Annotated in this window: 108 protein-coding genes and 1 riboswitch (1 of these 109 only partly in view); of the genes, 78 read left to right on the forward strand and 30 right to left on the reverse strand. The window is 37.2% G+C overall.

Going from position 1 to position 115,343, the window contains the following annotated elements:
* Positions 1-162: 162 nt before the first annotated feature.
* From pgsB to ggt, 4 genes are read left to right on the forward strand one after another with little or no spacing between them, the layout of a single operon-like run.
* Positions 163-1,356: a poly-gamma-glutamate synthase PgsB gene (gene pgsB, locus MHH64_RS06635; RefSeq protein WP_095314360.1), complete on the forward strand. Its 1,194-nt coding sequence runs from the start codon at positions 163-165 to the stop codon at positions 1,354-1,356.
* Between the two features lie 18 nt (positions 1,357-1,374).
* On the forward strand, positions 1,375-1,839 hold the full coding sequence (gene pgsC, locus MHH64_RS06640) for a poly-gamma-glutamate biosynthesis protein PgsC (protein WP_095314358.1): 465 nt from the start codon (positions 1,375-1,377) through the stop codon (positions 1,837-1,839).
* Between the two features lie 12 nt (positions 1,840-1,851).
* Entirely contained in the window at positions 1,852-2,025 is a 174-nt protein-coding gene (locus MHH64_RS06645) for a hypothetical protein (protein ID WP_340002910.1), read from the forward strand.
* 8 nt (positions 2,026-2,033) lie between these two features.
* Entirely contained in the window at positions 2,034-3,680 is a 1,647-nt protein-coding gene (gene ggt, locus MHH64_RS06650) for a gamma-glutamyltransferase (protein WP_118889962.1), read from the forward strand.
* A gap of 135 nt (positions 3,681-3,815) precedes the next feature.
* Here ggt and MHH64_RS06655 read toward each other — a convergent pair whose 3' ends face one another.
* The 7 genes from MHH64_RS06655 to uvsE all read right to left on the reverse strand — a co-directional run bounded on the left by MHH64_RS06655 (position 3,816) and on the right by uvsE (position 11,761).
* Positions 3,816-5,435 carry a hypothetical protein gene (locus MHH64_RS06655; protein ID WP_340002911.1) on the reverse strand — a complete coding sequence of 540 codons (1,620 nt, stop codon included), beginning with the start codon at positions 5,433-5,435 and terminating at the stop codon, positions 3,816-3,818.
* 1 nt (position 5,436) lies between these two features.
* A complete protein-coding gene (locus tag MHH64_RS06660; protein WP_340002912.1) occupies positions 5,437-6,219 on the reverse strand; it encodes an ABC transporter ATP-binding protein in 783 nt (260 codons plus the stop codon).
* 134 nt (positions 6,220-6,353) lie between these two features.
* Entirely contained in the window at positions 6,354-7,055 is a 702-nt protein-coding gene (locus MHH64_RS06665) for a hypothetical protein (protein WP_340002913.1), read from the reverse strand.
* Between the two features lie 21 nt (positions 7,056-7,076).
* Positions 7,077-7,982 (reverse strand): ABC transporter ATP-binding protein, encoded by a 906-nt coding sequence (locus MHH64_RS06670; protein WP_340002914.1) that lies wholly within the window; start codon positions 7,980-7,982, stop codon positions 7,077-7,079.
* A gap of 44 nt (positions 7,983-8,026) precedes the next feature.
* Entirely contained in the window at positions 8,027-9,187 is a 1,161-nt protein-coding gene (locus MHH64_RS06675; RefSeq protein WP_340002915.1) for a hypothetical protein, read from the reverse strand.
* A gap of 48 nt (positions 9,188-9,235) precedes the next feature.
* On the reverse strand, positions 9,236-10,426 hold the full coding sequence (locus MHH64_RS06680) for a hypothetical protein (RefSeq protein ID WP_340002916.1): 1,191 nt from the start codon (positions 10,424-10,426) through the stop codon (positions 9,236-9,238).
* Positions 10,427-10,807: 381 nt separating this feature from the next.
* Positions 10,808-11,761 (reverse strand): UV DNA damage repair endonuclease UvsE, encoded by a 954-nt coding sequence (gene uvsE / locus MHH64_RS06685; protein WP_340002917.1) that lies wholly within the window; start codon positions 11,759-11,761, stop codon positions 10,808-10,810.
* Between the two features lie 367 nt (positions 11,762-12,128).
* On the opposite strand from uvsE, the gene MHH64_RS06690 reads away from it, so the two are divergent.
* From MHH64_RS06690 to MHH64_RS06725, 8 genes are all read left to right on the forward strand, one after another.
* Positions 12,129-12,665, forward strand: a complete 537-nt coding sequence (locus tag MHH64_RS06690) for a ribonuclease H-like YkuK family protein (RefSeq protein ID WP_303450311.1) — start codon at positions 12,129-12,131, stop codon at positions 12,663-12,665.
* 107 nt (positions 12,666-12,772) lie between these two features.
* Positions 12,773-13,600 carry an alpha/beta hydrolase gene (locus tag MHH64_RS06695; RefSeq protein ID WP_240033819.1) on the forward strand — a complete coding sequence of 276 codons (828 nt, stop codon included), beginning with the start codon at positions 12,773-12,775 and terminating at the stop codon, positions 13,598-13,600.
* 519 nt (positions 13,601-14,119) lie between these two features.
* The gene (nirB, locus tag MHH64_RS06700) at positions 14,120-16,525 is read left to right on the forward strand and encodes a nitrite reductase large subunit NirB (protein ID WP_340002918.1); all 2,406 of its coding nucleotides are present in this window, start codon (positions 14,120-14,122) and stop codon (positions 16,523-16,525) included.
* Between the two features lie 43 nt (positions 16,526-16,568).
* Entirely contained in the window at positions 16,569-16,886 is a 318-nt protein-coding gene (gene nirD / locus MHH64_RS06705; RefSeq protein WP_095314338.1) for a nitrite reductase small subunit NirD, read from the forward strand.
* 3 nt (positions 16,887-16,889) lie between these two features.
* Positions 16,890-18,302: a uroporphyrinogen-III C-methyltransferase gene (gene cobA, locus MHH64_RS06710; protein WP_340002919.1), complete on the forward strand. Its 1,413-nt coding sequence runs from the start codon at positions 16,890-16,892 to the stop codon at positions 18,300-18,302.
* The gene (locus MHH64_RS06715; RefSeq protein ID WP_340003261.1) at positions 18,302-19,087 is read left to right on the forward strand and encodes a sirohydrochlorin chelatase; all 786 of its coding nucleotides are present in this window, start codon (positions 18,302-18,304) and stop codon (positions 19,085-19,087) included. Before cobA ends, MHH64_RS06715 begins: the two co-directional genes overlap by 1 nt.
* A complete protein-coding gene (locus MHH64_RS06720) occupies positions 19,005-19,493 on the forward strand; it encodes an NAD(P)-dependent oxidoreductase (protein ID WP_118889956.1) in 489 nt (162 codons plus the stop codon). Before MHH64_RS06715 ends, MHH64_RS06720 begins: the two co-directional genes overlap by 83 nt.
* Positions 19,490-20,302: a formate/nitrite transporter family protein gene (locus MHH64_RS06725; RefSeq protein WP_095314334.1), complete on the forward strand. Its 813-nt coding sequence runs from the start codon at positions 19,490-19,492 to the stop codon at positions 20,300-20,302. Before MHH64_RS06720 ends, MHH64_RS06725 begins: the two co-directional genes overlap by 4 nt.
* Positions 20,303-20,699: 397 nt before the next feature.
* Here MHH64_RS06725 and MHH64_RS06730 read toward each other — a convergent pair whose 3' ends face one another.
* Together MHH64_RS06730 and MHH64_RS06735 are read right to left on the reverse strand one after the other, a co-directional pair.
* Entirely contained in the window at positions 20,700-21,008 is a 309-nt protein-coding gene (locus tag MHH64_RS06730) for a hypothetical protein (RefSeq protein WP_340002920.1), read from the reverse strand.
* Complete coding sequence (locus MHH64_RS06735) at positions 21,005-21,532, reverse strand: protein kinase (protein WP_340002921.1); 528 nt, start codon at positions 21,530-21,532, stop codon at positions 21,005-21,007. Before MHH64_RS06735 ends, MHH64_RS06730 begins: the two co-directional genes overlap by 4 nt.
* Positions 21,533-21,789: 257 nt before the next feature.
* Here MHH64_RS06735 and MHH64_RS06740 point away from each other — a divergent pair, with 257 nt between their 5' ends.
* Together MHH64_RS06740 and MHH64_RS06745 are read left to right on the forward strand one after the other, a co-directional pair.
* On the forward strand, positions 21,790-22,227 hold the full coding sequence (locus MHH64_RS06740; protein WP_095314331.1) for a CBS domain-containing protein: 438 nt from the start codon (positions 21,790-21,792) through the stop codon (positions 22,225-22,227).
* 284 nt (positions 22,228-22,511) lie between these two features.
* Entirely contained in the window at positions 22,512-23,702 is a 1,191-nt protein-coding gene (locus tag MHH64_RS06745) for a DUF4317 domain-containing protein (protein WP_095314329.1), read from the forward strand.
* A gap of 73 nt (positions 23,703-23,775) precedes the next feature.
* Here MHH64_RS06745 and MHH64_RS06750 read toward each other — a convergent pair whose 3' ends face one another.
* Complete coding sequence (locus tag MHH64_RS06750) at positions 23,776-24,396, reverse strand: DUF3298 domain-containing protein (protein ID WP_340002922.1); 621 nt, start codon at positions 24,394-24,396, stop codon at positions 23,776-23,778.
* Between the two features lie 260 nt (positions 24,397-24,656).
* On the opposite strand from MHH64_RS06750, the gene MHH64_RS06755 reads away from it, so the two are divergent.
* A complete protein-coding gene (locus MHH64_RS06755) occupies positions 24,657-25,214 on the forward strand; it encodes a DinB family protein (RefSeq protein ID WP_340002923.1) in 558 nt (185 codons plus the stop codon).
* Positions 25,215-25,301: 87 nt separating this feature from the next.
* Here MHH64_RS06755 and MHH64_RS06760 read toward each other — a convergent pair whose 3' ends face one another.
* Positions 25,302-25,745 carry a GNAT family N-acetyltransferase gene (locus tag MHH64_RS06760; RefSeq protein ID WP_149473127.1) on the reverse strand — a complete coding sequence of 148 codons (444 nt, stop codon included), beginning with the start codon at positions 25,743-25,745 and terminating at the stop codon, positions 25,302-25,304.
* A gap of 310 nt (positions 25,746-26,055) precedes the next feature.
* Between MHH64_RS06760 and MHH64_RS06765 the strand changes: the two genes are divergently transcribed.
* From MHH64_RS06765 to MHH64_RS06790, 6 genes are all read left to right on the forward strand, one after another.
* Positions 26,056-26,208: a hypothetical protein gene (locus MHH64_RS06765; protein WP_158586280.1), complete on the forward strand. Its 153-nt coding sequence runs from the start codon at positions 26,056-26,058 to the stop codon at positions 26,206-26,208.
* A 16-nt stretch (positions 26,209-26,224) separates the two neighbouring features.
* Positions 26,225-26,692, forward strand: a complete 468-nt coding sequence (locus MHH64_RS06770; RefSeq protein WP_095314322.1) for a cytochrome c oxidase subunit II — start codon at positions 26,225-26,227, stop codon at positions 26,690-26,692.
* A 14-nt stretch (positions 26,693-26,706) separates the two neighbouring features.
* Entirely contained in the window at positions 26,707-28,380 is a 1,674-nt protein-coding gene (locus MHH64_RS06775) for a cbb3-type cytochrome c oxidase subunit I (RefSeq protein WP_340002924.1), read from the forward strand.
* Positions 28,381-28,644: 264 nt separating this feature from the next.
* On the forward strand, positions 28,645-29,280 hold the full coding sequence (locus MHH64_RS06780) for an SCO family protein (protein ID WP_149473124.1): 636 nt from the start codon (positions 28,645-28,647) through the stop codon (positions 29,278-29,280).
* Positions 29,277-29,840 carry a hypothetical protein gene (locus MHH64_RS06785; protein ID WP_118889955.1) on the forward strand — a complete coding sequence of 188 codons (564 nt, stop codon included), beginning with the start codon at positions 29,277-29,279 and terminating at the stop codon, positions 29,838-29,840. The genes MHH64_RS06780 and MHH64_RS06785 overlap by 4 nt, the downstream gene beginning before the upstream one ends.
* Positions 29,841-29,954: 114 nt before the next feature.
* On the forward strand, positions 29,955-30,830 hold the full coding sequence (locus MHH64_RS06790; protein WP_340002925.1) for a metallophosphoesterase: 876 nt from the start codon (positions 29,955-29,957) through the stop codon (positions 30,828-30,830).
* A 54-nt stretch (positions 30,831-30,884) separates the two neighbouring features.
* On the opposite strand, the gene MHH64_RS06795 is transcribed toward MHH64_RS06790, so the two are convergent.
* Complete coding sequence (locus tag MHH64_RS06795) at positions 30,885-31,577, reverse strand: Crp/Fnr family transcriptional regulator (RefSeq protein WP_118889953.1); 693 nt, start codon at positions 31,575-31,577, stop codon at positions 30,885-30,887.
* Between the two features lie 189 nt (positions 31,578-31,766).
* On the opposite strand from MHH64_RS06795, the gene MHH64_RS06800 reads away from it, so the two are divergent.
* The 3 genes from MHH64_RS06800 to MHH64_RS06810 all read left to right on the forward strand — a co-directional run bounded on the left by MHH64_RS06800 (position 31,767) and on the right by MHH64_RS06810 (position 33,719).
* Positions 31,767-32,189, forward strand: a complete 423-nt coding sequence (locus tag MHH64_RS06800; RefSeq protein WP_303450254.1) for a cupredoxin domain-containing protein — start codon at positions 31,767-31,769, stop codon at positions 32,187-32,189.
* Between the two features lie 37 nt (positions 32,190-32,226).
* On the forward strand, positions 32,227-32,466 hold the full coding sequence (locus MHH64_RS06805; protein WP_095314309.1) for a DUF2249 domain-containing protein: 240 nt from the start codon (positions 32,227-32,229) through the stop codon (positions 32,464-32,466).
* A 128-nt stretch (positions 32,467-32,594) separates the two neighbouring features.
* Positions 32,595-33,719 carry a TIGR04053 family radical SAM/SPASM domain-containing protein gene (locus MHH64_RS06810; RefSeq protein WP_095314307.1) on the forward strand — a complete coding sequence of 375 codons (1,125 nt, stop codon included), beginning with the start codon at positions 32,595-32,597 and terminating at the stop codon, positions 33,717-33,719.
* A gap of 355 nt (positions 33,720-34,074) precedes the next feature.
* Here the strand turns inward: MHH64_RS06810 and MHH64_RS06815 are convergent, their stop codons facing one another.
* A complete protein-coding gene (locus MHH64_RS06815) occupies positions 34,075-35,568 on the reverse strand; it encodes a NarK/NasA family nitrate transporter (protein WP_340003262.1) in 1,494 nt (497 codons plus the stop codon).
* A gap of 258 nt (positions 35,569-35,826) precedes the next feature.
* Between MHH64_RS06815 and MHH64_RS06820 the strand changes: the two genes are divergently transcribed.
* From MHH64_RS06820 to mobB, 32 genes are all read left to right on the forward strand, one after another.
* Positions 35,827-39,507 (forward strand): nitrate reductase subunit alpha, encoded by a 3,681-nt coding sequence (locus MHH64_RS06820; protein WP_340002926.1) that lies wholly within the window; start codon positions 35,827-35,829, stop codon positions 39,505-39,507.
* Positions 39,497-40,969: a nitrate reductase subunit beta gene (gene narH / locus MHH64_RS06825; protein WP_095314302.1), complete on the forward strand. Its 1,473-nt coding sequence runs from the start codon at positions 39,497-39,499 to the stop codon at positions 40,967-40,969. Before MHH64_RS06820 ends, narH begins: the two co-directional genes overlap by 11 nt.
* Before the next feature lie 621 nt (positions 40,970-41,590).
* The gene (gene narJ, locus MHH64_RS06830; protein ID WP_095314300.1) at positions 41,591-42,127 is read left to right on the forward strand and encodes a nitrate reductase molybdenum cofactor assembly chaperone; all 537 of its coding nucleotides are present in this window, start codon (positions 41,591-41,593) and stop codon (positions 42,125-42,127) included.
* Between the two features lie 12 nt (positions 42,128-42,139).
* The gene (gene narI / locus MHH64_RS06835) at positions 42,140-42,820 is read left to right on the forward strand and encodes a respiratory nitrate reductase subunit gamma (RefSeq protein WP_251659486.1); all 681 of its coding nucleotides are present in this window, start codon (positions 42,140-42,142) and stop codon (positions 42,818-42,820) included.
* Between the two features lie 88 nt (positions 42,821-42,908).
* The gene (locus MHH64_RS06840) at positions 42,909-43,289 is read left to right on the forward strand and encodes a hypothetical protein (RefSeq protein ID WP_251659488.1); all 381 of its coding nucleotides are present in this window, start codon (positions 42,909-42,911) and stop codon (positions 43,287-43,289) included.
* Between the two features lie 110 nt (positions 43,290-43,399).
* Complete coding sequence (locus tag MHH64_RS06845) at positions 43,400-44,899, forward strand: tetratricopeptide repeat protein (protein WP_251659490.1); 1,500 nt, start codon at positions 43,400-43,402, stop codon at positions 44,897-44,899.
* A gap of 272 nt (positions 44,900-45,171) precedes the next feature.
* Positions 45,172-45,807 (forward strand): nucleotidyltransferase family protein, encoded by a 636-nt coding sequence (locus MHH64_RS06850; RefSeq protein WP_251659492.1) that lies wholly within the window; start codon positions 45,172-45,174, stop codon positions 45,805-45,807.
* Positions 45,808-46,179: 372 nt separating this feature from the next.
* Positions 46,180-47,691 (forward strand): class I adenylate-forming enzyme family protein, encoded by a 1,512-nt coding sequence (locus MHH64_RS06855; RefSeq protein WP_251659494.1) that lies wholly within the window; start codon positions 46,180-46,182, stop codon positions 47,689-47,691.
* 50 nt (positions 47,692-47,741) lie between these two features.
* Positions 47,742-48,497 carry a helix-turn-helix domain-containing protein gene (locus tag MHH64_RS06860; RefSeq protein ID WP_251659496.1) on the forward strand — a complete coding sequence of 252 codons (756 nt, stop codon included), beginning with the start codon at positions 47,742-47,744 and terminating at the stop codon, positions 48,495-48,497.
* A 468-nt stretch (positions 48,498-48,965) separates the two neighbouring features.
* Positions 48,966-50,027 (forward strand): XdhC/CoxI family protein, encoded by a 1,062-nt coding sequence (locus MHH64_RS06865; RefSeq protein WP_251659497.1) that lies wholly within the window; start codon positions 48,966-48,968, stop codon positions 50,025-50,027.
* A 22-nt stretch (positions 50,028-50,049) separates the two neighbouring features.
* On the forward strand, positions 50,050-52,461 hold the full coding sequence (locus MHH64_RS06870; protein WP_251659500.1) for a xanthine dehydrogenase family protein molybdopterin-binding subunit: 2,412 nt from the start codon (positions 50,050-50,052) through the stop codon (positions 52,459-52,461).
* Positions 52,462-52,477: 16 nt separating this feature from the next.
* Positions 52,478-52,945: a carbon monoxide dehydrogenase subunit G gene (locus MHH64_RS06875; protein WP_251659502.1), complete on the forward strand. Its 468-nt coding sequence runs from the start codon at positions 52,478-52,480 to the stop codon at positions 52,943-52,945.
* On the forward strand, positions 52,945-53,817 hold the full coding sequence (locus MHH64_RS06880) for a xanthine dehydrogenase family protein subunit M (RefSeq protein ID WP_251659504.1): 873 nt from the start codon (positions 52,945-52,947) through the stop codon (positions 53,815-53,817). Before MHH64_RS06875 ends, MHH64_RS06880 begins: the two co-directional genes overlap by 1 nt.
* Positions 53,817-54,311 (forward strand): (2Fe-2S)-binding protein, encoded by a 495-nt coding sequence (locus MHH64_RS06885; RefSeq protein WP_340002928.1) that lies wholly within the window; start codon positions 53,817-53,819, stop codon positions 54,309-54,311. The genes MHH64_RS06880 and MHH64_RS06885 overlap by 1 nt, the downstream gene beginning before the upstream one ends.
* A gap of 5 nt (positions 54,312-54,316) precedes the next feature.
* Complete coding sequence (locus MHH64_RS06890) at positions 54,317-55,864, forward strand: AMP-binding protein (RefSeq protein WP_251659508.1); 1,548 nt, start codon at positions 54,317-54,319, stop codon at positions 55,862-55,864.
* A 1-nt stretch (position 55,865) separates the two neighbouring features.
* Positions 55,866-56,660, forward strand: a complete 795-nt coding sequence (locus tag MHH64_RS06895; RefSeq protein ID WP_251659510.1) for an enoyl-CoA hydratase-related protein — start codon at positions 55,866-55,868, stop codon at positions 56,658-56,660.
* A 122-nt stretch (positions 56,661-56,782) separates the two neighbouring features.
* Positions 56,783-58,030 carry a benzoate/H(+) symporter BenE family transporter gene (locus tag MHH64_RS06900; protein WP_251659512.1) on the forward strand — a complete coding sequence of 416 codons (1,248 nt, stop codon included), beginning with the start codon at positions 56,783-56,785 and terminating at the stop codon, positions 58,028-58,030.
* A gap of 31 nt (positions 58,031-58,061) precedes the next feature.
* The gene (locus MHH64_RS06905) at positions 58,062-59,081 is read left to right on the forward strand and encodes a TRAP transporter substrate-binding protein (protein WP_251659514.1); all 1,020 of its coding nucleotides are present in this window, start codon (positions 58,062-58,064) and stop codon (positions 59,079-59,081) included.
* Positions 59,082-59,106: 25 nt separating this feature from the next.
* Positions 59,107-59,586, forward strand: a complete 480-nt coding sequence (locus MHH64_RS06910) for a TRAP transporter small permease (protein ID WP_251659659.1) — start codon at positions 59,107-59,109, stop codon at positions 59,584-59,586.
* On the forward strand, positions 59,583-60,869 hold the full coding sequence (locus MHH64_RS06915) for a TRAP transporter large permease (RefSeq protein ID WP_251659516.1): 1,287 nt from the start codon (positions 59,583-59,585) through the stop codon (positions 60,867-60,869). The genes MHH64_RS06910 and MHH64_RS06915 overlap by 4 nt, the downstream gene beginning before the upstream one ends.
* 26 nt (positions 60,870-60,895) lie before the next feature.
* On the forward strand, positions 60,896-61,483 hold the full coding sequence (locus tag MHH64_RS06920) for a UbiX family flavin prenyltransferase (RefSeq protein WP_251659518.1): 588 nt from the start codon (positions 60,896-60,898) through the stop codon (positions 61,481-61,483).
* Positions 61,483-62,937: an aldehyde dehydrogenase family protein gene (locus MHH64_RS06925; RefSeq protein WP_251659520.1), complete on the forward strand. Its 1,455-nt coding sequence runs from the start codon at positions 61,483-61,485 to the stop codon at positions 62,935-62,937. Before MHH64_RS06920 ends, MHH64_RS06925 begins: the two co-directional genes overlap by 1 nt.
* Positions 62,938-62,969: 32 nt before the next feature.
* Positions 62,970-64,121: an iron-containing alcohol dehydrogenase gene (locus tag MHH64_RS06930; protein WP_251659522.1), complete on the forward strand. Its 1,152-nt coding sequence runs from the start codon at positions 62,970-62,972 to the stop codon at positions 64,119-64,121.
* A gap of 80 nt (positions 64,122-64,201) precedes the next feature.
* Positions 64,202-65,557 carry a UbiD family decarboxylase gene (locus MHH64_RS06935; protein ID WP_251659524.1) on the forward strand — a complete coding sequence of 452 codons (1,356 nt, stop codon included), beginning with the start codon at positions 64,202-64,204 and terminating at the stop codon, positions 65,555-65,557.
* A gap of 430 nt (positions 65,558-65,987) precedes the next feature.
* Positions 65,988-67,007 (forward strand): TAXI family TRAP transporter solute-binding subunit, encoded by a 1,020-nt coding sequence (locus MHH64_RS06940; protein WP_251659526.1) that lies wholly within the window; start codon positions 65,988-65,990, stop codon positions 67,005-67,007.
* 33 nt (positions 67,008-67,040) lie between these two features.
* Complete coding sequence (locus MHH64_RS06945) at positions 67,041-68,927, forward strand: TRAP transporter fused permease subunit (RefSeq protein ID WP_340002929.1); 1,887 nt, start codon at positions 67,041-67,043, stop codon at positions 68,925-68,927.
* A 549-nt stretch (positions 68,928-69,476) separates the two neighbouring features.
* A complete protein-coding gene (gene moaA, locus MHH64_RS06950) occupies positions 69,477-70,487 on the forward strand; it encodes a GTP 3',8-cyclase MoaA (protein ID WP_340002930.1) in 1,011 nt (336 codons plus the stop codon).
* 11 nt (positions 70,488-70,498) lie between these two features.
* Positions 70,499-71,509: a MoeB/ThiF family adenylyltransferase gene (locus MHH64_RS06955; RefSeq protein ID WP_340002931.1), complete on the forward strand. Its 1,011-nt coding sequence runs from the start codon at positions 70,499-70,501 to the stop codon at positions 71,507-71,509.
* A 12-nt stretch (positions 71,510-71,521) separates the two neighbouring features.
* The gene (gene glp, locus MHH64_RS06960) at positions 71,522-72,835 is read left to right on the forward strand and encodes a gephyrin-like molybdotransferase Glp (RefSeq protein WP_340002932.1); all 1,314 of its coding nucleotides are present in this window, start codon (positions 71,522-71,524) and stop codon (positions 72,833-72,835) included.
* A complete protein-coding gene (locus MHH64_RS06965; RefSeq protein ID WP_095314286.1) occupies positions 72,828-73,301 on the forward strand; it encodes a molybdenum cofactor biosynthesis protein MoaE in 474 nt (157 codons plus the stop codon). The genes glp and MHH64_RS06965 overlap by 8 nt, the downstream gene beginning before the upstream one ends.
* Positions 73,294-73,527, forward strand: coding sequence for a molybdopterin converting factor subunit 1 (gene moaD / locus MHH64_RS06970; RefSeq protein WP_095314284.1), 234 nt, complete (start codon positions 73,294-73,296; stop codon positions 73,525-73,527). The genes MHH64_RS06965 and moaD overlap by 8 nt, the downstream gene beginning before the upstream one ends.
* Before the next feature lie 37 nt (positions 73,528-73,564).
* Positions 73,565-74,056: a molybdopterin-guanine dinucleotide biosynthesis protein B gene (gene mobB, locus MHH64_RS06975; RefSeq protein ID WP_340002933.1), complete on the forward strand. Its 492-nt coding sequence runs from the start codon at positions 73,565-73,567 to the stop codon at positions 74,054-74,056.
* Between the two features lie 291 nt (positions 74,057-74,347).
* On the opposite strand, the gene MHH64_RS06980 is transcribed toward mobB, so the two are convergent.
* Complete coding sequence (locus MHH64_RS06980; RefSeq protein ID WP_340002934.1) at positions 74,348-75,070, reverse strand: Crp/Fnr family transcriptional regulator; 723 nt, start codon at positions 75,068-75,070, stop codon at positions 74,348-74,350.
* Between the two features lie 121 nt (positions 75,071-75,191).
* Between MHH64_RS06980 and MHH64_RS06985 the strand changes: the two genes are divergently transcribed.
* From MHH64_RS06985 to modB, 4 genes are read left to right on the forward strand one after another with little or no spacing between them, the layout of a single operon-like run.
* Complete coding sequence (locus MHH64_RS06985; RefSeq protein ID WP_340002935.1) at positions 75,192-75,788, forward strand: molybdenum cofactor guanylyltransferase; 597 nt, start codon at positions 75,192-75,194, stop codon at positions 75,786-75,788.
* A 17-nt stretch (positions 75,789-75,805) separates the two neighbouring features.
* The gene (locus MHH64_RS06990; RefSeq protein WP_340002936.1) at positions 75,806-76,318 is read left to right on the forward strand and encodes a MogA/MoaB family molybdenum cofactor biosynthesis protein; all 513 of its coding nucleotides are present in this window, start codon (positions 75,806-75,808) and stop codon (positions 76,316-76,318) included.
* Positions 76,315-77,103, forward strand: a complete 789-nt coding sequence (modA, locus tag MHH64_RS06995; protein ID WP_340002937.1) for a molybdate ABC transporter substrate-binding protein — start codon at positions 76,315-76,317, stop codon at positions 77,101-77,103. Before MHH64_RS06990 ends, modA begins: the two co-directional genes overlap by 4 nt.
* A 10-nt stretch (positions 77,104-77,113) precedes the next feature.
* Complete coding sequence (gene modB, locus MHH64_RS07000; protein WP_095314274.1) at positions 77,114-77,773, forward strand: molybdate ABC transporter permease subunit; 660 nt, start codon at positions 77,114-77,116, stop codon at positions 77,771-77,773.
* A 41-nt stretch (positions 77,774-77,814) separates the two neighbouring features.
* On the opposite strand, the gene moaC is transcribed toward modB, so the two are convergent.
* Positions 77,815-78,306 (reverse strand): cyclic pyranopterin monophosphate synthase MoaC, encoded by a 492-nt coding sequence (gene moaC / locus MHH64_RS07005; protein WP_118889945.1) that lies wholly within the window; start codon positions 78,304-78,306, stop codon positions 77,815-77,817.
* Positions 78,307-78,482: 176 nt separating this feature from the next.
* On the opposite strand from moaC, the gene cyoE reads away from it, so the two are divergent.
* From cyoE to MHH64_RS07030, 5 genes are all read left to right on the forward strand, one after another.
* Entirely contained in the window at positions 78,483-79,382 is a 900-nt protein-coding gene (cyoE, locus tag MHH64_RS07010) for a heme o synthase (protein ID WP_340002938.1), read from the forward strand.
* Between the two features lie 400 nt (positions 79,383-79,782).
* A complete protein-coding gene (locus tag MHH64_RS07015) occupies positions 79,783-80,559 on the forward strand; it encodes a PspA/IM30 family protein (RefSeq protein ID WP_095314271.1) in 777 nt (258 codons plus the stop codon).
* A gap of 57 nt (positions 80,560-80,616) precedes the next feature.
* Positions 80,617-81,645, forward strand: coding sequence for a TFIIB-type zinc ribbon-containing protein (locus MHH64_RS07020; protein ID WP_095314269.1), 1,029 nt, complete (start codon positions 80,617-80,619; stop codon positions 81,643-81,645).
* Positions 81,642-82,439 (forward strand): TPM domain-containing protein, encoded by a 798-nt coding sequence (locus tag MHH64_RS07025; RefSeq protein WP_251659541.1) that lies wholly within the window; start codon positions 81,642-81,644, stop codon positions 82,437-82,439. The genes MHH64_RS07020 and MHH64_RS07025 overlap by 4 nt, the downstream gene beginning before the upstream one ends.
* Before the next feature lie 40 nt (positions 82,440-82,479).
* The gene (locus MHH64_RS07030; RefSeq protein WP_095314266.1) at positions 82,480-83,511 is read left to right on the forward strand and encodes an SPFH domain-containing protein; all 1,032 of its coding nucleotides are present in this window, start codon (positions 82,480-82,482) and stop codon (positions 83,509-83,511) included.
* Between the two features lie 57 nt (positions 83,512-83,568).
* Here the strand turns inward: MHH64_RS07030 and MHH64_RS07035 are convergent, their stop codons facing one another.
* From MHH64_RS07035 to MHH64_RS07050, 4 genes are all read right to left on the reverse strand, one after another.
* On the reverse strand, positions 83,569-84,699 hold the full coding sequence (locus MHH64_RS07035) for a Ger(x)C family spore germination protein (protein WP_158586279.1): 1,131 nt from the start codon (positions 84,697-84,699) through the stop codon (positions 83,569-83,571).
* A gap of 1 nt (position 84,700) precedes the next feature.
* Positions 84,701-86,149: a spore germination protein gene (locus MHH64_RS07040; RefSeq protein WP_251659542.1), complete on the reverse strand. Its 1,449-nt coding sequence runs from the start codon at positions 86,147-86,149 to the stop codon at positions 84,701-84,703.
* Positions 86,139-87,230, reverse strand: a complete 1,092-nt coding sequence (locus MHH64_RS07045; RefSeq protein ID WP_340002939.1) for an endospore germination permease — start codon at positions 87,228-87,230, stop codon at positions 86,139-86,141. Before MHH64_RS07045 ends, MHH64_RS07040 begins: the two co-directional genes overlap by 11 nt.
* 275 nt (positions 87,231-87,505) lie before the next feature.
* Entirely contained in the window at positions 87,506-88,240 is a 735-nt protein-coding gene (locus MHH64_RS07050) for a DUF2071 domain-containing protein (RefSeq protein WP_158586276.1), read from the reverse strand.
* A gap of 245 nt (positions 88,241-88,485) precedes the next feature.
* Here MHH64_RS07050 and MHH64_RS07055 point away from each other — a divergent pair, with 245 nt between their 5' ends.
* Positions 88,486-88,788, forward strand: a complete 303-nt coding sequence (locus MHH64_RS07055; RefSeq protein ID WP_095314260.1) for a hypothetical protein — start codon at positions 88,486-88,488, stop codon at positions 88,786-88,788.
* 152 nt (positions 88,789-88,940) lie between these two features.
* Positions 88,941-89,183 (forward strand): hypothetical protein, encoded by a 243-nt coding sequence (locus MHH64_RS07060; RefSeq protein WP_095314259.1) that lies wholly within the window; start codon positions 88,941-88,943, stop codon positions 89,181-89,183.
* A 381-nt stretch (positions 89,184-89,564) separates the two neighbouring features.
* Here the strand turns inward: MHH64_RS07060 and MHH64_RS07065 are convergent, their stop codons facing one another.
* A complete protein-coding gene (locus tag MHH64_RS07065; RefSeq protein WP_095314505.1) occupies positions 89,565-90,923 on the reverse strand; it encodes an IS110 family transposase in 1,359 nt (452 codons plus the stop codon).
* A gap of 330 nt (positions 90,924-91,253) precedes the next feature.
* Positions 91,254-91,871 carry a flavodoxin family protein gene (locus tag MHH64_RS07070; protein WP_118889942.1) on the reverse strand — a complete coding sequence of 206 codons (618 nt, stop codon included), beginning with the start codon at positions 91,869-91,871 and terminating at the stop codon, positions 91,254-91,256.
* A 148-nt stretch (positions 91,872-92,019) separates the two neighbouring features.
* Here MHH64_RS07070 and MHH64_RS07075 point away from each other — a divergent pair, with 148 nt between their 5' ends.
* The 9 genes from MHH64_RS07075 to guaA all read left to right on the forward strand — a co-directional run bounded on the left by MHH64_RS07075 (position 92,020) and on the right by guaA (position 105,811).
* Positions 92,020-93,573 (forward strand): spore germination protein, encoded by a 1,554-nt coding sequence (locus tag MHH64_RS07075; protein ID WP_251659545.1) that lies wholly within the window; start codon positions 92,020-92,022, stop codon positions 93,571-93,573.
* A 2-nt stretch (positions 93,574-93,575) separates the two neighbouring features.
* Positions 93,576-94,682 carry an endospore germination permease gene (locus MHH64_RS07080; protein ID WP_340002940.1) on the forward strand — a complete coding sequence of 369 codons (1,107 nt, stop codon included), beginning with the start codon at positions 93,576-93,578 and terminating at the stop codon, positions 94,680-94,682.
* Positions 94,675-95,853, forward strand: a complete 1,179-nt coding sequence (locus MHH64_RS07085; protein WP_340002941.1) for a Ger(x)C family spore germination protein — start codon at positions 94,675-94,677, stop codon at positions 95,851-95,853. Before MHH64_RS07080 ends, MHH64_RS07085 begins: the two co-directional genes overlap by 8 nt.
* 166 nt (positions 95,854-96,019) lie before the next feature.
* Positions 96,020-97,462 carry an FMN-binding glutamate synthase family protein gene (locus MHH64_RS07090; protein WP_340003263.1) on the forward strand — a complete coding sequence of 481 codons (1,443 nt, stop codon included), beginning with the start codon at positions 96,020-96,022 and terminating at the stop codon, positions 97,460-97,462.
* Between the two features lie 62 nt (positions 97,463-97,524).
* Positions 97,525-99,042 carry an amidase gene (locus tag MHH64_RS07095; protein ID WP_340002942.1) on the forward strand — a complete coding sequence of 506 codons (1,518 nt, stop codon included), beginning with the start codon at positions 97,525-97,527 and terminating at the stop codon, positions 99,040-99,042.
* 245 nt (positions 99,043-99,287) lie between these two features.
* A complete protein-coding gene (locus MHH64_RS07100; protein ID WP_095312422.1) occupies positions 99,288-100,250 on the forward strand; it encodes a MoxR family ATPase in 963 nt (320 codons plus the stop codon).
* A complete protein-coding gene (locus MHH64_RS07105) occupies positions 100,250-101,518 on the forward strand; it encodes a DUF58 domain-containing protein (protein WP_095312425.1) in 1,269 nt (422 codons plus the stop codon). The genes MHH64_RS07100 and MHH64_RS07105 overlap by 1 nt, the downstream gene beginning before the upstream one ends.
* Positions 101,515-103,719 carry a transglutaminaseTgpA domain-containing protein gene (locus MHH64_RS07110; RefSeq protein WP_095312428.1) on the forward strand — a complete coding sequence of 735 codons (2,205 nt, stop codon included), beginning with the start codon at positions 101,515-101,517 and terminating at the stop codon, positions 103,717-103,719. The genes MHH64_RS07105 and MHH64_RS07110 overlap by 4 nt, the downstream gene beginning before the upstream one ends.
* A gap of 225 nt (positions 103,720-103,944) precedes the next feature.
* Positions 103,945-104,046: riboswitch (purine riboswitch) on the forward strand.
* 229 nt (positions 104,047-104,275) lie between these two features.
* Positions 104,276-105,811 (forward strand): glutamine-hydrolyzing GMP synthase, encoded by a 1,536-nt coding sequence (gene guaA, locus MHH64_RS07115; RefSeq protein WP_118889936.1) that lies wholly within the window; start codon positions 104,276-104,278, stop codon positions 105,809-105,811.
* A 56-nt stretch (positions 105,812-105,867) separates the two neighbouring features.
* Here guaA and MHH64_RS07120 read toward each other — a convergent pair whose 3' ends face one another.
* From MHH64_RS07120 to MHH64_RS07140, 5 genes are all read right to left on the reverse strand, one after another.
* The gene (locus tag MHH64_RS07120; protein ID WP_251517126.1) at positions 105,868-107,079 is read right to left on the reverse strand and encodes a tyrosine-type recombinase/integrase; all 1,212 of its coding nucleotides are present in this window, start codon (positions 107,077-107,079) and stop codon (positions 105,868-105,870) included.
* Positions 107,080-107,117: 38 nt separating this feature from the next.
* Entirely contained in the window at positions 107,118-107,303 is a 186-nt protein-coding gene (locus tag MHH64_RS07125; protein ID WP_017795842.1) for a DUF3173 domain-containing protein, read from the reverse strand.
* Between the two features lie 517 nt (positions 107,304-107,820).
* Positions 107,821-108,075 carry a helix-turn-helix domain-containing protein gene (locus MHH64_RS07130; protein WP_017795843.1) on the reverse strand — a complete coding sequence of 85 codons (255 nt, stop codon included), beginning with the start codon at positions 108,073-108,075 and terminating at the stop codon, positions 107,821-107,823.
* A 699-nt stretch (positions 108,076-108,774) separates the two neighbouring features.
* Positions 108,775-109,800 carry a sensor histidine kinase gene (locus tag MHH64_RS07135; RefSeq protein ID WP_017795844.1) on the reverse strand — a complete coding sequence of 342 codons (1,026 nt, stop codon included), beginning with the start codon at positions 109,798-109,800 and terminating at the stop codon, positions 108,775-108,777.
* On the reverse strand, positions 109,797-110,468 hold the full coding sequence (locus MHH64_RS07140) for a response regulator transcription factor (RefSeq protein WP_017795845.1): 672 nt from the start codon (positions 110,466-110,468) through the stop codon (positions 109,797-109,799). Before MHH64_RS07140 ends, MHH64_RS07135 begins: the two co-directional genes overlap by 4 nt.
* Positions 110,469-110,674: 206 nt before the next feature.
* On the opposite strand from MHH64_RS07140, the gene MHH64_RS07145 reads away from it, so the two are divergent.
* A complete protein-coding gene (locus MHH64_RS07145) occupies positions 110,675-111,442 on the forward strand; it encodes an ABC transporter ATP-binding protein (RefSeq protein ID WP_017795846.1) in 768 nt (255 codons plus the stop codon).
* Positions 111,429-113,354 carry an FtsX-like permease family protein gene (locus MHH64_RS07150; RefSeq protein ID WP_251225015.1) on the forward strand — a complete coding sequence of 642 codons (1,926 nt, stop codon included), beginning with the start codon at positions 111,429-111,431 and terminating at the stop codon, positions 113,352-113,354. The genes MHH64_RS07145 and MHH64_RS07150 overlap by 14 nt, the downstream gene beginning before the upstream one ends.
* Before the next feature lie 205 nt (positions 113,355-113,559).
* Here the strand turns inward: MHH64_RS07150 and MHH64_RS07155 are convergent, their stop codons facing one another.
* The 4 genes from MHH64_RS07155 to MHH64_RS07170 all read right to left on the reverse strand — a co-directional run.
* Positions 113,560-113,706, reverse strand: coding sequence for a hypothetical protein (locus MHH64_RS07155; protein ID WP_017795848.1), 147 nt, complete (start codon positions 113,704-113,706; stop codon positions 113,560-113,562).
* Between the two features lie 360 nt (positions 113,707-114,066).
* Positions 114,067-114,321 (reverse strand): helix-turn-helix domain-containing protein, encoded by a 255-nt coding sequence (locus tag MHH64_RS07160; protein ID WP_017795849.1) that lies wholly within the window; start codon positions 114,319-114,321, stop codon positions 114,067-114,069.
* Positions 114,305-114,742 carry a sigma factor-like helix-turn-helix DNA-binding protein gene (locus MHH64_RS07165; RefSeq protein WP_149472855.1) on the reverse strand — a complete coding sequence of 146 codons (438 nt, stop codon included), beginning with the start codon at positions 114,740-114,742 and terminating at the stop codon, positions 114,305-114,307. The genes MHH64_RS07160 and MHH64_RS07165 overlap by 17 nt, the downstream gene beginning before the upstream one ends.
* 466 nt (positions 114,743-115,208) lie before the next feature.
* A protein-coding gene (locus tag MHH64_RS07170) for an acyltransferase family protein (RefSeq protein WP_340002943.1) crosses the window boundary here: on the reverse strand, positions 115,209-115,343 show its 3' end. Its footprint extends 1,047 nt past the window's final position; 135 of the gene's 1,182 nt are visible here — the last part of the coding sequence; the start codon falls outside the window, past its right edge — the gene reads right to left on this strand; its stop codon occupies positions 115,209-115,211.

A 115,343-nucleotide genomic window follows, 5' to 3' on the forward strand; every position in this document is an offset into this window, starting at 1 on the left:
AATTGAGGGTTATTATGGGAAATATCGATTCATGAATCGGCAGCCCGATGATTGAAGCCTTGATGATTTAGTTGGGTTTCTTTTGTAGTTATGTAAAATACTGAAAAAGGAGGATAGCCACGAAATAACTGAATTTAAAACATGTGATGTCGAGGTGAAAAAATGTTAGACGAATTTTTGCTCATTCTGTTATTAGCTTCATTAGCTTTGTTCTTTGGGGTTAAGGACAAAATGATTAATGACAAAAACATTACAAGTATCCCAGTCCGTGTAAATGTAAATGGAATTAGGGGTAAATCAACAGTCACTAGATTAATAACAGGTGTTTTACAAGAGGCGGGATACCATACAGTTGGAAAAACGACTGGAACCGATGCAAGAATGCTCTACTGGTTTGATTCCCAAGAAGCTCCGATTAAGAGAAGGATGGAAGGTCCGAATATAGGGGAACAAAGAAGGGTCTTAACGAAGGCTTCTGAGTTAAAAGCTGACGCTCTTGTGAGTGAGTGTATGGCAGTTAAACCAGATTATCAAGTAGTTTTCCAAGAAGAACTATTAAAAGCAAATATTGGTCTAATTGTTAATGTATTAGAGGATCATATGGATGTTTTAGGACCTACATTAGAAGAGGTGGCAGACTCATTTTCAGAAGCAATTCCCTATAACGGTGATCTGATTATTAACGACAGTCCCTATGTTTCTTACTTTAAGCAAATGGCTAAGCAGCGGAATACGAAGGTACACGTATGTGATACATCCGCAATTTCCGAGGAATTTCTTAAAAAATTCGAGTACATGGTATTCCCGGAAAATGCAGCACTAGCTCTTTCTGTTGCCGATGTTCTAGGTATTGATCATGAAACGGCAAAGCGAGGGATGTTAAAGGCTTGGCCGGATCCAGGTGCCATGCAGATCCTTCCAATTGGTGATGCGAATAATCCTAGCTTTTTAGTTAATGGATTTGCTGCTAATGACCCTATGTCAACAATCAATATTTGGGAACGCGTGAAGCAACTGAGTTATCCTACAGAGCAGCCAGTTGTTATTATGAATACTCGTTCGGATCGAGTGGATCGTACGGAACAATTTATCCAGCAGGTTCTGCCAAAAATACAAGCAGAAACACTAGTGGTGATGGGGGATAATACAAGCCTCATCGTAAAGGCATATAAAAGAGGAGAATTCCCGGTCCGAAACCTTTTAGACCTGGAAAGTGCCAGCACTGATGAAATTGTGCGTGTCCTTCAGCCATTCTTATCCGGTAAAACCATTTACGGAGTTGGAAATATTCATGGAGGCGCGGATGAACTGGTAACTCGACTTGAACAAATGAAAATAACAAAAGAAACTGCTTAGAGAGAAGGGAATTGAAAAATGTTTGTATTTGACACAGGAGATATTTATTTGGCAATAACTGCGGGAGTTATTCTCAGCTTATTTTATACAGAATTTACAGGAGTTATTCCAGCTGGATTAGTTGTACCGGGATATATTGCTATGATGTTTACCACGCCAGCAAGTATTGTTGTTACGTTTTTGGTTAGTTTTTTGACATATCTAATTGTCATGAAGGTCATTTCAAAATTTACGATCCTATACGGAAGAAGAAAGTTTACAGCGATGATAACGACCGGAATCATTATGAAAGCAATTTTTGACTTTGCATTTGCTGAATATTCCATTCCTGAAGCCGTTGGTGGATTAGTGGCTATCGGAATTATCGTTCCTGGATTGATTGCAAATACCATTCAAAAGCAAGGTGTTTTACCTACAGTTGCTAGTACATTATTACTTAGTGGATTAACTTTTGGCACAGTTTTTGTATCTAACTATATTTGAGGAGGAATTTAAATGGAAGCTATATTAGACTATCAAAAAAAGCAAAAGGTAAAAAAAGCACAATCAAAACTGACTTTTAAGCAATGGATTTTAAAATCAGTCAAAACACAAAAGAAACGGACAAGTATGGATTCTATGATGGGGCTAATCATTACCGCTATCGTCTTTTTGATAACTTTGGTGTAACCTAAAACATGCTTAACAACAATAATCGTTTTTACATTATTATAGGTTTGATTGTAGTATTATTCGTAATAATACTTGTTAGAGATAGTGGAATTTTTGATGAACCCCAATCAACAGATCAGAATGCTGACTTCACCCTGAATGATACAATAAGCGAGGATGAGGGTTCGTATGGTGTGTCAACGGATAGTTCAATTGCCACTGAAGTAGGTATGAAAATATTAGAACAAGGCGGAAATGCTGTCGATGCTGCCATAGCAGTAAGTTTTGTATTAGGGGTTGCGGAGCCGCATGGATCGGGAATTGGCGGAGGAGGAACCATGCTGATTCATCCCGGTAAAGGCGAAACACCAGTCGTCTATGATTATCGTGAAACTGCACCGGATGATACATTACCTTCAAGTGACATAGGTGTGCCAGGTTTTATTAAAGGGATGTACAAGGTCCATGAAGATTTTGGCACAATGAATATGGATGACTTAATTGACCCTTCGATCAATTTTGCTGCAAATGGTGTGACGGTTTCTGAAACCATGCACGATGCATTGGAAAACGAGGCTGATCACCTGCCTGAATTAGATCATTTCTTTCCAGAAGGTGAGCCTATAGAAGTAGGGGAATTATTGGTACAAGCCCAACTGGCAGAAACCTTAGAAGATATCCAGGCTGAAGGACCAGATGCTTTCTATAAAGGAAACATTGCAAATGACATTAGCGATGAGGAAGAGAAAATAGATGAGAAAGATTTGGAATCCTATGAGGTTGAAACCAAGGAACCCATACAAGGTGAATTCGGTGACTATGATGTCTTAGCTCCACCACCGCCTTCAGGGGGAATTATGTTAATTCAAGCTTTAGAAATGGCCGAGTCACTGCAAATTGAAGATACCAAAGATAAGCCGTTAGCTTTTTCGTTATTAATGGGGATCATCAATAGAATAAGTTATAGTGATCGTTTAGAAAATGTGGGGGATCCTAACTATTCAGATGTTCCAATAAATGAAATGATTTCTCAAGATCATATTAATGATCTCGTATCCGAAGTCGACGGACTTGAATTGTCTGAAGAATATCGCAGGAACTTGGAATCAGATGCTGATAAAGAAGATCATGGAAACACGACACACTTTGTGGTGGTGGACAAGAATGGTATGATGGTTTCCGTAACGAATACGCTAAGCAATTTTTTTGGATCAGGAGAATATGTGAATGGCTTTTTCTTAAATGATCAATTAAAAAACTTTAGTACTCGTGAAGATTCACCAAATAGTCCTGAGGCTGGCAAACGTCCATTTAGTTATACAACACCGACGATATTAACGAAGAACGGATCTCCTGTCATAGGTATTGGAAGTTCAGGAGGAAGAAGAATTACGTCAATGGTTGCGCAACAATTAGTAAAAACGATTAAGTTTAATGAACCAATTCAGGAATCTGTAAGCGATCCTAGAACCTTTCTGGAATTTAATGAGGATGTTTTACAGGCAGAGCAAGATTATCTATTTCTAAAGGACCCCGAAGAGCTTGGTATTGATGTTCAATATACGGATGATACGTCCTATTTCGGGAGCATCCAAGGGTTAGTCATTGATGAAAACAATAAAATTCATGGGTTCAGTGATCCGAATAGAGATGGTTCTTGGATGGCAAAATAATTCATTTATCTAAAGTCTTCAAGCCGGAAAAATAAAACTAAAGTAAAATGAAAGTCTCTCCTCATTCGTTCTGAATGAGGAGAGACTTTCTTTAACGTAATAACCTTGTCTGTCATGATTTGTTGATTTTCTACATTACTTGAAAATCATCTTCCAAAATATTGCCGTAAGTACGATAAGAACTACCAAATAACCATAAATTGCGAAAGGTAAAAAGGTAACGATTAAATGTAAAATCGTAAATACCCCAACAATAAGCATTAATACAAAAATTTTACCGGCAGGTCCTCCGCCTTGTTGTGCGGTTTCAATTGGCTCGGTAAACGGATATTTTCCGTTATTAAACATCTTATAAGATATAAGCAACTGTAATAGGGCCGAAACTACAACAACCGCTAAATCGGGTAAGATACGGAAGGAAAATACCCAGATGTATAATACGGCCAGTACCAAAACAATCGGTAAGTATAGTTTTACAAAGACTGCCTTTAACGTTGCACTGTACACAATGGCATGTTTTTGAATTGGTGTTGTTTGAAAGATCCATGCTCCTTTATATTTCGCAGAAAACTGCAGCATGTAAACAACCGTACCAACAATAATGTTAGAAAAATAGATTGTTAAAAATGATCTGCCTTGCCCCAATTCTTCTAGTGTCTGAGAGCTCAAATTGTTAAAAAGGAAGATTATCGGAAAAACGAGTGACATTCCGACTGAAGGATATACTTTTAATTTAAAATCTCTCTCCCGACTAATCATAATAGAAGAAAAGCGGTAAAATATCCTTTCCTCTCTGCTGGAGCAAATAAATTTTTCTATCAGATCATTTAGGGTCCATTTTTTTTTGCTTTTTGTGCTCGATTCTTCCATTAGCTTTTGTAAATTCCGTTCGAACGAAGGCATTAATACGTAATATAGGAAAATCGAGACGATTGGTCCTAACAATGCGAATAGGGAAAGGAGAATAATCTCACTGGAATAATTTTGGTTTAACACCAGTTCAAATGGTGCACCAAACCATACTGGTGGAAGCAATACATGCCACCAGCTAAAGTCATAAACATATTCGAAATCTACAAAATCAAATAATCGTATAATGATTTGATAGCCGATTACAACTGCTACAGCTAGTAATATCTGCGCATAATTAATAATATCCTTCAGCTTTTCCCCGTCGAAAAATCGTAATACAACCATATAGATTAGTGCAGTAAAGGCTAGTATTAATAGGTCTATTAAAATTATTTCAATAAGGAATAAGAGAAAGTAGATAAATCCTTTAGTAAATAGAAATACAATTGCTGGTATGGCAATAAACGCACCAGTAAGCAGAGTTAAGTAAATCGCGATATGGAGAAATTTGGCTGCATTAATGGTTCGATTGTTTACTGGTTTTGTATTCAAAATAACTTTGTCTCGAACATCTAGAAGTACCGAAGAAAAATCTGAAATCATCGACGTGCTAAGGATGAACATGGAAATCCCAGTTATAATACTGATCTGGAATAAATAATTATCCCCAAGAAATACAAATGGGACGAGCGTAAGACCGTATAAAACATAAATCCATAATGATTTAAGAAATTGATTCCCTTCCTTTTTCTTCGTATTTTGACTAAGAATGGTTGGAACACGACGCTGGTCCATCGTAAGTTTTAATTCAAGAATTTTCCGCATCACAGTATAATCAATATTTAATTTACGGAAAACCGATTGAAAGGTATCAAGCACTTTTAAAATACGGATGTCACGCATCTCATGTCTCCCCCGTTACAATGGAGACAATCTTTTTCGCTGTTTCTTGATGCTCATCAAATCCAGTTAATTGATTAAAAATAGCTTCAAGTGAACCTGCCTTACCTTTTTCTTTTAGCTCTTCAAAGGAACCATCCGCCGCAATTTCCCCATTCACTAATAGTACAATTCGATTACTTATCCTTTCAACAACATCCATAATGTGAGACGAATAAAAGATAGTCTTTCCCTGATTAGCTAAAGCCTCTAGCATATCTTTAATAACCATAACACTATTCGCATCAAGTCCACTTAATGGCTCATCAAGAAAAATCAAATCTGGATTATGAAGAAGGCTGGATGTGATTAGAACTTTTTGTCTCATTCCTTTAGAAAAAGAGGAGATTCTTGAATGGAAAACGTCCCCCATATCAAACTCTTCTAAAAGACTTAATGCCTTCGTCTCGGCGGCGCCTCGTTCCAAACCATATAATTCACCAATAAATGTGAGATATTCAGCTGCTGTCAGGTTATCATAAATCTCTGCATTTTCCGGAACATAACCGATTTTTTGTTTATATGTATAATCGTTGGATGAAATATTTTGGCCGAAAATTTCTACAACCCCGCCATAACCATCCACTAATCCGAGCATGATTTTTAATGTCGTGCTTTTCCCCGCACCATTTGGTCCAATATATCCTATGATTTGTCCCCGGTAGACATCTAGATTAATCCCATTTAAAACTTCCTTCCCAGGATAACTCATATACAGATTTTGAAGTGATAATACTTTCTCTTCCATCCCTTGTGCCTCCCTTTTTATTAATCTGTTTTTCTTCTTTTAACATAACAATGTGCAATTTGGAATGCAATGGAAATTGGAGAGTATAAAAATTTTCCCCACTCATAATGAATAGGGAAATTCTAACTTGTTAATCAAGATTGTTCCTCAAATTGGAGCATCTCCAGCCTTGAAATCTTTAATTTTTGTCCATCCTTCAGTTGAAGCTGAACGTTAATTGCCGATTCAGGTGAACTATTCAAAAATTCAAAGACCCTTGGAAGTTCTCCTTCCTCAAAAATTTGTAAATATCCAAATGAAAAATCAGCAGGAATAACAGCGTAACTACCAGCTTCAATATCTTTTCCAACCTCCCAAATCCCCGCAGTTAATTCATTCGAAATCTCTGTAGCTGCTGGGGTTAAAAATGCTTGGTCCAGCCCATCCACATGAACCGTATGGGAACCATTCAGATCAACCGTAACACTACTAACTCCGTAAGAAAAATCTAATAATTCATCAATTAAAAGTACTTCATTTTCATCATATACAAGAAGTCTGCCTGATTGTGGAGGATCTTCAAAAACACCAGCGCTAATTGTGTATCTACCTTCTGATGGAATAATAGACTCTCCTTTTCTATCGGGAGGACTAATCATAAGTTCTTCCGCGTCAGAATTACTACGGTCAACCGAATGGTAAATAGTGTCACTAATTTCCCCAATAAGATCCTCCCTTTCTTCTCCGATGATTTCATTATTTTCTTGGTAACGTGACACCTTTTCAGAAGGTTCTTGGCTACAACCAATTAAAACGAATAAATAAGAAATGAAAATGAAGAGAAACATTCGTTTCATTTAATCCACACTCCTAATAGCCTAAATCTCTGAATCGTCATGATAGAATCTTTCATAGTATTCAGCTGTTCCAAGTGGCCCAATTGTTAGTTCCCTTTCCTCATAAGCAGTCAATCGTTGGATCCATTCGTTCTGTTCATACTGATCCATATTTGTGAGTGGAATGCAGCATAGATGGCCTGCAATATAGAGATGACTTTCAGGCAATGGAAAAGTTGAATTGAACTTTTCGTATTCTTCAGGTAGTAAATCTATTTTCAAATATTTATCTGCACTATTATTTGTATCTTGTTGATGGATAATGTCGCCATCTTTTAGATACAGCACACGGTCAGCATATAAATCGAGATTTGAAAGTAAATGGGATGCTACGAATATCAGTTTTCCTTCTTGTTTCATTTGCATTAAACGCCTGGAAATGAGGGACACATTTGCTACATCAAGTCCGTTCATTACTTCATCCATTAGCATGATAGGCGTATCAGCTGCAGCAATCATTCCAAAGCATAACCTTTGTCGCATACCAAGGGAATACGTTTTTACTTTCTTTTTTACATAGCTTTCCATCTGTAGTTGGGTATAAATTTTCTTCACATCCCTGGCTGTACCTTTCCACATATTAGCGTATAGCTTCATATGATCAACGCCAGTCAATTCTTCAAATAAATCAGCCTGATCTGGGAAAGTGGCAAGTTGTTGATGGATAGATATTTCTTTCCTTTCCGTTTTGTACTGGAGCTTACCATTAAAGGTGACGGTACCTTGATTTGGTTTTAGGAAATTTGAAATAACGTTAAACAATGTTGTTTTACCAGTTCCGTTCGGTGCAACTAAACCGATAATTTCGCCACTATCCGCAGTAAAGGAAAGATTATCCAGGACGGTTTTTTCTTTATATTTCACGGAGATGTTTTCCAGCTTAAGCATGATAGACCTCATTTCTATTATTTTTAAGGCTAATAAGGGATGATTCAGAATGCTTTTTCCAATGGAGAATTTTTAGGAACCCTTTGATAAGCGTATTTGTTTAAAACATAAATAATAGCGATTAAGAGAATCGTGCTTATGCCTAAGGTCGCCATCGCATTCCAATAATCAATGGAGCTATTACCCAATTCTATTGCAAGCTCTCCGGAAAGAACTTTATGTATATCAATAAATTTGATAGAGTGTATGAAGGTCGCTTTAAACCCTGCAGCCACGGCTATATCAGGTAGCAGGAAAATACCTAGACCAATCAGAATATTGGCGAACGCATTTTTAAATAACATATTTAGTAAAATTGATAATAATAGCAATAAAATTGTAACGAGCGCGAGTCCTAAAAACATATACAGGAGATATTGACTAGCAGATATAGCAAGATAGCCTTCATTCCTATAAATAAGTATCGGAAAAGAAAACTCACCTGCTTCCATTGTTCTTGCTAAATAGATACTCCCAATAAAAAATCCGAGGAGAAGGAAAATGAAAATATGGATACTATGAATCATTATTTTGCTCACTATTTTTTGTATGAAAGCTAAAGGGAATCCGCGCATAACGGATTGGTGTCTTTGCTCATAGATTAGCATTTCGTTGCCGTTAATTAAGACAATTACAAGGAATAACAGACCCGACATCATCGCGAGTGCATTCGTAAAATAGTGATTTGTTGCAAAAGAGTCTGACTCAATCGGTAAATTGTTATCTTTAATAAAATGCAACAACGCATTCTCTTTCAATATCTCTTCTGTAGGAACGATTAAATGATCAGGTATTCCTTCATTGCCTAATTCATGCACTTTCAGTCGCAGTTGATTGAGTTTCAGCCCATCTTCAACATACTGTTCACTATCATTTCCACCGCTAATATGCCAAACTTGCATCCCTAATAGGGATTGGATTTGTGTATGATAATCATAAACTTCCGCAACTTCAGGCAGATCATGGCGCTGCTGATCTAAGTAATCAAAAACCGCGTAAGATATTCCTGTTTCCATTTTTTTTCTGTCTGCTAAGGATTGAGGAGTATCCTGACTATAATATAAGAAAAATAAAATAAAAAAGAGCAGAAGAAATACAGCAATAAACCAACTTTTACGGTTTTTTAATAAGAGTTTCAGTTCAAAAAGCGTAAACTTCCAAAACATATCGATTATCCTTTCTGGCTAATGCATACTTTCAGCCCAGTGAATAAGTTAAGCTGTTTTACGATAGAAACGGCGCTTACTAATGATTCGAGAAACGATAAAGAGGATAATTTCAACTGCAAAAAGGGTACAGAGTAATACGATAATTCCTTTTTCATACGTAATAGATTCTAGGTGGACTAAATAATATTTTTCCCCTGAAATAATTCGGCCAAAATCAAAATAAGTCTGTGGAAAATAACTTATATCTACCCCAAATAGCTCGTTTAATGTTCTAGAATAATAGATTCTCTCAGAAAACAATAGAACTGTACTGATCATTAGAACAAGCCAGGAATTTTTAAATAATAAGCTTAAGATAGCATTTATGCGAATGAACAGGTAAACAAGAATCGGTATGATCCCAAGTGCTAAAAGTAAAAACCTAGCGATGGTGATGCTGTCATATTCACTAAATCTGTAGCCGAAATAATCATCTGGCTGTGTACTTGGCACCGTAATCGGTACAGAAAGCTTAAACGAGCCGAACCCATTTTGAATGGACAAGATAATAACTCCCAATAGCAATAATCCAATAAGAATCATGAGCATGTAGAAAAATGCAACCATAGATTTGACGTTGATTAAGCGATACCAGCCAATTGGCATGCCTTGTAAGACTGTTCGATGTTGTCTGTCCTTGGAAAAGATGTCACTACTAAAATAAATTGCACAAAATATCACGCTGGCAGCAGTTGTGCCGAGAAGGAAATTAACAAGGCTCTGTAAAGCTGTTTTTTGCTCAATCATGTTATATGTAATGGGGATATTTGCATCTAAATAACCTTGATAACGGAGATTTCTTAAACTAACGTTGCGTTCCTGATCATAAGCAGGAAAACGAGCATCAGCAATTAACATCCAATCGCGGCTTGCATTTACTGCACCAAAATCGAAGTTTTTCATTCGTAATTGAACAAAGCGGTTGAAATTTTTATCTTCAAAGGCGTACAGCATTCTACTTTTTACTCTGGAATCATGGACACTATTGGCATAAGGGGAACCAGTCATTTCACCATATCCTGTGCCACCTCTAGCAATCATTCCCTCTTGTACAGCTTCAAGGTTTTTGATGTCTGCTTGGATTTTTTCCGGATTAAACGAATCAGCTGTTTCTGTTGCTGGAAGAACTAGAAAGCAATAAGTTAACAGTAAACTAACAAGAGCAATAATAAATAAGTAATTCTTTTTGCTTCTCATTATCATTTTGAACTCATGTATTATGAGTGAACGATTCATCTCCATACCTCTCTAATATCACTTTATTTTAATTCATTCTCTATTAAAACTGGATTTGAATTTATAGAAAATTCCCGCTTGTATCTACATTGTAATGGAATGGAAATAAATTGTAAATAAAATTTAAATATTTTGTGTTGTGTAAAAATTAGGTCTCCGAATAAAGAGAGGATAGTTATTTAAATTTTTGTGGAGATAAAGAACTTATCACTTGGTCGTGTAGTAATTTAAAATACTAACTCTATTATTTACAGACATCTTAAGATCAAAGCTGACTATAACTTAGGTTATATAATCACAAATGTCATCTACTTCACAGCAATGATCTCTGTTATTCGCCGATTACCATTCCACAGAGGCACCCGAAATACGTTTGACTCCCCGAATTGCAGCTATTTCTTCAATAAGTCTATGCATAGCCAGGTTCTTTTGCTTTGCTTCTATCATAATGTCAACGTCCTGATTAAGCTCTTTTGCCATCTTTAAGAAGGGGAGAATAAAGTCTAAAGATACAAAATCTGCGTGGGAACGATAGGCCTGATCAGATTTTGGTGAAGAGATGTGGACTTTCGGTATTAAATGAAAGTTATTCCAAGTCGCGAAAATATGGGGTAAATAAAGTGCGAGGTCGTTCTCTACTTTATTCGCCATATAATGGTGGTAATCGAGTACCATTGGTATATTTTCCTTTTCACACGTAATTAGCGTTTCTCGAACATCATATGTTTTATCATCATTTTCTAGTGTCATAAGCTTTTTAATTTCGTTTGGTAATTGTTTTAGGTTTTTATGAAAACGATTCAATGACTCATTTTTATCGCCATAGGCTCCACCAATATGAATATTAATTAATGCGCTATCAAGTGCATCCATTGCTTGGAGCATCTTAAAATGATATTCCATATTCTTTACAGCATTCATGGTTACTTCTTCTCGTTTGCTTGTGAAAAGGGTAAATTGGTTAGGATGAAAGCTTATACGAAGCTTAAACTGTTTAATCAGGTTTCCAATTTCCGCCCAGTCGTTTTTAAATGGAGTTAAGAAATCCCACATCACTTCTGGGTGGGTAGCTAGAGGAACAAGCGAGCTCGAAAGCCGATATAATTCTATTTCGTGCGCGATATTGTAATACAAAATTCTTTTGGTGTGATGTAGATTTTGTGCTGTAATAGATTTCAGCTTTTCCATTCTCTCGTTTTTAGAAAGCTTCGAATACCGTGCAAACGTCAATGTTTTTGATGGACTTGCATCCCATAAACCTAGTGCATTTGCTACATAGCCGAATCGAATCTTCATTTACTTTCTCCACCTCTTGTTAATACTGGAATGTAACTTATTCTAGTAGGTTTATTTAAAACTTAAATTATTTTTTGCAGCATTCCATTAATGTATACAGAAAAGTGTCGGCGGGTAAAATTACCTTAAAGGCTGCAAGTTGATCGTTGAACTATATTACGTTAACTGGCACATTAGCCATAAGTGTCTTCTGATAATTTAACGCAACACAAATCTTTACATTTTCTTTAAAGTTTTTATAAAACCTGTTGGTTATAATTAGAATATAAGAGGAGATAAATGCATTTATTTAGTAATGGAGATCGTAAAATTATGACTTGTCTTGCAAAGGAAACGCTTCAATCCTAAAGGAGGAATCGTTCATCTAATGGCAGAATTACATGTATATAATTTTTCATTTCAAAATTTAAGCCAGAAAAATATGTCTTTCACTCAAGTGTTTCAGCATATTAAGCGATTTATGGAAAAGGATCGGAATGGAAGCTATAAATTAATGTTCGGAACGGATTCGCAAGTGCATTCCAGCTATACACGATTTATTACTGGAATTGTGATTCACTGTGAAACAAAAGGTGCTTGGGCATGTATCCGCAAGGTCATTATTCCAAGGAAAATGATGAATTTGCATGAGCGAATATCCTATGAAACAACCTTAACAGAGGAAGTCGTATCGATGTTCAGTGAAGAAAAGAAAGAGGAGTTAATTAATATCATTTTGCCAAACATTTATAGGGGTGCTTCTTTTTCTATTGAAGGACATATTGATATCGGATCTGAGCGGAAAAATAAAACAAAAATATTTGTTAATGAAATGGTTTCAAGAATGGAATCATTAGGAATTGAGCCGAAAATTAAACCGGAATCCTTTGTTGCAAGCTCCTATGCGAATCGTTATACAAAATAGAATGTATACATACGTTTAAATTAGGATAACTCCTCACCTCCAATACATGTTTCTGTTACATTTTTCAAATACTAACGTAGAGACTATATACAGTTGGTGAGGAAAATTTGAAAACTTCTACGTACACTAAAGAAATGATTCGCTTATTAAATATGGATATTTATTGTGAATACATACTCCATAATAAGCCGCCAATTATTTTTATTCACGGGTTTGTATCGTCGGTTTATACATTTCGCAGAATCATTCCACTTCTTTCTAAACATTTTTCAATTATAGCAATTGATCTACCAGGATTCGGCAGGAGTGTTAAGTCCATTTCATTTATTTATACCTATGAAAATTACGGGAAATTGATTGCTGCTTGCATTGAACATTTTCAGTTGGAAAAGGCCTTTTTGGTCGGTCATTCCATGGGTGGCCAAATTGCATTAAATACAACCAAAATAGTACCAGAAAGGATCGATAAACTTGTGCTATTATCAAGTTCAGGCTATCTAGATAAAGCAAAAAGATGGCAGCGCTATTGTTCTTATCTGCCTTTTTGTGAGATAGCAGTCAATTATGTGCTGAACAAAAAATCTGTTCCAGATAATTTGAAAAATGTATTTTATGATCATTCATTGATTTCTGAGGATCTCATTGAAGAATTTGGCCGCCCATTAAAAGAAAAGAATTTCAATAAATCCATGATGCGTTTACTGCGTTACCGAGAAGGCGACTTAACGAGTGAACAGCTTAAAAGTATAGATAAGTCAATCTTATTAATATGGGGAAGGGAAGATAATGTAGTACCGTTTCATATTGGGATGAAATTAAAGGAGGACCTACCAAACTCCGAATTAATTGCTTATGATAAGACTGGCCATTTAATTACAGAAGAAAGGGCCGAAGCTGTTTCTGAACAGATATTTACATTTTTTAGAGACTCATAATATCGTTATATTGATTACTCTCTGAAACATATACCATAAGAATAAATTCAATGCTAAAATCAATACTTTGATAATTGACAAGGGGAAGAAGCATCTATTGCTAGTCTTATACAATGTGATAACCCATATAATTTGGTTAACGTAAGATGTTGTACACATTGGAATAAAAGTAGCATAAATAAAGACAAGTCTTTTTTCTTCAATTAATGCTTGTTTTTCGCCGATAAGAAGGTATAAACTTTCTTAAGCCTGTATAAGTGCAGCTAAGCGTTTGCCTAAAGGCTTGTACTCCAAAGTATATGGGCTTCTAAGAAAGCATAGAAGTAATTGTCTCAATATGTTCATAAATTTCCTTAGAATTAAAAAAATTCCATGCTATACTAACGGTAGATATAGTTACATCCATTTGAGAAATTTAACAAACCTAACGTGATGTAATTATATATTTTTATTCATATTTGTGAAATCATTCACAAATATAATTGTGAATCATTTCACAATAAAGTGGAGGGATATATGATGAAGCGTAAGTTAGTGATGATTGGAAATGGGATGGCTGGAGTTAGATGTATGGAAGAAATATTAAAAAGGAATCGTGAAGCATTTGATATAACAATTGTTGGTGATGAACCTTATCCTAATTACAATAGAATTATGCTATCACATGTTTTACAAGGGAAAACAGAGATTAAAGATATCAACATTAATGACTGGAAATGGTATGAGGATAACGATATTACGTTATTTACGGGTGAAAAAGTAACCGAGATTGATCCTGAAGAAAAAGAAATTAAAACAGATAAAGGTAGTGCAATTTCTTATGATGAATTAATTATAGCAACAGGTTCCAGTGCCTTTATTCTACCTGTTAATGGGAGCGAGCTTGAAGGAGTAATAGGCTTTAGAACGATTCAGGATACGGAAGTCATGATTGAGACAGCAGATCGTTATCAAAAGGCGGTCGTTATTGGTGGTGGACTTCTCGGCTTAGAAGCAGCGAGGGGATTAATGGATCGTGGGATGGAAGTGGAAGTCGTACACTTAATGCCAAATCTAATGGAACAACAGCTGGATGCACCAGCAGCAAAAATGTTGAAAAAAGACTTAGAAGCCCAGGGCATGAAATTTTTAATGGAAAAGCAAACAACTGAAATATATGGAAATGAGCGAGTGGAAGGGATTAAATTTTCAGATGGTACTTCCGTTGAATGTGATCTTGTCGTGATGGCGGTAGGAATACGTCCGAATATACAATTAGCAAAGCATGCAGGTTTAGATGTAAATAGAGGTATCATTGTGGATGACCATATGCAAACCTCAATTCCTTCTATTTATGCAGTCGGAGAGTGTGCGGAACATAATGGCATTACCTATGGCTTGGTTGCACCGCTTTATGAGCAAGGAACAGCGCTTGCTGCATATCTAACAGGAGCAAAAACAACTGGCTATCTAGGGAGTATCTTATCAACACAATTAAAAGTTGCTGGCTGTGATTTATTCTCAGGTGGGAAAATTGCGGAAGATGATGAAACAGACGCTATTATCGTGCATGATCAGTTTGCCGGCGTTTATAAAAAAGTGCTAGTAGCAAATAACAAGGTTGTTGGTGTTGTCCTTTATGGAGATGCATCAGATGGAACAAGATTATTTACAATGCTGAAGAAAGAAACAGATATAAGTGAGTTTACAAGTGCTGCTGTTCTCCAAAAGGCGGGAGAAGATGCTGTCGATGAAATGATTGCAGATATGAGCGCAGACGAAACAGTCTGTGGCTGTAACGGTGTAACGAAAGGCACAATTGTCCAAGCAATTTTAGAGCAGGATTTGAAGTCATTTGAAGAAGTGAAAACTTGTACAAAGGCTGGTGCGTCTTGTGGAAAATGTCGAGGAGTTGTTGAAGGGATTCTCTCTCATACACTAGGGGACAACTTTGATCCGACAGCAGAGAAAACAGGCATGTGTGCATGTACGCCACTGACACGTGATGAAGTAGTTGCAGAAATTAAAGAAAAAGGATTGCAATCACCGAAAGAAGTCCGCAATGTGCTCAAGTTTACGAATGAAGAAGGCTGTCCCGCTTGCCGACCAGCACTCAATTACTATATGAGAATGGTTTGGCCAGAGGAATATGAGGATGATAAAGCTTCCCGGTTTGTAAATGAACGGATGGATGGAAATATCCAAAATAACGGTACTTTTTCTGTCGTTCCTCGGATGTATGGCGGAACAACAACAGGTGACGAATTAATTCGACTTGGAGAGGTTGCCAATAAATATGACGTGCCATTAGTAAAAATTACAGGTGCAAGTCGAGTCGGGCTATACGGAGTGAAAAAAGAAGATGTTCCACATGTATGGGAAGATCTAGGCATGCGTTCAGGATATGCCTATTCTAAATCATTACGAAATGTAAAATCCTGTGTCGGATCGAGATTCTGTCGCTTTGGCACACAAGATTCTCTAGGGTTAGGAATAAGGCTGGAGAAAGAGATAGAAATGGTAGATACGCCACACAAGATGAAAATGGGTGTGTCAGGATGTCCTCGTAACTGTGCAGAGGTTTTAACGAAAGACTTTGGAGTTGTCTGTGTTGAAAATGGCTACCAGCTCTACTTCGGTGGTAATGGTGGAACAGAAGTACGTGAATGTGATTCCTTTATAACAGTAAAAACGGAAGATGAAGTTATTACGATGGCAAAGGCTTATACGCAATATTATCGTGAAACAGGTATTTATAATGAAAGAACAGCTCCGTGGGTAGAGAGAATTGGCTCGGAAAATATTAAGCTTGTTTTATTGAACGAAAAACGGAATGCTGAATTGGTTGAACGATTCAACAAGGCAAAAAATACGTACGAAGAAGCTTGGTCAAGCACACTTCTTAACATGAAGAAAAAAGAGATGTTTGAAATTGTGAAAATATGAGCAACTGAAAATAGTTCATGGCTGAAAAATAGGAGGTCATCTACTGATGAAAACAAAAGAAATAGTTAAAATCATGGAACTTGAAAATCTGCCGAAACAAATAGGAAAAGAAGTTCATGTAGGCGGGGAATCCATTGCTCTGTTTCATTTGAGCAATGGGGATGTCCGGGCAATAGGGAGCAGATGCCCACATACAAATGGACCTTTAGCAGAAGGAATCGTTTCCGGAGAGTTTGTATTTTGCCCCCTGCAAAACTGGAAAGTCTCACTCGTCACAGGTGAGGTTCAAAAACCGGATGATGGTGCTGTACCAACGTATGAAACAAAAGTCATTGATGGCTATGTATATATAGCGGTGTAGACGATGGAAAATAAAAAAGGTTTTGTTTCATTTGTCGGTGCAGGTCCTGGAGATATCGGATTAATTACAACAAAAGGCTTGGAATGCTTAAAACAGGCAGATATCATTTTATACGATCGTCTTGCTAATCCAAGGTTATTACGTTTTGCAAAGCAATCTTGTGCATTTATCTATTGCGGGAAGCTGCCGAATCGACATATCATGCGACAAGAGAATATCAATCAATCACTTGTTCAGTTTGCAAAACAAGGAAAATACGTTGTTCGTTTAAAAGGTGGAGACCCTTCCGTATTCGGAAGGGTCGGTGAAGAAGCAGAGGAACTTGCAGCATCTGATATACCTTATGAAATTGTCCCGGGAATCACCTCTAGTATTGCAGCGGCTGCTTATGCAGGAATACCTGTTACACATCGAAATTACAGCAACAGTTTTACACTTAGAACCGGTCATGCTTGTATAAATAATGAACAAATGAATGAAGACAAAAACCATACAGGGGATACAATCGCTTACTATATGGGAATGAAAAAGCTGGTTGAGAACTGTGATGAACTGATTAATCAAGGAAAATCGCTTGATACTAAAGTAGCTATTATCCAGTGGGGAACTTTAGGGAAACAAAAAGTGGTAAAGGGAACATTGGAAACAATTAAAGACATTATCAAGAAAGAGAATATTGGTAATCCCGCTATGATGATTGTTGGTGACGTCGTAGCACTGGGCGACTCGCTTGCTTGGTTTGACAATAAAAGATTTCAAGGGAAACGGGTGGTGATTGCTAAAGCATCAGGAAGTCCATTTGATTTAGAACGTTATTTTACAGAGCTAGGAGCTGAAGCATATTCATTTCCAGTTTTTAAGAAGAAAAGCAAGCAATTTAGCGAAAATGAATTAGAAACAATAATGAATGAGAAAAAACTAATTTTCGCCGCTCCAGAAAGCGTGGAACCGCTGTTTAATCAATTAGCAAAGGCGAATTTTGATATTCGCGACTTGCCTCGTAACATTGAGTATCAAACGGTGAAGGTAAAGCAAGCATTAGCTGCGAAGGGAATTATTGCGGCAAAAGCACAGGGAAGTAATGCGGGTGCAATCGTAATTGGTCCCGAAGGTTATGAAAATAAGGAAGCGAAGCTGTACTATTCTCATGAGTGGCTTGTCGATTCACGTTTTGATGCAATCAATAAGCGACTGCTGATGGAAGACAAATGGGAGACCGTTATTTTTCCAAATAAAGCTGCTGTGAAGTGCTATGTAGAAGAATTAGAGAAACTCGGAGTTCACCACCTTGATGCTATTCCATTTGCCTATATCGGAGAAACTGTAAAGGAATATGCTTTTGGATTAGGATTTAATGCAATTGATGAGTCAATCCAGTCTGAATTGGAGCGGATGGAATGGAGGCGTGGAGAATGATTGATGCCGTTGTGTATATTGGGCATGGCAGCCGGCGCGATGAGGGGAACGAGCAATTTAAAACATTTATTGAATCGGTTAAAGAGGATGTTCCATTACCGAATCAAGAAATAGCATTTTTGGAATTGACGCATCCAACCATTGCTGAAACACTTGGAAAGCTAATCGAAAGGGGAGCCGAACGATTTCTTATCGTGCCTGTTCTTTTATTTTCAGCAGTCCATCACAAACAAGATATTCCAGAAGCATTACAAGCGATTCGCTCTAAACACGAGCACATATCTTTTCGAATAACAGATCCATTTGGTGTTCATCCGAATATGATAAAGCTTGTAGTGAAACGGATTAAAGCTGAAATGTGTGAAAAGAACGCAGCAATTTTGCTTGTAGGTAGAGGAAGTAGCCAACCTGGCCCGATTATGGGATTACAGCAAATCGGTCGAGTCGTTGAACAAAGCCTGGATAAACCAGTATACGAAGCTTTTCTGACAGCTGCTGTTCCAAGCTTCGATACAGCGATCGCAAAGCTGAAAAATCAATATGAGAAAGTCTATGTCATGCCTTACTTATTATTTACTGGATTATTGCTGAAGCGGATAGATCAAACCATCAAAGATAACAATAACTTTATTTTATGCAAGAATCTAGAGTTTGATGAGTTAATGAAGCAAACATTAATCGAGCGAATGGAGGAGGTGTGTTATGGAGCAGCTATATCCAATGATAATGAAACTGCATGGCAAGAAAGTTGTCATAGTTGGCGGAGGTCAAATAGCTCTGCGTAAGGCAAAAGGACTTGCAGGAACAGGTGCAGCGATTACAGTGATTAGTCCACGTATCCTCAAGGAACTGGAGCAATTACATGATGTTGCATGGAAGCAGAAGGAATTTGAAGAGAAAGATATCGAGGGAGCACATCTGATTTTTGCAGCTACGAGTAACAAATCAATTAATAAAAATGTTTGTGCGTGCGCCGATGATTTTCAATGGGTCAATGATATAAGTGATAGTGAAAACTCTAGCTTTATCACGCCGGCAATCGTTCGGAGAGAGAAGTTCATTTTGACGATATCAACATCAGGAGCAAGTCCAATATTAGCGAAAAAGCTGAAACAAGAGCTAGAGGAACGCTACGATGATCAGATGGGGGAATTAGTAAATGCGTACGAGAAAAGGAGAAATAAAAAATGATGGAGACGATAACTGCATTTAGTAATACAGCCGCATTAAAAGTGAACCAACTAAAGAATAGTAAAAGCAAATATTTTCTGATGGCGATGCTAGCTGGACTTTTCGTTGGACTTGGAATCATTCTGATTTTTACAATCGGTGGGCAGCTTGAAGCCTCCAATGCTCCAGGCACTAAAATTATCATGGGTATTTCCTTTGGCATTGCTTTGAGTTTAGTCATCATGGCTGGAGCAGACCTGTTCACAGGGAATAATATGATCATGACAATTGGACTTTTGATGAGAAAAACAACTGGCTTAGATGCAGGTCGAATTTGGTTCTATAGTTATTTTGGAAATTTTGCCGGGTCCATTCTTGTTGCAGCACTTTTCTTTTATTCGGGACTAGCATCGGGTGATACAGCCAGTTATATTACTTCCGCAGCAAGTGTTAAGATGAATGCACCATTTATGGAATTGTTTGTTCGTGGAATACTCTGTAATATACTCGTTTGCTTGGCAGTTTGGTGCTCGGTCAAGCTGAAGGATGAAACAGCGAAATTAATTATGATATTCTGGTGTTTATTTGCTTTTATTACATCAGGATTTGAACATAGTGTTGCGAATATGACATTATTATCACTTTCCTTAATGGTCCCGCATCCGGAAACTGTTTCATTTGCAGGTCTTGTCGCGAATTTAATTCCAGTATCAATTGGTAATATAATTGGAGGTGCTCTGTTCATCGGAGCTGCTTATTGGTACGGAATAACCGATAGACGTTCAAAGGTTCAGCCTGCAGTCAAACAAGGACTTAGAAAGGAAGCTTAAAAATATGGTGAACCTTCCTAAATATTCTATGTGAGCAGAGAATAATGCAATTGGCTATTTCTATTGATTATTTGTATGAAATTCTGCTAACTAAGGTACTGTAATCTGCCTGCAAACATTTAAGTTCATTATTAAATTTATTTTTAAATTATGGTAGACTAAAAAAGTAAAACAAGCCCAAAAATGAAAAGGGGTAAACCATGTTTAAAAAAATAATGAAGCAAATGAAGCAACTTTCCCAAGGCAGCAGTGAACGAAGACATAAACGTTATCGGCGAGGCAGCAGCGATCGAAAAAATCGTTATTATCACCGGGGCAGCAGTAGCAGCAATCGGCGGTATAAACGATCGCCAATGAGTGGAAGCAGCTACTACAAACGGAGAGGAAGAAGCAGCAGCTAATTTTTACTCAAAGGCTCTTGTGCTTTAAGTGCGCTATGAAGATCAGCTAAAATTTCATTCATATTTGAGTATGGTTCATTAATTTGTACTAACCTTTTCAATAAATAAACGGTTTCCTTTTTTAAAGAAAGTTCTTCTGTCCAAGGAAGAGCTTTTTTATTTTTTGAAGAGTATGTTGTATAAAGCAAAAATAAAAGTATTTCTCCTAAATCGTAATAATCTTGTTGCTTCAATTTTAGAATACCTTCATGTGAGTGATGAGGATCGACTGTAGCGCTATACTTTGCCAAACCAAAATCGATCAAAAATAATCCCTCTTGTTTAGTAAAATGTTTGGGATACGTAAATCTTGATGGTAAATGCCCTTGCTGTGAATGTAATCAACTAATTCAAGCAGATAAGAGAGAATTAGTAATGAATCTTTCTCATTAAAAGCTTTTTTACTTGAGAAAATTTGGTCTTCCAGATTATCACCTTCCATTAAACTCATGACATAAAATAAGTTTCTGTTCGATGAAAAGGATTCAATTAACATCGGAATATGTTTGTGGCTCAGTGTACGCAAAACAACGATTTCATTTTCAAACAACTCCATTTCATTTTTAATGCGGTGCTTACTTGGTCGAAGCTGTTTGACTACTCTTTTCTCGTTAGCTTTTAAATCTTTACACAGATAAACTATTCCAAAGCTTCCAACTCCTATAACACTTAAAACTTCGTAGCGATCGTTCAACATTACTCCATTTTTAATCGGTCTATCTACAATAAGCTGAAATATTTTTCGAATTATACGCAAAGTTAGATTCAAACCTTTCCAAATTAAATCCATATAGATAACAATTTAAATATATTGGTAGTACATTCAGTAAGTATACATCCATATTTTTCTTATGACGATACTTAATCGGAAGTTCCTCTTTTGTGATTTATGGTAACGCATGATGAAACAAGGTGATGATTACTTATCTTTCTATATATTTTACACAAAATCCTCGTGAATTTAGATATAGATTATTTTGTTGTACGTGTATAAATATAGAAAAATAAACCAACCTAAACCGAATGAACAATAGGGAGGAATTTTGTATGCCACAATTTGTAAGAGACATCATGACATCTAATGTTATGACAATCAATGAGACTCAATCTGTACAAGAAGCCGCGGCTATTATGAGTCAGTATAATGTTGGGGCTATACCAGTTGTGAACAACAGTGGGCAAATGGTTGGGATTATAACAGACCGTGACATCACGTTGCGTACAACTGCACAAGGTCAAAATGCTCAAACACCAGTTTCTCAAGTAATGACAGCCCAGCAAATGGTGCAAGGTACCCCGGATATGGATGTGCATGCGGCTGCACAATTAATGGCCGAGCAGCAAATCCGTCGGTTGCCAGTTGTAGAAAATGGCAAATTGGTTGGGATGATGGCATTGGGAGATTTAGCTGTACAAAATCAATATGCTAATGAGGCTGAACAGGCACTTGCCAGCATTTCCACACCATCTTCTCCACAGTCTTAGAATAGAACAGAGTTTTTTTGCAGTAACTGACAGATCTCGAAAAAGTGTTTCTTAAAATGCTTTTTACACCAGGTCAGGCTTCAGGCTAATCCTAGTGAACAAGTATTTCTGCTTCTATTAATTGTTGAAAAATCTAATTTTGGTTAATGACAAAATAAAGAAATTATGTGTTAAAATGAATAAAGAAAATGGAGAGTAAATCAAGATTTAGGATTTACTCTCCACTTTTATTTTGACAGAATTTCTAAAAAGATAGCGATCATTAACTTAGGAGTGGAACGAGATTGAATAAAAAAGATATAGCAAATATTCGCAAGCAATTCAAAGTGAATAATGATTTATTAAAACTTAATGAAATCTTTAATGTATATATCATGAAAGAATCGAGTGATATTTACCATCATCAAAGTACACCATTTGAGATGCTCGAAGTTGAACAGCAGGAATTATTTATGGCTAATTTTAAAAAAGTACTATCTGGCCAATTGGATGAGAAAGTATTTGAACTAAAATTCCAGCGAGATGTGGAGAATAGCAGTCAGCTTATTCTGCATCAAGGTCTGCTTAGTCCAGATACAGAGGACTGGAAGGAACAAATGCTCAAGCTTGTTGAGAAAATGCTAAAGGATAAGCAATATGAAATGGATATTGTCGTTACGTTTATTCGTGGAGAATATAGAAAGCCGATGAAGCGCCAAAGTGAAGAAGGCGAAGAAAGTGAGAAAAACACCGTTTACTCCCATCCCTTTATCCTATGCAGTATGAATAAGACACTAGATCCGAAAAAGGAATTACTGTTTGATTATGTGGAAAAGGAATTTAAATATAACTTTGTTGTGGACCCAATTATTAATTTAAACGCACCGATATCCGGATTTTTATTCCCTTGTTTTACGGACAATGCGGCAGATGTAAATTATATTCTCTATTCAGCTGGGAAAGCGAACGAATTAAACTATCATTTTATTGAAGAAGTATTAAATGCGGAAGAGGCTATGACTGCCGGGGAGGATAAAATTGTCTTTGAGGAAATTGTGAAAAAGGTTGTAGGCGATCAAATCGATACAGCAACGCTTTCAAATGTATATGAGGAAATCCATAGAGTCGTAGAGGAAAACGAAGAAGAGGACGTGCCAAAACTAGATTATAAGGATGTAGAGAAGGTTCTGAAAAACAGTGGGATAGAAGATATTGATACAGAGAAGGTCGAAACAGCTTTTAAACGAGTGATTGATGATGAATCCTATGAATTAAAAGCGAGCAGTATCATGCCGAAGTATAATTCAAAGTCAATTAAAATTAAGACGAAAATAGCGGATATTTCGATTAGTCCACAAGATTTAAGGTATGTCCGTCAAATCCAATTCGACGGCAAGCTCAGCTTAATGATTGAAGTAGAAGAAAACACGGTCATTGAAGGATTTGAAGTGATTCCAGAGGTTTTATTTGAAAAAAAACAAGAAAATGAAGAATAATGGAGACCCAATTTTAGTTAGAGCCAGCTAGAAAAGTATCATACTTTTCTAGCTGGTATTTTTTAGTCTGCTATTAATTATTCTCCGCCATTCTGCCAAGCGGACCATCTTCAACAATAATATCCTGAATGTCATAAACAGAGATTGGGAACATTGGGAAACCAAATACATATGGGGTAATATCATATAGCTGAAAATATATGACAAGGGTTTTGTCTGCAATGTAGTAGTCTTGGTTCGGAGCGATTTCCTTAAATTCATTAATTAATTGGATATCACGTTGTTTAATCTGTTCTTGAATTAATTGGGAGAGGCGTTCGACATAATTGCTGCCAGGTTTAAATAAATCTTTCAGTTCACAAGGCTTTTGCTTTTTAAGGTCGTAGGTTAAGGAATTAATAAAGGTCATACCATGGGCAGCGTGATAACAATAAGCATAATTCGTAAAGGTAAAGCTTAGAACATCACGTTGATTATTTTTAATTTCAAAATAACCTAGCATTTCTTCAAGTGTTGTTGGTGAATCTCCAACTTGCTGGTCAATTAGCTGTTGTGTTTTTAGAACAATGCTTCGGTTGATTGCTTGCTCAAGCTCTTGATTATGCGTAAGGAAAACTCGTGGATAATAAATAGTCTTATTCACTTCATCGCTTATCTGAAGTGTTTGTATCTCTGTTGGGAGAGAGATAGGCATTTTTCTCATCCTTTTTTAACACATCTTATTCCTAAAAGATGTAAGATGTGAAAACGGTATCGGCAGCACCGTCCTTATTGCAAATTTATATTGTTAATAACAACGAGGTTATCCATGAAATTTGCTTAGATAACCTTTTTTAAGTCAAGGATGAGTATAAAACACGTAATATTTTGTTTATTTAGTGCTGAATTCAAAGGTTTACTTGTTCTTATGTCGAATTATTTTATAAATATTATTAATAATAGGAGCTGAGCCGATTGAAAAGTACTGAGATGGAAAAGCATTTTAATAAATTAATCAAGCAGCGAGAGGCTTTTTATCATAATAGGACATTGAACTTTGAGCGGGGTTGGAATAGACCTTTTCCTGACAAGTGGTCAATAGGTGAAACGTTATATCATTTGTTCTTAATGGTAAAGTTGTTTAGGCGATTTTCGAATTTCTATATTCCCGTCATGCTGCCACTTGCTTATGTTCGAAAGCAACAATCCTATAAAACAGAAATACATAATATTTATGAAGAATATAAGGACAAAAAGAAAAGATCAATGCGTGCCCCTTCACTGATTATGCCGCCTTCTGGTCTGGAGAATAAATGGAATGTTACTGAAATTGAATGGTTTTTGGAATATGAGACAGAACAGCTAAAAAATATACTGAAACATATTCCGCAGGATGTGGCGGGACAAATTTATTATCCAGATCCTATTGCCCATTATCCGAACTTAATTCAAAGCATTCATCTTATCGCTGTACATGAAAAGCATCATTTTGATTTAACCTTAAAATACTTTTCAGAAAGTGATAAAATGTAAATCGCTTACGACCCACAAATGTAGAAGAAATCGTTAAACCTGCTAAAAAAGGCTGACTTGACTAAATGCTCCGTCAGCTTTTTTTCATTAAAACGTAAAGCGCATAACTTGTTCGCCTTCATTAATTAGTCCTTCTACATCTTGGAAACCTAATTTTTCGTAAACATATTTTGCATGTTGATTAACTGGCTCATAAGACAGGGTGATCGTTTGATGGTGCTCTTCTTTCATCGTCTTAATATCATCGATGATAAGTTGAATCGCTTTTACTCCATAACCTTTTCCTTGATGCTTTTGATCAATCATCATTCGATAAATCCAGTACTCATTATCCTCTTCGTCCATTCCATAGAGTGCAAATCCAATCATTTCCTCATCAAGATAAATTCCTTTTGCATGGAAATTTTCAAGAAAATTTAATTGAGCCAGTGAAACCGCATTTGATGCCACAAACCCCACTTGATCTTCCCGAACACGCAGTGAAATAGCCTTCAGCCAATTGTCCTTCGTAATCGTTTCTAAATACACCATATTTATTCCCCCTCTTTTGAATTATACACAATATTTACAACATTTATAGAAATATTTGAAGCGTCTCCTGCACTATGTTTATTTCTATTTTATAGTACCTAGTTGGTTTTCATAAGCTTGGTTGCTTTCTGACTCTGTATGAAACCAATTTACACAGCTCAAATAATGCCACTTCCCTGCATCGTTCAAAAAGCTGTCACGAAGACATCCTTCTGTGCTCTAAATCACTTCTTAAGTGTGATGTGCTTCACTTAATTCATTGCTTATCCATTTTAAAATGGACTTAAGAAGGATAAGGGAGGCGTCATGAATGGAAATAAACAAAGATATGAAAGAAAAAGTAAATGTTACGGATGAGGAACATTCTTTTAAAGGAGCATTATTTTCTTCTGTTGTTTTTGTTGGAGGATCTATCGTCGCTTTTACATTATTACTCATTGTATTTTATATGATCAGAATTTAACAAGGGAGGTATAAGGATGAAATTACATCGTGCTGAAGAGATTTGGTTAATTGTCGGTGTTGGAATTATTATTTTAGCTATGGTTTTTACTGGTTACCAGGCTTTTGCGCATGGAATGGCACCCCCAAGTGGGATGGAAACACTTGATCCTCAGAAGGTGGATGAAACGGCACCATTTGATAATCCTGGCATTTTTGAGGTTGGAGCGGATGAGTACGAGGTTGTTATGACACTGGAAGCATTTCGGTTTAATCCAAATGAGATTGAAATTCCTGCTGGTTCAGAAGTACATTTTACGATGACATCAAAGGACGTAGTGCACGGTATTCAAGTAATTGGTACAAACATCAATGCGATGGTAACACCTGGACATGTACAACGCATTTCGCAAAAGTTTGATACTCCTGGTGAATATCTAGTCATTTGTAATGAGTACTGTGGTGTTGGGCATCAAATGATGGCAATGACAATTGTTGTGAAATAAAGGAGGGAAGCAAAATGGATTTAGCTGAAAAAAATGTGTTTCATCATAAAATCACGGAAGCATTAGGAGTGAATGCAAAAGATGCAACGTTATCATTAACTTTTTTAGTCGTTTCTTTTACAGCACTATTAATTGGTGGAGTTTTAGGATTGCTGCAAGGTCTAAATCGAGCTGGGTTATTCGAATTGCCAGCATGGTTTGATTATTATCAGACGCTGACAGCACACGGTATTTTATTGCTGCTCGTATTTACGACAACATTTGCTGTTGGTTATTTTTACGCAGCATTATCCCATACACTCGGAGGACTTCTTCCTAAAGTTAGAAACATGGGCTGGATTGCTTTTGGATGCATGGTAATCGGTGTTGTCTTTGTTGCAGCAACTATTATTACGGGTGAAGCTTCGGTTATGTTTACCTTTTATCCCCCAATGCAAGCATCTCCATGGTTTTATATCGGATTAGTATTTCTAGTAGTAGGAATCTGGATTGCTGCATTTGGAGCATTTATCAATGTGGCGCATTGGAGAAAAAACCATAAAGGACAGCATATCCCATTGCTGGCATTCTTTGCAACCGGTGTGTTCGTCATGCTTGTATTTGGAAGTATTGGGGTTGCTGTTGAGGTATTAACGTTGATTCCATGGGCTTTCGGCTGGAAAGAGACCATTAATGTCATGCTTAGCCGGACATTGTTCTGGAGCTTTGGTCACACGCTGGTAAACATTTGGTATTTAACAGCAATTTCTGCATGGTATGTAGCCGTGCCGAAAATTATTGGCGGAAAGGGATTTAGTGATGCATTAACACGTTTAGTCGTTATTCTATTAGTTATACTGAATATTCCAGGAGGCTTCCACCATCAAATTGTTGACCCAGGAATTACAGAAAGCTGGAAATTTATCCACGTATTTATGAGTTTATCCATTGGTTTTCCATCACTCATGACAGCATTTGCAATGTTTGCTGTATTCGAACGTACTGGCAGAAGAAAAGGCGGAAAAGGTCTATTAGGTTGGTTTAAAAAATTACCATGGGGAGACGTTCGTTTCTTAGCTCCATTTATTGCGATGGCTGCCTTTATCCCTGGTGGAGCTGGTGGGATTGCGCAAACAAATAATCAGTTAAACCAAGTCGTCCATAATTCATTATGGGTTGTGGGACATTTCCATTTAACAGTTGGCGTTACCGTTGCATTAACATTTTTCGGGATTTCGTATTGGTTAATTCCATATTTATCAAAACGTAAATTCACACCACAGATTAATCGATTAGGTATTATCCAAACGATTTTATGGACAGTTGGTATGTTGTTTATGGCTGGATCTATGCATGCAGTTGGACTCTTAGGCTCACCACGGAGAACCTCCTATACAACTTACGGGGACCATCAGGCAGCATTAAGCTGGGATCCATATCTGATTTTCCTTGCGATTGGAGGAACACTTCTAATTGTCGCAGTGTTGCTCATGGTTTATATCGCTGTTCATCTGATGTTCTTTGCGCCAAAAGGAAAAACGGAATTTCCAATTGCAGAGCAAGAAGCGGATGCTTACCCTGCACCAAAATGGACGGAAAGATGGGGGCTCACAATTGTATTACTAATTGCAATTGTCGCCATGGGATATGTCGTTCCAATCATTGAAATACTCGATGTACCAGGATCTCCGCCATTTAGAACGTGGTGATTCATTTAAAATCGAAAAGGTAGGGACGTAACTAAAGTGTTAGGCGTGAAAAACGAACGATGCACAAAAATAGCGTAGGAAATATACGTAGACTCCCGCGTGAGGGAGGGCATAGGTGAGACACCGAAGTGCGATAGCACAAGGGGGCTCACCAGCCGCCCTAAGGTGCGCAGAGCATATCTCTGGAGCGGGGCGTTCGGATTTTTCCTATATTAAAACAAGCCCCAGCCTCATGATTAAAAAATCATTGTAGGACGTGATTGTATGATCAAAAAGCGGAGTACATTCGCACTCATCATTGTTATCGTGTTTGGTTTTGGGCTGTTTTTAATTGGTACAGACGGATTTACAGCTTATACAGCTGAACAGGCAAGAACAATGAAGCTGGTTGAAGAAAAGCCAGAGTTTCCTAAGGTAACATTAGAGGATAGCAAGGAAAGGGTATACTCACTTTCTGAATTTCAAGGGAAATACGTCATGTTAACCTTTATTTATACAGCATGCACGGATGTTTGTTTGTTGCTTGAAATGAATCTTGCACAAGTTTATAACCAAATTCCAGAACAATATATCGGTGAGGATATTGTATTTATGAGTATTAGTTTTGATCCTGAAAATGATGATCCAGCAACATTAGAACATTATCGCAACTATTTTAATAGTGATGGGGAAACATGGCGGATGGCAAGAATACCTGACCAGCAAGAACTAGATGGACTATTGGATCGTTTTGGTGTAATCGTCATTCCAGATAATAATGGTCACTTCGCTCATAATGCTGCATTTTATTTAGTCAACCCAGAAGGAAAGCTTGTAGATGTGATGGATTACGAAAATATTGATCAAGCAGCAAGTAAAGTTAATGCTATCCTGCGAACTGAAGTGGGGGATAAGTCATGAAACAAGCAATCTATGGATTAGGTATCTATCTATTCTTAATGCTTCCACCTGTAGTTACACTATTGGAATCGATAATGGTTGTTCATATGCATATGCAAATGCCATTACTCGTGATGGTGGGGATGCTGTTCACCCCATTCCTCCAACAAACCTTCCCAGCGTTTTTTGAAAAATGGAATGAAAACGGTGTGCCTGGAATTGTGTTATTTATGATTATCATAAGCTACTGGATGATCCCGCGTACGATGGATGAAGCATTAACCGTTTCTGCCGCAGAAATTTTCAAGTTTATTAGTCTGCCATTCTTAGCTGGAGTCCCACTGCGTGATAGTTGGAGTAAATTAACAATAAAAGGTAAAAACAGCATCTTTATTCTTCTAAGTATCCTTTTTGGAATCATGGCTTGGATTTATATCTTATCCCCGAATCAAATTTGTAATAGCTACTTAATAAAAGAACAAAAGGCACTAGGTTGGACGTTTTTATTAACCGGACTATGTATCGTGATTTATTTTATTCAAACGTTGTTTATTGATAAAGAAGAATATGGTGAAACATGAGGCAATGAAAAGGAACGCATTCTTAAAATAGAAATGCGTTCTTTTTTCGTGTTATTGCCTGTCATTTCGATTAAACTAAAGGTAGATCATTACCTGAGGGGATTGAAACAGCACATGTCAAAGCAAATAATTCAACAGGAAGAAAAAACGGCTAAAGTAAAAAATCGCAAAAAGCGAAAAAGATTAGCGCTCATTATTGGGGCTTTATGTATCCTGTTATTCTCAACAAAAGCATTTATGGATACCAACATATTTAAAGTGAATCCCGTCCATTTTCAGACGAATAAAATACCAGCTGGCTCTGGCTTCACCATTGTTCAAATTAGTGATGTACATAATAAAGTTTTTGGTGATAACAATGAAAAGTTGTTAGATACCGTAGAGGGAATAGATGCTGATATTATCGTATTGACGGGTGATCTTGTAGACAGACGGACAACTAGTTTCGATTATGTCTTTTCATTGGTTGAGAGACTGACAGCACTGAATCAGCATGTCTACTTTGTCTCCGGTAACCATGAATGGGACAATCCGAATCGAAAATCTCTCTTGGATGGCCTTGAAAAAAGGAATGTAAAGCTATTAAACAATCAACATACTGAGCTTGCAATAGGCAATACAACACTTAATCTAGCAGGGGTTGATGATGCATCAACTAATCATGAAAATCTTGATAGTGCGTTTGGAAATTTGGATCAAGAAAACTATACGGTTTTACTATCCCATACACCCAGTATGTTGGATAAGCATAATGATATTCCAGCAGATTTAATTTTAAGCGGACATACCCATGGAGGACAAGTGAGAATCCCGTTTATCGGCGCTTTAGTTGCCCCAGACCAAGGGTTTTTCCCTAAGCTTGAGAAGGGGATATATGAATTTGGTACGAACCAGTTTCTTTATATTGATAGTGGTCTTGGCACAAGTGTTGCACCCATCCGTTTCCTTAATCAAAGTCAGCTTAGTGTAATTAAGATTACTGGAGAATAATCAAACAGTGCCTTTCTAGTATCTTTTGGATAGAGTTGAAAGGCACTGTAAGGTTTAAAATAATTCTTCTTTTAATTGTTTTGTATTTAACACCGTATTTCCACTGCTATCTGTTGATATGAGTTGTTTTTTCTTTAGTTGGGTGAGAGTTCTGCTAACGGTTTCTCTGCTTGAACCAATCATGTTTGCTAAATCCTTATTGGTAAAATGCGTCGTTAGTGTAAGCCTTCCTGCCGCAGTTTCTAATCCGTGTTTTTTCCCAAGTCGAAGTAATAATAGAATAATTTGTTCATAGGTGTTACGCAGTATTTTTTCCTCAAGACGGTTTTGCAAATCAACAATTTTATCTCCTAGAACCCGGAAAATTTTAATGCTTACCTCAGGGTTGTTAATTAAAAAGTCTTCAAATAATGGAATCGGAATGAAAGTAAGCACCGCTTCTTCCATTACTTCGGCATGTGCTGGGTAATTATCGTTGCGAAAAAACCCTTGATGCGGAAACATATCTCCACCATTCAAAACATTGATGATTTGTTCTTTGCCGTGGATATCCGTTCGATATATTTTCATTTTTCCTTGATGGATAAAGTATACATTGGTCAGTGGTTCATCTTGCATAAAGACATGAGTACCCTGTCTATATGTTCGATTTTGAGCAATATTTAAAATCGGAGCAATTTCATAATCCGTTAAACTTTTGAAAAGTGGAAAACGCTGTAATAGATTTTTCACTGAATCTGGGTACATTAGGATACCTCCTCCAATTACCTTCTATAAAGCATATCATACCATTCTTTTTCAATATGCATGTGAAAAATGTCACTGTATATCCGTTGATTGTGATTAAAATCACAGAAAACAAGTGCTGTACCTCACAGTCTAGTAAATACAGTGAGCGTATACTTAAAATGTAATAAAAATTAAGGAGGCGTCATCATGAAAAAAGGATTATTATCTATCCTATTTATCGGATTACTATTTTCGCTCGTTGCTTGCGGAGGGGATGAAAATGGTTCAGCAAGTGAAGAAGCTGACAATACGAAAACGACAGCAGAGCAGTCTAACGAAACCAGTGCTTCTGATGAATCGGTGGAAGTAACAAATGAAGTCAATATCGTTGCAACGGACTTTGAGTTTAACCAGGATAAATTTGTCGTTCAATCTGGAGAGGAAGTAACGATTACATTAACAAATGAAGAAGGACACCATGGAATTGCAATTAATGAACTTGGCGTTAAAATTGAGGGGGATGGGGAAGCAGTTATCATTCCGGAGGATCCAGGTGAATATGAAATATACTGTAATATTTTCTGTGGGGAAGGTCACGCAGAGATGGTTGCAACATTAGTTGTTCTATAAGAGGAAGTTCGATTATAAGGTTATCGGGGGTCATTAAATGAACGAAAAGCAATATGCTGCAACCATACATGCACCAGATATTAGACCAAAGATCCGTCATGTAAGGATTCTAGAAACATTTGATCGTTTAAAGTCTGGAGAAATGATGCACCTTTCGAATACGCATGATCCTAAACTGTTATACTATCAATTTTTAATTGAACGAGAAGGTACTTTTCATTGGGAATATGTTGAAGAAGGCCCGGAGGTTTGGAGAGTAGAGATAGAAAAGAGATAATAATTAAAGTAGCCCCTGTCTTTGATGGTCAGGGGTTTCTTATTTATGAAGATAAGTGATAAACCTCACATAAATAGTTATCGAATTTGTCTACACTGAAGCTAAACTACCTGAAAGGGACGAAAGCGATGTTTAATCGAGATTATAATGAAAACCCGTTTATTGTTATATGGGAACTAACCCGTGCTTGTCAGCTGCATTGTCTGCATTGTCGTGCAGAAGCTCAGTATCATAGACACCCATTAGAATTAACGTTTGATGAAGGAAAGAAATTAATCGATGACATATACGATATGGACAATCCCATGCTTGTTTTTACAGGGGGGGATCCGCTAGAACGTCCAGATGTGTTTAATATTGCTGAATACGCAATCCAAAAAGGTGTCCGTGTGTCTATGACACCATCAGCCACACCAAATGTAACCAAAGAGGCGATGCAAAAGGCTAAAGATATTGGACTTGCCAGATGGGCATTTAGTATTGATGGACATTGTAAGGAAGTGCATGACCATTTTCGAGGAACAGAAGGCTCCTTTGACTTAACGATGAATGCGATTAAGTATTTACATGAATTGGATATGCCGCTGCAAATTAATACCGTAATATCCCGATATAATTATGAATACTTAGATGAAATGGCAGAGATGGTTGAAAACCTGAACTGTGTATTATGGAGTGTGTTTTTCCTTGTGCCGACAGGACGAGGGAAAGAATCAGACATGATTACACCTGCTGAACATGAAAAGGTATTCCGATGGTTGTACAAATTATCCAAACGAGTTCCATTTGATATTAAGACAACCGCTGGCCAGCATTATCGACGTGTCGTTATTCAGCAAAAAATGCGAGAACATACAGGTATGAGTGACAAAGACCAAATTTTCTATGAAGATGCGATGAACCAAGGAAAAACAGGACAGATTGATGGACTTGGACGTGCACCAAAGGGTGTTAATGATGGAAATGGCTTTGTGTTCATTTCCCATACAGGAGATGTGTATCCAAGCGGATTACTGCCAATTCGTGCTGGAAATATCAGACGCACGCCACTTGCAGAAATCTACAGAGAATCAGAGGTCTTTCAAAATTTGCGTAATCCGGATAAATACAAAGGAAAATGCGGGGTATGTGAATTTCGCCATGTTTGCGGAGGATCAAGGTCACGCGCATACAATGTAACGGGAGATTATATGGAAAGTGAACCGTATTGTGTTTATATTCCAAGAGCAATGCGTAAAAAAAGAAAAGTATAAAGAACAAAAGTGCAAACGTCCGTTATCGTGAGAAAAATTCGCTAGTCTTTGGGCGATGGATCTGGCCATGGTGTTAAAGTAACGAAGTTGTCCGCAGCATTAGTGCGCTAGCCAATAAAAATCCTGAGTAATATCAACTCAGGATTTTTTCAGCTAGAAAACTATAAAATTTTGAATGATGTATATAACTTAGTTACCTAAGTAGCCACGTCCAGCTCCAGCGCCCAACGACTAGCGAGACTTCCCTCACCTCCGTACGATAAGTCAACATCGACTCCCTACGGTCGCCGTGTTTCCTTTATCTCCTTCGGTTCAGTCCAGTCCGTACGTCGCTAACCGGGCGCTTCCACTTTTGTTAATGTGTTATATCATTAAATACACCAACATAGTACTTAATCTCGCCAACATTATTCTTCACTGGACTAATGGTAAGTAACTCCGGATACATCTCTCCATTTTTTCGTTTGTTCCATATTTCACCTTCCCAAAAGCCATTTTCATTAATCGAATTCCACATTCCATCATAAAAGCCTGCGTCCTGTTTACCGGATTTTAGAATTGCAGGTGTCTTTCCGAGTACTTCCTCTTTTGTATAACCAGTGATTCGCTCAAAGGCTGGATTAACATTTTGAATGATGCGTTTTTTATTCGTTACCATAATTCCTTCCGCAGCACTTTCGATAATTTTACCTTCAACACTCACTCGTTCCTGATAATACATAAAAATAACAATAACAAAACTTACGAAGGCAAATTCTGACATTAACATGAAAGCAATCGCATGATGACCAGTAATATTTGCAACAGCAGTCAAAAGCAGTGGCGGGAAGAAACCGCCTAGGCCTCCCATTGCGGATACAATACCATTTACAATGCCAGCTTGTTTGGAAAAATACAACGGTACTAATTTAAAGACAGTACCATTTCCAATACCAACCGTAACTCCTACAGCCAGTGCACCAACGGTATACCAAATAATATCAGGTGAGAAGGATAATAGGATGCCCGAAAAGGCAACACCGATAAAAACAAACATTAAAATAATAAATGGATTAAACTTATCTGCAAGCAATCCTCCAACTGGACGAAGCAGGGTGGCAATAATAATAAATACTGCTGTTCGAATCCCAGCATCCACTGGGTCTAATCCAAAATTATCAACCAGAAAACTTGGTAAAAACATAGTGAAGGCTACAAAGGCCCCGAATGTAATGAAATAAAATAAGCTTAGGAACCACAATGTCGTATTTTTATAAACACCTCGAATTTGTTCAACCATGGATTTTTTTACTTTTGCTTCTTTACGATCACCAAAAATAAAAACCAATGCTGAAAATACGACCAAAATAACTAGGAATATCCGTATCGTTCCCTGCCAGCCAATGGAACCAGCTATAATTGGAGCTCCAAACGTTGTAATGGCGGTACCAATATTACCAACACCGTACACCCCATTAATAAAGCCGTGTTTTTCCTTTGGGTAATATTTCGGCAGTGATGTAACTCCGATGGAAAAGGTTGCTCCACCAATACCTAGTATGAGTCCTCCAATAACAAGATCGGTAAAGGAACTCGCTGCACTTAGGTAAAAAACAGGAAATAAAAGAATGAGAAAGCTAATTAAGAAAATAATTCTTGCGCCAAATCGATCAGCATAAAAACCAATCGGTATGCGCATGAGGGAGCCCAAAATAACTGGAATAGCCGTTATAATTGACGCTTGCCCAGAAGTCAGCGGAATATCTGCTGTGATATATGGCATTAGCGACGAAATGAGTACCCACACCATAAACCCAACGACTAAACTGGATGTTTGTAATGAAAGCTGTAAACCCGGTTTCTTCAAAATAAATCATACCTTTCTCTGGATAATCTTTAATTTACTTCTGTAATTGGTTATAAGTTTAACGAGGCTTGCCGGAATTAGTAGTGAAAAACATCACATAATCTGTGACCGATTTTTGAATAAAGTCACACACAACCATTTAAATATTATTTATGTCTAAAATTTGACATCGCAAAAAGGTGTGATGTATTTCACAACATGTATGGGGTGGGATGTTTAACATTGGAGTTAGAACAAAGCAATTTACATGGAGGGACAATAATGAAAAAGAAACCATCTCCACTTTGGCAACGATTGAACTATTTAAAACCAAAAGAAACATATTCCAATAATCATAGTCAATTACAAGAAGGTAACCGTGACTGGGAAAATGTATATCGGAGAAGATGGCAGCATGATAAGGTTATTCGATCAACACATGGGGTCAACTGTACCGGATCATGCAGCTGGAATATTTATGTGAAAGACGGGATTGTCACATGGGAAGGCCAACAATTGGACTATCCAACAACAGGTCCAGATATGCCGGAATTTGAACCCCGCGGCTGTCCAAGGGGAGCGAGCTTCTCTTGGTATATTTACAGTCCATTACGTGTGAAATATCCATATGTACGGAAAAGATTATTGACATTATGGAGAGAAGCATTAGCAACTTATGATAATCCTTTGGAAGCTTGGAAGAGCATTGTCGAGGACAAAGAAAAAGCGAATTCCTATAAACAAGCAAGAGGGAAGGGCGGACTAGCCCGAGCAGACTGGGAAGAGGTAACAAAGCTTGTAGCTGCATCTTCCTTATATACGATCGTGAAATATGGACCAGATCGAAATGTTGGTTTTTCTCCAATTCCTGCGATGTCCATGATCAGCCATGCAGCCGGAAGTCGCTTTATGCAATTAATGGGCGGTCCAATGCTTAGCTTCTATGATTGGTATGCCGACTTGCCACCAGCCTCTCCGCAAATTTGGGGAGATCAAACAGATGTACCAGAGAGCTCAGACTGGTTTAACTCAAGCTATATTATCACATGGGGTTCGAATGTGCCGATGACACGTACACCAGACGCTCACTTTTTAGTGGAAGCTCGTTATAAAGGAACGAAAGTTGTATCCGTTAGTCCGGACTATGCTGAATCAACGACCTTCTCTGATGACTGGTTATCAGTAAGGCAGGGAACTGATGGTGCAGTTGCAATGGCAATGGGGCATGTAATCTTAAATGAATTTTATGATAAAAATATGACACCATACTTTGAGGATTATGCAAAGCAATATACCGATTTTCCATTCTCTGTTCGTTTAAAAGAAGATAATGGAATGTTTGTGGCAGACAGATTCCTAAATGAAGCTGATCTTGGCACTGCTTCAGAGAATAATGAATGGAAGCCTGCTATGTATAATCAAGCAACAGGTAAATTCTCTATTCCGCATGGAACGATGGGTTCTCGTTGGGATGATAAAGGAAACTGGAACTTAAAGCTTATTGATGAAAACACAAATGAAAAAATTGAACCTGTATTGAGTTTTCTAGGAACAGAAGACGAGGTGGTACATGTCAATATGCCATATTTTGATGCGGAAACTAGAAAAGTTTTGCCACGTGCGGTTCCAGTGAAAAAAGTAGAGTTAAATGGAAAAACCGAATACATTGCGACCGTCTATGACTTGATGCTTGCCAACTATGGTATTGACCGTGGTCTTGGTGGAGAAGTGGCAAGCTCTTATGATGAGATTGCACCATTCTCACCAGCATGGCAAGAAGAGATAACGGGTGTTGACCGCAACCTCGTCATTAAAATTGCACGTGAATTTGCACAAAATGCGGTGGATACAAAAGGTCGTTCCATGATTATCGTTGGTGCCGGAATTAACCATTGGTTTAACTCAGATACGATTTACCGTGCAGTTGTCAACCTTGTTCTAATGGTAGGCGCACAAGGTGTAAATGGCGGAGGCTGGGCCCACTATGTTGGACAAGAAAAATTACGGCCTGCAGAAGGCTGGAATACGATTGCAACTGCTAAAGATTGGGGCGGCCCAGCTAAACTGCAAAACGGTACATCCTTTTTCTACTTTGCAACCGACCAATGGCGCTTTGAGGAAACACCAGTTAGTGACCTTACCGCTGCAAATGAAAAGGCAAGATACGAACATCACGGGGACTACAATGTGTTAGCTGCTCGCCTTGGCTGGCTGCCATCTTATCCAACATTCAATAAAAACGGAATCGATCTCTATAAGGAAGCAGTAGCAAGTGGCTATGAAACAACGGAAGATATTGGGAAATATGTGGCTAAGCAATTAAAAGAAAAAGAGCTGCAATTTGCAATTGAAGATCCAGATAACCCGGTCAATTTCCCAAGAAACTTATTTGTGTGGCGTGCCAACTTAATCTCCAGTTCAGGAAAAGGGCATGAGTACTTCCTTAAACATCTACTGGGAACATCCCATGGACTTTTAAACGATGATGAAGAGAGCATTCGTCCTGAGGAAATTAAATGGCGGGAAGAAGCACCGGAAGGGAAACTTGATTTATTAATTAACCTTGACTTCCGGATGGCTGGAACGGCACTTTACTCAGATGTCATCCTACCTGCATCAACTTGGTATGAAAAACACGACTTATCCAGTACGGATATGCATCCATTTGTACATCCATTTAATCCAGCAATAGCATCACCATGGGAAGCAAAATCGGACTGGGATATCTTTAAAGCTTTAGCCAAGGGTGTTTCTGATTTAGCTGAGGAAATTGATATGGAGACAATCAAGGAAATCGTAGCAACACCATTGCTGCACGATACAAAAGCAGAAATGGCCCAGCCATTAGGTCGAATTAAAGACTGGTCCAAAGGTGAATGTGAACCTATTCCGGGTAAAACAATGCCACAAATTCATGTGGTGGAACGTGATTACAAACAAATTTATAACAAGATGACAGCACTTGGACCAAATGTTGCAACACAGCCTTATGGTGGAAAAGGTATCAACTGGAATATGGAAAAAGAGTACGAACAAGTGAAACATACACTTGGAACGGTGGATAATGGAACGATTGCCGATGGCTGTCCAGATATTACACATGCTAAAGATGCATGTGAAGCAATCTTAATGCTTTCCTCTACAACGAATGGAAAAGTAGCTGTAAAAGCATGGGAAGCATTAGAAGAAGTAACAGAACTTGAGTTAAAAGATTTAGCAGAGGAAAGAGAAGAAGAGTTATTTACATTTGAAAAAATAACGGCACAACCAATGACGGTTATTACGTCACCAGCATTTAGCGGCTCCGAAAAAGGCGGCAGAAGGTATTCCCCTTTTACAACAAATATTGAACGATTGATTCCATTTCGAACCATTACAGGAAGGCAATCATACTTCCTGGATCATGAAATGATGAAGGAATTTGGGGAATCATTTGCCGTATTCAAGCCAATTTTGAACCATAAGCCATTCCGTTCAAAAAGACCAGAAGTGGAAGGAAAAGAAATTACGCTGAATTATCTTACCCCGCATAATAAATGGTCGATTCATAGCATGTACTTTGATGCACAGCCAATGTTAACTCTATTCCGAGGTGGTCCAACGGTTTGGCTAAATAAAGATGATGCAGCGGAAATTGATGTAGAGGATAATGATTGGATTGAATGCTTCAACCGTAATGGAGTCGTAGTAGCAAGAGCGGTTGTTTCCCATCGTATCCCAAGAACAATGGCTTTTATGCATCATGCTCAAGATCGTCATATTCATACACCTGGAACAAGCCTTACGAAAAATCGTGGTGGCACGCATAATAGTCCAACGAGAATCCATGTAAAACCAACCCATATGATTGGTGGATATGCCCAATTAAGCTATGGATTTAATTACTATGGGCCAACAGGAAACCAACGTGACTTGAATGTTGTGATTCGGAAAATGAAGGAGGTAGATTGGCTTGAAAATTAAAGCACAGGTCGGGATGGTAATGAACCTCGATAAGTGTATTGGCTGTCATACATGTAGTGTGACATGCAAGAACACATGGACAAACCGCCCAGGTGCCGAATACATGTATTTTAATAATGTAGAAACAAAGCCTGGAATTGGCTACCCAAAGCAGTGGGAAGATCAAGAAAAATATAAAGGTGGCTGGGAGCTTCACAACCATGAGTTAAGGTTAAAATCAGGCTCAAAAACAAATCGGCTACTAAACTTGTTTTACAACCCAAACCAGCCAGAAATGGACGATTATTTTGAACCGTGGAACTATGATTATGAAACATTAACAAATAGTAAGGAACGCAAGCATCAGCCTGTTGCTAGAGCCAAATCTGCGGTGACAGGAGAATTCATGGATTTGGAATGGGGACCAAACTGGGAGGATGACTTAGCTGGTGGCCATATTACAGGACTGCGTGATCCAAACGTCGTGCAGATGGAAGAATCCATTAAAACGGAATTCGAAGATGTATTCATGATGTATCTGCCACGTATTTGTGAGCATTGCATTAACGCACCATGTGTATCCTCCTGTCCATCTGGAGCAATGTATAAACGGGATGAAGATGGAATCGTACTAGTGGACCAAAATGCATGTCGTGCATGGAGACATTGTGTGACTTCTTGTCCGTATAAAAAAGTGTATTTTAACTGGAAAACAAACAAAGCTGAAAAATGTACGATGTGTTTCCCGAGAATCGAAAATGGCCAGCCAACGATTTGTGCAGAAACATGTGTTGGACGGATTCGTTATATCGGAATCATGTTATATGATGCAGACCGTGTGTTGGAAGCAGCATCTGTAGAGGATGAAAAGGAATTATATCATGCACAGCTTGGTATTTTCCTTGATCCAAATGACCCGGAAGTTATCAAGCAAGCCAAAAAAGATGGAATTCCAATGGACTGGATTGAAGCAGCTCAAAAATCTCCACTTTATAAAATGATAATAGACTGGAAGATTGCTCTGCCATTACATCCAGAATACAGAACAATGCCAATGGTATGGTACATTCCGCCACTAAGCCCGGTTATGAACATGATTGAAGGAAAAGGAAGTACTGCAGATACAGAAGACATTTTCCCTGCAATTGATAACATGCGGATTCCAATTGAATACCTTGCAAATCTATTAACTGCTGGAGATACCGGGCATATTCGTACGGTTCTAAAGAAAATGGCAGTCATGCGTAACTTTATGCGAGCTGAACAAACTGGAAAGGAATTTGATTCTGATGTCCTTTCCGATCTCGGTTTAACTGAAAAAGCAATCAAAGAAATGTATCGCCTCTTAGCGATTGCTAAATATGAAGACAGATTTGTGATTCCGCATAGCCACAAAGAAGAAGTTGCTGATTTGTATGAAGAACAAGGAGCTTGCGGCTTAGACTTTGCCGGAGGCCCAGGAAGCTGCGGCGTGCTGCAATAATAAGATATACGGTCACTCATGAAGATGATGAGTGCCCGAACAGAGGGAAATCAAAGAGAAGCGGTCACTGATAGAGACAATGAGTGTCCGAACAGAGGAAAATCAAAGAGAAGCGGTCACTGATAGAGGCGATGAGTGCCCGAACAGAGGAAATCGAAGAGAAGCGGTCATTGATAGAGGCAATGAGTGCCCGAACAGAGGGAAATCAAAGAGAAGCGGTCACTGATAGAGGCAATGAGTGCCCGAACAGAGGAAAATCGAAGAGAAGCGGTCACTGATAGAGGCAAACAGTGACCGAGCATAAGAAAATCAAAGAGATTTGGTCACTGATAGAGGCAATGAGTGCCCGAACAGAGGAAAATAAAAGAGAAGCGGTCACTGATAGAGGCAATGAGTGCCCGAACAGAGGAAAATCAAAGAGAAGCGGTCACTGATAGAGGCGATGAGTGCCCGAACAGAGGAAAATCAAAGAGAAGCGGTCACTGATAGAGGCAATGAGTGCCCGAACAGAGGAAAATCAAAGAGAAGCGGTCACTGATAAAGGCGATGAACACCCCAATGGAGGATTGATAAAGCCGTTTTACCAATCCTGATTTCTAACAATGAAGGAGGTCGTGGTTTATGAATCAACACATCTATCAGCTAATATCCTTTCTCCTTAACTATCCAACGGAAGAAATGATAGACATCTTACCAGAAATAGAAAGGGAAATAGAAGAACAGTCAAACAGTCAAATCACAGGAAATATCAAGCAGTTTATTCAACAATCAAAAGAGATGTCCTTAGACGATTGGATTACACACTATATTGAGCATTTTGATTTTGGAAGATTAACGAATCTCTATGTAACCTATTTGAAACTAGGTGAGCAACGTGAACGAGGTTTGGAATTACTTAAACTTAAAAAGTATTATGAGGCGCATGGGTTTGAAGTAACTGACAAAGAATTACCAGACTATCTTCCTGTTATTCTAGAATTCTGTGCGAATGTTTCCGTAGAGGCAAGTAATGAGCTGCTCTCCATGCATCAACAGGCTATTGGCGAAATTCATGGGAAATTACAAGAGAACAATAGTTATTACAGTTTATTATTTGATGCACTCTTTCTTTACATGGAAGAAAACGGAGTAACAGCTGTGGCTCTAGAAGAAGCCTAGGAGGGAGCTAAAATGGATTTATTACTGTGGGGGATCTTCCCTTATATCGTGTTAACTGTATTTATTGGCGGTCTTATTTATCGTTATCAAAAGGACCAATTTGGCTGGACGACAAAATCGAGTGAATTTCTTGAAAAAAAACAGTTAAGAATTGGTTCGCTTTTATTCCATGTGGGGATCATATTTGTATTCGGTGGTCATGTATTAGGTTTGATTATACCTGTTGAGTTTTATAATTCTCTGGGAATAAGCGAGCACACATACCATATTGTGGCCATTACTTTTGGACTGCCAGCAGGTATTGCTGCATTTATTGGGATTATCTTGTTAACCTATCGTCGAATTAGTGTCAAACGGATTCTGGCTACAACGTCTGCAAGTGACTGGGTTTCCTTAATTTTTATCATCCTTGCCATTGGTTCAGGATTACTTGCAACTTCTTTTAATGTGGATGCACAAGGTTTTGATTACCGGACAACTATCGCACCATGGCTGCGGGGATTGTTTATTTTTAATGTCCAGCCAGAGTTAATGGCAAGCGTTCCAATCTGGTTTAAAATCCATATTTATTGCACATTCTCTTTATATGCCGTTTGGCCATTCACAAGATTGGTCCATGCGTTTAGTTTCCCACTAAGGTACTTACGTAGAAGTTACGTCATATATAAGCGAAGAGTAGTCAGATCAAATTAAAAACACTTGCATTATCATTTATTTCGCACAGCCTAGCGTGTAACAGAGCAAAGCAAGTGAATCATCGATGAATACGAGGAGAAGCAATATGAGTAAATGGTTTTATGGTAATAGTCTCCTTATACTTTTTGTTATATGGAAGGTAGTTACACATTTTTCTTTTCCAACACTAACCTTGTCGATTTTATTTGGCTTTATTGGGTTTTTACTTTTCCTATTTAACTGGACAAGAAATGCCGTTTATTCAACGATTCGTAACATACCTGAGCGTAAAACAAAGGTGAAGCTAGCGAATATTACTAAAAAAATCATGCCCCTTCATCTTTGGACAGGGACACTTGCGCTGTTATTTATCTTGTTGCACGTTTCGTTTGTTGTCGATTGGTATGGATTTAGCTTTCATAACAGCAAGATGGTCGTCGGAGTCCTTGCATTCATAAATTTAGTCCTGCTGGTTGCCACAGGCTGACATCGACTGGTAAAACCAACTGAAGTTACGTTGTTACCATTTACGAATAGGCATTTGTTTATTCATATTAAACACGATGCATATTATACTTTGATAAGGTTGTAGATATTATGATAAGTAAAACATACACAAAAGAATCAATTCTCTTCATTTGTGAATACGTTAGAGAGCAACTCATAAATGGAAATTATGATACAGCAAAGGTATTCGTGAGCAACTTAGAAGAAAAACTGAAAGAAGGTTTACTGGAAGAGCGATTTTTTATAGCAAGTACTATCGCAAAATTTTATCGAAAGACAAATAATTACGATAAATCTGGTAATTACAGTCGACAAGCTATTCATCTATCCAAAGATATTCATAAAGAACATATAGAAATGATTATTGATACGTATCTCGACTATGCTTCATTGGAGAGAGAGTACGGACAACTTCAGGCAGCGAGGATAGAACTAGCTAAATTATTAGCATTTCTAGATTCTAATGATTATCAAGATTCATACGCTTACGGTGTCATTTTTAGCAACCTAGGGAAAATTGCACTTGAAGATCAAAATATAGAAAGTGGATTAACCCAACTTGAAAAAGGGTACACTTATTATACTAGGGCAGTACCAAAAACTCATCCAATCGTCCTAAATGTGATAGAAACTCTTTGTGATATATATATTCAAGCTGAACAGTATAACAAAGCTCTAAAGCTCCAACAAGAAGTTTTGGCTGAATATAATAAATTAGAGGATAAAGTATTTGAGATTCGAACGCTATTAAAAATAGGTGAAATCTATTTTTTTATTGATTTAAAAGAAGCACGAAAAATTATTACCAAAGCGATTAAATGGATGGATGACACCTATAAATATAAAGAAGAATATTTAGATATTGCTAAAGCCGTTTTAATGCTAGCAGAACTTGATGAGAATATGGGAAACTTACCTAGATCTATCAATTATTATAAAAAGGCATTGAAAGAGTTGCAGCAATTCTATAAGGATGATCACTTCATGATTGTTTATGTTTATTCCAAAATAGGAACCTTATCTATCAAAACGTTTAAATTAAATCAGGCCAAGGAATACCTAAAAGAAGGCTTATCACGATCCATTCAATTTCCGAAAATTAGGCAACAGTTTCTCTATGCCTTAGGAAAAATCTACTCAGCTGAAAAAGCGTATGATAAAGCATTAATCGCTTTTCAGGAATTTTTACAAGGTCTAGATCAAAGTGGGCGGAAAAAATCGCTTGCTTATGGAAATGCGCTTCAGTCTATTGCCTTTAATTATTTGGTACAGGAAAAATTAGAACAAGCCTTTCAGCATTATCAAGAAGCCTTAACCATCTATGAGGGACTTTCAAATTGTAAAGAAGAAAAAGGTTTCACTCTTATTCGCTTAGCCTATTGCTATGAAAATATCCAAGTGAAAGAGTTGAAAAAGGCAGAAGAATATTATGAAAAAGGCTTTAAACTTATTGAAAAGGTTCGGAACCCAGAATTATTAGAAGAAGCATCAGCAGGGATTATTGACTTCTTCAAAAGAAATAACAATCCAAAGAAAAGAAAAATATATGAAGATAAAATTGTTAAACTTCAAACTAATCGTGAGAAGTGATTGATTAAATGATATTTGCTATAGAATTATATTATAATAGAAGATATAATGTTCTGACAGAAGGGCAGAAAACATGGGTAATGCACACCAAGTCTTATTAAATTGCGTATAATCTAATTACATTGAAATCTATCCAATTACGCCTGAGGAAATCTTGTTTAGGTATTATGAATTAAACTTATATCTATTTAAATGGTCAATCTGTTGAATTTTTAGTGGAGAAAAATTGAATCCACCATGTGCTCAATTCATTATTGCTAGGGGGTGTTATTATGGGGAAATCGGAATCACCGATATATGCCATTATTCTTGCTGCCGGAACATCGAGTCGAATGGGGAAACCAAAACAATTACTTTCTTTTGGTAATAAAAGTCTCCTTGATACGGTGATTAGTCTTGTCTTTTCAGAGGGTTTTTCTGAAATAATTACCGTCATTGGTCGGGAAGCGGAAACCATTCGAAAAGAAATTGCCATTGATGAACCACATTTTCGTTGGGTTGTTAATCCAGCCTACGAAAAAGGCCAAAGCGTTTCTTTACGAAAAGCAATTGAACATGCAGAGGGAAACCCATTGAATGTAATGATTTTTTTAGGGGACCTACCATTTCTTGAGTCAGAAACGATTCAAACGATTTTAAATTTGGGAAAGAAAAAATTGAAGAGGACACGTGAGCCCTTTGTCATTCGACCAAAGGTGAAAGGAAAAGTTGGTCACCCAGTTTTCTTTGGAAATATTGAACGTGAGTGGTTTAATCAATTACAAGGTGATCAAGGAGCAAAACCAATCTTAAAACAAATTCGCAACCGTACTGATGTAGAAGTTATAGATGAAGGAATTTTGTTCGATATCGACACCCCAGAAGATTATGAACAAGCAGTATCACTGCTTGTTAAGAAAGGTAAATAAATAGCCACCAGGATGTTTTAGTAGATAACGTACTAATTCGATTTTTTAGTTCGTTTAGGTAAGGCTAACTGACAAGGACACTATGCTCCGGGGAAATTTGGTAAGCGCTAATGAAAAGCTAGGACAAAAGTATTTTAGTTATAGAAAAATCCGAACTATGATTCAAAATTCTTCAGTTAGAATTCGAATTAGTTCGGATTTTTATTTTTATAATAAATCTTATACAAATGCAGTTTTCAAACGGGTACTGAGAAAAGCTTGACACAAACAAGCTTTGTGGTAACATGATAGAGTTTTAATATTATGCTATAATTATTAAAATTTAAAAAAAGGAAAATGAAAGCGTATTAATTTTTGTTGGGAGGGGTATTAGTGGATTTAGTCAGAATGTTTGATTATGCTGTTGAACGAAATCCAAATGAAATTGCCATTGTGGAAGGAAATAATCATTATTCTTATAAAGAAGTAAAGACCATGGTTAATCATGTAGCAGCCTCTCTCTACCGACTGGGTATAAAAAAGGGAGATCGTATTGCCATTTTACTTAGAAATCGTATGGAGGCAATCGTATTATTTTGGGCAACACAGAAAGTCGGTGCAGTATTTTCACCAATTAATATCAAGCAATCTACCGAAATTATTCATTATTGTATCAATGACTTAGATGTTAAAATGATTGTCTCGGAAAAGTCAACCGAGTATCTCATTGACCGTGGAAAGATTGATTATCGCCCAATATTTATAAGCATTGACGGGGAAGATGATATTACATATGAGGAATTACTACAAGGAAATGAGAATGATTTTTCTTATGTTCCAATTCATGAAGAGAATCTATCCATTATTCTTTACACATCTGGTACATCCGGAGTACCAAAAGGTGTCCCTCGAACACATCTGAACGAATATTCCTCGACTTTAGCCTATGTTTTTCATTGCCATTATGAAAGGATGGATACTTCCTTAGGTGTTATTTCGCTACACCATACAATGGGAATGCGTTCCTTGCTTAGTATGTTTTTATTAAATGGGAAGCTTATTCTGTTAAAAGAGTTTGATCCACATGAAGCTTGTCAGCTAATTCAAGATCAAAAAGTGACTAGCCTTTATTTATTACCAAGTATGTATCATGAAATGGTGACACTAACAAATATCCGTCAGTATAATTTCGAACAGATCCGCGTTATTTCTTATGCCGGTGCTCCGATGTCAAGTAAACTGATACAAAAATGTCAGGAAGTTTTTCAGCCGACATATTTTATTAATCAGTACGGAAGCACGGAAATATTTACGCATTGTATTTGTCAAGATATTATGCATAAGCGCGGCTGTGTCGGAAAGCCTGGAATCCATCAAAAAATTAAAATAATTGAAGCGGACATCCAACGAATAAAATCAGAGGAAGACGCTGTCCCCGATGGTGAGATTGGAGAAATTATTGTCCATATGGGTTCTCCGGAGGCATTCAAAGGTTATTGGAATAAACCAGAAATTACGAAGAAAAGTGTAAAAAATGATTGGTACTATACCGGTGATTTGGGGTATAAGGATAAATCTGGAGATATTTACATTGTTGGTCGCGTGGATGAAATGATTCTACATGCTGGTGAGAATATTTTTCCTATCGAGGTTGAGAACATTTTATTAGAACATCCAGAGGTAAAAGAAGTAATGATTGTTGGGGAAGAGGATGAACGCTGGGGACAAGTTGTTGTCGCCTATATTGTTCCAAATGATGAATTGTTAACAGCAGAAGAACTGGACATTTTTTGTAAATCTCATCCAAGCTTATCTAATTATAAACGGCCAAGAAGGTATATTTTTAAATCATCCTTACCGAAAACTATATCTGGAAAACTTTTTCGTAAACAAGTAAACTTTTAAAAACTTGGGTTTTAGATAACTGAAGTTTAGAGAAAAAAGGGGGAAACGATTTGCCGGACATCTTAATCGTTGACGATGAATTTGAGAGTAGAATCGTTGTGACGGATTACCTTTCGACGAGTAGCATTGGTTATTATACGGTACATGAGGCGGTTACCCTTGAAAAAGGGGAGCTATTATTAAAAAAAATAAAGCCTAGTATTTTATTTCTGGAAGTTTCCTTGCCAGATGGGAATGGAATGGAATTAGGACAAAAAGCATTGGAATTGAACCCCGATATTAGTGTTATTATTTTGACTTATTTAAAGGAATTTGACCTAGTCCTTCGTAGTATAAATCTTGGATTTGTAGGATATTTATTAAAACCTTTTTCTAAAACAGAAGTTCATAAACTTACAGAAAGAATCCATATTCATAGTCTTTCTACAGAATCAAAAGACCTTTTTCATAAAGAGAATAAGAAAAAACAACACCCCGATTTAGCGAATCCAATACAGACGGCTTTACAGTTTATACAAAACTGTTATAAAGAACAAATTACCATAAATGAAGTTGCCCAGTCGGTTTATTTAAGCACTTCTCATTTCAGTCGTTCCTTTAAAGATGAAATGGGGGTAACGTTTGTTGATTATTTAATGACCTATCGAATTGATCAATCTAAATCGTTATTAAAAATGACGACCCTGCCAATAGAAGTGATTGCGAATCAAGTAGGATTTACCAGTGGTGCGTATTTTTCTACTGCTTTTAGAAAGAAAGAAGGATGCACACCTTCCGAATATCGATCATTATTTGTATCAAAATAAAAAATGAATCCGAATACAGGATTCATTTTTTATTTTATTATTTGACAATTTGGAGGAAAATTAAAAACAGAATAAGCGGAATTTTATAACCCAAATTTAATTTAAACTATTATATTCTTAACCAACTAGTAAAATGTAAGTAAAACATATTGAAACCTGTACTAAATAAAAAAATTCTTGCTGCGATTATCGCTAAAGAAGGTTTATCTTATCGCCAGATTGATGCAAAAGCATCATCTTAGAAGATGGAACAATACTCGAAGTTCTAAGTGATGGATGTATTGAGGGAGATTTATCGGTAGATACAAAAGATGTCTTTCAAACGAAGAAGCCGATTTTACTATTTAGCAATTTGAAAAATGAAAATGGAAAAAGCAGAATTTTATAACTCTTATTAATTTAAACTATTATAATCATAAGTAACCGAAAAAACATGATGAGGATTGGAACAGAATCGAGGCGAAGGAAATGCTAGTAAAACATATAGAAACCTGTATTAAACAAAATAAAAAAGCAATTCTTGCAACGATCATTGCTAAAGAAGGTTCATCTTATCGCCAGGTTGGTGCAAAAAGCATTATCTTAGAAGATGGAACAATACACGGAGTTCTTAGTGGTGGGTGTATTGAGGAAGATTTAACAGAACATGGAAAAGATGTCTTTCTTACAAAGAAGCCAAAACAGATCTTCTATGATTTAAGAAATGATGAGGACACTCCGTGGGGGATGGGTGTTGGATGTAACGGAGCTATAACGATTTGGCTAGGATTGATTGATCCAGTAGGTAATCGCGTTGAAGCAGTCAAAATATTGGAAGCGCTCAATAAACAGTATGACGGGATTGATTCATTTTACGTTGGAACGGTACTTTCTTCCTATAATGAAGAAATTCTTCCACTAAATACATTTCTTACATTAGAAAACGTGCATTCTGAGAAGAAAGGAATCCTTGAAAACTTCCATTATTTCACTAATGGGAAATTAGTGAATACGACAATCTTTATAGAAAAGATTAAACCAATTCCAAATGTCGTGATTTTCGGAGCAGGCCAAGATGCACAAACAGTTGTTGAGCAAATTAAACAATTGCATTGGCAAGTTACCGTCGTTGATCACAGACCTGGATACTTAGTAGAGGCAAATTTCCCAAATGCTGATCAACTTTACTTGGTAAAACATGGGGAATTTCCAAATTCAATCTTATTTAATTGTAATACTTATGTCGTGTTAATGACCCATCATTTTGAAAATGATTTAAATTACTTAAAAGGATTAATGAAAGAAAATATTCCTTATATTGGACTTTTAGGTCCCAGAAAGCGCTATATGCAGTTGAAGGAACGGTTAGAGAAGGAAGGGGTAACGATTTTGGAAGAAGTAGATAACAATATTTACACTCCAATCGGATTAGACATTGGATCGGAGACGCCGGAAGAAATAGCTTTAAGTATCGCCGCAGAAATTATGTCTCACAGAAATATGGCAAGTAGTAGTTCCTTGAGATATAAAGAAAGCCCAATCCATAGTTAATGAAAATAAAGGAGGAAATAGATTGTCATATATAGGTAAGTCTGTAAGAAGGGTTGAAGACGAACGCTTGGTTTCAGGAGAAGGGACATACATTGATGATTTATCTCCACTACCGAATATACAGTATGCCGCCATTCTACGTAGCCCACATGCTCATGCCATTATCAAGAAAATTGATGTAGAAGAGGCAAGGAAAATACCAGGAGTCATCGGTGTGGTTGATGGCAGGCAAGTTAAACAATTAACGAAGGCGCTCCCAGTAGGTGTGAATGCGCCTCAAGAATATTATCCGATTGCTATTGATAAAGTTCGTTATGTTGGAGAACCGGTTGCCGTGGTCGTTGCGGAAAACAGATATATTGCAGAAGATGCGGTAGGAAAAATAAAGGTAGAGTATGAACCGCTTAAAACTGTTGTCCATATTTTAGATGCACTTTCAGAAGATTCCATACCGTTACATGAAAAGGTTGGAAGTAATATCGTGAATGATCGTCATTTTGATTATGGCAATGTTGATCAAGCATTTGAAGATGCAAATCATATCATTAAAAGGAAGTTTGAATTCCCAAAAATAAACGCAACTCCAGTTGAAAATTACGGGGTTATTGCCAACTATACAAGAAGCGAAGGAACCTATTCGATTTGGTCTAACTTCCATGGTCCATTTACCCTTCATTCTGTTATGAAGGCAGCTCTAAATGTCCCAAGTAACCAACTTCGGATTATTACCCCGAAAGACATTGGAGGAAGTTATGGAATTAAGTCGGGTGTTTATCCATACATGGTTCTTATAGCGGTTGTTTCAAGAATTGTCGGTGTTCCAGTGAAATGGATAGAAGATAGACAGGAACATTTGATGGCAAGTTCCAGTGGTACGGATCGTGTCACATGGATTGAAGCAGCAGTGAAAAATGATGGAACAATTTTAGGTCTGAAGATGAAGTATGCCGATAATGTTGGTGCTTATATCCGTGCACCAGAACCAGCATCACTATATCGTAACCATTCCAATATTACTGGTGCTTATCGAATTCAAAATATCCAATTAGAAGCAATTGCAGTTACTACGAATAAGTCGCCGACAGGACTCATTCGAGGATATGGCGGTCCACAGCATTATTTCCCGCTAGAGCGAATGATGCAAATTATTTCCGAAGAGTTAAATATCGATGTTGTTGAAGTGGTGGAAAGAAACTTAATTCAAAAGGATGAATTTCCATACGTAACTGCTTCAGGTGGTATGTATGATAGTGGAGACTATCACAAAGCATTGAAATTAGCGATGGGTTCTATTAATTATAAAGATTTTAGGGAAAAGCAAAAGGAAGGTTGGAAACAAGGGAAATATTTAGGTATTGGTTTTGCTAGTATCGTAGAACCGTCTGGATCGAATATGGGCTATGTCACTTTGGCTTTAACGCCTCAAGAAAGGGCAAAAGGACTTCCGAAATCCGGAGCGGCAGAGGGTGCGACCATATCAATTGATCCAATGGGCGGTATCACTGTTCGGATTAGTACAGTACCTACAGGACAAGGACATGAAACGGTTGCAGCACAAATTGTTGCGGATACTCTTGGGATTGAGCCAACCACGGTAAAAGTAATCGCAGAGCTTGATACCTCAACAAGCCCTTGGACAGTGGCATCGGGAAGTTATTCTAGTCGTTTTGCTCCAATTGGTTCAAGTGCCATTTATTTAGCAACACATAAAGTGAGAACAAAACTGTTAAAAATTGCAGCAAAGCAGTTAGAAACAGATGTTGAAGAATTAGCAATGGAAAATGGAAAAGTATATAAAGAAACGAATCCGGAGGTTAGTATTTCTCTGAAACGACTAATCGGCACAACACATTGGAATCCGGAAGTGCTACCAGATGGTCTAGAACCTGGACTTCATGAATCCGCCTTTTATTCCTTGTCAACGGCTAAGGCACCAACGGAATTAGATACGGTGAATGGATCTGTCACCTACGGTTTTGTTTTTGATGCCGTGCAGGTGGAAGTAGATATTAATACTGGAGAAGTAAAAATATTAGACTATTTCACGGTTCATGATGCCGGTAAACTTTTAAACCCTAAAATTGCAAATGGACAGATTCTTGGAGGACTTGTTCATGGTCTAGGAGCAGCACTCTATGAAAATCTAGTCTATGACAAAAATGGTCAGTTACTAACTGGAAGTTTCATGGATTATCTCGTTCCAACAGCAACGGAAATACCAAATATTACAATTAAACATATTGAAACACCGTCACCACTAACACCTCTTGGTGCGAAGGGTCTTGGAGAAGGAAATACAATGAGTGCACCAGCAGTTATTGCTAATGCTGTTACCGATGCACTAAAACCACTAGGGGTTACGATTGAACAGTTACCACTATCACCAAATTATATTTGGAATGAAATTCACAAGAAGAAAACAGTAGAAGTCTAGAATAGGAGGATTTTCAATGAATGGTAAAGGAAGTATTAAATTACAAGGAAATAGAGAAACAGTTTTCACAAGCTTATTAAACCCAGAAGTATTAAAAAATTGCATTATGGGTTGTAAAGAACTGATTCAACAAGAAGAAAATGTATACCAAGTAGACCTATCCGTTGGGGTCGCAGCGGTTAAAGGAAAATACGATGCAACGATTCGTTTAGCAGACGTCAATGCTCCAGAAAGCTATCGATTAATTGTTCATGGTGAAGGTGGACCGGGATTTGTTGATGCGGAAGCAGAAATACAATTAGTTGATGTTGATGATAATAAAACGGAATTAAAATATACCTACGAAGCCGAAGTCGGTGGAAAAGTAGCTTCTATTGGTCAACGGATGTTAGGTGGGGTAGCAAAGTTAATCATAAACGATTTCTTTAAGAAAGTAAAAAAAGAATTAGAAAAAGTGAATACCTTGGAAGGAGAACTTCGATAATGAAACCAGCATCCTTTTTCTATTTATGTCCATCGACGTTAGAAGAAACGATGGATCTATTAACAGAGTATGGAGATGAAGGGAAAATTATTGCCGGTGGTCAAAGCTTTGTTCCCATTTTAAATATGCGTATGTCAGAACCCGAATATTTAATTGACATTCATCAACTTAATGAACTAGAAGGAATTCGCTTGGAAGACAATATCATAAAAATTGGTGCACTGACAACCCAACGGATTTTAGAGAAACATGTGTTGATTAAAGAACATCTTCCAGTTCTTGAAGAAGCAGTTAAATTTATTGGTCATGTTCAAACAAGGAATCGGGGAACCGTTGGTGGTAGTGTGGCACATGCAGATCCAAGTGGGGAACTGCCACTATCCTTCCTTGCACTAAATGCACAAATTATCGTACAAAGTGCTAGTGATACGAGAACAGCGGATATTAATGAATTTTTCTTAACGTATTTAACAACAGACATGATGCCTGATGAGATCTTAACAGAAATTCATGTGCCAATCCATCAGCCAAAAGGTTATGCATTTGAAGAATTAAGTAGAAGACATGGTGATTTTGCATTAGTTTCAGTTGTTTGCCTTTTATCTACAGATGATGACGCAAAAATTGATTCTGTACGTCTTGCTGTAGGCGGAATTGATGCAGTTCCTATTTTAGCTGAAGAAGCAATGGATTTTCTTATAGGAAAAGAACTTACTGAGAAGGTGTTAGAAGAGGCGGCAGATTTAGCGATCGAAAACGCTGATCCAGATGAAGATTTGCATGCATCTGTCGATTATCGCATCCATCTAGCGAAGACATTAACGAAAAAGGCAATACAGAAAGCATACAACAGGGAGAGAGGAGAAGAATAATGGTTAAAGTTGCTCAGGATCAAAAAATCAAAGTTTCCTTAACAATCAATGGGATAGTAGTAGGAAAATATGTAGAACCACGAAAACTACTTAGTGATTTTATTCGTGAAGACCTAGCACTTACAGGCACACATGTGGGATGTGAACATGGTGTCTGTGGCTCTTGCACCATCCTATTCAATAAATCTGCAGTAAGAAGTTGTCTTATGTTTGCTGCACAAGCAAATGATTCAGAAATAAAAACTATCGAGGGTCTATTTGAGAATGGAGAAATGAGTCCATTACAAGAGGCATTTATTGAATCACATGGCTTACAATGTGGATTCTGTACACCAGGAATTTTAATGTCAGCTTATGAAATGTTACAAAGTGATACAAGACCATCAAGAGAAGAAATAAAAGAAGTACTCTCAGGGCATCTATGCCGTTGCACAGGATATGAAGGAATCATCGAGGCAATTGAGAAAGCATTTGATAGAAAAATCAAGGAGTGAAAAATGTGAATCTTGGTAAGATGTTTGAGTTTTCAGTAAGTAGATTTCCCGAAAATACTGCAATTGTAGAAGAAGATAGAAGATATACTTATCGAGAATTCAATAGCCAAATCAACAAGTTAGCCGTATCCTTACAAGAACTTGGCATTGAAAAAGGAGATCGCGTTGTAATTATTTTAAAAAACCGACTAGAAACGGTTGCACTTTATTGGGCGGTTCAAAAAGTTGGTGCCGTGTTTACACCAATTAATTTTCGATTATCCACAGAGGAAGTTGCATATTGCGTAGACAATGCGGAAGCAAAGGCAGTCATTTATGAACCAATTAGTGAAGATGCTGCATTACAAGCTAACTTTACTGATAAACCAGTACTTATTAGTATTTTAGGCGCTGAGGGAGGTGACATCACATACGAGAAAATGCTCGAACAAAAGAATGAGAATTATCATGTACCACATGTTGACATGGATGATATATGTCTCATGTTATATACATCGGGAACAACCGGAAAACCAAAAGGGGTTCCACGTTCTCATATGAACGAGTATAGTGCTGCAACTGCACATATTATTCAAAATCGTTACAGTACACATGAAAGCACGATAGGTGCAATGCCACTTTATCATACAATGGGCATGCGTTCCTTAGTGTCAATGGGACTTTTGAATGGCAAGTTTGTTATGGTACCTGATTACAATACGGAAAATACGTTAGAAGTACTGGCTAAAGAACAAATTACTTGCGTTTATCTTATCCCAACGATTTTCCATGATATTGTTTATCACAAGGATTTTGATAATTATAATTTGCGTAATCTTAAAAAGATTGGCTATGCCGGTGCTGCAATGACAACTGAATTAACTGTAAAATGCTTCGAAAAATTCAAACCTGAAGTATTTGTAAATCACTATGGAAGCACAGAAGTATATACCTTCTCGATTTGTGATTACTTGGATAAAAAACCGGGTTGTGCAGGAAAACCGGGATTCCATCAAGAATTACGTTTGGTTACACCAGATCCTGAAGGAAATGCAGATCCAAGTGATTTAGTTTCTGTAGGTGAACCAGGGGAAATTATTGTCAATATCGATTCGTTGGAGTCATTCAAAGGCTATTGGAAACGACCAGATGCTAATAAAAAAGCGATTAACTCAGGTTGGTACTTCACTGGTGATATGGGGGTTCTTGATGAAGATGGGGACTTAAATGTTGTTGGTAGGGTCGATGACATGATTATCTCAGGCGGTGAAAATATCCATCCATTAGAGGTGGAAGATGTACTTGCAGCACATCCAGATGTGTCTGAAGTAACGATTGTTGGAATTCCAGATAGCCGCTGGGGTGAAAAAGTAATTGCTTATATTGTAACCGATAACAAAGATTTAACTTCAGAGGAACTCGATGCATACTGTAAGGATTCGGATAAGCTAGCTAATTTCAAGCGACCAAAAGAGTATCGCATAGTGAACGAAATACCAAAGAGTCCAGTTGGAAAAATTTTAAGAAGAATTTTAAGAGATAATTATCAAGAGGAAATGAAGGAGAGTGTATAAAATGGTTAACAATATAGCACAAGAATGGGATCACATTTCAGTTGAAAAGAATGTGGAGGAGCAAACAGCAACAATTACGTTAGATCGTCCAGAAAAAATGAATACGCTTAGCTATATCGCACGTTCGCATTTATCGCAAATTTTTGATATTTTAAACAATGATGATGATGTAAAAGTTATACTAATTAAAGGTGCTGGAGAAAAAGCGTTTACTTCAGGAGGAAACATTGCTCAGTTTATGGAAAGACATCCAGTAGAACTGTCTGAACTGCATATTAATGTTGCTGCACCGGAACGCTCTCCAAAACCAGTTATCGCCCAACTTCAAGGGTATACATTCGGAGTGGGTTTAGAAATAGCCTTGGCGTGTGATTTCCGTGTAGCTACAGATAATACATTACTTGCATTACCAGAAATTAATCTAGGAATGATTCCAGGGAGTGGTGGTTCTCAGCGAGTAACAAAAATTGCGGGAATTGGAAGAGCAAAAGATATGATCTTGCGCGGTAGAAGAATTCCAGCTCATGAAGCATACCAATGGGGGTTAGTGACATCAGTAACCACTCCTGAAAACTTAGAAGAGGAAACAAATAAGATTGTAAAAGACTTAACATCCAAATCACCAATGACATTAAAAGTATTAAAACGAGTACTTAACACAGCACAAGATTCCTCACTAAGTACAGGAATGGAAATTGAAGGATTCGCATACGGAATGCTTCGTTCAACAGAAGATTTTAATGAAGGTGTTCAGGCATTCGGTAACAAAGTGAAACCAAACTTTAAAGGAAAATAAAGAACAAGGTTAAACAATATAAAAATGAGTAGGATAGGGGAAATCTTTTAACAATCGATTTCCCTTCCTTTGCAATAATGGGATTTTGAATTTTGGTAATTATCATGAAATGGAGGGGGCGTATGGATTCGGTTAATAAAAGTGTCTCTAATATACAGAAATATCTGAACGAAAGAACCATCAGTACTGGTGTCCTTGCCGCAATTTTTGGATGTACGGGCCCTGCATTAATCATTATTGGTGGTGCAAGAGATGCAGGTCTAACAACAGAGCAAATGTTTTCTTGGCTATTCGCCGTTTATTTTTTTGGTAGTTTAATAGGAATTTATATGGCATTGAAATATAAACAACCAATTGTTGGAGCTTATTCTATTCCTGGAGCAGTATTAGTAGCCGCAGGATTACAGTCTTATTCATTGAATGAAATATCTGGTGCTTACTTAGCAGCTGGTATTATTGTATTAATCTTAGGACTTAGTGGGTTAATTGGGAAAATCATGAATTGGATCCCGGTTCCAATTGTGATGGCGATGATCGTTGGGGCAATGATTAAATTTGGTACCGATATGATTGTTTCCATACAAGGAGCACCATTAATTGTTGGTGGAGCAATTGTTTCCTATTTATTATCATCTCGTTTAATCCCGAAATTACCACCGATATTAATTGCTTTTATTGTTGGATGTATTTTAGCTTCATTTACTGGTCATTTTCAGATGGGAGAAATGCAAACGGGTTTATCTCTTCCGCAAATTTTGATGCCTGTGTTTAATATCGAAGCGATTATCGCCGTAGGTATACCTTTAGCCTTATTAGTAATCGGTGCAGAAAACGCACAGTCCATCGGTGTTCTAATGGCGGAAGGCTATAAACCACCAATAAATGCAATGACTATTATTAGTGGTATTGGTGGAATCGTAACATCATTCTTTGGGGGACATAATGCGAATATAGCTGGACCAATGACAGCTATTTGTGCGTCAGAAGAATCCGGGGACAAAGAAGGAAGATATGCTTCCGTTATAGTAAATGGCATTTTATTTGGTGGTTTTGGTTTAGTTGCCGGTGTTGCCGTATCATTTGTGCTTGCGTTACCAAGTGTACTAGTTGCTACAGTAGCAGGATTAGCAATGGTAGGTGTTCTAGTATCTTCATTACAAACAGCCTTCACAGGTAAAAACTTCCAAATTGGAGCATTCTTTTCATTGATTATTGCCATGTCTGGAATTAGTTTCTTTGGAGTAAGTTCTCCTTTCTGGGCTTTAATCGGTGGGGTGCTTGTTTCCTTGATTCTTGAAAGTAAGGATTTTAATGTTGGAAGAATAAGTGTTGAAAATGAAAAAGAGGAACTATCACAGACGGGTGCTTAATATTTAAAAAGCAGAATAGGAGGGAACAAAAGTGAGGAAGTTATATTTTTTCGTGTTGATATTTATTGTAATGGGCTTAAGTGCCTGTATATCAAGTGCAGAAACAGGTAGTGGAGCGAGTGAAGACTCGGATGTAACTATTCGTTTGGGACATGTTACACAGACAACACACCCATATCACCTAGCAGCAGAACATTTTAAAGAAATTGTAGAATCAGAATCAAATGGTTCGATAAAGGTTGAAATTTTTCCATCACGTCAATTAGGTGGAGATATTGACATGCTTGAGATGCTACAAAACGGATCGCTTGAAGCTGGATTCATTTCTTCTTCTGTTTTCAGTGGTTCAACCCCCGTTATGGATGGCTTACAAATCCCATTTTTGTTAGATAGTTACGAGATATTTGGTCAAGCGATTCAAACAGAGACCGCACAAAAAATGTTAGATCGATTAGAAGAAATTAATTTAAAGGGACTTGGAATTAACGAAAGTGGCATGAGGCAATTAGGTTCTAATGTTGAAGTTGTTAAGTCACCAGAAAATCTAGAGGACTTAAGTATCCGTGTAGCTGAAAGCCCTTTAATGCAAGACATCTTTATGGAACTAGGGGCAGCGCCAACATCGATGGCATATGGCGAAATTTACTCTGCACTTCAAACCGGAGTAATTAACGCGCATGAATCAGATTTATCTGCTTATGTTGCTGAAAACTTTTATGAAGTGACAGACTATATAACGCTTACAAACCATTTCCCATGGCCAAATATTAACGTAATGAATCTAGACTTTTTTAATAGTTTATCAGCAGAACAACAAAAGATACTTGTAGATGCAGGGAAAGAAACACAATCTTGGATTGTTGAACGGTTAGTTGAAATTGACAAAGAAATGTTACAAGAATTAGAAAGTAATAATGTGTATATCGAAAAGATTGATAACATCACTCCGTTCAGAGAAAAGGTTCAACCAGTATATGACAAATATGCGGAGAAAGATCCACTAATTAAAGAATTTATAGAAGTAGTAGAAGAAGTAAAGAATCAGCATTAGTAGATTCGGGGGAGAGCTTTTGGACATGGTTATTAATTTCATTTATAAACTATCAAAAATTTTATTAGCAGCCCTCATTGGTGCAATGACAATTGTTATCATTGCCCAAGTGTTAAGTAGGGGACTATTGAACAATTCAATTTTTTGGGCCGAGGAGTTCTCTCGATATTGCTTTATCTGGGCTACATTTATCGGTGCAAGTGTAGCTTATAAAAGTGGCGAAATGGTAGCCTTGGATTTAATTGTTAATAAAATCTCAATTAAATTTAAATGGCTTTATTTTACAATGATAGAGTTATTCGTACTATTATTCTCCTTGGTTGTTTTAAATTACGGAATACAGCAAACATTTTCCCCGAGCATTATGAATCAGGTTTCACCGGCGATCCAACTTCCAATGTATATCGTTTATTTATCAATACCATTAGGATTTGGATTGATTTGTATCTATGCTATCAATTCTATTATTCATCTAATACGATTTAGAGAGAAGGGATTAAAATGATTAGTATTCTACTTATTGTTGTATTTTTTCTCTTATTATTTTTAGGAATACCAATTGCTATTGTCCTAGGAATAACTAGTTTAACCCAGATATTTATCGGTGGGAATTCCTCTATGTTGGCTAGTATGGCGCAAACTATGTTAACAGCTGCTAATAATTTTAGCCTAATGGCTATCCCATTCTTTGTATTAGTCGGTGAATTAATGAACCATGGTGGTATTACAAAGCGGTTGACTGATTTTTCAAGATCATTCGTTGCACATTTTAAAGGGGGATTAGCATATGTAAACATTCTAGTTAGTATGTTCTTATCGGCAATCGTAGGATCTGCTAATGCTGTTGCTGCAATTCAAAGTACATCATGGGTACCGGAAATGAAAAAAGACGGATATAGTAATGAGTATTCCTCGGCTATTACAGCGGCATCTTCCATTATGGGACCAATAATCCCACCAAGTATGGTGTTTATTCTATATGGTGTAACAGCTAGCGCTTCAATTGGCGCTCTATTTTTAGCTGGAATTATTCCAGGACTTTTACTAGCTGTTGCTTTTATGGTACTCGCATTTTTTTACGCTAGAAAAAACAATTTTCCTATAATGGAAAAAGCAAGTTGGGGAAAACGTAATAAAGCATTTCTTAGTGCTATACCTGCTATCATCATCCCCATTTTTATTATTGGTGGAATTGTTTCTGGATTTTTTACGGCAACAGAAGCTGGGGCAATTGGTAGTTTGGTTTCATTTCTAGTTGGGATGTTTATTTACCGTCAACTCAAATGGAAAAACTTATATAACATTTTCCTAAGAACTGGTATCATTACGGCTACTATTATGATTATTGTTGCAACGTCGAATATTTTTGGATTGAGTTTGACTTTGGAAAGAATCCCACAACTTGTTGCAGAAGGAATCCTTTCAATCTCTACTAATCCATTAATCGTTCTATTGTTAATAAATATACTACTTTTCATTATCGGAATGTTTCTAGAAACACTAGCGGCAATCATTATTATAGTACCTGTATTAATTCCAGTAGTTTCCCAACTTGGAATCGATCCAGTCCACTTTGGAGTTATTGTGTCCTTAAACCTAGTTATTGGTTTAATTACACCACCAGTAGGTGTTGCTTTATTTGTAACCTCGGGTATAACGAAGGTTTCTGTTTCTAATTTAAGTAAGGCAATCTTACCTTTTATAGCTGCAGCAGTTGTTATTTTATTCATCATTACCTATATTCCAGAGTTGGTACTTTGGATTCCTAATTTATTTTTAACTAGTTAGGAATAGTTCATCAGGAGGAGAGAATAATGAGAAGAATTATTATAGCAATATCGGGAGCAAGTGGTGCAATTTACGGAATACGATTACTCGAGGTATTGAAAAAATTAGAAATAGAAACACATGCGATTATAAGTCCTTCCGCTTTTAAGACGATTGGGTATGAAACATTTTATACGATAGAGGAAGTAAAAGCAATGTGTGATTACTTATATGATTCAAAAGACATTGGTGCAACGATTTCTAGTGGTTCTTATCCAGTAGAAGGAATGATCGTTGCTCCATGTTCGATTAAATCGTTAGCATCTATTGCAAATAGTTTAAATGACAACTTATTAACAAGGGCAGCAGATGTTACGTTAAAAGAAAGAAGAAAGCTAGTGTTAATGCTAAGAGAAACTCCATTTCACTTGGGGCATATTAACCACATGAAGACCGTTACGGAGATTGGTGGGATCATCTTACCACCAGTTCCAAGTTTCTATCACAAACCGAAATCAATTGATGATATCGTGAATCAAAGCGTTGGTAAGGCATTAGATCAATTCGGCATTGATGCTAAATTATTTGAACGCTGGTCCGGATTAGAAAATGATAAAGAAAGGGTGGGTGTTTAATGTTATTGACTGATGTTCAAGGGGAAAATTTTATCAATGGTAAATGGGAAGTTTCTAAAACCGGCGAAGTATTAAAATCCATTAATCCTGCTACAAATGAAGTAATTGGAACAGCACAAAAATCATCACTTCAAGATATTCGTTTTGCAATTGAAACAGCATATGAGGCTTTTCAAGTTAGTCCATGGCGATTGGAATCATCTTTACGCTCTAATGCATTAATGGCCTGGGCAAATAAAATGATAGAAGGAAAGGAATACCTTGCTACTTTACTAACAAAAGAAAATGGAAAATCAATTCAAGAATCAAGAAAAGAATTGGCGGCATGTATTGATACGATAAAATACTTTGCTGGAATGGCAAGAAGTATTTTTGGTAGAACTATTAATCTCTCAGAAAAATCGTTTGGCCTAATCGATAAGCAACCAATTGGGGTTGTGGGAATTATTTCTCCGTGGAACTGGCCAGCATTGCTAATGATTCGTGAAGTTGCTCCTGCTTTAGCAGCGGGAAATACAGTGGTGATTAAACCAGCAAGTCAAACACCTCTTATTAGTATTGCATTGATTGGTTTGATAGATAAAATCAGTGAGTTTCCATCCGGTGTTGCGAATATCGTATCTGGCCCCGGAGCACTAATTGGTAATGAAATAGCTGTGAATCCACATGTTGGTGCCATTAGTTTTACAGGAGATACCTCCACTGGAAAGAATTTAATGAAAGTAGCTTCTGAGAAAGTGAAAAAATTAGCTCTTGAATTAGGTGGAAAGTCACCACATGTTGTGTTTCCTGATGCAAATTTAGAAAAGGCGATTCCAATCATTAATAGCTCGATGTTCAGTACTTCAGGGCAAATGTGTTTTGCTGGTACTCGAGTGATTGTCCATAACTCCATTCATGATGAATTAGTGGAATTACTAAAACAAGAAGCAGAGAATTTGAAGGTTGGTAATGGATTAGAGGAATCGGTTGATATGGGTCCAGTTATTTCGAAGAAGCAATTCAATGAAGTGATGGGATATATCAAATACGGTAAGGAAAATTGTCGGTTGGTAACTGGAGGAAATCAAATAAAAGGTGGAGTATTTGATAACGGCTTTTATATTGAACCAACTATATTTACGGATGTATCAATCGAGTCAAAACTAGCCCAAGATGAGATATTTGGACCAGTATTAGTAATTCAAACGTTTAAAGATGAAGAAGAAGCGATTCAAATTGCCAACGGAACAAGTTTTGGTTTAGCTGCAGGTGTATGGACAAAAGATATTGACCGTGCAATGAGAGTTTCGAAAAAAATAGACGCAGGAACTGTTTGGATTAATACGTACAATAAAAATTATCCACAAACAGAATTTGGTGGTTACAAAGAAAGTGGATTAGGAAGAACAAGAGGTATAGAAGGTTTATTAGGATATACCGAGACAAAACATATCAATGTTGAATTTGATTAATAATTTACAAAGAGGATGGAGTTGAATGAACAATGGATAATAGTTTTGAATTTCAATTGCCGACAAAGGTGATGTTCGGTTATGGAAAGAGTGCCGAATTACCTCAAGTACTTGAACAGATGAATGTTAACAATCTATTCATTGTTACTGACAAAGGTATTGTTCAAGCTGGAATTCTTGAGTCGATTGTGAAGCAATTAAAAGGGAAATTTTCTTGTTATATATTCGATGAAGTTGAGCCAGATCCAAGTACCGATACAGTAAATCAGGCAACAGAAATTTATAAACAAATGGAAAGTGACGCGATTGTCGCTATTGGTGGAGGAAGTCCGATTGATACGGCAAAGGGAATTCGCACAGTTGTTAGCAATGATGGGAAAATAGAAGATTATGCTGGAGTGAATCTAGTAAAAAATAAACCGAAAACCCCACTTGTAGCATTGCCGACAACTTCGGGAACTGGTAGTGAAGTAACAATGTTTACGGTACTCTCGGATAGGAAAGAAAAAAGGAAAGTGACTGTTTCAAGTCCTTATATCGCTACTGATGTTGCAATTGTTGATCCAAAATTAACTATGAGTGTGCCGGCGCATTTTACGGCAGCATCCGGATATGATGCATTAGCGCATGCTTTTGAAACTTTTATATCAAGAATCTCTCAACCTCCAAGTGAAGCGATGGCACTTTCTGCAATAAAAATGATAAACCAAAATCTTCGTTCTGTCGTTTTTAACGGAGAGAATAAAGAAGCTAGAATTAAAATGTCGGAAGCTAGCCTTCTTGCTGGACTGGCGTTTAATCAATCTTATTTAGGATTGGCACATGCTATCGGTAGTTCGGTAAGTGGTCATGCGAATGTAAGCCATGGCGTTGCAATTGGTTTACTATTACCAGCTGTTGTGGATTTTAATAGAGTGTCTCAGATTGAAAAGTATAACCAATTATATACTTATTTGAATGGAACACATTCATTATCCGCGATAGATGCATCGAAGTTATTTGTAAAAGTAGTAGGGGAATTACGTAATGATATTGGTTTACCACAAAAACTTCGTGAGGTAAATGTAGACAAAGAATTACTAGAAGATATTTCAATAGATGCCTTGAAGAGTGGTATGTGGCAATTTAACCCGAGAAGAGCATCCGAGGAAGAGGTTTTGCAAATACTTAAAAATATATATTAATAGGCAAATGCAAAGTAACAAAGTTTTTATTAATTTGCTATTACAATTATATAAGTAAGAAAATTATGAGGAGGATAGCAATGAATAACAGTACAACATTAAGAGACTGGATATATTATTTAAAAGAAAAAGATGAATTAGCAACTATAAAAAAAGAAGTGTCAGTTGAATACGAGATTGCCGCAGTTACCAAAAAATTAGATGGGGAAAAAGCAGTGTTTTTTACGAAGGTAAAAAATTATGACATGCCGGTGATTGCAGGAACTGCAAGTACACGGGAACAATTTGCGAATGCTATAAATATTAAACAGGACGAGTTAAATGGGAAATTTTTAGATGCTCTTGATAATCCACTACCATTTGAAGTTGTGGATAGTATGGATGCACCGACTCATGAGAATTTCATAGAGAAAGCGGACATTGATTTGTTAAAACAGTTTCCAATCCCGATTCATCATGAGAAAGATTCAGGAAGCTATATTACAGCAGGTCTTGCCATTGCAAAAGACAAGACTACTGGAAAACAAAATGTATCGATCCACCGGTTACAAGTAAGTGGAAAAGACCGTTTAGGTGCCTTAATTCTCCCACGTCATCTATACAACTTTTACAAAAACCAAGAGGATACTGGGAAAGGTTTAGACGTTGCTATTGTTATTGGTGTAGATCCGGTTACCATTCTTGGCTCTCAAGCGATTGCGCCACTTGGTCAAGACGAATTAGAAATCTCCGGCGCATTAAAAGGTTATCCCGAAAAGGTAGTGAAATGTAAAACGATTGATGTCTATGTTCCTGCCCATGCGGAAATTGTTTTAGAAGGGAAAATATTACCGAGGGTTAGAGAAGAGGAAGGACCTTTTGGGGAATTTCCAAAGTATTATGGGCCGAAAAGTAAAAAAGAAGTGATTGAAATTAATGCGATTACCCATCGAAATAATCCAATCTTCCAAACGATTCTAGCGGCAAGTTATGAACATTTCTATTTAGGAGGGATTCCGAGGGAGGCAAGTATCCTAACTAAACTAAGGGAAACAGTTCCCACAGTAAAAGATGTTCATTTGACATTGGGTGGAACATGTCGTTATCATTTAGTCGTTTCTATGAAAAAGAGAAATGAAGGAGAAGCAAAAAACGTTATCCTAGCTGCATTTGCTGCTCATTATGATGTGAAACATGTAGTTGTTGTAGATGAAGAAGTGGATATTTTTAATATGGAAGATGTAGAGTGGGCCGTGGCTACGAGGTTTCAAGCCGATAAGGATTTTGTTGTTGTTCATGATGCACTGGGATCCAAATTAGATCCATCAACTGAGAACGGTGTGGGTTCAAAAGTTGGTTTTGACTGTACGGTACCTTTAAATGCTGAACCAATGCAATATGAAAAAATACGAATTCCTGGCTTGGAAGAAATTAATATAAATGATTACAGCGAATAATTTCCCGATTATTTGATATTTTAAATCACTAGTATTGCATATAGCGATCTAAATTTACAATTCTTATTAATATTTACACAAATCAACGACATTGATATTTTAATGCTAGCGTTTTACTTTCAAATCGAAGCCAAATAAAATCTGCTTTCCTATAAGGCTGCTTTTAATCTATTAGAAATTATACATCGTTCGTCATCATCTGATTAAGGGTGCGTAATCCACATAGTTGCTATCGACTTTACTAAACGTTGCCATTTATAATGTGTTAGGTTAAGGGGCAATTTACTGGATTCAATAAACTTTATTATGAAATCCGATTGTATGAACGATTTATGATTAAAATCCCCAGTATTTTTAGAAATTGTTTTATTATTACAGTGCTAGTGATTTTAAATAAAATTCATTGGAGAAAGGCAAGGTGAAAAGTAAAATGAAAAAATATCTAATGACTATTATTAGTGTTTTAGCTTTATTGATGTTACTTGCAGGTTGCTCGGGTGGAAGCTCATCTTCTTCAGGAGAAAGTAATGGGAATTATGTACTGGCAACCTTACAAGAAGGTAGTTCCTGGTATGTGTATGGTGCAACTATGTCTAAAGTGCTTAGAGAAGATGTAGAGAATATTAATACTGTAGATGTATTACCATATTCTGGTGGGATTGGGAATGTCGAATTAGTCACGAGTGGTAAAGCTGATCTTGGTTTGACATTTAGTGTGACAAATAACTGGGGACTCAATGGAATAGTGGGTTTTGATAAAAAATATGACAATTTTAGTCTTTTGGTAGGAGGATTAGATCAGTATTATGTTGGGATTATTATGAGAAATGATTTTATGGAAAAATATAATATTGATTCCATTGCAGATTTAAAAGAGGAAGAAGTGCCAGTAAATCTATATACGTATAATACGGGAAGTCAAGGAGAATTTGCTGCAAAACAAGTGCTTGAGGCATACGGTATGACGTATAAGGAGATTGAGGAATATGGTGGTTCCATTGAACATACATCAAACGATGTGATAAAAACTGCGTTTCAGGATGGAAATGGAGATATGTTTATCCAAGTTATGACAAAAGGACACCCAGGATTCACTGAAATTGCTTTACAAACGCCGGTTACTTTTATGTCTATTGAAGATGAATATCGAGAAAAACTTGAAGAAACGGGAAACCAAAAGGCAACGTTTCCTGCTGGTCAATATAAAGGGCAGGATGAAGAGATTGAAACAATTGGATTTAATACGACGCTTGTAGCAAATAAAGATTTATCAGAGGAAACTGCTTATGAAATTACGAAGGCGATCGTAGAAAACAAAGAAAATTTAGCGCAAGGTCACCAAGGTTTAAGTGATTTTGATGCGCAAGCTGGTATCGACGAGTATTATACGGGTGGACTTCAATTACATCAAGGTGCATTAAAATACTACGAAGAACAAGGATGGAAATAATTATCAAAACTAGTATAAAGAAGGTGAAAAAGCGTGAGTAAATTCCTGAATATTCAGTCATTAATAGCGGTTTTTTGGTCAATTTTCCATTTATATACTGCTATCTTTGGAGCGTTTCCTGCATTTACACAAAGGGGGATTCATGTCTCATATGCTCTTGCATTAGCCTTTAGTATATTTTCACTTAGTAAAAAGAAAGAAGGTATCAGATGGAAGGTAATCGATGCCATTACGATAGTAACGCCACTTTTAATTGGGGGATACCTTTTAATTCACACTGATCGACTAACTTCACGTAATTGGTTTGTTGATAGTTTCACTTCCTTAGACTTATGGTTAGGGATTATATTTTCCATATTAGTATTTGAAATTTCCCGAAGGACTGTTGGGAATGTCATCACAATTCTTGCTGCCGTTTTTGTAATCTATGGGTTCATTGGTCCAAATCTTTCTGGCCTACTAGCACACAGGGGTCTAGATTTACAAGACACGGTTGACTTATTATTTTTATCACCACAGGGAATCTTCGGTGTTCCAGTAGGGGTTGCGACAGATTATGTTTTTTACTTTATTTTATTTGGGGCATTTCTAAATATTTCCGGTGGAGGACAATTGTTTAATGACCTCGCCTTTCGAATAACGAAAAATGCGAAAGGTGGTCCTGCTAAAGCTGCTGTTGTTTCTAGTGGTTTCATGGGATCGATCAGTGGTAGTGCTGTAGCTAATGTTTCTAGTACCGGAATTTTTACCATCCCATTAATGAAAAAGGCAGGTTATTCGAAGGAAGATGCTGGTGCAATTGAGGCAATTGCATCAACAGGTGGACAAATCATGCCACCAATTATGGGGGCAGCAGTCTTTATAATGGCTGAAATGATTGGTATCCCATACGTGGAGATTATGCTAGCAGCAATTATTCCAGCCGTATTATATTATCTATCTTTACTAATTATCGTTCATGTCAAAGCAAGTAAGGAAGAAATCCAAGATATTAAAGAAGAAATGGAGAAAAAGCAACAAAAAGTTCTGGGACGTCTTCATCTTTTACTTCCAATGGCATTATTGATTTCCTTAATCTTTATGGGGTTCTCCCTACAACGGGCTGCTATCTGGTCGATTATCCTGATCGTAATTGTAAGCTATTTCAGAAAAAATACGTTTATGAGTGCAAACGATATTCTAAGTGCGATGGAAGATGGAGCAAAACAATCTATCCATGTTACGATTCCGTGTGCGATTGCGGGTGTTATTGTAGGAATTATCGGGTTTTCTGGACTAGGATTAAACTTCACGGGATTAATCATGGAGTGGTCTTTAGGTAACATTATTCTTGGTGTCGTCTTAGTTGCCTTAGGATGTATCGTTCTTGGAATGGGAATGCCAACAACTTCTGCTTATATTATGGCGGCGACATTACTTGCTCCAGCACTACAAGAATTTGGAATTGAGCCTCTAGCTGCCCATATGTTTGTTCTGTTCTTCGCGGTATTATCCATGGTCACACCACCTGTTGCTTTAGCTGCCTATGCTGCAGCGGGAATAGCAGGTGCAGATGCAAATAGAACAGGGGTAAACGCGTTTATTATTGGTATTCCAGCGTTTATAATACCTTTTTCATTTGTCATAAATCCGGCTGTCCTCCTTATTGGAGATACGACGCAAATTATTATACAGGTCATCATGATTCTAATAGGTCTTATAGCGGTAAGTCTTGGGGTAGTTGGTTACTTGTTTACCGAAATGAATATTTTTATTCGGGGCCTATTATTTGTTGCGGCTGTGTTAACGATTAATCCAGAATTAATTTCAAGTGTTACCGGTACCTTTCTTTTCATTGGAACATTTGTCGTTCAGTTTATGAAATTGAGTAAACAAAGATCTTCTAGTTTCATTGAGAGTAAGGTAGCAAATAATGATTAAAAAATAGGGTTGTACTTGTATGTATAAATTATCTTTCGGCCGGGAGGGGGAATATAAAAATTTAATAAGAAAAGGCACTCTATCATAAATATATGCTAGACGGCTAATACATTTAGAAAGAGCCCTTTTCAAGGAATTTATTAAGTCTAAATCACATCAAACAATCTACAAACAGAGAAATTAATTAAAAAGAAAGCATTCGCCTATTAATGTATGAAGTATTTGCTTCTTAGTTGGGACAAGTGTTTACGAAGTTGATTGATGTAATCGTAAAAGAACAGCAATTACTGAGATGTCCGTTAGTAAGAAATGATTCGAAAGAAGTTCAATTAACATTGGGAGTCGTAAGATTTGCACATACACTAATGCACTTTAAAGGAACCATCCGGGAGGTTTATCGTTTTTCTTGAATATGTTATAGTATAATATATAAACTGAAAATTCGCGATTTTATAAAGGTAATACAATGGAAAGGGAGAGTGACATTTTTAACAGTTATAACGAAGTGATTGCTTTATACTTGACAAAAAGAAAGGAGAGATGATCCGAATGACAGTACTAACAGATAAATTTGGTCGGCCAATGAAGGATCTTCGTATCTCTGTCATCGATCGTTGTAATTTTAGGTGTACGTATTGTATGCCAAAAGAAATCTTTGGCAGAGACTTTGCGTTCATGCCTAGAGAGCAACTATTAAGCTTTGAAGAAATAGAACGTATTGCAAAGCTATTTGTAGCATTAGGCGTAAAAAAAATCCGATTAACTGGTGGGGAACCTTTACTGAGGAGAGACTTGCCTGTATTAATTGAAAAGCTGGCGCGCATCGAAGGGTTAGAGGATATTGGGCTGACAACAAATGGGTCCTTGCTTTCTCACATGGCACAAAAACTGAAAGATGCAGGTCTAAAACGTGTCAATGTAAGTTTAGATGCACTGGATGAGACGTTATTTAAATCGATTAACGATAGTGGCGTGGGTCCAGACCGTGTATTGAAAGGCATCCAAAAAGCGAAAGAAGCAGGCTTGGAAGTAAAAGTAAACATGGTCGTAAAAAAAGGAATGAATGATGGAGAAATTGTTCCAATGGCAGCCTATTTTAAGGAACAAGGAATTCAGTTAAGATATATTGAATTTATGGATGTTGGACAGTCAAATGGCTGGAACTTCAGCAAAGTGATAACGAAAAAGGAAATTTTCAAGGAGCTTTCGAAACATTTCAAAATGGAAGCTGTTGATCCTGCATACGTAGGTGAGGTAGCAAAACGTTATCGCTATAGTGGCACAAACACGGAAGTTGGGTTTATCACATCGGTATCCGAATCATTCTGTTCCAGTTGCACAAGGGCAAGGATTGCTGCAGATGGAAAAATGTACACCTGTCTGTTTGCGGGGAATGGTTTTGATTTCCGTGAACTGCTACGTTCTGAGAAAACAGATGAAGAAATAAAAGAAGAAATTAGGAACATATGGAGTAGCCGGACCGATCGATATTCAGATGAGCGGACAGCAGAATCAGCTAAACATAAGAAGAAAATTGAGATGTCTTATATAGGTGGGTAGGAGAAAAAATGATGGGAAATCGATATTCACGGCAAATACTTTTTAAACCGATTGGTGAAGCTGGGCAAGAAAAGATACAAAATAAGCATGTACTCATTTTAGGCTGTGGTGCATTGGGGTCTGCTAATGCTGAAAACCTTGTTCGTGCTGGAATAGGGAAGCTGACGATTATTGATCGAGATTATGTCGAATTAAGTAATTTACAAAGGCAGCAATTGTATACCGAAAAAGAGGTCACGGAGCAACTTCCAAAAGCAATGGCGGCTAAACAGCGCCTGCAGCAAATTAATTCTTCGGTTGTTATCGATGCTTATGTTATGGATGCCACACCAGTGACACTACTTCCTTTATTAAAAAATGTGGATATCCTAATCGATGCAACGGATAATTTTGAAACGCGATTTATCCTGAACGATTTAGCGCATAAAGAACAAATACCGTGGATTTATGGATCTTGTGTTGGAAGTACAGGCATGAGTTTTACGGTTTTGCCAGATGAGACCCCTTGCCTCGGTTGCTTAATGGATACGATGCCAGTCTCAGGAGCGACTTGTGACTCTGTTGGAATTATTTCACCAGCAGTCCAAATGGTTGTTGCCCATCAAACGGCAGAAGCCATAAAACTGCTTGTCGGTGACAACAATGCCTGCCGAACAAAGCTTGTGACATTTGATTTATGGAATAATCATTATCATATGATGAAAGTAGATCGTGCTAAAAAAGCAGATTGTCCGACATGTGGTGAAAATCCAAGCTATCCGCATTTAAACTATGAATCACGCACAAAATCGGAAGTGCTTTGTGGAAGAAATACGGTACAAATACGAACACCTCAGAAATTAAATCTAGATGAATTAGCACATCGATTGCAAAAAATCGCCCCAGTCAGACATAACCATTTTTTATTGTCATTGGAATACGAATCCTATCGTCTCGTTTTCTTCCAGGATGGCAGAACATTAATACACGGTACTGATTCGATCGAAAAAGCGAAAACAATTTACAATCAATTAGCAGGATGAAGGTGATGACACATGGTAGAAAGACGGAAACCGATTAAAGTAAATGAAGCCATTGAAAAGGTAATGGATTTTGCCCAGCATGGCAAGGGCGAATTCGTATCGATAGAGGAAAGTTATGGTCGTTTTCTTGCTGAAGATGTTATTGCAGATCACCATGTACCTCCATTTGACAGGTCTCCATATGATGGGTTTTCTGTAAAATCAGCGGACACAAAAATGGCTTCCAGTAAAAATGCTATATCATTTGAAGTCATTGGTGAAATTGGGGCAGGGAGTGTGTTTAACGAGCATGTTGGTGACAATGAAGCGGTTCGAATCATGACAGGTGCCCAAATTCCAAACGATTGTGATGCAGTAATCATGTTTGAGTCCGTGAAGGAATATATACAAGATGGAAAGGATTATTTCCAGTTAAAACGAAAATTAAATGCTGGTGACAATATTTCCTTTGCTGGTGAGGATACAACAAAAGGAACGGTGCTTGTCTCCAAAGGCACCTTTATAACCCCGGGAATTGTTGCCGTCTTAGCAACATTTGGCTATAAGAAAGTTCCGGTTAGTGTAAAACCTAAAATCGGTATTATTGCTACAGGCAGTGAATTATTAGGTGTCGATGAACCGTTAAGGCCTGGGAAAATCAGAAATAGTAATGCTTATATGGTATACGCTCAGGTTATTAGAGCGGGTGGCGAGCCAATTTATTTCGGCCAATTTAATGATGATTTTGAAACCTGCTATCATAAAGTGAAGGAAAGCCTGGAAAAGGTAGATGTTTTAATTACAACAGGCGGGGTATCCGTTGGTGACTTTGATTTCTTGCCAGCAATTTATGACCAATTAGGAGCTGCTGTTTTATTTAATAAAATTGGTATGAGGCCAGGAAGTGTGACAACAGTTGCGGAGAACGACGGGAAATTATTGTTTGGTTTATCCGGAAATCCTTCTGCCTGCTATGTTGGATTTGAGCTTTACACAAGACCAATCATTCGTACATTTTTACAGACAAAAGCAGCTTTTTTAAAGAAAGAAGTAGCCATCCTTGGCGCAGATTTTCCAAAGCCGAATCCGTTTGACCGCTTTGTTCGTGGACATTTATCCTATGAAACTGGAAGGTTAGTAGCAACCCCGGTTGGCTTAGATAAATCAAATGTTGTTACTTCCTTGGCTGAAGCAAATATTCTTATTGTACTGCCTGGAGGCACAAGAGGGTATGAAACGGGCATGGAGGTTTCTATTATTCTCTTGGAAGATCAAGAAGGTACAACGTTTGAAAATTTTACGACAGCAGATGTGAATTCAAGAAGGAGCCAGCGCACCTATGAATGAATTATTTGAGATTGTTGAAGAACCTATTGAAGTAGAAGCTGTAATAAAAAAAGTAGAGCGCAGAGAAGCAGGCGCTATCACCACATTTATTGGAACTGTCAGAGAATGGACAAGAGGAAGAAGAACGGTTTATTTGAAGTATCAAGCCTACGTTCCGATGGCGGTAAAAATGCTTGCTAAAATTGGAGAGGAAATAAATGAGAAGTGGCCAAATACAGAAGTAGCTATTTCACACCGAATTGGGCATTTAGATATTTCGGATATCGCGGTTGTTATCGCTGTTTCCTCACCACATCGCAAAGCTGCTTATGAAGCGAATGAATATGCAATTGAAAGAATTAAACAGATCGTTCCGATTTGGAAAAAAGAACATTGGGAAGATGGCGAGACCTGGATTGGTGATCAATTGGAAAAGGTTCCTTATCCCAATGGAAAACCAGATGTAAAGGATGAGAAGCATGATTAAGATTCTATTATTTGCCCATTTACAAGAAAAGGCAGGAAGCGATCAATTAACGATAGACAAAGAGCAAACGACGATTCGTGATTTAAAAAATATCCTTAAAGAGACGTATCAGCTTATTGAATTAGATCAAGTCATGACAGCAGTGAATGAAGAATATGTAATGGATGATGAAATTGCTAAAGCTGGTGATACGGTTGCTTTTATTCCACCAGTAAGTGGTGGGTAATAGAAAATACAGCATAAATGGTGAAGGAGAAACATGAATGGAAATCATTCAAATCGTTGGCTTTAAAAATAGTGGAAAAACGACACTCGCTTCCAAAATGATAGCGATGTTAAGTGAATCGGGGCATACTGTGGCATCTCTTAAACACCATGGTCATGGTGGTGCTCCGATCGGATTAGAAAATACGGACAGCGCAAAACATAAGCAAGCAGGTGCTGTCATCTCAGGGGTTGAAGGGGAAGGAATCTTACAGCTTTCAGCTGCATCTTGGGATGTTGAACAATTAATCGCTATTTATCAACTGATGGGTGTCGATGTGCTTGTTATGGAAGGTTTTAAAAAAGAACCTTTTCCAAAAGTAGTTCTTATTAATCGAGAAGAAGATTTTTCGTTGCTGGAACAAGTAAAAAATATCCAAGCAGTAATCACCTCCTTATCATTCGACACCCCGGTGATGTATCCTGTTTTTAAAACGTCGAAGATAGATGAATTTTATGAATGGATGAAACGAAATTTTTTAAAAAGTTAGGATAAGGATATCTAAATTCTTGTGTTCTAGATCGTTTTCAAGGGCTAGAGTATGACAGAGGGTTAGAAATCACCCGAGAAACAAGCAGTCAGGGTAGATAAGAGTGAAAAGTACAAGCGATCAACCGAGAGAGCTTACCACGATGGGAAGAAAAAGGCTGCGAAAGATAATCATCATTTTAGAGAAAAAATCCCTCATCTACAAGATGAAGGACTAAGAGCATCATAGCTTAATTAGAGCAAGGTTTACTTGCCATATTCAAGCTGCAAAGCTGAGATATTAAAATATTTCCTAATTAATATTGCATATATCAACCGGACAATTTTCACATCCAATTTGTTCGCGTAAATAGTCAATATCCTTAATGAGTATTTTGCCAGACTTATCAATGGAAATGACGTTGAGCTTTCTAAGTTCGACAAGCATACGATTGACACTTTCTCTCGTGGCTGCAATAAACTTAGCCAATTCTTGATTTGTTAAGGTTAAATTAATTAAAATGCCATCAACCTGCTTCGTTCCGTAGCTATTGGATAAACGGATGAGTGTCGAATACAGTGCACCTTTTTTTCCATTTAACAATAAATCTCTTATTTTAGACTGGAATTTACGCATGTGGTTACTCGTCCATTTCATAAATTCAAAGGTTAGTTGGCTATTCGTCATTAAAGCTTTTTCCAGTTGATTTTTATTAATAACAAATACTTCTCCAGCTTGTAAAACCTTTGCGCTAAGTAAATATTTGGGATGATCACTAAACAGAGTTAACTCACCAATGATATCGTTATCCTTACAAATTCTTAAAATCATTTCTTTTCCATCTGCTGTTAATTTAGAAATTTGTACAAGTCCTGATTTAATAATATAAATATCATGTGCATCTGCACCTTCGTGAAATAGGAAGGTGTCTTGATTCATTTCTTTAAGCGTACTGATTGAATCCATCAATGTTCTCAGTTCAGGAGAGATCGTATCTTCGTTCTGACGTGCACTTAATAATAAACTTGTTCGCATATCAGTAGCCTCCTTGTTGAATGCAAACCATATCATATCTATTTTACCATTAGAGATGATGTAAGCGTGGTTACAACATTGTGAAATTTGTACAAACTTCTATTGCAAAGGAGTTTTTAATGTGAATGAAAAAATAGCAGGCATTATATTAGCAGGTGGAAAGTCGATGAGGTTTGGGCAACCAAAGGCCTTTGCGACGAAGGATGGAAAAGCATTCTATCAACATTCAATGGATGCTTTAACCCCAATAGTGGAAAAAATGGTTATGGTGACAAGTCCTGAACTGAAGCATCGTTTCCAGTCCAGTGAAACAAAAATGACGATTATTCAGGATAGGGAGGAATATCAGGGACATGGACCATTAGCAGGTATTTTGACTGCTATGGAACAAATGAAAGCCGAATGGTATCTTGTTATTCCGATTGATGTTCCGTTTATGAATCAATCTATATTTAGAACACTAATGAAGCATATGGATCAAGACGTTGACGCTATTATCCCAATCGCTAAAGGAAAACTCCAGCCCCTGATTGCAATTTATCGTAATTCAATCAAGGGATTAATCAAGTACCAATTAGACCACGAGCATCGCTCATTAAGAAAGCTTTTGGATAAATGCAATGTAAAGTATGTAGATATGGAAGAAGAACAGTCTTTTATAAATATTAATCATCAGGCAGATTATCAAAAATGGGTAAAAAAGCAAGAGGATAAATAAATAGGGAAGTGAGCGGAATGTTAGTGAATCATAAAAAAGATGCTGCACACAATATTTCGATTGCAGTTATTACAGTCAGTGATACACGAACAAAGGATACAGATAAAAGCGGCAAAAAGATTATGGAACTATTAAAGGAAGCAAACCATCAAGTTGCTTTGTATAAAATCATCCCGGATGAGCGGGAGCAAATTCGTATGACAGTTGAAAAGGCTATTTATAGTAATAGAATTGATGCTGTAATTGTAAATGGCGGAACTGGTATATCCTATCGTGATGTCACGATTGAGTCAATTGAACCTTTATTTGACAAGCATCTCCCAGGATTTGGAGAGTTTTTTCGCTATTTGAGCTATCAATATGATATTGGTACTGCCAGTATTTTATCCCGAGCAACCTGTGGGGTTGCCAATCATCGCTTGATTTTTTCCATTCCTGGTTCAACAGGTGCTGTAACATTAGCAATGGAGCGCTTGATTTTGCCTGAAATCGGACATATGGTGAAGGAAATTAAGAAGGATTTAGGATGAGACAGATGAAAAAAATGACGATTATATTGACTTTATTATTCCTGTTAGTTTTAGCTGGTTGTGCCAATGATTCAGAATCTGAAAAGACTGCAGAATTAACGGTTTCTGCTGCAGCTAGCATGACCGATAGTTTATTGGAAGTTAAGGAAGCCTTTGAAAAAGAGCATCCTGCAATTAAGATTTCTTATAATTTTGGAGGATCTGGAGCACTAAGAAAGCAAATCGAACAGGGGGCACCAATTGATTTATTTTTTTCTGCTTCGAAAACAGATTATGATAAACTAGTGAAGCAGGATATGGTCCAAGATGGAACTGCTATCTTTCAAAATGAGCTTGTACTTATCAAATCGAATCAAACGGATTTAAATTCTAGAGATGATTTAATGCAGCAAGGTGGAAGTATAGCAGTTGGTACACCTGATGCAGTTCCAGCGGGTACATACGCAAAAGAGGTATTGGAAAATATAGGTGTTTGGGAAGAACTGCAAGACAGACAAATGCTCGTATTTACAAAAGATGTTAGTCAAGTTGTTACATTAGTGAGCCAAGGAGCGGTTGACGTTGGTATTGTCTATGCTAGTGATGTAATTGCTCGGGATGATGTGACAGTAATTGATCGATTTGACCCGAGTCTTCACGCTACGATTGAATATTATGCAGCAATTATTAAAAGTGAAGAACAACAATCTGAGGTTATGCAAGCACGCGAAACCTTTTATCAGTATGTGTTAGAGAATGAGGCAAAAGATATTTTCCGTAAATACGGCTTTCTAATCATGGAGTAGGTGAATTCAAATGGAATGGTCATGGCATCCAGTTCAATTATCTTTTTATGTTTCCACCATTGCAACGGTCTTTACCTTTTTATTGGCAGTTGTTTTAGCGTATTGGATGGTTCGAAAAGAGCGAAAAATAAATGCAGTCCTGGAAACAATCTTTTTTTTGCCGCTAGTTCTTCCTCCAACCGTCATTGGATTTCTGCTTATTATTATATTTGGAAAAAACAGCTGGATTGGACAAGCGGTAGAAAGTGTAACTGGAAATAGTATTTTATTTACATCAACTGCTGCAATAATCGCAGCAATGACAGTTGCGTTTCCTTTAATGTATCAATCCATTAAAACAGGTTTTCTATCTGTTGACACGAATATTATTGGCGCGGCACAAGTTGATGGCGCAACAGAGTGGATGGCCCTGGTGAAGGTAGTCATTCCCTTAAGTATCCGTTCGATATTAACAGGAGTTGTTCTTGGGTTCACCCGTGGATTGGGTGAGTTTGGTGCGACGCTAATGTTTGCTGGAAACATCCCAGGGAAAACACAGACGATTCCAACGGCAATTTATTTGGCAATTGAAACAGATGCAACAACAATTGCTTGGTATTATGTATTAATAAGTATTGGTTTTTCCTTTGTCTTATTATTCGTAATTAACCGTATGCGTACGGATGTATAAAACGAAGCCTTAATGGAGGAGAATCGGTAGTAATACCGATTCTAAGACTCAGCCCTTTTAAAATCACCGCTTTTCCCGCCGCTTTTTTCCAACAAATAAGTTTGACCGATAATCATGCCTTTATCAACTGCTTTACACATATCGTAAACTGTAAGTGCAGTTACGGATGCCGCAGTCAGTGCTTCCATTTCAACTCCAGTGGCACCCACCGTTTTTACTTCCGCATCAATAATAAGTTCATACATCTTGTCTTCAAGTGCATTCCATTCGAAGGATAAATCCACTCCACTGATTGGAATAGGATGGCACATTGGTATGAGGCTTGAGGTTTGTTTGGCAGCCATGATACCAGCGACTTGCGCAACCGATAGGACATCTCCTTTTTTATTCTTTTGCTCGGTAATATTCTCATAAACTTCTTGTTTCATTTGCACACTGGATCGTGCGATTGCTTTACGAGCAGATTCCTCTTTGGCAGAGATATCTACCATTTTTGCTCGTCCATGTTCATTAAAGTGTGTAAAGTTTGTCATTTTAGTCACCTGACTTTAGGATATTTTTAACGCTGTTCACAAGAAATTAGTTGTTATATGATAGATAGTGATATCAATCTTATAAGTCTTCTACTGTAATCAGTTTAAAGCAAGTATCCAGTAAATTCAATGGACGGCAAAATCTAAAAAGCAGCAGTATGGTAAGAGGTGATTTGATGAAGGAAAAAGTAAAGTCGCATCCTGTTAAAAATTCTCTTTTAGAGGATCTTAAATTATTGGTTAAATTTAGTGTGTTGGTTGCTAATTTTTTACCTGTTCTTGCAGGATATATTTTAGCATTACATTTTACGGGGCAGGATTTTCAGTGGCTGGATTTTGTGCTTGTAAGCTTCGGTTCCACACTTGTTATGGCAGGAGCATTAATATTAAATAATTGGTATGACGTGGATATTGATTCTGTTATGGATCGCACGAAAAAACGGCCAACCGTTACGGGAAGCTTTACATTAAAACAAGTGCTGACGATTGGGGTTGTAACGACTGTATTCGGATTTTTAATGCTCGTTTTTATTAATCTGGAAACAACGTTGTATGCCTTTATTGGTTGGTTTACGTATGTATTTTTATATACGATATGGTCCAAACGCAGATACACCTTAAATACGGTCATCGGCAGTGTTTCAGGGGCGGTAACACCATTGATTGGCTGGGCAGCAGTCGATCATGCAATACATATCGTTCCACTAACGCTGTTTCTTTTACTATTCATTTGGCAAATACCGCACACATTTGCAATCGCCATGAAAAAATGTGAAGAGTACCGGGCAGCTGGAGTTCCTATGTTACCAGTTGTTTACGGTTTTACGATGACAAAAAGACAGATGTTTATTTATATTGCTGCATTATTACCGCTTCCGCTTTTTTTAACAACTTTAGGAACGGTGTTTGTTGTAATTGCAATGCTTCTTAATATCGGTTGGATTGTGCTTGCTATCGCTGGATTTTTTGTGAAAGATGATTTGAAATGGGCACATTGGAATTTTCTCTATTCGGTTAACTATCTAATGATTATCTTCTTATTAGGCATGATAACAACACTTCCTATGTTTCGGTAATAAGCTTTAATAAACTTTCTCTTTTACATTGTATATTGAGCTAGTCAAGATTCGTAACTAGCTCAATTTTTTTACTTCAGAATCACCTCCATCAAAATCTCCTTAATCATTCTTCTCGGCAAATAAGAAAGTATAAAACTTACCAATTTGCATAAATGCAACTAAGGCATTCGCCTAAAAGCTTGCACTCCAAAGTATAAGGGCTTCTAAGAAAGCAAAGAACGCTTTCGTAAGAATCCCTTTAACGAATGCCGAGTTTTCTAAAAATTTTCTCTGAATATGAAACTTTTCTCCAAGACACTCGTATATTAATAAAGCGTTTATTTTTAAGATATCGCTTTATTAGTCTGAAAGATTGTTAGATAATAAAATTAACATAAAAAATGGAGGAGAATGTGGAATGGAGATTTTAAGAAGGTTCAGGGACATTATGTCAAGTAACATCAATGCATTGTTGGATAAGGCCGAAAATCCGGAGAAGATGATTGATCAGTACTTACGAGATTTGAATCGAGATTTAGGAAAAGTAAAATCTGAGACTGCATCCATTATGGCAGCTGAAAAGCGGGCACAACGTGAACTTGAGGAGTGTCAGTCAGATATTGTAAATATGCAGAAATACGCTGTTAAAGCATTAGAAGCAGGAAATGAAGATGATGCAAGAAAGTTCCTTGGGAAGAAAGCAGAGCTTACAGCGAAAGAAGCAGATTTGAGAACCTCCCATGAGCTAGCTTCTGCAAACGCCCTGCAGATGAGACAAATGCATGATAAGCTTGTTTCAGATATTGGCGAGCTTGAAGCAAGAAAGAATATTTTAAAAGGAAAAGCAGCTGTTGCAAGATCACAGAAGAAAGTAAATGAATTTGCTACTTCAATGGGCGGAGCAAATCGCTCGATGTCAGCCTTTGATCGAATGGAGGCAAAAATCAATCAGTCACTTGATGAAGCAAATGCGATGGCAGAGCTGAACAAAGGAACTGGTGAAGATATCAATGATCTAACTGCTAAATATGATTCGAATGCTCAAGTTGAGAATGAACTTTCTGCATTAAAGGCACAGCTAAATGTTGATGATGAACTGGAAGAGTTGAAAGCACAATTACATGGTCAAGAACCAGTACAAAGTGAAGAACAGCTTCAAAACAAAAAGGAACAAGTAAAAACTGAAGAACAATAAATTGCAGGCTACAGTATAAACTGTAGCCTGCCTATACATCGGAAGGAGGGGATAACATTGGTTATTCATTATAAATGTCCGAACTGCGGATCTGATATGGAGTTTGATGCTGTATCGGGAATGTTATCCTGTGGTAGCTGTGGAAGAAAAGATAATATTGAAGACTTCTCTGAGGAATTTATCACCACAACATTTTCTGAAGATGAAGCGAAGCAGTATAATTGTAATAACTGTGGAGCAGTTATCATTACAGAAGCAGACACTACAGCAACCAATTGCAGTTTCTGTGGAGCGGGTGTCGTTCTTGGAGATCGACTTTCAGGTGATTTGGCCCCAGCAAAGGTTATTCCCTTTACAATCAGTAAGGAAGAAGCAATGGCTGCATTCCGTAAATGGTGTCGCAACGGTCGTCTGACGCCTAAAGGATTTATGACGGCGGATCGAGTTAAGGGAATTACCGGACTATATGTCCCATTTTGGTTGTATGATTTAGATAGTAAAGCAGATGTAAAAGCTGTCGGAACAAGGGTGAGGACGTATACGCGGGGAAATTACATCTATACGGAGAAGAAATTTTATGATGTGTACCGTGATATTGATTTAAGCTATGTAAAAGTACCTGTAGACGCGTCTGAAAAGCTGGATGATACGTTAATGGATAAATTAGAACCATATGATTATCAAAAGTTTAAAGATTTCAAGACCCCATATCTTGCTGGGTACATTGCAGAAAAATATAATTTTAGTGATGAAGAATTGTTTTCTCGGGTAAAAACAAAAGTGCAGCCCTACATAGACTCCTATATTCGTTCAACCATCAGTGGATATTCTTCGGTAAATTATAAAAGTAAAAATATCCGTACGAAAAAAACAAAAGCACATTATGTTCTTTTACCTGTTTGGATGGTTTATTATGATTTTGATAAGCAAGAACATACCTTTGCGATGAACGGTCAGACAGGAAAGATAGTTGGGAAACCACCAATTAGTCTAGGAAAAGTAGCTAGCTGGTTTGGTGGAATTGCTGCAGCTGCATTCGTCACCTTGAAAATTATCTCCTATGCTGTTGGAGGTGTTCTTTGGTGAGCAGACGCTTTCTTACATTATCAATTTTATTTACGAGTTTATTTATTTTCACATCATTTTCATTACAAGTAGTGGAAGCAAGTTCAAAACAATATATTTATGATTCAGCTGAACTTTTATCAGAAGAACAAGTCATGGAATTGGAAGGTAGCATAAAAGAATTTGGTGAAAAACAAGAAACCGAATTTATTATTCATACTACGAATGATACAAGTGGAAAAAGTATCAAAACGTATATGGGTGATTTTTATGATGAACATGCTTTCGGCTATGACCAACCTAAAGGGAATACGATTTTGTTAACTGTAAGCGTGGATCCAACCAAGAGAGAGGTTTTTCTGGCAGGATTCGAGAGGGGGGAGGAGTACTTAGATAATGAAAGAATCGAGCTAGTACTTGATAAGATTACTCCCCATCTCTCGGATAAGAATTTTTATCAGGCATTCCAACAAGCAATAAGTACGTCTAATGATTATATGGAGTATAGACCTGGAGTAAATCCAGAAAGTGTACTGTTAAAAACGTGGTTTCAACTCGTGGTTGCTCTAGCTGTTGGTGGTATTATAGTTGGTACCATGGTTTATAATTCAGGAGGGCGCGTCACAGTTACCTCCCGCACGTATTTTAACGAGAACAATACAAGAGTAAACAGCAAAAGGGATATGTTTGTTAATAAAACCGTTACGAAACGTCGAAAGCCTTCCAATAATAATAAAAGTAGAGGTGGAAGAGGTGGTGGCGGAGGAATTACCGGAGGAGGTAGTTCATTTAGTGGCGGTGGCCGCAGTTTTTAATTAAGTTTTATAGAGTAAGTTTAGAGAAAGGAATGATCAAATGTCTTTTTTTAGAAGTCAGCTCTCAGATGTAGTGGAATGGGAAGAATTTAGAGATGATATGATTTTTTGGAAATGGAGCAATCGTGAAATAAAAAAGGGCAGTAAGCTTATTATTCGCCCTGGTCAGGATGCTATCTTTTTAAATAGTGGTCGAATTGAAGGAATTTTTGAAGATGATGGAGATTATGATATTGAATCCCAAATTATTCCTTTTCTATCAACGTTAAAAGGGTTTAAATTTGGTTTTAATAGTGGCATGCGTGTGGAAGTACTATTCGTCAATACGAAAGAGTTCACCGTTAAATGGGGAACGAAAAATGCAATTAATATCCCTACCCCCACACTTCCAGGAGGCATCCCGATTCGAGCAAATGGGACGTTCAACTTTAAAGTAAATGATTATATGGCTTTGATTGATAAGATTGCTGGTGTGAAGCAAAGCTATCTGGTTGAAGATATAAAAATAAGAATTACGGCAATCCTTGATCAGCTTCTGATGAAATGGATAACACGAGAAGGAAAGGATATCTTCAACCTGCAGGCGAATGCATTTGAGATTTCACAAGGAATCAAAGAAGACCTTGACATGCAGATTATGGATAACGGCATGAGAATTACCGGATTCAATATTATGAGCTTTAATTATCCGAAAGAAGTGCAGGACATGGTTACGAAAAGCGCCTCTCATGGAATGGTTGGCGATGTAGCGAAGTATCAGCAAATAAAAATGACAGATGGAATGGCTTCTGGTAAGGTTTCTGGATCTGGTACAGCCTCTGATATGGCTGGGATGATGATGGGAATGAATATGGCAAATCAAATGATGCAAAACATGAATCAGAATACAGGGCAGCAGTCCGGGCAGCAGCAACAGCCAAATCAAAGCAACAATTTCAATCAGAATAACCAATCAAATTCATCTAATCAACAAGACTCCAGCAATAAGCAAATACCTAATTTCTGTCCGAATTGCGGACAAAAAACAACTGGAACAAACTTCTGTCCGAACTGTGGGCATAAGTTTATCTAAAATTAGAAGCAAGGGACATTCTCTTGCTTCTTTTGAATTTCGTTAGTATCAAACTTTTCAATCATATACGCCCTTACTTTCCACATGAACTGTAACCGAAATCTCATTAAGACTATCCATTGAAAGTTGATAATTGTTGACTTCTTCAAGAGTCATCCCGTTACGAAATAACCAATGCTTTAAATTATATACATCAATATCCTTATCTACACTAGCTTGAAATGTCTGCATAATATCATCTTTAACTTGTTGCGAGATTATTTTTTCTATTTGTTCTGAAGACATCTTTTCCTCGAGATCTGCAACATGTCCTCTCATTTTTAACTGGAATTGAAACATTGCCTCTTCCCCATCATTTACTTGTTTTATGGTTGCCTTTGGACTTGTAATTTGCACTACTCCTATGTGCTCACCATCCACGATAATATCAACCGGTGTATTTTTGACTTTAGCATCCATCCATCTTAGACCTATTAGTTCTTCATAGGACATCCATTCCGTAAGTTTACCTTGGTCTATAGGGAAGCTCCCATTTATTCTTAATGTTTCTTTTTGATCTTCTTTTGCAGCTATCTCCTGCCAAGCATGTGTATCAATCGATATAGAAGGGAGCAGAGCGGTGCCACCGGGCTCATTATATGTTGAAATAAACCGATGCATCCGCAAAGGCTTAATATAGGAATATACGTTATAAATTTGCTCGGGCTGAAATAAAATTGTGTAGATTGGTGGTAAATGGAAGAATCCAGAAACGCCAAATATTTTCTCAATGGATTCCTTTGTTCCGTATACCCAAGGTGTGTATCGAAACTCTCCATTTCTTCGGATTGCTTGATCAACCTTTTTGATGCCTTGTTCTAAGACTGATTCTGAATAAATAATAGATCCAACCTGCCCCCAATTAATGGGTGCTTGAGCAGTTTTATATAAATTATTCATTGCTTCATTAAAGGTTTTTCCTGAACTTTGTCCGACAAACAATGGTGCATCTGCAGATTGTTTCGCTCCCTCTTGTTTGGCTACATTGGAAAAGTCCATCATTTGCACATAAAGTACATAGTTTTCATCAACAAAATCGATTCCAATAGCGGTAGCGAAATTAACTTCCCCAATTTCCTTTTCATCCCAGCACCCGCTTAATAGGAGTAATAGTATAATCCCTAACGATAAAGCATGACATACCTTCAATTTATTTGTCCTCCTGCCTATCATCGTCCTCTGTTTTGAGAATTTTAGCACGTTCATCTTGCTGTACAACAGGAATCTTTAAAAGTGATTTAGCAAAATCTCCTTTAACAAATGGAGAGACAGGACTTAAATATGGAATTCCAAATGACTCAAGCTTTGCTAAATAGCCTACGATTAAAAATAGACTAAGGAAAAATCCATACATCCCCAGCACGCTCGCACAAAGGATAGAAAAGATTCGTAAAATCGTTACCGTTCCAAATAATGATTGATTACCTAAGGTAAACGTTGCAACGGCGGTAATGGAAGAAATCACTAGCATCGTAGGAGATGTCAAACCAGCTCGAATAGCAGCATCACCCACAATTAATCCACCTACTACAGCAACAGTCTGTCCGACAGCCTTAGGCAATCGGACACCAGCTTCACGAAAGAGCTCAAAAAGACCAATCATTAATAATAATTCAACAGTTGTGTTAAACGGGATTCCTAAGCGTGAAGCTCCAATTGTTGCAAGTAGTGAAAAAGGGATTTGATCTACATTATATGCAGATAAGGCAACCCAAAATGCTGGGAGGAAAATAGATATTCCCAATCCGATCACCCGAAGAAGAATTTCAAATGAAGCATAATAAAATGGCATATGTGTATCCTCTGACGACTTTAATAGATACCCTAAATTAGCAGGTCCCACAATGACGTTAGGGACATTATCGATAAATATTGCAAATCGTCCACGTACTAAGCCACTGACAACGCCATCAGGACGAGAAACACTTTTTAGTAATGGAAATATGGAGTAACGGGAATCTGTTAATAGCTCTGCTAATTGATTGTCACTGTTTAAAGCGTCTAAATCAATGTTATTTAATCGTGCAGTTACCTCATTAATTATCTCTTTACTTTGGATATCCGTCATATAAACGAGACTAACCTTTGTATTACTGCGTTTTCCAATTGTAAATGACTTTGTAACGAAGGAATCTGTTTTCAGCCGTTTACGAACTAATGCGATATTGGAGCTAATATCCTCGATAAAAGCATCGCGAGGTCCCTTCACGGAGACTTCCGTAGTCGATTCCTCAGGAGACCTTTTTGGAGGACTAGATGTATTAAAAAAGTATACTGTTTTTGCTATTACAATGGCTGTGTACCCATTAAAAATCATATCTTTTATAGAGTTCTTAAAAGAAGGGTTGTCCGGATTCCAAGGGATTGAAATTGAATCACTTAATTCATTAAGGTCATTAGTATGGTGGCATTTTCGAATTTCCGGAAGGATGCTTTCTACTAATAAATCACTATTAATTAGGCCTTCGCAATAGGTAATGACAATTTCTTTATCTTTTTTTTCACGTGTTAACGGATATCTTTGAACTTTTATATCAGAAGAGTGTTGAAATAGATGTTTAAAATATGTTTCTTTTAATGCTGCATTATTATTTTTCATCTGTTTCCATTCCATTCTTTGAAGTTTTGATAAGCAGTGTTAAAAATAGAATCATGACTACGGCAAAAGCGCCAGTTCCTGGATAAAAATAGTCTTTTAAAAATAAGGAAAAATGTTCATCTGATATAGGAGCTAAAACTAGCATTAAATAAAGGATACAAATGATAGCTTGAGCGATAATTCGCTGTTTCTTTTTTTTGAATGGGAAAGCTCGTGTGATTAAATACAAAATAAGAGCTAAACGAATAAATGATCCAGACAGCCATTGATAAATAGATAAAAAGTCGACATGATTAAAGTACTGACCAATATTAAGGATTCGCCATTGCAGAAATGCTGGATAGCGAAGTCTTCCAGCCTCATCCGCTCCAAAAACAGCAATACTTCCTATTAGTGGTCCTAATGTTAAAATGAACAGAAAAAAGGAAAGCAGTAAAATGTGCTTGAATGTTACTCTTCTTGCGATTTCATGCTGGATCATAATTAGCAGAAATATTTCTAGTAATGAACCAAAAACAAATATAGAGCCGTTTATGATATCGACCCAGCCATTTTCAACAAGTACAGGTGTAATGAGTGAGTAATTTTTATTTGGTATCGTACCAATCGTGACAAGCAAACCAAATAAAACGACAAACGGAAGTAGGACACCAGCACATATGGCAATAACATTTAATTTTCCATAAGAAATATATAGTGAGGTTGCAAGAATGGAAATCCCCACGACAAGCATAGGAGTATCTTGCAAATAGGTCTCATGCGTCCAGGTAACGGTTTCTTTTAATGTAATAAACCCAGTTATAAATAGGAAAATACTAATGAGAACGGCAATTATACGACGAAATGCTTTATTATAATTTGTTTCAAGCCATTCAAAAATGGATATGCTTTTGAAGTGTTTTGTAACATATACCATTAAAAGAAGGATTGGGATACTAATAAAATATCCAACGAAAACACTGATCCAAGCATCACGTCCAGCAGCATCGATTAGTAAAGGGATGACTAGTACATGATTGCTCAGACCAGTACTGATTAGGAAAATAAAAAAGAACTGGGAAATGCTAATAGGATTTTTCATGATACCTCCGCGGAATGGTGTACTTATCATATATTGTGTAAAGAAAATCTTTCGTTATGCATGCGTTATATGAAGAAGTTCTGTTAATTGAAGATAGATGGAGGGAGAGGTATAAATTAGTGTAAATAAGCGGCTGCAATATATAGTTCGTTTCCAAAAAATCCATGGATTTAGCTGAAGGAGTTTGAGGGTGGGGAGGTACGATGCTCTTCAAACTTTAACCAGCTGAAAAATAGCGATATCGTAAATAGGGTGATGTCTGGGGGACAGAAAAGCTATTCAACCCTCCGAATTGGCCAAATCAAAACACGCTTGCATGAAGCGTAATGAAATAGTTGTATTTCACCATTATCATCAAAAGGGAAGGGTAACATAGTATTCTTTTCAATTATGACTTCTGCGTCATGAACTTCCAATGGTGTATGATGAATATCACCTCTGAAAAGCACCCCGTATTTGTATGTCCATAAGGCATAGCGTTCGAGCAGCCAGTTACTAAGACTGTGTTTTTCCGGATAATAGGGCTTGGAAATAGGCTGGTAACTTCCATTAAAACTATATTCAGAATGACTTTTTCGATTGGATTCAAAATAAAAAAGATCTTTCTGTTTTTTCATTTTCATATTTGCGTGAAAATACGGTAACGTAATCATTCTGGCACCAAGAACCGGAAGCAGTTTATCAGCATCCAAGCTAAAAAAGTAAACACCTGATGTTCCTTCTCGCTTTACATATGTTCGAACATTTAATTCTAAATACGCGCTTAAATAAGGAATGGCTGGCATATTGCGCAGACGCATTCCAGTTACCTTGAATGGAATAATACTAATCCATGCCATTCCGTCGTACGTATCTAATTCCAATCCTTCTGGAAGGTGGGCTTTGATTGCGTCTTTAGGGAATGGCAGGTGAATGAAAAGCAAATGATGCCACCGCTGTGTCAAAATCCAAGATCGATTAGGGAGCGGGAACTCCCGATGCTTTGTGCTTTTTAAAATAGCTTGATACAAATTTGTCACTTCCCCCAACATAATCTTAAGTTTAGTATGCGAAGGTGAGTATTCTTCATACAGGTTTAATAAGAAGAAGTAATTTGTTAAGATGGTACTATTACATGGCTGAAGTTTTTCATAATCGATAACCCAACTTGTTTAAGCAATAGAACTTGAAAAATTTACCTTAAGCTTAGTTTAATAAAAAATTTAATTCTATTCTATGAATCTGAAAAGGAATACACATGTAGGAGGAGAGTGGCATGTATTTCCTTGTGAATTATAAGTCTATTAATAAATTAGGAATGGTAAATCTACCAAAAAAATGGCGTGCTGCATTAGGATTTCAGGATGGGGAGCGCGTAGAAATACGAATGCTAAGAAACGAAATATGGATATTTCATGGAACGAATGAAAATTACGAGAACCAGCGCTTTATATCTTCAAGAGGGATGGTTAATATACCAGCCGAATTTAGAAGAATATTGGAAATTGATACAGACACAGAGCTTTGTATGTATGCAGAAGTGACACAAAATGCATTTATTATTAAGCCGTATTCTTAACATGAAATTGCTGCCCTAACTGCTTTGGTAGGGCTTTGTTTATCTTAATGTTATAGGAAACGTAGAACATATACCTCATCATAAAAAAATGGCTATCCTGCCGTTACTGGGAGGACAAGGCATTCATAAGCTATGGTGAGGAGGTGTTACCAATGTTTGAAGTCTATGATGTTGCTTTGATCGCTCTTATTGTAGGTCTAGTAGAGATTTTAAAAACTGCTGGTCTGCCTAAGAGGTGGCTTCCTATTGCGTCTGTCCTATTCGGTTTAGCTGGAGGTATCTTTTATGTGAGCCCTGGCGATTTGAAAAGCGGTATAATAATCGGACTGATATTGGGGCTTTCTGCAAGCGGACTATATTCTGGGAGTAAAAATATAGTTGTAAGGAAAAAATAACCTCCAATGGATATGAAGGCATTCGCCAATTCTTCTGGCGAATGCCTTTATTCATGCATAGCGTACAATGTCAAATACTTTTTTCGAGTTTTAGGGTTACTCTAATACACCTACCGTAATTTGAATTTTTTACAAGTAGCATTTAACCAAGTTTATTATGAAACAGGCTTCATTTTCTTGATTCTGAAATGGGTTATCACTCGATTTTTCAATCTGCATTGATGCAATCTGGCATTGAGTACAAAATAGATAAATAACGTACTAATTCGCATTTACAGGTCGAGCGGGATAAGGCTATGCATCGAGGTCAAAAGTGCCTCAGGAAACTAGATCCGATCTCCACTCGAACCAAGAAAGTGAAGCCTATTTATGTTGTTCTGTTTATGATGCTAACGGCATTGTCAGCTTCTTAAATACCTCTTGTTTGTAATTATATTCTGGGTTGTCCCATTTAAAAGGTTCACCTTTAGTAAGCATTGGAAACGCAATTTTTAAGAGCTTATTACCCATGGCGATGTATATGGCTCCAGCTTTTTTGCCTTTCTCTTTTAACCTGGTTGCGAAGGGCTTTAGAACCTCATTATGAACCGTTAGACTTTTTCCGACATTGTAAACAGCTCTTCTTAGATTTGCATTCCCCTGCTTAGAAATGCGGCCTGCGTATCCCTTTCCGGGTCCAGATTGTTTGATAACAGGATTCGTTCCTGCCTTTTTAATAAGTTGGCTAGCACTAGTGAAGTAAGAGAGGTCACCCATCTCACAAAAGAGTTCGGCAGCTGTAACTAGGCCAATCCCTGGAATAGTTAGAAGTAATATTCCATTGGTTTGAATAAATAATCGTTCTATTTCTTTTTCATAACTTTCGATGTTTCTTGTGTGATATTGATAATCTTTTAATTTTTGTCTTAAGAGAAATACTTCGGTTGAGAGTTCGTCTAATGGTTTTGACACACTTTCTTTTGCGGCTAATAATAATGCTTCAATTGTTGCCTTTCTAATCTTTAAATTATGTTTTTTAGACAATTGGCGTAAACCAATTTCTCCTAGATCTAGTATCTGAGAAGCATGGGGGTAATGTGTTAGGATATGAACACTTCCTTTGCCCCAAAAATCACTAAAAATCTTTTTTGTTTTCAGCTTGCCGTCAACTAGTGTGCTGTAACCCTGAAATTCTCTCCAAATCTGATCATGGTAGCTGCGAATCTCGACTTTAATACGAGAACGTTTTTCTATTTCGCTTCTCCTTGCCCTTGTGATTAGCTGAAGTTCCTTGTAAATACCTGTATTTAATTTGGAATTTGTAGCTTTATTACCAATTAAAGCTTCGGCAATTAAATACAAGTCAATATCATCTGTTTTTGTGTACGTTAGATGTTGCTTTCTTTCTTCATGGGTTGAGGCTGGGTTAATAATGTGAACAGAATACCCTTGATCCATCAGAATACGTACAATATCTTCATAGTAATGGCCAGTTGCTTCAATACCGATGAATACCTTATCTGTTTGAAGAGAACTCTTAGCTTTCTCAATATTATCAATAAGAACTTTCATACCTGTTTGGCTGACCATAAAAGAGAATGCGGACTCTATTGATTCACCAAAATAATTTAAAATCATTGCTTTCTGAAGAACTTTTGAAACATCGATAGGAACAATCAAAACTTTTTCTAAATTACTACCACGAATTTCTTTTGCGAATTGACTTCTCCTTAATCCTTGTTTACCATTAAATTGTCTCATTGACTATGTCCTCCTTGTCGGGTGGGTGATTGAGTAAACTTGGTTAAGTATTTCAATCGTAGCATAGTCAATGGGACTTTTTGTGTTTGAATACATTATTTCATACACCAGGAAACTATAAAATTTGAATGCTGTGGATAACTTAGTTACCTAAACGGCTACGTCCAGCTCCAGCGCCCAGCGACTAGCGAGACTTCCCTCACCTCCGTACGATAAGTCAACATCGGCTCCCTGCGGTCGCCGTGTTTCCTTTATCTCCTCCGGATCAGTCCAGTCCGTACGTCGCTAACCGGGCGCTTGCGCTTTTGTTCATGAATTTATTGCCTTCCTTTATTCACTGACATTGCCCTCTGCAGGAATCGGATTATCCGCTAGAATCCTTGCTAGGTGTACAAGGTTATGGCTGGCAATTTGTGCATTTTTTTGGGTGAATTCATTGTTTTGTCCCTCTGCCTCAATATAGGAAGCTCCTGGACCTGCCTCACCGACCCAATAAGATAGAGGGTTAGGTGGTAAGGAGAAACCAAAGTGCCCTAAGCTAAAGAGAATATCTCTAGCTGCATGTTTGGCACCATCCTCATTTCCGGTTACCACGGCTCCGGCTACTTTATTGTAGTAGATCGGTTGGCCTTTATCGTTCGTTTCTGAACCCGATCCACTAATTCGTTCCATGACCATTTTAGCCACACTGCTCTTTTCACCAATCCATAAAGGTGTGCCAACGAGCAGAATATCTGCCTCTTTTATCTTATCTGCTATTACTGGCCACTCATCACCATTCCCCATATCTCCTTCAACACCGAACGCTATGTTGTAATCAGCCACCCGAATGGTCTCTGTAACTACTTTCTTTTGATTGAAGACATCGATGAATTCTTGTAACAAAGCGTTTGTATTGGAAACTTCATCAGATGATTTTAGAGAACAATTTAAGATAATTGCTTTCACAAAAACACTCCTTTTTTTATGCTGTATAGTGTCTTTTCCCTATTTCAGCAGGATCTAATCCTATTGCCTGGTATCCCCAGATGTATAGAAAAATACTGATTTGGGAAAAAGAAAAGGAGTGACTATTTAAATGACTTGAGGGGATTAAATGGTAAGTCGGTATTTTTTTAGAAAAAAAGAGAAACAGGAAAGGAAGAATAAAGAAGAAAACTTTTCTGTGAAAAAGATTGCAAAAAAAATAGAGAATAATCTGGATAATTTAAAGGAAATACTGGATAAACCAAACGACCTTGTTATTCGAGAGTTTACAATCAAAGGATCTAAACATAAGTGTGCAATTGCTTATATTGACGGAATGGTCGATAGTAATTTAGTACATAACAATATAATGAAAAATGTGCAGCTAATTACAGGCAGAGATTCGTTGCCTAAAGCAGAATCTGAGCTGTTTGAGGAAATTTATCAGGAAATACTCTCAGTCACCAGTATTAAAAAAGGGTCTACACTAGACGATATTTCAAATGCAATTCTCAGTGGGAGCACAATTTTCTATCTAGATGGCATTGATAAAGTAATTATAATGGATACGAAAGGCTGGAAGACCCGCTCAATTGAAGAACCGATTACAGAAACGGTTATTCGAGGATCAAGAGAAGGGTTTATTGAAAATATACGTACAAATATGGTTATGATTCGTCGGTATATTCGAGATCCTAATTTGCGTTTTAAGACATATCAGGTAGGAAGACGCTCGAAAAAAGATCTTGTTCTATCGTATATAGACGGAATTGTAAATCCAGATATTGTAAAAGAGGTTAATCGAAGGCTGGAAACGATTGATATGGATGATGCACCAGAATCAGGCTATATTGAAGAATGGATTGAAGACAGTTTTTTATCTCCATTTCCACAAGTCTTAAATACAGAAAGACCAGATAAAGTAGCTGCAGCACTGTTAGAGGGAAAAGTTGCAATCTTATTGGATGGTACTCCATTTGTATTAATAGCACCAGCAACCTTGGGAAATACCTTGCAATCGCCTGAGGATTATTATGAACGCTGGACAATTGGAACCTTGCTTCGAGCTTTACGTTATCTTGCTGCTTTTATTGCCATGTTTTTGCCCGCATTATATATTGCACTCGTTTCTTTTCATCCGGGAATGATCCCATCAGATTTGGCCTTTTCTATTGCTGCTTCAAGAGAGGGGGTTCCTTTTCCTGCATATGTTGAAGCATTGCTAATGGCGTTAACAATGGAGCTTTTGCGTGAAGCTGGAACAAGATTACCAACACCAATTGGACAAACAATTGGTATTGTTGGTGGTCTGGTAATAGGAGAAGCTGCGGTATCTGCTGGATTAGTAAGTCCTGCCATGGTAATTGTTGTTGCACTTAATGCTATTGCATCATTTTCACTACCATCCTATAGTGTTGCTATTTCGTTTCGAATTCTTTTATTTGGTATGATGCTTGCTGCTGCAACATTTGGACTTTATGGAATTATTCTCAGTTATATTATGCTCAATGTCCATCTTGTGAATTTGAAAAGTTTTGGAGTTCCGTACACTACTCCTTTTGCACCAAACTTCTTAAGTGACTGGAAGGATCTTATACTACGTGCACCAATTACTACAATAAAGAGACGTCCAACTTATATGCAGCCATTGGATAAAAAGTCATTGAATAAAGGAGACTCCTGACAGTGAAAAGTTTTAAATATGCAGATGAAAAAATCGGTGAGAAGGAGATTATGATTGCTGTACCATCCATGGTAATTGGTGTAGGAATTCTTTCTCTGCCCAAAGATCTGGCTTCCGCTACAGTAGCTTCTGATGGATGGATACCTTTAATAATCGGTGGTTTCATTGCAATACTTATGACATGGCTAGTAGCTAAATTTGCATCGGGTTTTGTTAATCAAACATTTCTTACCTATGCATCCAGTATAACAACTAGACCTGTAGCAATCGTTCTAACGTTTCTATTTGCCATTCTATTCTTATTGATAACTGCATTTCAAGTTCGGCAAATTGCAGATATATCCAAGCAATATTTATTTGATCGTACGCCACTAGAAATCATCTCACTCGCATTTCTACTTGTTGTGATGTATGCGGTTTCGGGATCGAGAGCAGGTTTGTTTCGTTTAAATGTGATGTTTCTGCCGATTATTCTCTTTATAGCGCTTTCCGTTTTTGTATTTAATTTAGGTTGGTTTGATTATGAGAAATTATTTCCAGTATTCAAGACGGGCTTTAATGATTATGTAAAGGGATTAAATACAAGTGTTACTTCATACCTTGGCTTTAGTATTCTATGGTTCTACATAGCATTAGTAGATAAACCAAAGAAGGCACCGAAAATGGCTGCAATTGGCATGTGTATACCAGTTGTATTATATATCATGCTGTATCTCCTGTGCATTGGGGTGTTTGGTCGTGAAGTAACAGCAAATTTGCTTTACCCAACGGTAGAATTGGCGAAAGTGGTCGATATTCCGGGTGGTTTTTTTGAACGATTTGAATCCATTTTTTTTGTCATTTGGATTATGGCTATTTTTAATACGGCATCGATGGCTTTAGATGTAGCAGTTCTAGCTATTAACTCTATCTTTAGCAAGATGCTGAAGGCAAAGATACTTTTTATTTTAGTGCCAATTGTATATATCATCAGTATGTTACCTCAAGAGATAGTTGAAGTGAATTCATTTGGAGCGGCGATGAGCATATCCATGTTATTTTATAGTGTACTTGTTTTTGCTCTGTTGTTTGTTATCGCTAAAGTCAGGGGAGTGAAGCGGGATGAATAAACGATTACTTATCCATTTATGTTGGATGATGCTTTTGCTTTCAGGGTGCTGGGATGAAAACGATATAGAAGAGCGTGGATTTGTGATTGGTACCGCTATTGACTTAGTTGAAGATCAGCAAGCAAATGACAATCCTACTTTTGAAATGACCAATCAATTCGTTGTGCCAGCAGGAATAGGCTTGCCCACTGGAGCTGGAAGTGAAAAAAAAGCATTCACCAATTTATCAGAAACCGGTGAAAGTTTGTTTGAAATCATCCGTTTGATGTCTACGGCAGTAGGTCGTGCACCTTATTTTGAGCATCTAAAATTAATTGTTGTTTCTGAGGAAGTGGCACGCCAACCTGATTTATTTGCAGGCATAATGGATATATTTATTCGTGATCAGGAAATGCGGAGAGAAATGAGGGTAGTTATTTCCGAGGAGAAGGCTCAAAAGATACTTGAGATAGACCCCAAAACTGAAAATCTTCCTGTCATGTATATTACGAATGTTATGGAAAACACTACTAAATTAGCAGGGTTAGTTGATCCTGCCAGAATTGGAGAGATACATGAGCATTTATTGGAATCACAAAGTTATGTTATCCCAAGGGTCTTTTCTTCTGATGATAAAATAGTTTTCAACGGGGGAGCCGTTTTTCATGGGGAAAGTAATAGAATGGTTGGAACAATAAGTCTTGAGGAAGCAGCAGGATTGAATCTAATAAAAAATAAAATAGAGGGTGGATATTTCAAAATTGAAGTGGATAATAAATTAATGGTTTATGAGTTGAAGAGGGTAAAAAGTAATATAGAAATCAATGCAAACGATCCAGATGATATTAATATAGAAATAACAATTGATGCAGAAGGTAATATTGGTGAGATGTTTGGGCAGAAAAGCCTTTTAGATAAAGCGTATCTTTCAAAAATAGAACGAAAAGTAAGCGAAAGAATTGAACAGGTAGTAAACAATACCATTAAAAAAGCACAGGAGGATCTAAAATTAGATTTTTTTGGTTTTAGTGAAATTTTAAAGCGAAAACATTATGAGATATGGAATGAAGTAAAGGAAAACTGGGACGAAGGGGATAATATTTTTGCGAATAGCACGGTAAAAGTAAAAGCAGATGCTATTATTCGAACAACAGGTGCTACTGATCGGGTCAAGGATCAAGGAAGTGAGTGACGATTATATGTGGGAAAATCTAATGGGAAGATTACCTGAAAAGTTAATCCTTCTCTGTACCGTATTGTCTTTTTTAATACCATATCTCATTTATAAGATTAATCAGAAGTTGCACAAATATGCCGATCCTCCTTGGAAGAAGGACGAAAGAAGGTAGTGATTGAAAATGATGATCATTTCAGTAGTTAATCTTATATTACTTATTTTACTGCTTAGTATCTTATTAATATTCTTGCTAGGTTGGAGAGGTCTGCTAAAGCGGATGACGAAGAAAATGGGGAAGATTCTCTTTACAGATAGCTATCAGGAGAATTTAATCGAATTGATTCCAGGTATTAAACATATGGGATTACAAAATGTTCTTGAAAACAATTTACGTGCAGAAACAGGGGATGTCTTACACCGGCCATTAGGGTCGTCTAAAAGCTGGCCACATATGGATACGTTAACATTTATACCAGCACAGGTGGCTTCATTTCCCATAGATGGTGATGAAGATGTTGATATAAAAGTTACCATCGGTCCAAACGCTAAAAAGCCACTCGAAATTGAAATCCCGTTACTTATTAGCGGTATGGCTTATGGTATTGCTTTAAGTGAAGAAGTTCGACTTGCATTAGCGGATGCAGCAAAGCAGACAGGTACGGCGATTAATTCTGGTGAAGGAGGGGTTTTACCAGAGGAACTAGATGCAGCTGATAAGTATATTTTACAGTTCTCCAAAACGGAGTGGTCAAAGGATGAGAGCCTATTAAAGCGTGCTAATATGATTGAAATCAAGTTCGGCCAAGGAGCGCTTGTCGGAGTAGGCGGGAGAATTTCGCCGGAAAATTTAACAGGGCGCGCACGGAGCGTAATGGGGTTAAAGGAAGATGAAGTGGCAGTAATTTATGAGCATTTTTTTGATAATCAAACGTTAAAGGATTTAAAAGAATTAGTTGAGGAATTAAGAAACTTAACGGGTGGAGTTCCAATTGGAGCCAAGCTAGGTGCTGGCGGAAAAATAGAGCAGGACATCGATCAATTAATAGAAATGGGAGTTGATTATATTGCAGTAGATGGCGGGCAAGCTGCAACCCACGGAGCGCCTCCAGTATTATCAGATGATTTTGGAATACCGACCCTGCATGCAGTTGTACGTGCGAACAATCACTTGAAAAAACGTAACAAAAGAAAGGAGGTCAGCCTCATCGTATCTGGTGGTCTATTTACACCATCTGAATTTTTAAAAACGATCGCACTTGGGGCAGATGCCGTTTATCTAGGATCAGCGATGCTTTTTGCAGTAGCACATAGCCAAACGCTTGACGCTATACCGTTTGAACCACCTACACAGGTTGTATGGAATGAAGGCAAATTTAAAAATAAATTTAATAGAGAAGATGGCGCACAATCAGCAACAAAATTTTTAACGGCAAGCATAGAAGAGATGAAGGTAGGTCTAAGAGCAATGGGGAAACGTTCGTTAAAGGAAATGACGTTAAAAGACCTAGTATCTTATGACAAATTAACGAGTGAGATGCTAGGTATTCCTTTTTCATTTGAACCATGGCAAGAGAAGAATCAAGCAAAGGAATCGAATAAACAAAAAAATGCTTCCGAATCATAGTACTGGAACCAATCAACAGGTATGGTAGACTAGGATAAAATGCTTCTGTGAGGAGTGTACATATGGATTTGGAAACATACTTAAAATTAGATGCCATGGAAATGGCGCAGTTGATTCAAATGAAAGAGGTTACCGCAAAAGAATTGATGACGGTTGCCTTCGAACGATTAAACGAGGTTCATCCTATCTTGAATATTGTCGCACACTCAAGAATGGAAAAGGCCTTAGAAGAAGCAGAGCGCATATCGATAGAAGATGCTCCGTTTAACGGTGTCCCTATTTTGCTGAAAAATATCTCTCAAAGTCTAGAAGGAGAGCTGATGACAGCAGGTAATAAACTGCTCAAAGGGAATCGCTCGAAACATGATTCCTATTTTGTGAAAAAGCTTCGCGATGCTGGTTTTCATTTCATGGGTCATACAAATGCACCGGAGTTTGGCCTGAAAAACATTACAGAGCCTGAAATTTACGGTTCCACAAGAAATCCATGGAATACCAGTTATTCGCCAGGCGGTTCTAGTGGTGGGGCTGCAGCAGCAATCGCCTCAGGCGTTGTACCACTTGCGGGTGCGAGTGATGGTGGTGGCTCCATACGGATTCCAGCTTCGTTTTCTGGTCTATTTGGTCTAAAGCCTACACGAGGAAGGACGCCAGTTGGTCCAGGAGTTGGCAGGCAATGGCATGGTGCATCGATTGATTTTGTTTTAAGCAGAAGTGTCCGAGATAGTGCAAGCATGTTGGATTTACTTCAAGTTGTGCAGCCAGAGGCGGCATTTCAGACACCATTATTCCCAGGAAGCTATCATCAAAAGATGCTGGAAGATTTGAGTAGACCGCTGCGGATTGCTTATACGACGAAATCTCCTGTGGGCACCCCAGTAAGTGCGGATGCAAAGCTTGCAGTGGAAAACACGGTAAATTGGCTGGAAGCACAGGGACATGATGTAGAAGAAAAGGATAACGGTGTTGATGGTATCCAGTTAATGAGGGATTACTTTATGATGAACAGTGGCGAAATGAGCCTTACTGTTCAAGAACTGGAAAAAGCAATTGGTCGCGCAATTACTGTTGATGATGTAGAGATTGAAACATGGGTGCTTCGTGAAGCAGGGAAGTCCCTTTCAGCGGCAGATTTTTCTGCAAGTCTTGCATCATGGGATGTAGCCGCTGCTCAGATGGCATCGTTCCATCAAATATACGATTTTTATATTACGCCAGCTACAGCGAGCACTGCACCAGAGGTTGGCGAGCTAACCCATTCAAAAGCAAGCCAGGAAAACCTGCGATTACAAGTAAGGGGAGCAAACAAAGAAAAACAACAAGATCTTATCTATGAGATGTTTTTACCTAGCCTCACCTATACCCCGTTTACCCAGCTAGCTAATTTAACTGGTCAGCCAGCGATGTCTGTGCCTGTATACCTTTCAAGCGAGGGGCTGCCATTAGGGGTACAAGTTATGGCACCAAAAGGCGAAGAACACCGCCTATTACAGCTAGCAGTTCAACTTGAGAAATCTGACTTATGGGTGGGGATGAAGGGAAATCCATATTTTGAAGAGAGTCTGAGTAATCGGAAGTAGAGGTAAAAATTTAATCGTGTAAAATAGTCCATTCACCTACAAAAGCACCACTTAATTCTAAAGCGAAGTGGTGCTTGATATGTTTTGCATAAGTCTAGTATATAATTATCATTTTCTGGTAATGTTAGTTATATAGATGAGGTTTATAAAGATGATTAACTTCTACTTTTACTTCAACTTCTTTTCTTGATATAGTTGAAGTAGACGAATTATTTAAATAGTTTTATTAAAGGAGGGAATACAGCTTGATACATGGGACAAGTATATATAATGATAGAATTGAACGTGTAATCAATAATATAAATAAAGTAATGATTGGTAAAGAGGATGTTGCAACACTAAGTTTAGTTGCTTTATTAGCACAGGGTCATGTGTTATTGGAGGACGTTCCTGGTGTTGGGAAAACAATGCTTGTACGTACACTTGCCAAGTCACTAGACTGTGATTTCAAAAGAATTCAGTTTACTCCGGATTTATTACCATCAGATGTAACTGGCGTTTCGATTTATAATCCGAAAGAACTAGCATTTGAATTTCGCGATGGACCAATCTTTGGGAATATTATTCTCGCAGATGAAATTAATCGTACTTCACCAAAGACACAATCATCACTTCTCGAAGCAATGGAAGAACAAAACGTGACCATTGATGGAATAACGAAACCTCTTAAGCAACCTTTCTTTGTTATGGCAACTCAAAATCCAATTGAATATGAAGGCACTTATCCATTACCAGAAGCACAGCTAGACCGATTTATTCTGAAATTGAAAATGGGCTACCCTACCTTTAGTGAAGAACTTGAAATGCTAGACCGAACCTCTAGTAATCACCCAATTGAATCAATAGAGGCAGTAATTGATAGAGATCAGTTAGTAGAAATTCAAGAAGAGGTAAAGGACGTCTATATCGATCGCAATGTACAGCAGTACATTATTAATCTTGTAACACGTACAAGAGAAAATGATGCTATCTATCTCGGAGTAAGCCCAAGAGGGTCAATTGCCTTAATGAAAGCAGCGAAGGCCTATGCTTACATATATGGAAGAGACTATGTATTGCCTGATGATGTAAAATACCTTGCACCATTTGTTTTATCGCATCGGATTATTTTAAATTCAGAGGCGAGGTATGAAGGGGTTACTAATGAGGAGACGATTGCAGCTATTGTAAAAACCACGCATATCCCGATTCGAAAGGAATTTCATTAATGAGAGGCCGGTTCAGGGTATTTGGCAATGCTGCAATAATTGCTACACTTTTTGTCGTATTATTCTCCTATGCAATGTTTCAAGGGGGATTTGTCAGCTGGTTTCTCTTTTTTAGTTTTCTTCCAATTTTCTTCTATCTTCTTGTGTTCTTATTTTATCCGATGAAGAAGTGGAATGTAACGAGAGAGGTAACGCGACCTATTATCCAAGCTGGTGACAAGATAGATGTCATGCTAAGGATAAAGCGGAATATCCCATTTCCGATTTATTATTGTATTGTTGAGGAAGTTTTTCCCGTGAGCTTAATGAAAGCTGACAGTAGTACGGAAAAATATCGCCATATGGATCACCCTGAGAAACGATTTGTAGAACGAAAAATTAAAAAGGTAGTTTTCCCCGGATTTAAGCGAAGCTTAGCTTTACCCTATACAATTGAACAAGTTCCACGAGGGGAGCATCAGCTAAAAGGAATTCGTGTGAAGCTTAGTGATATATTTGGTTTTGTAAAACGAGAGCATTTATTCCATGTATCAAATGAACTGATTGCTTACCCGACCATTCGTCCTATCACGATGCAAGAGCAATATCAAAATTTTGAACAGGGCTCTGTTTCTTCTAGCTCACATCAATTAATGAATACCAACGTCGCAATTGGTGTTCGTGAATATGTGCCAGGTGATCGTTTTTCTCGAATTGATTGGAAACAAACTGCTAGACGAAATAATGTGATGACAAAGGAATTTGAACAAGAAAAAAGTACGGATATTCTACTGATTTTAGATAGTTGTCATTATGAAGGTATGAATGCATTAGCTTTTGAAGCTTCTGTAGAGCTTAGCCTTTCTTTAATGAATGTTTTTCGGAAACAGGGGAATCAAGCAGGATTGCTTTCGATTGGGGCAGAAGCGGTCTATTTCCAATCTGAACAAAATGCAGGGGCTCAAGCGCGTATCAATCATTTTTTGGCACGAATTCAGCCAAATGGAGAGCGGTCGTTTTCGATAAGTGTAAAGGAAGAAATGAAGCAAATTAAGGCGGGACAAATGGCAATTGTAATTACAACAAGGATCGATGACTTTTTTAAACAATCGATGCTACAAGTGAAGCAGCGAACGAAGCGTATTGCTGTAATATTCATTCAAGCAACTGATTTGATTTCAGAAGCGGAAAATCATGCTGTTCTGCAGCTTCGCTATGCAGGTATTGGTGTGCAAATCATGACAGAACAACAATTGGTTCATAATCCGATTGAGGTGAATATAAGATGAACAAACAGCAAAATAAAGCAGCAATCTTATATGCCACGATTCTTTACTTTTGTGGATTCTTTTTGTTCCTTGAATGGCTCTATCCATTAAAAGATATATCGGATACAAATAATATTTTTATTTTTATTATTTATACGATGTTTTGCTTTATTATTTCAGCATTGCAACTGAAATGGTGGATTGGTTTTTTATTAAAAGGATTCGGCTTGCTTTTCATTCTAAATGGTCTCTATTTTAACGTACCAATTGTTAGTGCTATGTGGATAGAGCAAGTACAAGTCGAATTTGTCTTCAACATACAGGCATTGTTCTCACAGCAATGGTATTATTTAACACCGTTGTTCCGCAGCTTTCTATTCTTATTATTAATTTGGCTAATGAGTTATTTATTGCATTATTGGTTCGTGCAGATGAAACGGATTTTTCTGTTTGTCTTGCTGACATTCATCTATATCACGATTCTTGATACATTTACCGTATACGATGGTGCTATGTCAATTGTAAGAACTTTTATAGTTTCATTTATTGCACTTGGTATAGCTAACCTAATGAAAGAATTGAGTCAAGAGTCTATTCATTTTGCATGGGTAAAGAAATCACCAGTATGGCTCATGCCGCTAGTTGTTGTTGTGTTTATCTCCAGCCTGATTGGTTTTGCCGCACCGAAGGCAGAACCAATTTGGCCGGATCCTGTTCCATTTATTCAAAGCGCTGCTGAAAACGTTGGCAGTAATGGTAGCGGACCGGTGCAGAAAGTGGGCTATGGAGAGGATGACTCTAGACTAGGTGGATCATTTATTCAAGATGATACACCAGTGTTTTATGCCAGTACTCCAGAAAGACATTATTGGCGAATTGAAACAAAAGATGAATATACAGGGAAAGGTTGGGTGTCTTCTTCTGACTCAGAGTATGAATTACAGCCAAATGGTTCCATCGATTTAGAGACATTTTCTTCGAATGTTGAGACAGAGAGACGGGATGCTTTGGTTGAATTTCAAGAAAATGAATCGATTAATAAGCTCGTTTATCCTTATGGGATCAGTCAAGTAGAGGGGTTAGAGGGGGAAGAGGCAGTCTTTCTCGACCAACAATCAGATGCAATAGAGGCTAGAAGAAGTGGAGAGGTTACTAATTTAACAACGTATCAATTAACGTATGACCATCCGTCCTTTGAGTTGAATGAGCTGCGTGAAAGCAGTGAGCCGTACAGAGATGAACTGTTAGAACACTATACGCAATTGCCGGATACATTACCTGAACGGGTAGTTGATTTAGCCGAGGAAATAACCAATCCACATGAAACAAGGTATGAAAAGGTAAAAGCGGTCGAACGGTATTTCGCAAGCAATGATTTTGAATACCGTACAACAGATGTCCCTGTTCCAAGGGGAGATCAAGATTATGTGGACCAATTTTTATTTGATTCCAGGATAGGCTATTGTGATAACTTCTCAACTTCGATGGTTGTTCTGCTTCGTGCTATCGATATTCCAGCAAGATGGGTGAAGGGATTTACTAGCGGCCAACTAATTGGAGGAGAGAATGCAACAGAACTGTATGAAGTGACGAATGGAAATGCCCATTCGTGGGTAGAAGTGTACTTCCCGGAAACGGGCTGGGTGCCATTTGAGCCGACACAAGGGTTCTCTAATTTATCTGATTTTCATGTGGATATTGATAATGCTAGTAATACAGACTTACCGCAAACAGAGGATGATGCATTAGAAGCTCCAGAGAGGAATGATCTCCCGGAACAGCCGGAGTCAGATGTACCAACGGATGAAGCTGCTGAGCAAGAATCTGATCAAACCGATGGAACGAATTTTACATTTAAGTGGTGGTACGCAGCAATTTTGGTGGCTTTAATCGTTATTATCGGAATCGGTATCTATAAAACAAGATTCCGTTGGCAAACAAAGGCACTAGCGGTGAAAATGAAAAACGGGCAGGATGCTAAATCTTTCCAAGAAGCCTATCATCATTTAATTAAATTGTTGCGGCATTATGGATATACAAAAGACCCTGATCAGACATTGCGTGAATTCGCAAACCGTATTGATATCCATTATTCTACAGATGAGATGGGGCAGCTAACTAGCTACTATGAGCGGCTGTTATATAAAAATGAGCTAAATGAATCACAACTAAATGAACTAACTCAATTATGGAAAAATTTAATTAAACGCATAATGGGTTGACCTGGTGTGGGTTGATTAGTAGAATAAATACATGCAAAAGTGAGGGCTTAGAAGGACAACCTCTATAAGCGTGTGTTCAATAGGAGGATAAAAAGGACCAAGAAGTTCGAGGCGGCGCAGCTTCCCGTACCGGAACGTATGCAGTTGATACGTGAGGAACGGAAAAGCAAGCCAACGAAGAAATTCGAAGTGTCATTTTTACCGGACTATTTTGGACAACCTCTAAAAATTAAAATATAATGCGTTCGTATATCCTTGACAATATGGGTCAAAAGTTTCTACCGGGGCACCGTAAATGCTCTGACTATGAAGGCAGAATCTAGATGATGTAGTTTATATCATGAACCTGGATTTCTGTCTTTTTGTAGCTATATGAGTATTTATATAGCTTGCGGAAAGTAGAAATGCAGGTTTTTTCAGCAGGAAAAATGTAAGTGTTGCAGTGTGCATGTCTGGGTTTATCGCGACTCAGCATGGTTTTATTAAACCACTTACTTAAAACCTAATGGTTACCTTATTCAATGGAGACACCTTACAGCAGATAGGAGCGGAATCAATGGAAAACAACGAAATGATACTTGTACTTGACTTTGGAAGTCAATACAATCAGCTGATTACACGTCGAATCAGAGAGTTCGGGGTGTATAGTGAACTACATTCACATAAGCTGACAGCAGAAGAAATTAAAGCAATTAACCCAAAGGGAATCATTTTATCTGGTGGACCACACAGTGTTTATGATGAAAACAGCTTCCGTTGTGATGAAGCAATATTCGACTTAGACATTCCAGTATTAGGAATTTGCTATGGCATGCAGCTTATGGCACTGCATTATAAAGGAAAAGTGGAGAAATCCAAAAACCGTGAGTATGGAAAAGCACTTATCGATCTTAACCATGATCCAATTCTTTTCAAAGATACACCAACAAAGCAAACGGTGTGGATGAGTCATGGAGACAAGGTAACAGAGGTTCCTCCTACATTCCAAATTGATGCAACAAGCCCATCAACGCCAATTGCAGCAATGAGTGATCCCGAAAACAAATTATACGGCGTACAGTTCCATCCAGAGGTTCGTCATTCAGAGTATGGAAACGATTTGTTAAATCAATTTGTATTTGATGTGTGCAAATGTAAGGGTGATTGGACAATCGAAAACTTTATTGACATGGAAGTGGAGGCAATCCAGAAAAAGGTTGGCGACCGCAATGTGCTATGTGCATTAAGTGGTGGGGTTGATTCATCTGTAGTTGCAGCGTTAATTCATAAAGCAATTGGAGATCAACTGACTTGTATTTTCGTTGATCACGGTCTACTAAGGAAAAATGAGGCAGACGATGTGATGAAAGTCTTTGCTGACGATTTCCATATGAACATTATAAAAGTAGATGCAAAAGATCGCTTCCTATCTAAATTAGCTGGTGTCGATGATCCAGAGAAAAAACGTAAAATCATCGGAAATGAATTCATCTATGTATTCGACGATGAAGCGGCAAAATTAAAGGATATGGACTTCCTTGCACAAGGTACTCTATATACGGACGTGATTGAAAGTGGTACCGAAACAGCACAAACCATTAAGTCACACCATAATGTTGGCGGACTGCCTGAGGACATGCAATTTGAATTAATTGAACCACTAAACACATTATTCAAAGATGAAGTACGTGAATTAGGTACACAGCTTGGTATTCCTGATCATATCGTATGGCGTCAACCATTCCCAGGTCCAGGCTTAGCAATCCGTGTATTAGGTGAAGTAACGGAAGAAAAGCTGGAAATCGTGCGTGAGTCCGATGCGATTTTACGTGAAGAAATAGCAAACGCAGGATTAGACCGCGATATTTGGCAGTATTTCACCGTACTACCGAATATTAAGAGTGTTGGAGTGATGGGCGATGCCCGGACATATGATCATACAATCGGTATTCGTGCCGTTACATCCATTGATGGAATGACATCTGACTGGGCACGTATCCCATGGGATGTTTTAGAAAAAATTTCAACTCGTATTGTGAATGATGTGCAGCATATTAACCGTGTTGTGTATGATGTAACGAGCAAGCCGCCCGCTACGATTGAGTGGGAGTAGTAGAAGGAGAGCTGAAACCCCTTTGTTTATAAGGGTTTCGGCTCTTTACTCTATTTTCATTGCATTGTTATTGCATTATTTGTTTCTAATCCTTTACGTAGGTAACGAGCAGTGAACTGATTTTTAGGTGAAGTATCTTCATTTTGTGTTGCTGTTTGGTAAGACATAATACCTTCTAATTTATGGGCTACCTCAAAGTTACTGTTAGGATACAAATGTCCGTAAGTGCCGAGTGTCGTTTCAATATCTTCATGCCCTAGACGGTCTTTAATGATTAATGGGTTTTCACCCATGCTAATAAGCAATGAAGCATGAGAGTGTCTTAAAGCATGTAATCTAATTCGATGAACCCCAGCTTTTTTTGAAAAACGTGTAATGGCATTCGCCAACGTATGTTTTTGTGTAGGAACACCATTATAGCTCATCACATAATTGGTTTGAATGACAGCTTGCTGCACGTTCTGCCATTCACGGAGTAAAGTTAAAGTATCCCCGTCTAATGCAATTTGGCGCACACTAGCCTTTGTTTTTGGTTCTACAAAAGAGTAATTATCTAAATTCTTATAGTAAAGTGTTTTATCAATAGATAACACGCCAGAATCAAAGTCAATATCTTCCCATTGAATTGCAGTGGCTTCTCCAATCCGCATCCCAGTCATAAATAAAAACCACAATGAGATAAATAAAAAGTGTTGATAGTAGTCTTCCTTATAAAAAAGAGAGATGACTTTTTCAAATTCTTCTTTGGTCCAAAAATCTATTTTTGTCTTTGTCTTTTTTACATTTCCAACAATTTTAGATGGATTACTTTCAGCTAAACCTAAAACAACCGCTCGATCCATCGCCATGGAAAATAACCCTTGAACATTTCTAATATAAGAAGAACGATACTTCTTTTTAGATAATGCTAATTGCCATTTTTGCACATGAATCGGGGTAATTTCGGTAGTGATTAAACTATTAAAAAAAGTGAAATGTTTTCTTACGGTCGGTAATCGATTTTCGTACGTTCTTTCTTTTACTTGTGTTTTATACCAAGGTAAAAAAATATCTTCAATAAACTGTTGGAACAGAATGTCATCTTGCTTTTCTTCTAATTCATCTGATTTTGTAAGCAGTAACCTCGAATATTCTTCCCTTGCTTCTTTTTTAGTTTTAAAACCACTACGGTATTTCTGAATTTGCTTGCCAGTGATCGGGTGATACCCTAAATTAGCACGAAAATAATATGTTCCGTTCTTTGCCTTTTTGACGATATCTTTAGTCATGATTTCACTCCTTACGCAATTAGTGCAAGAAGTACAAATCACACATCTAAAGTTATCCCTAATACTTCCTCAACAGCTTCTTTAGGAACACGATCTAACTTTTTAGATTGATAATACGCATGTCCTTTTGAAATCATTAGTTTTTTACATTCTCTAATGATATCAGCTGAAAAAGAGGGACCATAACCTAGTGCTATCAAGTCTTTTTTAGTGACTGTGACCATATGAACTCCTTTCCATAGACTAGGATATGCTATTTGATATCTGTCTATTATTATATCGCTTCTATAAAACTAATTCTAATACGTTGCGTGAATTTGGCTCTTGCACTAAAATAAAAAGGATTTAATGTCATAACTTGATAGTTACTTTAACCTATCTTGCTAAATTGAATATCAAAAATCAGACGGCTGCTGGTGCAGCTCCACGGGAATTTCACCCCTGCAAGTATTTCTTCCAGCCCTACTCATAGCTTGCGACGGTTCAAACGCTCGAACCATGACGATAGGGGAGTATCATTATCCTAACTGATGGGTTATCGCCAGCAATCCACCACGATTACATTAGATTCATAGATTATCGCTCGTTTCTAACGAAAGTCATGGCGTATGAATCAATTGGCTCATCATCAGTAGAACGTATCTGATTTTTTGCTTATACTGCACGGCGTAGTCTTCCGTGCTTTCTTTGTCAAAGAACAAATATATGATGAATGAAAGGGAAAACCTAACCATTCTGTATTCAAATTTTGAAAGCTAAAACAGATTGCATAAGCTTCGCTCGTAAGCGTTCGCGTGTATCTTCATCGATGCCCCAATAAGTGTTTCCTTGTTCATCACGGAGCTTACGCATGGATAAACTTGTCATATAGCTTCTATAATGTAGAACAACTACTTTCATTGCTTCTAGCTCACCCTTATTTGCAGCTAAAATGATTGGATACGGCAAAAAGCCACGCTCATTGCTTTCCGTATTAGTATTAATCATCCCATTCATCTGCATGCTCCTCCAAAAAACGTCTTGATGATTTCCCCTTTCATTACCTTCAACAAGTTTTTTTGTAAAATGCCAAAAATCAGAGAAAAAGTTTTTAAAAAACAATAACCCAACTGAATATTAACAGTTAGGTAGAATCATTTTTAATATTTAATATTAAGGACCAAAACAAGAAATACTTTAAATGTCAAACTCTATTTTATTACAATTCACATAAAAACTGATCGAACATAATAATGAATAATACAAAAATAAAGTTTTTTAAAATCATTTCTTATCTGTTAACCGTAATGAAACTTGAAAGGTCCAGCTAAATAAAATAGTAAGAACATAAAAATATAACCAAATAAAAATCTTAAATAAAGTGTTTGAGCCTCAGTTGATTTCAAAAGTCATTGCATATGCATGGTGAAACCATGGATAATATTTCCCATACTTGGAACTGGAGATAAAAAGAGGACATATAACTTTGATTTATCGTGGTATTAATAGAACAATTTTTGAAAAATTCGATCAAAATATAATAAAAACCTGGTTATAGCTATTTTCAATTACTCATTTTTTATCAATTAATGCACTTACTATTGACTATATTATTTAATATTTATTAAGCCTTACGATAAACATTATTCTACTCGAACACCTTTAATTTGATACTTATTTTCCGATTAACCAATTTCTTTAACCCCACCATTATACTTATAGATGATAATAATTTCTGATTTTTGGAAAGTGGATGATGACCTTCGTATATTTCCCATCTTCTGAATGAATGGAAAGGTCATGTCCTAATTTAAGAGCCATTTCTTTTGCAAGGTAGAGACCTAAACCGGTAGATTTGGCATGACTTCTCCCAATAGATCCTGTAAATCCTTTTTCAAATACGCGGCTGATATCCTCTGGCTTAATTCCAATGCCTGTATCTTGAATCTGTAGCCGCTTTTCTTTTCGATCTTCCTCAAATTGTACGGAGATTTCCCCGCCTTCACCTGTATATTTTAAAGAATTTGAAAAAACTTGATCCATAATAAAACCAAGCCATTTACTGTCGGTATGGACAACCTGTTCAATATTGTCCATATGAAAACGAATTTGCTTGTTAATAAAAGATTTGGCAAATTTCTTTACACTATTTTTAGCGACTTGATCCAACACTACCTCGGAAATAAAATAATCTTTGGAAAAAGAATCAATGCGAGAATAATAAAGAGCCTGCTCCACGTAATTTTCGATTCTATCCAACTCATCTTCAAACTTGTCCACAAGGTTTTCAACAGTTCTTCCATTACTGTTTTCCATAAGCAAGCGACCTGCCGCAATCGGAACCTTGACTTCATGAATCCAAGATGTAATAAAGTCTTGATGATCCATTTTTTCGTTATACAACTTTTGTAATTGATCGCCATGCACACTATTTACTTTTTTTAATAACTCAAGATATAACAGTTGTTCATCGTTTCGCGGTTTAGGCAGAGTTGCGAGAAATTCTTCATGATTACTTTCAACCACATCATTTAATTCCCGATAAAATTCTCTATTGTAATAGTATTCGATGATTACGTATATAGCTACAATAAAAAAGATAACCATATTGGTATATACGATATTACTTACAGCGTTTCTGGAATCTGTGCTCACAATCATCATCAAAGAAACAAAGAACATAATGATCATGTTTAATATAAAGAAATTCCGTTTATCTTTTAAGTAATGAAAGAAATTCATTGAATTATATAACCTTGTCCTTTCTTAGTTGTAATAAAGTGTTCTTTTCCAAGTTCAACAAGTTTTTTACGCAGGCGAGCAATATTAACCGTCAATGTATTTTCGTCCACGAAATTTTCATTCTTCCAAAGGCTACGCATCATTTTCGTACGACTGACGATGATTCCTTTATTTTTCATAAGAATTTTTAAAATAAGAAATTCTGTTTTCGTGAGTTCCGATTTTCGATCTCCATGTAAGACCTCTCCGTTTTCAAGATTTAATATAATTCCATCATGTTCCATTGTCTGAGACTGTGTTTCCATATAGGAATACGTTCTGCGAAGGAGTGCATTTATTTTTGCAATCAATACATCCATATGGAAAGGTTTTTGAATATAATCATCTCCTCCCATGTTCATCGACATCACTATATCCATTGGTGTATCACGGGAAGAGAGAAAGATCATAGGGACCTTTGAAATTTCTCTGATTTTATTACACCAGTAAAATCCGTCAAACGATGGCAAATTGATATCCATGATGACTAGGTGAGGATCATGATTAAGAAATACCTGCATGATTTGGTCAAAGTCTTCGATCTTAACGGTTTCAAAACCCCACTTTTCTAATGCTTCCCCTACCATATCACGAATGGTCAAATCATCTTCCACAATCATGATTTTCATTCCTCTTCCCTCCAAACAATCATCCTTCTGTAACATCATATTAATTGAATATCGACCAACATACAAAGAAAACATCGTGTTTAATATATTTTTTATCAATGTGACGAAAATGTAAGGTTACGAGATCAAGCTGTAAGTTTATATAAAGAGCAGCTATTGTAAAATAAAAACATAAAACAAAACTATTCTGAATGGAGGATTTAAATATGAAAACTATTGTCGAAGCAAAACAAATAAAAAAAGTCTATGGTGCAAAGGGAAATGTATTTTCAGCTTTGGAGGATATAGACTTAACCGTCATGGAAGGTGAATTCGTCGGTATTATGGGTCCCTCGGGTGCTGGTAAATCAACTTTACTAAATATATTGGCAACAATTGACGAGCCGACTGCTGGTGACATCGTGGTTGACGGAATCAATTTGACAAAGATGAATGAAGAGCAATTATCTGCCTTTCGCCGTGACAAACTTGGTTTCCTTTTCCAAGACTATAATTTATTAGATACTCTAACTGTGAAAGAAAATATTATCTTGCCGTTAGCCTTGGCAAAATTGAACGTTGAGGAATTGGAACGAAGAGCAGATGAAGTGGCAGATAAGTTTGGCATTCGCGACATTTTAAATAAGTACCCGTACCAAATTTCTGGGGGACAAAAGCAACGCACGGCAGCATCACGCGCGATTATTTCAAAGCCAAACCTAATATTGGCAGATGAACCAACAGGTGCGTTGGATTCGAAATCAGCAACAGACTTATTAGAAAGTTTAAAGGATCTTAATGAACAAGACAAGGCAACAATTTTAATGGTTACCCATGATGCTTATGCGGCAAGTTATTGTAATCGCGTCCTATTTATTAAAGACGGTAAAATCTTCACAGAACTTGTAAAAGGGAAAAGATCCCGCAAAGAATTTTTCAACAAGGTATTGGATGTTCTATCCGCACTGGGGGGTGGAGCAAATGACGTTATTTAGTTTAGCAAGGAAAAATATTAAAGGTAATTTCAATAATTATTTTGTCTATTTTGTTACACTCGTCTTCAGCATGGTTATTTATTATACGTTCACTTCCTTGCAATATAGCGAAAAAATTCAGGAAAGCATTGAATTGTCGGATACAATGAGTTTCATGTTTGGGGTATCATCAATTATCTTAATTTTATTCGTAGCAATCTTTATTTTGTACTCCAATTCATTCTTCACAAGAAAAAGGAAGAAAGAAGTCGGATTGTACGCCATACTTGGTTTACGCAAGAAAACCATTGCAAAAATGTTGTTTTATGAAAATTTGATTATGGGAATCATTGCAATAGTTATTGGAATTATTCTTGGAACCTTACTTTCCAAATTATTTGCAATGATTTTAATAAAACTTATGGGTTCAATTGCCGAGGTGGACTTCGGTATTTCCATTCTAGCGATTACCCAAACAGTCATAGTCTTTATGGTCATTATTTTATTCACTTCCGTTCAAGGTTACCGTTTGATTTATCGTTTTACATTAATCGAATTATTCTATGATGAGAAAAAAGGAGAACAAATTCCAAAGGTTTCACTTATTACGGCTGTTATCGGAGTTATATTTCTTGTCGTTAGTTACTGGCTGATATTAAAACCATTTCCTGACGAATTTACTACGGAATATTTAATAAAAAATTATGGTATTGCTTTTGTTGCTCTCGTCATTGGCACCCATTTATTTTTTCGATCTGTAACGGTCTATTTATTAAGATTATCACAAAAAAATAAGTCGCGTTATTACAGAGGAACTAGAATAATTGAAACATCTCGTTTACTGTTTCGTATTAGAGGGAATGCACGTACCTTTACAGTCATTGCATTGTTGAGTGCTGCTACGATCTGTTTCTTAGGTGCAACTTACAGTGGGTATTACAGCAACGAAAAAAGAGCTAAGGAAGTTGTTCCATTCAGCTATTCGCATTTGTCAAAAGGTCCAGAATTTGATTCGCAGGTGGAGAGCATAATAAAAGCAGATCATCGACATCCAATAAAAGCCCAACTAGACATACCCGTCATTCAGGTAAAAGGAATACTCTCATTTCAACTGGATTATGACATAAATCCTGTGAAATTAATCTCAGAAAGTACATTTAATAAAGTAGCGAATGCTTTAAATAAGGATGAAACAGTCTCACTATCAGGAAATCAAGCAGCAGTAATCCAGCCAAGGTTTACTGAATATACGAAGTCGGTTTTTAAAGGAGAAAATATAACGATTCAATTGCCTCAAGGAAGCAGCGAACTGCCATTTGTTCATATGGTTGAAAGTAATGTGCTACCTTTCGATTATCCCGATTTCTTTCTAGTAGTCAGTAACGAAATGTTTGCTGAGATAGCCAAAAAAGAGGCTCCATTAACTTATAAAGTGTATGAAGTGGAAAATGAAGTAACGGCACAAGCCACATCAAAGAAAGTAAATAAACTGGTTGGAAACGATTTTCAAGTTTCTTCATCATTTTATACGGAGTATAAGCAAGGTAAAGAAGGAAACGCAATTACTCTCTTTATTTTCGGATTTTTGGGGCTAGTATTTTTAGCAGCAACTGGAAGTATCATTTATTTCAAACAGTTAACAGAAGCGAATGAGGCGAAAGGACACTATGAAATCCTTAGAAAAATCGGTGTCAATAAAAAGGATATACGTAAATCAATCAAAAGGCAGTCATTATTTGTATTTGGATTGCCACTAACCATAGGAATATTGCACAGTTGTGTGGCATTGTACTTTACTAGCAACTTTATTTCTAATCTCATTGGAATCAATCTTATTTTCCCTATTCTAATGGCTATAGTCTTCTTTGTTATTATCTATGCAGTCTATTACGTATTAACTGTTAATACGTACAATCGCATTGTAAACAAATAAGGGCGAAACATCTCTCGAATGTTCGGTTCGGGAGGTGTTTTTTCATGTATTCCTTTGTTAAAAAAATCCTCATTACTCTGGAATCTAGACCGATTATATTATTGAAGATCAAATTGAACATCCTTAAATCTTCTAACAACAAAAAATCGAATGATTGGAAATATGATAACTCCTATACAAAATGTATCGCCAATAGAAACACAATTCAGTCTGTAATATCAGAAATAATGCCATATTCTTTCATTAATTTATTTTTAACCATGTAATATTCTTTCTTGGTAATCAAATTACGGGTTAGCAGTTGTTTTAACATAGCAATTTGTATACTATAAAGAATCAAATCCTGTTTCAAAAAACACGCCCCCCTATAATTAATTAAAAATCAGACGGCTGTTGGTACAGCTCCACGGGAATTTCACCCCTGCAAGTATTCCTTCCAGCTCTACTCATAGCTTGCGACGCTTTGAACGTTCGAACCATGACGGTAGAGGAGTATCATTATCCATACTGATGGGTTATCGCCAGCAATCCACCACGATTGTATTAGACTCATAGATAATCGCTCGTTTCTATCGAAAGTCATGGCGTATGAATCAAGTGGCTCATCATCAGTAGAACGTATCTGATTTTCGGTCTATACTGCACGGCGTTATCTTCCGTGCTTTCTTTGTCAAAGAACAATATATGTGAAAGGGAAAACTTAACCATGTAATCAAATCTTGAAAGCTAAAATGCCCTGCATAAGCTTCGAACGTAAACGATCATGTGTGTCTACATCAATGCCCCAATACGTATTACCACGCTCATCATAAAGTTTACGCATAGACAAACTTGCCATATAGCTTCCATAATGCAAAATAACGTAATTCATCGCTTCTGGATCACCCTTATTTGCAGCTAAAATAATTGGATACGGTAATAAGCCACATTCGTTGTCTTTTGTGTTAGCATCAATCATCCCAGTCATCTGCATGTTCCTCCAAAAATCGCTTTAACCTTTTAAAAGAGCTTGTCCGTCTATACTGAACCGTACTACGAGGAATCTCTAGTAGTTCGGCTATTTCTACATCTGATTTATCAAAAAAATAGTATAGTAGGACTGTCTTACGCTTTTCTATTGGCAAAGTACGCAACGCTTCAGCGAGTAATTTCGGAGTTATTTTCTTTCCAACCACTTGAAAACTTTGTCCTTCTTCTCCTTCATATTGCTGATCTAAGGTATAGAGTTGATTTTCTTCTTGTGGTGTGAGATCAGAAAATGTCATCTCCTTTGCTTGTCGTTGTTGTCTTTCGTTGAAAATATTGATTGCTTCATTCTTCAGTACACGTTTACAAAAAGCATTAAATGCACAGCGAACTTGCCACTCGGTACGATCTGGTTCTATCATGCATTTCCTCTCCCTTCGCAACTGCAAAGGTGGGTGATGATTTCCCCTTTCATAACCTTCAACAAGATTTTTTATGAGATGCCAAAAATAAGAGCAATATTTTAAAAAATATTCATTAAATACAAAAAAGCCCAACTGAACATAAGCCAGGTGGGAGTAAAAATTTATACATTTTATTAAATGGAAAATTCTATTTAAAAAAGTGGAAAGCCTTAGTTCAAAAAGAAAACAAATTACGACAAAACAAAAAGTAAAAGTAATATATGAGCTAAGGCACGATTATCCTGTGAAGACATTACTCAAAATTTCCGGTATTCCACGTAACACTTATTATTATAAAATTAATACTTTTGAGCACTCAGATAAAAATTCCAAGTGGAAAAGGCTCATTAGTTCTATTTTGAGAAGCATAAGGGCAGATATGATTATCGTCGTATCCTCTTTTCTTCTTTAATACTCACCATCCCTAAAGAATCTTTGACACAAAGGGAATCTGCTTAATTATATAACTTAACAAGAAGCAAAGTGGTAACGTGATCAGAATCATAGCTAGAAACATGAAGGATGGTGGAAAGTGGATGACCTTCAATCCAGCAATAAC

Source organism: Oceanobacillus sp. FSL K6-0127 (assembly GCF_037983385.1).
Lineage (GTDB): Bacteria > Bacillota > Bacilli > Bacillales > Amphibacillaceae > Oceanobacillus > Oceanobacillus profundus.

Bases quoted from the DNA above. Each gene is read 5' to 3' on its own strand.
- modA (WP_340002937.1), top strand. From the start codon at position 76,315: ATGAGACAGATGAAAAAAATGACGATTATATTGACTTTATTATTCCTG.
- MHH64_RS06930 (WP_251659522.1), top strand. From the start codon at position 62,970: ATGGATAATAGTTTTGAATTTCAATTGCCGACAAAGGTGATGTTCGGT.
- MHH64_RS06990 (WP_340002936.1), top strand. From the start codon at position 75,806: ATGTTAGTGAATCATAAAAAAGATGCTGCACACAATATTTCGATTGCA.
- MHH64_RS07045 (WP_340002939.1), bottom strand. From the start codon at position 87,230: ATGAAAAATCCTATTAGCATTTCCCAGTTCTTTTTTATTTTCCTAATC.
- MHH64_RS07160 (WP_017795849.1), bottom strand. From the start codon at position 114,321: ATGACTGGGATGATTGATGCTAACACAAAAGACAACGAATGTGGCTTA.
- cobA (WP_340002919.1), top strand. From the start codon at position 16,890: ATGGAAAATAAAAAAGGTTTTGTTTCATTTGTCGGTGCAGGTCCTGGA.
- MHH64_RS07140 (WP_017795845.1), bottom strand. From the start codon at position 110,468: ATGAAAATCATGATTGTGGAAGATGATTTGACCATTCGTGATATGGTA.
- MHH64_RS06900 (WP_251659512.1), top strand. From the start codon at position 56,783: ATGGATTCGGTTAATAAAAGTGTCTCTAATATACAGAAATATCTGAAC.
- MHH64_RS06925 (WP_251659520.1), top strand. From the start codon at position 61,483: ATGTTATTGACTGATGTTCAAGGGGAAAATTTTATCAATGGTAAATGG.
- narI (WP_251659486.1), top strand. From the start codon at position 42,140: ATGGATTTATTACTGTGGGGGATCTTCCCTTATATCGTGTTAACTGTA.
- MHH64_RS07135 (WP_017795844.1), bottom strand. From the start codon at position 109,800: ATGAATTTCTTTCATTACTTAAAAGATAAACGGAATTTCTTTATATTA.
- MHH64_RS06740 (WP_095314331.1), top strand. From the start codon at position 21,790: ATGCCACAATTTGTAAGAGACATCATGACATCTAATGTTATGACAATC.
- MHH64_RS07120 (WP_251517126.1), bottom strand. From the start codon at position 107,079: ATGACTAAAGATATCGTCAAAAAGGCAAAGAACGGAACATATTATTTT.
- MHH64_RS07030 (WP_095314266.1), top strand. From the start codon at position 82,480: ATGTCTTTTTTTAGAAGTCAGCTCTCAGATGTAGTGGAATGGGAAGAA.
- mobB (WP_340002933.1), top strand. From the start codon at position 73,565: ATGGAAATCATTCAAATCGTTGGCTTTAAAAATAGTGGAAAAACGACA.
- ggt (WP_118889962.1), top strand. From the start codon at position 2,034: ATGCTTAACAACAATAATCGTTTTTACATTATTATAGGTTTGATTGTA.
- modB (WP_095314274.1), top strand. From the start codon at position 77,114: ATGGAATGGTCATGGCATCCAGTTCAATTATCTTTTTATGTTTCCACC.
- MHH64_RS06785 (WP_118889955.1), top strand. From the start codon at position 29,277: ATGAAACAAGCAATCTATGGATTAGGTATCTATCTATTCTTAATGCTT.
- MHH64_RS06845 (WP_251659490.1), top strand. From the start codon at position 43,400: ATGATAAGTAAAACATACACAAAAGAATCAATTCTCTTCATTTGTGAA.
- MHH64_RS07085 (WP_340002941.1), top strand. From the start codon at position 94,675: ATGAATAAACGATTACTTATCCATTTATGTTGGATGATGCTTTTGCTT.
- MHH64_RS06940 (WP_251659526.1), top strand. From the start codon at position 65,988: ATGAAAAAATATCTAATGACTATTATTAGTGTTTTAGCTTTATTGATG.
- moaA (WP_340002930.1), top strand. From the start codon at position 69,477: ATGACAGTACTAACAGATAAATTTGGTCGGCCAATGAAGGATCTTCGT.
- MHH64_RS06690 (WP_303450311.1), top strand. From the start codon at position 12,129: ATGGCAGAATTACATGTATATAATTTTTCATTTCAAAATTTAAGCCAG.
- nirB (WP_340002918.1), top strand. From the start codon at position 14,120: ATGAAGCGTAAGTTAGTGATGATTGGAAATGGGATGGCTGGAGTTAGA.
- MHH64_RS06865 (WP_251659497.1), top strand. From the start codon at position 48,966: ATGCTAGTAAAACATATAGAAACCTGTATTAAACAAAATAAAAAAGCA.
- MHH64_RS07040 (WP_251659542.1), bottom strand. From the start codon at position 86,149: ATGAAAAATAATAATGCAGCATTAAAAGAAACATATTTTAAACATCTA.
- MHH64_RS06980 (WP_340002934.1), bottom strand. From the start codon at position 75,070: ATGCGAACAAGTTTATTATTAAGTGCACGTCAGAACGAAGATACGATC.
- glp (WP_340002932.1), top strand. From the start codon at position 71,522: ATGGTAGAAAGACGGAAACCGATTAAAGTAAATGAAGCCATTGAAAAG.
- MHH64_RS06665 (WP_340002913.1), bottom strand. From the start codon at position 7,055: ATGAAACGAATGTTTCTCTTCATTTTCATTTCTTATTTATTCGTTTTA.
- MHH64_RS06780 (WP_149473124.1), top strand. From the start codon at position 28,645: ATGATCAAAAAGCGGAGTACATTCGCACTCATCATTGTTATCGTGTTT.
- MHH64_RS06805 (WP_095314309.1), top strand. From the start codon at position 32,227: ATGAACGAAAAGCAATATGCTGCAACCATACATGCACCAGATATTAGA.
- MHH64_RS06680 (WP_340002916.1), bottom strand. From the start codon at position 10,426: ATGAGAAGCAAAAAGAATTACTTATTTATTATTGCTCTTGTTAGTTTA.
- MHH64_RS07090 (WP_340003263.1), top strand. From the start codon at position 96,020: ATGATGATCATTTCAGTAGTTAATCTTATATTACTTATTTTACTGCTT.
- MHH64_RS06655 (WP_340002911.1), bottom strand. From the start codon at position 5,435: ATGCGTGACATCCGTATTTTAAAAGTGCTTGATACCTTTCAATCGGTT.
- MHH64_RS06795 (WP_118889953.1), bottom strand. From the start codon at position 31,577: ATGTACCCAGATTCAGTGAAAAATCTATTACAGCGTTTTCCACTTTTC.
- MHH64_RS06895 (WP_251659510.1), top strand. From the start codon at position 55,866: ATGGTTAACAATATAGCACAAGAATGGGATCACATTTCAGTTGAAAAG.
- MHH64_RS07110 (WP_095312428.1), top strand. From the start codon at position 101,515: ATGAACAAACAGCAAAATAAAGCAGCAATCTTATATGCCACGATTCTT.
- MHH64_RS07075 (WP_251659545.1), top strand. From the start codon at position 92,020: ATGGTAAGTCGGTATTTTTTTAGAAAAAAAGAGAAACAGGAAAGGAAG.
- MHH64_RS06840 (WP_251659488.1), top strand. From the start codon at position 42,909: ATGAGTAAATGGTTTTATGGTAATAGTCTCCTTATACTTTTTGTTATA.
- MHH64_RS06765 (WP_158586280.1), top strand. From the start codon at position 26,056: ATGGAAATAAACAAAGATATGAAAGAAAAAGTAAATGTTACGGATGAG.
- MHH64_RS06775 (WP_340002924.1), top strand. From the start codon at position 26,707: ATGGATTTAGCTGAAAAAAATGTGTTTCATCATAAAATCACGGAAGCA.
- MHH64_RS06935 (WP_251659524.1), top strand. From the start codon at position 64,202: ATGAATAACAGTACAACATTAAGAGACTGGATATATTATTTAAAAGAA.
- MHH64_RS06955 (WP_340002931.1), top strand. From the start codon at position 70,499: ATGGGAAATCGATATTCACGGCAAATACTTTTTAAACCGATTGGTGAA.
- MHH64_RS07150 (WP_251225015.1), top strand. From the start codon at position 111,429: ATGACGTTATTTAGTTTAGCAAGGAAAAATATTAAAGGTAATTTCAAT.
- MHH64_RS06725 (WP_095314334.1), top strand. From the start codon at position 19,490: ATGATGGAGACGATAACTGCATTTAGTAATACAGCCGCATTAAAAGTG.
- MHH64_RS06875 (WP_251659502.1), top strand. From the start codon at position 52,478: ATGAATGGTAAAGGAAGTATTAAATTACAAGGAAATAGAGAAACAGTT.
- MHH64_RS06820 (WP_340002926.1), top strand. From the start codon at position 35,827: ATGAAAAAGAAACCATCTCCACTTTGGCAACGATTGAACTATTTAAAA.
- guaA (WP_118889936.1), top strand. From the start codon at position 104,276: ATGGAAAACAACGAAATGATACTTGTACTTGACTTTGGAAGTCAATAC.
- MHH64_RS07015 (WP_095314271.1), top strand. From the start codon at position 79,783: ATGGAGATTTTAAGAAGGTTCAGGGACATTATGTCAAGTAACATCAAT.
- pgsC (WP_095314358.1), top strand. From the start codon at position 1,375: ATGTTTGTATTTGACACAGGAGATATTTATTTGGCAATAACTGCGGGA.
- MHH64_RS06915 (WP_251659516.1), top strand. From the start codon at position 59,583: ATGATTAGTATTCTACTTATTGTTGTATTTTTTCTCTTATTATTTTTA.
- MHH64_RS07165 (WP_149472855.1), bottom strand. From the start codon at position 114,742: ATGATAGAACCAGATCGTACCGAGTGGCAAGTTCGCTGTGCATTTAAT.
- MHH64_RS06790 (WP_340002925.1), top strand. From the start codon at position 29,955: ATGTCAAAGCAAATAATTCAACAGGAAGAAAAAACGGCTAAAGTAAAA.
- MHH64_RS07125 (WP_017795842.1), bottom strand. From the start codon at position 107,303: ATGGTCACAGTCACTAAAAAAGACTTGATAGCACTAGGTTATGGTCCC.
- narJ (WP_095314300.1), top strand. From the start codon at position 41,591: ATGAATCAACACATCTATCAGCTAATATCCTTTCTCCTTAACTATCCA.
- MHH64_RS07145 (WP_017795846.1), top strand. From the start codon at position 110,675: ATGAAAACTATTGTCGAAGCAAAACAAATAAAAAAAGTCTATGGTGCA.
- MHH64_RS06880 (WP_251659504.1), top strand. From the start codon at position 52,945: ATGAAACCAGCATCCTTTTTCTATTTATGTCCATCGACGTTAGAAGAA.
- MHH64_RS07105 (WP_095312425.1), top strand. From the start codon at position 100,250: ATGAGAGGCCGGTTCAGGGTATTTGGCAATGCTGCAATAATTGCTACA.
- MHH64_RS07065 (WP_095314505.1), bottom strand. From the start codon at position 90,923: ATGAGACAATTTAATGGTAAACAAGGATTAAGGAGAAGTCAATTCGCA.
- MHH64_RS06660 (WP_340002912.1), bottom strand. From the start codon at position 6,219: ATGGAAGAGAAAGTATTATCACTTCAAAATCTGTATATGAGTTATCCT.
- MHH64_RS06770 (WP_095314322.1), top strand. From the start codon at position 26,225: ATGAAATTACATCGTGCTGAAGAGATTTGGTTAATTGTCGGTGTTGGA.
- moaC (WP_118889945.1), bottom strand. From the start codon at position 78,306: ATGACAAACTTTACACACTTTAATGAACATGGACGAGCAAAAATGGTA.
- MHH64_RS06910 (WP_251659659.1), top strand. From the start codon at position 59,107: ATGGTTATTAATTTCATTTATAAACTATCAAAAATTTTATTAGCAGCC.
- uvsE (WP_340002917.1), bottom strand. From the start codon at position 11,761: ATGAAGATTCGATTCGGCTATGTAGCAAATGCACTAGGTTTATGGGAT.
- MHH64_RS06750 (WP_340002922.1), bottom strand. From the start codon at position 24,396: ATGCCTATCTCTCTCCCAACAGAGATACAAACACTTCAGATAAGCGAT.
- MHH64_RS07130 (WP_017795843.1), bottom strand. From the start codon at position 108,075: ATGAATGGGATGATTAATACTAATACGGAAAGCAATGAGCGTGGCTTT.
- MHH64_RS06800 (WP_303450254.1), top strand. From the start codon at position 31,767: ATGAAAAAAGGATTATTATCTATCCTATTTATCGGATTACTATTTTCG.
- MHH64_RS07060 (WP_095314259.1), top strand. From the start codon at position 88,941: ATGTTTGAAGTCTATGATGTTGCTTTGATCGCTCTTATTGTAGGTCTA.
- MHH64_RS06850 (WP_251659492.1), top strand. From the start codon at position 45,172: ATGGGGAAATCGGAATCACCGATATATGCCATTATTCTTGCTGCCGGA.
- MHH64_RS06965 (WP_095314286.1), top strand. From the start codon at position 72,828: ATGAATGAATTATTTGAGATTGTTGAAGAACCTATTGAAGTAGAAGCT.
- MHH64_RS07095 (WP_340002942.1), top strand. From the start codon at position 97,525: ATGGATTTGGAAACATACTTAAAATTAGATGCCATGGAAATGGCGCAG.
- MHH64_RS07055 (WP_095314260.1), top strand. From the start codon at position 88,486: ATGTATTTCCTTGTGAATTATAAGTCTATTAATAAATTAGGAATGGTA.
- MHH64_RS06675 (WP_340002915.1), bottom strand. From the start codon at position 9,187: ATGTTTTGGAAGTTTACGCTTTTTGAACTGAAACTCTTATTAAAAAAC.
- MHH64_RS06760 (WP_149473127.1), bottom strand. From the start codon at position 25,745: ATGGTGTATTTAGAAACGATTACGAAGGACAATTGGCTGAAGGCTATT.
- MHH64_RS06885 (WP_340002928.1), top strand. From the start codon at position 53,817: ATGGTTAAAGTTGCTCAGGATCAAAAAATCAAAGTTTCCTTAACAATC.
- pgsB (WP_095314360.1), top strand. From the start codon at position 163: ATGTTAGACGAATTTTTGCTCATTCTGTTATTAGCTTCATTAGCTTTG.
- MHH64_RS06670 (WP_340002914.1), bottom strand. From the start codon at position 7,982: ATGCTTAAGCTGGAAAACATCTCCGTGAAATATAAAGAAAAAACCGTC.
- moaD (WP_095314284.1), top strand. From the start codon at position 73,294: ATGATTAAGATTCTATTATTTGCCCATTTACAAGAAAAGGCAGGAAGC.
- MHH64_RS06645 (WP_340002910.1), top strand. From the start codon at position 1,852: ATGGAAGCTATATTAGACTATCAAAAAAAGCAAAAGGTAAAAAAAGCA.
- MHH64_RS06735 (WP_340002921.1), bottom strand. From the start codon at position 21,532: ATGGATTTAATTTGGAAAGGTTTGAATCTAACTTTGCGTATAATTCGA.
- cyoE (WP_340002938.1), top strand. From the start codon at position 78,483: ATGAAGGAAAAAGTAAAGTCGCATCCTGTTAAAAATTCTCTTTTAGAG.
- MHH64_RS06810 (WP_095314307.1), top strand. From the start codon at position 32,595: ATGTTTAATCGAGATTATAATGAAAACCCGTTTATTGTTATATGGGAA.
- MHH64_RS06720 (WP_118889956.1), top strand. From the start codon at position 19,005: ATGGAGCAGCTATATCCAATGATAATGAAACTGCATGGCAAGAAAGTT.
- MHH64_RS06920 (WP_251659518.1), top strand. From the start codon at position 60,896: ATGAGAAGAATTATTATAGCAATATCGGGAGCAAGTGGTGCAATTTAC.